The following is a 115,343-nucleotide window of genomic DNA, read 5'->3' on the forward strand; positions in this document are numbered from 1 at the left end:
AGGCCCGAAAACGGGCCTGATCGGGGTGCAAACAACCCGAAAGTGGCGATGATTTGAGCAGTTTTTAACCATTTTTGAATACTTTGGTCATGAGGTCGATTTTTGGATGTTTGAAATCGAGTTCTTCAGACCTTCCCTAAGGCACCATGAGGGACTGCTTTGGCCATGAAGTGAACGGTTTCGCTCGCCGGGCCGACAAAAGCTTCAACCTTAGCTCCTGCTGCGGTTAGCCGTTTATGATTAGCCTGAACGCGAGATTGATCTATGTCGCCGATCAAAATCTTTGTAAAAGGCGCTTTAGTAGTGGAGGCGGCCGAATATGCAATGACGGAGCCGCCGGGACGAGTGAAGGCTTCGCCTTCCACTTGAAGACGACCGGGCCCACAGAAGGGGTCGATCAGAACACATTGTGGAAATTTTCGACGGGCCATCTGAGTGGCGATGATGTAGTCCGCTAAGTACTTATGCTTCTGTTCGGTAACCCATTTACCAACTCCACGACCATGTGGACCATATTCAATGGGTAATTCCGGGTATGGATCGGTCAGTTTTAGCTGCATAATTCTGTGTGGCACCGTCGGTTTGTTGCATCGTCATTGATAGGTGTGATCGCGTTCCAGGTGATCCACGGTCAATCCGTAGCCGATGTTTTGTTGCTATATAGCGGTGTATTGCAATAGTTACAGATAAATACTCTTCGTGAGTCGCTGCTGTTTCGTAGCCCTTTGTTTTTGATGTTGATTGAATTGCACGCGCAGCAACTAATCCCTCGGCTTGTGAAACATTCGGGGTGCCTTCGCAGATAATCCGACAGGCCCAGTGTTGGCTGCCATATTTTCTTGCATTTCGATGAGTTACATAAGAAACAAAAAATACTTGATGCTAAGGAAGATCAGAACATCTACCGCTGCGAAGACTGCCAGCTTCCAAATGTGCGCCATGACTCGTAAGTAAATGCGTGATTATTTTTTGTTTTATAACAGTAATTGGGGCGCTGTGCGCTGATTCCGCTAGCCCAACCACTCCCCACAACCATCCCAGTGCCAATTGATCTTGGACCTCATAATCGAGACTGATTTTTGGTCCGTTTGTTGCGCCAGTAGTTGCTGCAATACATCTTGCATGTGTTCCAAGCCTTGAGGCGCGATTTGTTGGCCAAAAGCTCGGATCGTTGCATGGGCTTTGTCGATATCAGCCTCAAACGGTGCCATGATCCGATCATATTCGTCCATGTCATCGTCATAGGCCTTGGGGTCAGGTTCAATCGCTACCAGGTACTCCAGGGCGCTAACAAAATCTTCATAGCTGGTGGTCATGGTGCTGTTTCTCCAAAGAGGGTGTTGATTCATGGTTGTGTACGGCCTGGCGAGTTGCTTGAGCAATGCCGATATCGAGCGCAGCGCCTTTTTCCTCACGTCGGCTGACGGCAAACGGCAGTTTGGCCATGTCGTTAGTGTAGACACTGATTTTCTCTTTTGCGCGTGAGATGGCCACGTAGAAAACGTCAGATTTGGTGGTTCGACTATACGTTTCCTGATTCAAGATGACCTGCGTTGCTGTAAGACCCTGGGCGCTGTGTACTGTACTGGTGTAGGCATAGTCCATATGTAAAGGATGGACCTTGTCTGCATCCAACATAAGCCGTTTGGAGATTGAGCCATCTTCTGCTCGCCTACCAATCGTTACAGTAGTAGGTGTCGCAGCAAGAACCTCATAGCGCGCACCGTTCACTAGATCCAGCTTGGCATTATTTCGGGTAATACGTATTTGTTCGCCGGCACTGAGCTCTGCTTTACGAAGCTCATAAATTGACAGTTTGGTCGTGCGAGAAGGGTTGAATTCAATCATTTCGCCCGTTTGCAGGTGGGCAACCTGAATGCGGTTGCGATTAGTGTCAACTGATGTGACTTTGTACTGGTTGTCTGCAAGCAGCCCGTTACGGTAATCTCGCTCGGGCTGAATGATGGCACCCACTTCGTAATAGCGCGCCGATCGACGTTGGGCTTGAGTCGTGTCCACGCGTGTGAGCAAGTTGAACTCGAAGCCTTTGCCTTTGAGCCCTAGCTTGTCATGCACCAGGTCGTTCAAGGCATTTCGAGAGTCGTTGGTGCCAGTAATGATCAGCGTATCTTGACGAGTTTTCTGATCGAGCGACACGTATTGATCAGCCATTGCCGTATATCGGTCTGGGCTCTCTTTGATTTCCAGTACTGAATCTAACTTGGTCTGGATAATATGAAGCGCTTCAGAGGCCCGACCCTGGGCTGCTAATTCAACGGCCTTGCGAAGTAGAGGATCTTTTTGTCGAACAATATCGCCCATAAGGGCTGTTTGCATTCCTTCATTTTGCAACTGGTGCATTGGCTTGCCCGCTTCGATCGCCTTTGTTTGGTCTTTATCTCCAAGCATCACAACACGGGCTCCTGCAGTTTCGGCATTTTTGAGAATTTTTTCCATCTGGCGCGTAGGGACGACAGCGGCTTCGTCAATGACAAGGATTGTTTTGTCATCAAGCTTGAATCGACCTTGTTTGGCTTCAAGCATGGACGCGACAGTGACAGCCTCAACGCCAAGGCTACGTAGCTCTTTAACCTGCGTTCCGTAAGGTGCGACTGATTTAACGGTGTAATCGGCAGACTCAATGACTTGCTTTACCTGGTTGAGCATGAATGATTTGCCCACACCCGCGAGCCCTTGCACGCCAATAATGCGGTTTCTGGTGCTGAGGATAAGGTCAGCGGCCGCCAGTTGGCCAGGCTTGAGGCCTTTATCTGCTAATTTTTGCTTGATCACGTCTGGTGTCATGATGGCTTCAACCTTTTCTCGCCCTTCACGCTCGATCTGAATAACACGTTTTTCACGCTCTCGTGTGGCCTGGCTCGTATACCGAGTTTCATCGAGAATCAGACTTCCCGTGGCGATCGCACGTCGTACATTCTGACGGGCTTCAGACGGGGTTGCGCCTTCACGAACGAGGCGTTTTACCCATTCTTGGCGGGAAATCGCTGTATTGATGTCTGCAACATCATTAGAACGGTAGACGTTGGCGCCTTGAATAAGATGTCCGGCTTTGATCGAGCGCGAAACGGCCTGCTCGATTTGCCTGACCGATATGCCGGTGCCCATACTGTGGTTCAGTGCCAGCTCTTTTAAGACAGACTCACGAATGATGGCCTCTCGTTCGGCATGATGCCGTATCGCCCATGCCACGCACTGATCGGCAATGCTGCTTTGAAGCTGGTCGCTAACAGTTGTAGGTGATTCCGGGGTAATCCCAGGGGTCGGTACGCTTGGATGCTTTTCATCCGGTGTGGCAGAAGGGTGGGGCTGGCCGGGCATCGTTTTGTCATGATCAGGCTTGGTGAATTCGACAGGTCGTTTTGCGGCCGCAAAGTCGATACCCAGGTCTTTGGCTTCTTTTTCCCATCCCTTTTGTAAATCATCACGGGTAATTTCGGGTCGCTTGGCGTTTCGCGTAGCCAGGGTAATGGTTTGCTTTAGGTCATGGGACGCAGTTTTTCGGGTTTTGCCCATCTTGGCCAGCTCGGCTTCCACCGACATGCCCCGCTTGGAAAAATATTCAATCTGTTCGCGGTTGATGTTGGCCAGCTCGAAACTGTCTTTTTCATAGCGAAGGGCGTAACCAGCTTTTTCCAGATACGCCGCCATTTCGTTCTTGTAGATTGTGTCCAGCAGTTTCTTGTTTTGGAAAATTTGCTCATTAGCCACAGAGACCCATTTACCGTCCGCACGGCGAGTGGCGTTCATGATGATGGTATGGGTATGAAGCTGGGGGTCAGCATGATCTTCTTTCGAGGGGCGGGCTGTTTCGTGTCGAAACTTCGCGGCAATGATGTTTGCCGTTTTTTCTGAAGTCGTCACGCCGTCGACTTTCTGGCGAGCCCTGACCAGCTCGCTTTCGAGGTATTCCAGCGCTTTTTGAACAGCATGGTCATGCGCTTCAAGCACTTTGCTGTCTTTACCAATCAGCGCCTGAATACTCACTGATTTTGGCGCTGAGAACGTTAGGTCTTCTCCGGCCCGAGACTTAGCGTCCTTGCGGACCGATTTAGCAAGGGTGACATTCGGGCCGAAGTCACCCTTGAGCGCAGCGGTGAATCTCTCTTGGGTAATGTTGCCTTCTAGCCCGATCTGAGCGGCACCTTGCCCTTGCCACTGGGCTGAGTTGCCATCCCGGTTGTAGTAATCGTCCTTTTGGTCAGCGTAGTAGTGGCCGACTTTATTCGCGTTGCCCCTGTGTAGGGTCTTCAGGGAGATCATTGCTGCTCCAATGCGTGGTAACTACGCCGTCTTCATCCCAGGTCGTGGTTGATGCTGGGCGAGCTGACAGCGCTGTTTGTTCAACAAATGAGGGGTTTCGGGTGACAAACGAAAGGGGCTTGAGCACAAATTTGGCGATTGGCCGATCTTCAGCAAAGGCGACGTAGCCCGTCAGCTCTGGCAAGGCCTGAATTTGCGCGGCTGTGACCACGGCTTCAGTTTGCCGAACCAGTCGTTCGCTGGTGCCTCGGGAGCCGCCCGGATTGCGTGAGTCGGTGTACTCCGGTCGGGCAACCTCATGCTCGCCCAGAGCCGTGGACATTTCCTTGGCGGTCTCAGCGTCGGTTTTAGACCCGCCCAGTACTACCAGATTACGAAAACTGGCCCGTAGGGTCTGGGACATGTGTTTGCCGTAGATCTCATCGAGCTGGGAGACGGTCTGCAGGCCTGCCACGACGCGCACGCCGTGCTTACGACCTTTGGTTAGCACGTCTTCAAGCGACGCCAGTTTCTCCAGCGAGGCCAGCTCGTCAATCAACAGCCACCAGCGTCGGTGGGCGCTTTCGGGCATGGACAGGATCGAGGAGCAGAAAACGTCGACCCATGCAGAGAGCAGGGGCTTCATCGCCGTTTTCATGTCTTCGCGCCAGGTGATGTACAGGCAACCTTTGCCGTCTTCCATCCAGTCCCGGATACTAAAGTCGCCGGTCGGCATCGAACGATGCTCCGACAGCTTGTTGGACAGCACGAACCGCGCAGAGTCAAACGCTCTTGTCGATTCGGATGCGCCTGCAAACAGTGATGCCGCTTCAGTGTCCTTGAGAAACGTCTGAATTTCTTTAAACGGCGCTTCGCAACACCAATAGTTGACTTGGTTGATATCGTGAATGTTTAGCTCAAATAGCTTGCGCGACACCGCACGCAAGAGTAGGCGACCAAAGCTATTCCATTCCTCAGCATTGGCATCGCCACCGAGCGGAACGACGGAATATGACAAGCGCTTCCAATCGTACTCAGCCCTGACCTCGTTAAAGTACATCCAGGGTTGAGTGCGCTCATCGTAGGGATTCAGGATGACATCGTCCGGTCGGCCGAACTTGCTGTACAGATCCCCATTGGGGTCCACGACGACCATGCGATCGCCACGCTTGAGCGCCGAGAGCATCAGTTCGCGCAGCAGTACCGACTTACCGGAGCCTGTCGCGCCATTGATCAACAGGTGAAGGTTCTCAACCGAGGTGGGCATGGGGACCCCGGCAATGCGGACTTGCTGCGTTCCTTTTTCGGTACATAGACGAACCAATCGCTTGAAGGGAACGACCTCGGTACCGCGAATGTGGCGCTTGTAGCCCGCCCCATCAAAGCCCTCACTTTTGGAGATTTTTTTGAGCGAAATAGCCAGGATAAAGCTCAGTATTAAGCCTGCGCCCAAGGCGATCATGAGCGGTGGATACGCAAGGGTTGACCGTATCCAGTGCGAGAGCAGCAAAAAGTTAATCGATTTAATCGACGTACCGCTTAGGGCCATGGCTGTCAGGAGCCAGGCTGAGAAGGGCAGAACGACAAGAGAGAACTTGATAATCCGACGGCGTATATCCGGCGCCATGAGGCTTCTCCAAAATGAGGTAAGAGTGGGCGGGCTACTGGTCAGCTCAACAGCAACGTCGTGACCAGCACACCCACTAGGCCGCCCAGTGCGCCGGCGGACGCTGCGATTGCGGCAGTGGCCTTGACGTTACATTGGCCGATTCTGGTCAGGTGCTGTTGTGTGCTTAAGAGGCGTTGATTGGCCTGGTTGAGCGTGGTAGCGGCGTCTTCGCCGGCTTTTTCGATGCGCGCTGCAGCCTGTTGCGTAGCGTGATGCGTGGCATGACGCAGCTGTCCTGTGAAGCTCTCGATGCGCATTGATGCTTCATCGATTTGCTTACCGATCGCCTCTTGACGCTGGGCCAGGCTATGGCCTTCGATAAGCAGATCGCGATACAGGTATTCGAGCTTGGAGCGCGGTGTGGCTGGGGTTTCGTTTTCGACGTGCATAGACAGGTCTAAGCGAAGAGGGCTTTGAACGTTTGGTCGAGTTCACGGTGGACTGGGCGCGCCAGACTTTGCAAGGCGGCAAGGTCACTGAGTCGGTCAATTTCTTCATCGTCATTGGGGTCGGTTTCGCGCACCTTTGCGCGGTAATCGGTTTGATCAGCGACGATGGCCTCGATGGTTAAACGGCGGTTGGCCAGCAGGTCAAAAACTTCACTTTCGAGGATTTGTGCTTGCGGGTTGGCCAAGAAGGCGCGAGATAGCTGCGCGTAGGCGAAGATCGGTGCAAATTCTTCTTGGGCGCTCACGTCGACGCGGTTAAACAGCACACGAATGCGCTCGGGCGTGACGCCAGCGCGACTGAGGGCTTCGATCGTTTTGATGGTCTCGCGCTGGGCTTTGCCAGAGGGGACAACCGGCAGCACGAAGTAATCGATTTCGGCTTGTGCCTGGTCGTACTTGTTCAGTTCGGCCAGGAAGTCCTCGATGTTTGAGGCACCAACGTCCACGATGGCTGCCCGAGCTGTGAGTAGCTTGCGAAAGAGCTTGCCAAAGTGCGCACCACGCAACTGATCGACGTCCAGACCAAGGTCGGCGGCCGACTCGTTGGTGGATTCAACCGCGATGATTTCGGCCTCAGGAATGCGCGGGGCCAGCAGGTGGCTAGTGACGACGGTTTTACCAACAGATCCGGAAAAATTAACTACAGCGATTCGCATGGAAACTCCAAAGGTGTGTGAAAGCACTGACGCCGATCTAAGGGTCACCAGATGCCTTGGGTGGTTATGGGGTGAGCGCATTGGCTCGGTGAAATGCGGTTGGGATGTCCAGCCGTAGCGATCCCTCGCCGTGGCCGAAGCGATGTCGGGCAAAGCCCGTAACGGGTGCTACCTGCTGGCAGGGTGGTTCACGCCGCCGGGCGAACTGCGAGGGGCGCAGGCGGGTGCAGTCTTAGGTGTCGGTTCTTTGCTCAGGCCTGAGCCGGCCCTGGGTCATCTGAAAAACGTCTTGCGCCTTCGTCGACGCACGAAGATGCGGCAAGGCGTGAGCCGCCTAGGCGTAGGCCCGTTGCCAGGGGTCCACCTTTCCCCGCCCGAAGGGAAGGGGACTGGTGTTATCACAGGCCGGCGCCGTCAGGCGTCGGGGCGAAGGGAGCGTAGCGACCGAAGGGTAGGCGCGCGAAAGCGCGAAAAAAGCGCTCGCTGATTTTCACGGCGGGCGCAGTTGTTCACAGGTGGTTTCCTGTTTTAAATAAGATTTAAATAGATTTAAAAGATTTAGGCTGTGGAAAAAGACTTTTTCTAACGAAAAATCAATAACTTGAAAATGTGTCCGGTGTGTAATAGACGCGATTTGGTGTGTAATAGACGCGATTCGGTGTGTAATAGACGAAAATCGGTGTGTAATAGACGAGGCTTACCGCTCAAAAATTGGGTTATCCACAGAAAATTGCCGGGTACCTTTGTCTTTTACACACCAGAGCCCCGAGACACGGGTGTTTATCCCCCAAAACAAGATCATCATTGCGTCTTTTACACACCAGCATTGTCAGGACATTGCGCTCTGGCAGGGGCTAGCGCCCTTGTCGATTACACACCACACCGTTAATTGAGGGTGAGTAAGCAGGGCATAGACTATCGCGTCTATTACACACTTCGCGCCCTGTAGATGGTGTTCACTAACAAGGTGTCCGGGTTTGTCTATTACCCACCGAGGTCTAGATGCTGACGTTTGGCCTTTCGGTTCTGGCGCTTTGTCTATTACACACCGCCGCTTAGTCCGGCTCGAGCTCCAGGCCTACATCGTCGCCCTCGACCATGGCAATCAACTCGTCGGGTGAGGCCTCGCGATTCATGATGACCAGCATGGGGCCGGTTTTGCCCGGCTCTTCGGTCAACACATACTCGGGCAGATCATTGATCTGGATTTGCTTGCGTAGCATCCGGCAGAATTCTTTGAAGGTGCCGGTGCTGCCACTTCGCTCATAGATCAGCTTGAACGACCAACGCGCACGCCCGCGGCCGGCAACGCGCCGGGCCAGACGATACAGGTATCGTCCGATCCCTGGCTCAATCAGAAAATAGTCGGGGTGCACAGTCAGAATCTCTGGTTGCTGCGCCTCTACGACCTCCCGGTAGATCCAACTGGGTATTTCCATCTCTACGCTGGCCACGACGCCGTTTTCTGCGTAGGAGAGCACACGATAGTTGCTTAGCAGCCCTTCGCCCTCGGCCATGCGTATAACGCGACCATTGCGTCCTTTTCGGGTGCGTACGATCTTGAGCGATGTGTTCTTTAGCCGATCAAGCGCGTTTTCCAGTTCTTCGTATTGTCGACCGCCACTGGGACGGCGACAAAATTTCAGAATCTCCATGACACTGGGGCGAAGCAGCCGAGTGGGCTTTTCGCCACGCCCATCGCGGTACCGGTTCATCGCTTCGGTCAGATAGGAGATGGCCATCAAGATAATGTCGTAGTCCCATACTGAGGCCATCCCGTCTGGGCCTGCTTTGACCTCGATATAGCCGTCGGCCAGCGCGTAGTGGATGGTTTCCCCAGGGCGTTTGTCGCGTTTAGAGAGCCGAAAGACGGCAACATCCATCATCGAGCGGCTGTCTCTGGTGGAAATGTCCCACATGGGTGGGGTAAAGAGGTCGCGCTGCGCATCACCTGCAGGAGCTGCGCGAAGCATCGAGGCTGATGGCCCGCTATCGTGATCTTCGCTGCTTTGGCATTGCGGCATCGGTGTGGTTGGTGGGGCATCTTCAAGGTGTTTGCGCTGGGCGCAAAGTGCCATGGACTTGATTCTGTCCAAAGGGGTTTGCTGGTTTTGCATGGAGGTCGATCTCACCGAAAGGTGGGGGCAGGGCCGGGCCATGAAAGGCTACCGACCGCGAATGACAGGGCGCTAATCCCTGGGCGTCAGTTAGTGCGAGGCCTTGGGCGATGGCGGGCGTAGGCCGGCAATGGCAGGTTGTAGTCGCGGCAAAATTCTTTGAGCGCAATCGACCACGCCTTTTGAGGCCAGAGTTCGCCTTGTCCCCATGGGTTTGCTGCGTTAATGGCTGTCAGAATGGCGCTATCGCTCATCTGGTGCTCGCGACATTGATCGTAGACATCCAACATGATCATGTAGGCTTGACCGATGTCTTGATTGCGCAGGCTGTGCTCGTGTCTTGTGCGCGTCATGTGCATTCCTTTTGCTAAAGTCAGGCTGTTTCACTGGGCCGCTGCGGCTTGAAGTAGACCTGTGCCAGCTTGTAATTAGCAAAGTACAAGGCGATGTCCAGGGTCGAGAACAGGTAGCTACGCAGCGTCTGCACGTCGATCTGATTGCCCGCGACCGATTGTTTAATCAGCATCGCAACCCGATCAAATACATCGCGTGCGCTGTTGGCATGGATGGTCGTAATTGAGCCCGGATGCCCTGTGTTCAATGCCGCCAGGTACTCCCAGGCTTCTGAGCCGCGAAGTTCCGATAAAAAGATCCGATCCGGTGAGCTGCGCATGCAGGCCTCGACGCAGTCCGTGGCACTGACCTGGCCAACCCCTTTGCCGTAGATCAAATGAACGCGGTTCGGATGGTTGGGCAAGAACAGCTCATGAACGTCTTCGATGGTGATCAAGCGCTCCGTATCAGGAATTCGCTCAATGAGGCTGCGCGCAAACGTCGTTTTGCCCGATCCTGTTTTGCCGCCAATGATGATGTTTTTGTGATGAAGTACCGCAAATTCAAGAAAAGCACGCATGTCGCCATGGTCTTTGAGGGCCAGCAGGAGCTTGTCGACATCATTGAGGTGGGTTGTGTCACTGATTGGGTCACTGGTGTCTTGCCAGTCGCTAAATGCACCTTCGTCAGTCAGCTCATCGAGACTTTTGACAATAGAGCTGTGCTTACGAATGTTGATCGAGATCGTGTCGTCCAGCACCGCGGGCGGTTGCATAACCTGACCGCGTTCTCCGTCCAGCAGTTTGAGCGACATGATTGGGGAAAAGTTGACGTTGTTGTAGCTGGCCATCGCGGCGACGAGCGCTTTGAGGTAGTCAAACGTCAGTTCAGGAGCTGACTTTTCGTGCCAGACACCTTTGATGCGTACAAAGATGGTGCCAGGCCTGGGGATGGTGACCTCACGCACCTCATCATCACGCAGGTAGATTGAGACGGGCCTGAGCATCTGGCGCAAGGCCACGCCCTTGGTAGAGTTTGGATCAGGGTCAGCTGGCGCAGGGGATCGAGCATCTGAAACGACGGCAAGATTTGTGGGTGTCATATTCAAAACTTTTTAAATGTAGGCGTCCCTTGCACTGCTCGCGCAGCGCAAGGGCGGCTTGAAGGGGCAGAACGTAGGCAGGCAGGCTATCGGCGCTGACCTAACATGGGGCTATTGTTTTGCGCTGGGCGCAGCGCATACACACTGCTGAAGTCCAGATCGCGTGCAACGTAAATCCCGATTCGACCGGCTTGATTGCGGTAAAGCGTGGGCGGGATATTGATGGTGTTGTCCAATACGGTGGTGATGGCCTGTTGGGCCGCATCACTTGAGTTATCAAAGCGGATGCTGCCCTCATTGCTACCACCACTCCCTTGGCGGCTAATCCAATTGCCAATATCACCAATCAGGCTGATCATGATGGCCCCGCCGAATCGGGCAGCAAAGTGCGTATCAATCTCTCCGTCCAGGCCAGCCTCGCCAAGCGCCCCGGTACCGGGTGAGTCCAAATGCACCACCACACCGTCAGGCGTTTCCAGGCGTGACCAGACAATCCCGATTCGGGGTTGTCCATGCGCGAGAACGCCTTGTTGATACCCCACAAAGATAGTGCCAGGATCAATCAGAACGACACGTCCACTGACCGAGCGCACTTCACGCGTGGCGTAGCAAGTAATCATCCCGGCCTGTGCTGAGACGAACTTGGTTTGTTGAACGCAGTCGATCATGGCCCCTTGGGTAAGCAACAAGTCTCGGTTTTGCAAGAGCCCGGCCTTGGCCATGGTCAGGCGAAGAGGGCGCAAGCGATCGGCCATGGGCCCTTCATCGCGCTGCTGTGCGCCAGCGCCCGATGCAGCGTCATTTGTCCCGTTCCTAGTGCCCTGGTCGTTTTGTTGACCTTGCAGCCCCGGAGAGAGGCGGCGCTTCTCGATAGGGTCTTCGAAAAGAAGTTTCCCCCGAGGTGGGTCCGAAGGGGTTGTGGCCTGGGCAAGTTCAGGAACCAAAGGGGCTGGCTCTACCTTTGGGGTGGGTGCCGGTGCAGGCGGCAAGAGTGGTTGGCTAAGCTTTAACTCAGGCAACACGTTCTCGATTTTGCTCCTGGAAGTGCCGCTTTTAGAGTCTTCGTTAGCGCTTTTGCCGTTCAAACGAACAACAAGCAACACCAGCAAGAACAGCACCGTTGCAGCCAACATCAGCAAAAAAGCTTTGGCGCCGGGTGCCATGGGTCGAGCGGCATCATTAAAGTCCGCTGGCCCTTGATCGTCATCGATAGTTTGCGTCTGTGCCTCAATTTGAGCGACAGCATCGATGGCTGCGGATGAACCTCGCTTAGATTTGAACCAACTCATGGCAAAGCCTCCGTGCGCAATACACGCTCAACGTCAGGTGAGATTGTTCGCGTGGGCATCGGGCGGGCTTGATGGCTGCTTTCATTGTAAATTGCCAACACTTGGTCACCCAGACGTAAATGCCATTTGGCCGCAATGCGATGCATGACGATCGTTTGAGCGTCTGCCATATGGCGGTTGGCAATGACTTCATTGCCGTCAGCGTCGACAAAGTAAACGGCTGGCAAGTCCTGACCAGGTGCAAAACGCAGCCAGGTCTGTGCGCCATCATCCCAAGCGTTAACAGGCGCCAATGATTGGTCACCACTCATGGTGTAGCTCTGCCAGTTAATGGCAACGCCTGTTTGATCCAGCGCCTGATTGACCTGTTGCTGCGCGGCATGCGCCGCCGCGATCGTCGCTTCGCTTTCAGGGTAATTCAACGTAATGCGGTGGGTTTCCTTGCCCTTGCCGGGTGCGGCGTTTTGAAGCAAAAAGGCGTAGTTGCGCTTATTAGTAATGACGATCAGGTTGGTGTCGGCCTGTTGCGCGATGGGTTTGAGTAGTAAATGCTTGCCTACCTGCTGAAAATCGTAGGCCGCCGCATCACCGAACGCATGGGTTACATAGGTTTCGTCGTCCGCCAAAACGATATGTGTGGTGACGCCGGCGACGGTCGACACGGCAACCACATCGTTGGGGTCGTACTCGGTACTGCGGATACGGGAATCTTTTGGTGAGGCTTTGGGGTTGTCCAGGGCCAGGGCCGGCGAGGCGGTGAGCGTCACCGCCAGGGCCAGGCCCAGCACCGTCAGGGTGCGCCAGATCATAAGCTGCGTTCCATGGAAGGTTCAGTTTTAGCGGCGGTAAGTTCTCGACCAAAGCTCATACCCGCTTGCATTTGTTGCTCGTGCTCAACGCGCGTGACCAGGCCAACACCACCGATAGCAACATTGGGATAGTGAATTGAAAGGTCTTTATCGCGCTCGGCCGCCTCAAAGGCGCAAACGAGGCTGGATTTTGCGTGAACGATCAGATCGCCGGTTTCTTTATCGAGCTGAACGACACAGTTGGGCGTGGTGCCAACCACAGGTCCAACGTACTGTTTGCCGGCCTCAGGTTGGCGCATCTGCTTGTCTTGCTCAAAGTACAAGTCAACAGCGCGGCGCTGTGCCTCCATACGCATTTCGAAGTGCTTGGCCAACATGGGCGCCACTTGAATCGACAGCGGTACTCGCAAGTCGGCATCTTTGGATAGATGGTCTTTGCAAAGGCGGCTGGCGCCATACAAGTCCCGGGCCGCGTAGCGCTCCAGGTCCTTGTAAAGGGCAATGCGTTGGGCGTTGGAAAGAAGGTGAGCTTGCTCTAGTCGTGCGGCCAGCTCTTGGTCTTTTTGCGAGTGCATGGGCGGTCTCCTTATTTACGTCGCGAAGAAGCAGGCAGTGCGGGAATCAATAGCCAACGGCAAAGGCCGATAGCGCTGATTACGATGTATCCGGCTTGCATGGCGATCAGGCCGTAAGCGCTTGTCATAAGCGCATAGGCGATCCAGCAACCGTTAGACAAAAGAAAGGCCAGGAAACCCCAGCCTGAAAGTCGATGGTTTGCGGCCAGTAGGGCCGCACCGGCAAGCCCAAGTAGGGCGCCGAGCCATTCAAATATGCCGAGCCAGGTCATTTGCCACCCACCTCAACGTCTGTCGTGTAGCTGAGCACTTGAAAGCCAAGCGGGTTTTCTCGACCCACGGCCTCGGACAAGTCAGCATCGATGTAGCCGTAGGCCAGCGTTGCAAATAAGTGCTCTTCAGCACCTACGGACTGGTTTAGATTGTTTTCCAGACGACGCGTAAACCGCACGGTTGCACTTTGATTGGGTCCGAGCGTGATTGAACGCACATTGACTCGAACCCGAGTGTGGTTGCCGTACAGTTGATCAAGGGCCTTATCGCCTTTGAACTTTGCGTAATAGGCACGTTGCACTGACGGGTCGCTAAAAAGGGCGCACCGATCGTAGTTGCTTTGGATCGTGTACCAGTCATAGCTTTCGCAAGCCAGGACGTATTGGTGAATGAAGAATCGGGCGATGCGTTCGCCGTAGTCTTCTTTGGGATCGGCCAGGCTGGTGATGTTCTCGATCATCCCGGTCGCGTTATCAACGCGCACAACATGCAGCTCGGGCGCGGCTTTTAGTGGTGTTAATCCTGCGACAGCTATAACGCTGGCTAGGGCCAGCGTACCGGCACCGATTGCAACTCGCCAGGCGGTTCTACGGGATTTAAGGATTTCGGCTAAGAGGTCACGTTCCTGGCCGCGTGCACGGGCCAGCTCGTCGTCAAGCGACAGCTTTGGATCTTCGGATGACATGGGATTTCCTGGAAATGAAAACGCAAACGCAAAAAATCCTGCCGCTTGAACCAAGGGGCAGGGCTGATGTGCGTTTAGGGGAAGGGGATTTGTCGCGGGCGCGACAAATGAAGTCAGTGGCTAGGCCACTGCAGGTGACTTGTCAAAAATATCGAAATTCGTGTTTGGTGGGGCAGCAGGTCATCAAATGATCTGCTTTTGCCACCGTGTCAGATTAATAAGCCCTGTCGGCTAGAGTCTTTGTAAAACCGCTACGACGTTTTGCCAACGGTACTTAACTGGCGATGCTGCGTTAGCAGAGTCCAAAGCCGTTAACGTCGCCTTGAAACGATGCGATATCAATAAGAAGAATTCGCGATTCATAGTTGGAAAGAAAATGTTAACCGTATCTACGTCGATTCTCGTTTCTTCGTAAGCTCTTGTTTAGCCGATCCATAGCACGTTGATTGCGGCGAGAATTTTCATTCGGAGTGTTTGTCCAAATGATCGCGTGAAACAAGGCTTTGAGTGGCCACCAGACTAAGGGGCGAACAATCCAAACCAGAACGAAGGAGGCACTTCGAGAGCCCCAAAGTATTAGTCGCGTGAACAGGGTGTTGGTCGCAACGGTTTGCAATGTTTCCGATAACTCGGCAGCAGCTGCGTCTGGCTTTCCCAAGTCAATGCGCTTAGGGTTGTCGCCCAGGCCGGTTTGCTCGTTCTTCTGAGCGTCTTTGGGCCAAAATGGTTTGAACGTGTCGCTCATAAGAAACTCCGCCATTGGGACAGATTGTTATGAAAAATGTTCACTAACTGTACCAGTAAAACTGGCTGGTTGTACAGTGGTTTGAAATTTAAAGTTTCCCAATTATTGGCATTTCAATGCCTTCCCCTCCTGTGACTTTCCCGACAATCACTGCGGGAAGCTTTAGGAGCGTGATTGCGACAAACGATACCAATAGGAGGACCCCCAGAATCTGAAAGACGTTAATGACATCTACGCTAACCATCGTTGTGATGATGCGCTGAATGTAACTCAGCATGCCCATGACAATGCTGAAGACCATCGTGAATATCAGACCATAAAAGGCAAAGTACAGTGCTTGTTCTACCCACTGATTAAAATATTTCTTAGTCGGCTCAAACAAGTAAGCCGCGATAAAGAATGGGCCAAGCATGACGACTAACGCCATCCCAACTTTAGCGACTGTCATAAGAACCAAGCCAACAATCGTGACCAGGGTGTACAACACAACGATAACGATAGAAACCGTCGCAAAAACCACGGCTCGGAACATATCGCCCAACACACTGGGAGAGCGATCACCAATTTTTGTTGCCGTTTCCAGTCCTGCGTTATGAAACTCTGCAAGCACATCGCGCACGTTGCCGGGACCCCCAGTAATGATTTGGAGTAACTCATCCGGTAACGCCAACATCGTGCCCATGATTTGGGTCTGGTAAAACCCACCGGCCTCTATGATCGCAACCACAAAGACGATCCTGAAAATGTTGATAAGCGCTTTGCCAAAGGGCGTCGGGATTTGTTGAGTCGCCACCATGACCCCGTAAATCATCAGGCTAATGGCAACGGCGATTTCCAGCGGTAGCCAGATCGCACCGATGATACGTTCAAGATTGCCTGCAACGCTCGATAAGAGCATTTGATTGATCATTTGATCCAGCCATTGAACGATATTGCCAAGACTGGTCAGGGCGATTGATGGCGTCGAGTCCATGGGTGATGTCCTGGGGTAGGTGTAGCGCCCGGCCAAAGTGACCGGGCTGGATCGCATGAAGTGGTTGTCGAGCTAAGCTTGCGTTGGCTTTCCAAACCGTTCGGAGTGTCTAGCCACTTAGCGGATGTTTGGAATCGGTGCCCGGATAGCTTCAACGCTAAAAGAGGACTCTTTGGACAGTTGTGCTGCTTGGCGTTCGATCAGCGCTTTTTCTGCCTCAATCTGTCTGCTTAGTAGGTCAGCACGCATTTGGTCGGCCATGATGTTGGCCTGTTCCACTTGTAAACGGGCCTGCAAGTCCGCGATGGCTTTGGGGTCAGTGGCCAGATTAATTTGAGCCTGCAACTGATCGACCTGCTCAAGTCGGGCCAAGGTGCCTGCTTGGGCCTGTTCTAAAAGCGCCTTGCTTCGAACACCCAGGTTCTCTACACGCCGGGTGAGTGCCTGGTTGTCGATTGAAAAGTCGCCACTTAACCGCTCTTCGCCTTGTATGCGTTCGATCGAATAGGCTATGGAGCCTGCAGAGTTCTCACCCGAGCGTAAGACGGCTTGAACGTCATCAGGTAGTGAGCGACGAATGGCTGGGTTGTTGAGCAGATCGCCCAAGTTACGAGTACCCGTCAGTGCCTCGTATTGGCGATGGGCGCTTTCCAGCTGCGCTTTGAGCGTTGCGATTTGCTCCAGGTACTTGGCCAAAGACTCTGCATGTTGCAGTGCTCTTGCGGAGATACTGGCAGTGTCAGTGACTGGAATCTGGGCTGCGGCGTTGCCGCCGACCAGCGTCAGTAATACCAATCCCATATTCCGAAAATATTTAAGTGCTTTCATTTTTATTACCTCAAGTTTTTTTGCTGATGGCCCGTACTTTCTCGAAGTAGATGGGTAGCCAGTCTTGTGGGTTATTGCCGCACTCGGCGCGTGCTGCCTCGGCCAGTAGCGCCATGTCTTCCGATCCGGAGAAAACGAGCAGGGCATCGGGGCAGGTTGATAAGTCCAGTTGTGCTGTCACGATGGCTTCGCCTTGCTTGACGACAAAGCGACGGCTGAACTCGCCCAGGTTTTTGATCAGGTCGAACTCGGCCTGGTTGAGCTTGAAACCTTCGATGTACTCTTCGGCCGTTGCCTTGGTGTTTGGCAAGTAAACGCAGGTCGCTGATTGCTGAACCAAAGACTTGCCCACGGGGTTGTCCAAAATGGCACCGGGCTCCTGGGTGGCAAAGATGAACACACCGTACTGTTTACGAATCGTACGTGCCTTGTTTTGCATCATTTCCTGGAAGTAGGGCACCTTGAGCGGGTGCTGCACCTCGTCAAACACGTAGGCAAACCGGCGACCGTCAATCATCGATTCGGTTCTGTAGATCAGATAGGTCAGTGCGGCATCACGAATCGGCCCCGCTTCAAGAAGCTCGGTCAAGTCAAAGCCAAACAGATCGTGGTGCGTTAAATCCAGCTCGTCCGTAGGGTTGTCAAAGACCCAGCCGTTTTCGTGACCGACACACCAGCGTTCTAGACGTTCGCGCAAACTTAATGAGTGACCATCTTGTGATGCCGCCGAAGGCATGAACTGCAAAAGGGTTGATAGACGCCGATCAGGTCGATCAACAAATTGCGTCAACTGCTCAATGGCCTTGGCAATGGCGCGTTGATCGTACTGAGAGGCCCCCTTTTCCTCATGGCTCGCCAGAAGGTTGGTGAGCTTCCTCATGAAGACGATGTTGCGATCGGTTGGCTCCAGCTGTAGATAGTTCCATCCGGTCGGCTTGCCAAGCTGCAGGGCAAAGTATTTGCCACCCATTGCGTCAATGGCTACTTGCAGCCCTCGGTCTTTATCAAATACGGCGCAGGTGTAGTTGAACTTGCGAGCTTGGGTGATCAAATGCCCAAGCAGGACGGTTTTCCCTGTGCCAGACTGTCCAATTAACATCGTATTACCCAGACGCTTTGCCCCCGTTTCATCTGTCTCTGCCAGCGACGTATGAAAATTGAAGAAGTAAGGCGTTCCACTATTGGTTTTGAGCATGGTGACCGCGGGCCCCCAGGGGTTTTCATTGGGCTTGCCAAACAGGTAGTTGTGCAGGCCTGAAAAACTGAGGAAATTGAGCGAGGAGATCGCGGCGGGCCTAGGGCGCCAATACCAATTGCAGGGCAGTTGAGCGCGCCATGCGGCCACCAGTGCACGATCCACCGGCCGCGCGATGATCATGTTGTCGCTTAAGACCCCAATGGCATCTGCGGCATAGCGCAACGTTTCATCACTCGTTTCACCGAAAATCATCATCGTGGCATGGTGATCTCCCATAATCATTTTGCCCGCAGCCAGGTCATCGAGCGCCAATCCAATTTCGGCGATCTGAGTTTTGGAGTCGTCCCCAGAGTCGCTTAGCCAACGGCGTTGCCGAACCAGTGCCGCACGGCCCTCGGCGCGAGACATCGCGCAAAAGGACTGGGTGAGGATGAATTCAAATGGCAAGGTGAGCAGATCATTGAGGTGGCCGGGCGGGTTGCTGGATGGGTAGTCCCTGACCTCGATCATCGTGAAGCGGCGTGTGAAGTCCGTGCCGCGCAGCTCGCCTTGTGCGCCATGTAAAGAAAAGAGCGGTCGGGCTGCCGGCAGGTAATTACATAAGCGTGAGTCGAGCACCGGGACGGGTTGCTTATGGCCGTTGAGCAACAGGCCCAGGAACTCGGCGGGCTCAGAAAATCGACCATTACCGCGTTCAACGATCTCAAGCAGTTCACCCGAATAGCGCTTCAAACTACTTTGAAGCTTACGGTTGATGTCGTCCAGTTGCTCGATCGCCTTGGTCTGCCAGGCCTCGATGTCTTTGGCCGATCGGCGCTCCATGCGAGAAAAGAACTTCATGGAGGAGTCCACCATCATGCGCAGGCTCACCGTCAAATATAGGTCGTTGACCATGGGTGGCTTGCCTTCGAACATGCGCCGATAGGCTGCATCGTGCTCGCGCGAGAACCAGTCGGGGTACTCGCTTTGATGGTACTCCATGGCGCGACGACGAATCAGGTGGGTATATAGGCCAATTCCGTTTGGAAAGCTGCGTAGCACGTTGTTTAACTCTTCACGCCAGGCAGCCATTTGTGCCTGGGAAAAGCCTTCAAATGTGCGTCCACCAATACGCCACACGGAAAGATACTCCATGGACTTTGTCGAAATGATCGTTGGCGTGACGTGGTGGGAGTAGGGGATATGCTTGGCGAGCCCGGGTTCATAGCTCGGGCGCTGAAGGTCTGCAGGATGATTCATATATCTGAGTCTTCCCTTTGCCGGCACCAGGCGCGACGACGGTGATACGGCGTGGGTGTGAATGAAATGGCGTTCCAAAAGCGCTTGTTCGCCGCGAACAACTTGGTGCGAACCCATAGTTCCAGCGTCCAAAAGGCGCGATCGTCGTGGCGGCTGATGATGGCCATGATGGGGTAAAGGACGGGTATGAGCAGCAGTAGCCAAATCGTGAACATGGCCAGAAAACCGACAATGCACATCATGATGACGAAGGGGCGGGCAGGTACCCCGCCTTTGATCGTGGCTACCCGAGTTGCCCCTTTGAAGAGGCGTACATGATTCTCGGGAATCGCTGAAACGGGTGTGCTGTGAGTGTCGGTGTTCTGTGCTTGTGGCTTGGGCGCAGCCATCAGAACACCAGCTCAATGACGCCACCAGCAACCAGGCCAGCAAAAATTACGCCGCCCGTCCACATATACAGCGTGTCTTTGCGGATCAAGTCCATGCTGTAGGCTGCACCCAGCAACCCGCCTGCGATCAGACAAACAACGGGAATGATCAGCCAAAGCCAGTCACGAAGCTTTTCCATTGTGGTTGTGGTTCGGGTCAACCCACCTGATGTTTGCGCCCAGCTAAGCTCGGGCAAGATGAGTAGCAGCGCGGCCAGGCCAAGAAGAACGAGCACCTTGACGGTTGTTGCGGGGGACAGGCCAAAGTTTTTGTTGGTGTGATGTGTTGCGGTCATAGTGGTGTACATAAGTGCCTCAATAGGGGGTAAGGCCGATGACACAGGTCAATCGGCCAATTCAATGAAAATGGAAATGGGTTGTGCTGATAGCCTGGGTACGGCTAACGGACGTGGTTGGTGTTGATAAGAATTGAGCCAACGGATCGACGGATCGGTTGCGCACTTTGAAAAGCATCTGGCCGAGGCTGTGAAAATGCATCTGGCCGAGGCTGTGAAAACGCATCCCCAGTTTGGGGTCGGGCGTTTGTGGTGGGTTCGGGCGCTGCAGGTTGTGGCTTTGTGTTTGGTGAAACCGTCGACGGTGCGCTGGTCAATGCGGGAACCTTCAAGCCGGCACCAGCGAGTACTTTGCGCACATAGCCATTTTTAAGACCGTAGGTGTAGTTTCCCGTGTTGTAGCAACTTAGCGCGGCATGTAGGGCCGCCTGTCCCTGATGTGTCTTGCTTGCCCCCTCATAACACTGCACAAGCACGCGCTGAGCAGCTTTTAGATTGGTGCAGGGATCAAAGACATTCTCAGGAGTAATGCCTAGCCATTTCCAGTTGGCGTTATTGATTTGCCCGTATCCAGCGTCAAAGCTTGCGCCTTTTGCCTGTAATTTACGCACCTCCTCAATAGCCTCTTGGCGAGATTTAGGAAAGATCGAGCGGCCAGGTTTGCCGTTAACGCCAATGGCTAATGGGTTAAAGCTTGATTCGTGCCGAACGATGGCCGCGATGGTCGTAACGTGAACATCTGGCGCACAGGTTTTGGCCAGTTCAATAAATTCGATCATGCGAGCCCTCACCAATCGCTGTAGTACTGTTCCCGCTCTCGCTTTCTTTTTTCTTCCAGCGCGGCCTGGTACTTAACGAGTTCGGCGTCATATTGCCCGGGTTCAACCCAATAGCCGCCGTCCTCAGGTTTACCGACGTATCTTGGCCGTGTTGCGTTCAAATCGGTGTAAGCGTGTTGAGTGTAGGCGCTGCAATACCCAGGCTGAGTATTGTCAATCTCTATGTAGTCCCGACCTCGTCGATCCGTTTTGTAGGTTTGCAGCGCCAAATTTAATGAGTCAGCATTGCATCGGCCGGCACCCTGCGATATCGCCTCGACAAGAGAGGCCATTGCGGGTGTTTGGTTCGCTACGGGGCATTGCTGCAAGAAATTTAGGCGCGCGCTTAAGGTGTCAGAGAATTTTTTCTTATTGATACCGAAGTAGTGCGATAGCGCTGGGCTGCATGCGCCAATGGAACCGCCTGCGCTTGATGACAGGCAAAGCAGCGCTTCACATGCCAGGCGCGTCGTGCCAGTAAAAAGAGCTTCATTGTCTGATTGTGCATGTACATTGCCGACGGTCAGCGCGCTGGCAAGCATCAGCATACGAGCGGCATAAGTTTTGAGTGAACTCATTTGGTTTATCTCCAAGAAGCATTAAAGCTTTGAGCGCAATAGAAATTGTTTCATCAAGCGGGGCAGCATATTTTTGCTCCACCCATCCCTACCGTGCCGTAGGGGTCTAACTCAATGCATCGATAGCCACCGATGTAATAAGTAGACCAAGTACATGAGGCCCACCAACTGTTAGGGCTTTGCGTAGCGGGTGGCGTGGGCGCAAAACTTGATATGGCTCGACACGCGCCGCCCGTATAAACGTAGCCGTACCCGCAAGTAGCTGCAGATTCAGACCAAATTGATTCAGGTTTTTTCCAGATACCGGAGCGACAAGAGAGGATCAAGCCTGCTGCATCACGACCGATCAAGCCATTAGGAGAGCACGCTTGCCCTTCAACGGCGATGCCAACAATATGCATGTACTCACCCGATCTGATACGACCGCCTGCCGATAGATTGCCCGATTGGTCGACACTGGCCAACTCAGATGACAATGTGCTGTTCATCCAGCGGTACTTGCCATTTTGATTCTGCAACCAGATGCTTTGACCGTTGGCTGCGGTCATCTGCATGCGTTGACCTTCACCGGTGACCCAGTTCAGCGAAGCACTCTGATTCCACACGCCGTTTTCACAAAGCATGGGCGTACCGGCCGCATTGCGGGCGATCGCACCATCAGGACTGCAGGCGGTGGCTTGTGTGACGATTCGCGTCAAGTGTGCCTCGGCCGTCTGGACAACTTCAGCGTTCTGGATCGAGCTTCCCGCCATGTCGATGTCGGTATTCATCTGGTTGACTTCAGGACGTCCCGGTACCGCGTTTCGGTACAGGTAATCTGCCAACATGCCGGCGTCGCTGTAAAACATGCCCACGGCCAGATGTCCGGCCCCAGGGTTAGCACCAAAAGCATTAACTGGCACCTGCCAACCACCGTTATTGCCGATGGCCAGCGCAGGGTCACTTGATCTAATGCTGCCACCTGCTTTGAGTTTGCTGGCGATCCGAAGTAACTCATGATCAGGAATCGGCTGCCCACCCTCGGTTAATACCATTGGTTCAAGGACATTTCGCTGATTGGCGCCTGCGCCTTGCGTAACGTATCGGATGCGCAAGCTATACCCTTGAGAATATGGGTTCAGGTCTGAATGCGCTTGGCTTAGGTAGCCCATATCACGAAGGGTGATCGTTGTGATGGTGGTTGCCGGGCCGTTTAGGGTTAGGGCATTGGTCAGCGGCGCATAGTTCTCTTGAACATACTGAGCCGCCGCCAGGCTGACTTTCTCCAGGTGTGCGGCCGTTTCATTGACGCGGGGCGTAGCCCGGTACCAAGCCATTGATTCGCTGAAGCCTTGATAGACCAAAAATAATATTGCGACACTGGCCAGCATTGCACCCATGCCAAAGCCGGCCTGGTTGCGCGGTTGAGGTTGGGTGATGCGGTTTAAAAATGCCCGCGTCAAAGTAGCGCATGGATTCATACTGGCAATCTCTAAGTAATGGTTCAGAAGCCGCGCACCCGTCGCGAGGCTTGAAAGGCAATGTCGTCGTTTAGTGCCATGAAGTTGCCGTCTCGGATCTTGCCGATGATGCCGCTACTGGCTGGATTGTGACGATCGACAAGCAGGCATCGAGGGGTGTAGCGAGCAACAGGTTCGCCCGAAGCGGTTCGGGTGTAATCTTTGGTTAAATGAATGACGCCTGCCAAGGTCATCGCCAGTCTCGCGTTAGCTTCAGCGCTGCTGGCGTTATCAGCCCTGAGATAAGTTTGATACTTATCCAATGCCTCTTCGGCCGAGGAGGCATGCATCGTGGCAATCACCGGCATGTCGGTGTTGGCAATATCCTGCGCCTCGATAGCCGTTCGTGATTCTCGAATCTCTCCGATCAATACAAAGTCGGCGCGTGAGCGGCGCACACGTTGCAAGGGAGCGTGATAGCCGCCTGTCTGGGCAGAAACAGGTACTTGAACAACACGTCCGTGGCCGCAGCGACCTGCCATGCGGACCTCGCCGGCAGGATCTTCAAGAGCAATACCCAGACCGCCCAATTGATTAATTCGATGACAAAACAGGCTGGCCGCAGTGGTGGTTTTACCCGTTCCAAAGCCGCCAGTCACCAGAATCAGTCCCTGCAGCTTTGGTCGGATGATGAAGTCAACAAAATCCTTCGGGACGGAAAGATCGGCCAATGGCCGAACTTGCGCATCGATCCGGGATAAGAACCACACCGGCTTATCTTCCAGGTTCATTGTGGTCACCCGAAAGCGTAAGCTTTCATGTTGCAAGGTGAATTCCGGGGCCTTGAGATGCTCTTCTAAACACCTGGCTCGGATAGCATTGACATCAGGGCCGTGTGAGCCCTGAACATCAATCATTTCAGTGAGGACAGGGCCTTCGACCTTGGCTTCGCAGAAGTCCATGCCAAGCACAAGGTCGACAAAGCGCAAATTGTTCAAGCTACTCATAGTGTCAATAGGCGATAAAGGTCAGGTCTGAGTTTCCCGATGCCGCGCAGGTCGGTAGCGGTGCAGCAAACTCGCCGCTATCGGTAGCGCGAGCCAGAAAGCGATCGCATGCGTTATCAGGGATGCCGTTGTACTGAATTTCTAATTGACTGGCCGTGCCCGAAACGACTACGGTGCCGCTCCAGCGATTTCGAACGGTGCCGCCTGACTGGCCGCCAGTCATGTTCCCAAAAGCCCGGATGCGTTGCAGTGCAGCGTTGTCCACCGACGCGTACGAGCCGTTCGTTTTGAGGGATTTGGCGCCACTGACGATCGACATCAGATTGGTGCTTTCGATCGTGACCGAGTAGCTGTTGGTGATATAGCGATAGATCCCGTAGGTAGCGGCTAGCGCGAGTGCCACCAGGGCGATCGAGCCCATGGCAGGCAGGGTGAACATGCCGCGTTGGGTCTTGGCAGGTGTCGGGTGGTTAAGAATGAAGTGATTCAAGTTCATGGTTTAAACCTTTTAGCGAAATGACATTGAAATAAGTTCAAAAATGGTGCTCATAAGCAGGGCGATCCACAAAAGCACCCAAACCGTGCCGATGCTGTTGGCACGTTTGGAATACTTTTCGATGAAGTAGGTGGTGTCGTCTAGCCAGTTTTCGGCGTATTCGATCAGGGCATCAGCAAAGCCCGATTGCGAACTCATACTTTCCAGAACCGGTAACGCCTCCCAGTCCGGAAACTCGTGGCCCGCATGACGAAACGATTCGCCCAGGTTGTAGCCTTGACGAACGCCGTACATGGCCGCGTTGATCCGGGATTTAAGGTAGGGGGTAGCGGTGCTGGCCAGGATGGCCAGCGCACCTTGAAGCGGTAGGCCGCTCTTTTGCAGAACAGCAAACGAATATAAGAACAGCGCACCCTGGATGCGCCGATAAAACGACCACGGGGCAAAGCGATCGGCTTTGGTGCGCCAGGCACCGCACCATCGAGGTAAAGACCATGTGATCCCGATGGCCAGCAGGATGGGCACGGTGATGGCGAACAACCAGTAATCGTGCACCGCCTGCGCTGCAAAAATGGTCAGTTGCGTTAATGGGCTGTAAATATCAGCTCGGGTGATCTCCATACTGGGTAGGACAACGCCAGCGATCATGTATAGGATACCCATAAGCCCCAGGATCAAGAACAATGGGTAGGCAAAGGCGCCGATGATCTGTCGCCACATTCCGCCTTGCTGGCGGGCAAACTTGCCGGCCATCTGACAGGCGCCTGCCAAATTGCCAGACGATTCTCCCGCAGCCAAAATGGCGCCCTCGGCTGAAGGAAGCCAGTCACTCAAGGCCTCAGAGAGTGGCAGATTGCTGTGCAAGATGCCGGTTTGTGCCACTTTGGCGATGGTCGGTACAAAAGGGGGCCGTTTGGCCCCGAGTAGCGCCGCCACGCGATTGCCCATGCGTTGTCCGGCCGATAGGTGCGCGCCAAAGGTATCGGCCAGTTTGCGCAAGGTTTCTAGCTTTCTGGCTCCCGCACGCTGATACAGGTACATGGCCCGGTAAAAGTCGATCCGTTGCTCACGTTTGAAGGCTTTGCGTCTGGCCCTGGCGTTCAAGAATCGGAAAAAATCATTCAAGTGCTATCTCCCCAGAGGTGGGCGTCAGCGTCCAAAGGCGAAACAATGCGTTCGGCATCTGCCGGATCGATCAGTCCCTGGTTAATCTTTTCGATCATGTGAGCCGCTTTGGTGATGCCGCCACGCTCCCTGACCCAAAAGCGCCGCATGGTTTGCGCGCCCTCATTTCGAAACTTAGTCAGTAGGGCGTGATCCGTTGTCATCACTTCGGCGCAGACGGTACGAACACGTAAGACGCCGCGATAGCAGTGATCGCATCCAGAGAAATTACGCAATCGAACCGTTTCGGCGGTGCAATGCGCTTTGATTCGTTGCACAAGCCCCTGGGCTAAGCCAGCCTCACCTCGGGTAAAAGTGACGCTGCAGTGAGGGCACAGTTGCGGCACCAAGCTTTGGTTTGCAAAAAGCCTGAAAATCTCCGGATCGCTTAAATAGCCCATTTCAATGCCAGCCTCTTGCAAGCGGGTCGGCACCAAGGTGGCCGAGCTGGCGTGCAGCATGCCCCAGGTCAGGTGGTTGGTTAGTGCGCTTTTCAGTGCCGCATCCATTGTTTCGCGAAGGCGAAGCTCACCAGCGATGATCCAGTCCGGGTTCCAGCGCATGAGGGTCTCAAACCCGGCAATCCAGGCCTGGCCCTCGGCTTCACGGCCCAAACCTTTGCGAAGTACCGCCTTTTGCACCACCCCGTAAATTGGAATCTCTGGCGGATCTTCTAGCGCGATAACTTTGCGACGGCAACCATCGAGCTTCTGGCGAAGCCCGATAAAGTTAGCCAGTGAGGTTGACTTACCCGAACCGGTCGGACCACTAAAAAGCGCGATACCCGATGCGTGTGCGGTCACGTCATTAATCGCGTCGCTTTGCGCTTGGGAAAAACCGAGCTTCACCAATGAGCGAGGTTCACCCAGGTCATAGTGCAGCCGAAGTGCCATGAAAGGGCGCTCTTCGTCAGTCGGCCCGGTCGACACTCGCACCTGATGCAGCCCCAGGCCGCTTGTGTGGCGCTTTGCAATTCGCCCGCTTTGATCCCGGGTTGGGTCGTAGTGCGGGTCTGTTGCCTCGGACATCGAGTCGTACATCGTACGAATCAACTGTTTGGCCCGTTCAGGCTTCATGGAGAAGCGGCGTTCGATGTCACCCACAATCCGATAATGGATTTCAGCGCTATCAGGATAGACCTCAATGAAAATATCTGAGGCCTGTTCTTTAGCTGCCTCGGTAATCATCGATATGGCATAACTCTCCTCAGCCGTGCGACGAAGTCCCGCCAGACCGGTGGCCGTTGGATCTGCAGCGGCCGTGTACAACCGCTGAATTTCGCTATAAGGCACTTCATAGACCGTGTGATACGGCACGATCTTGCCTTCTGAGAGTGCCTTGCGTCGATCCAGACTGGCAATGTAACTGCGCACCAGCATATCGCTGCGGGCGTCTTCAGTCAGGTAAAGCACGCCGTCATCTGTGAGCGCGGCTTTGGCGCGCACTGCCGGCAGAGCATGGTAATCATGGTCGTCGATGGCTGAGACCAGGACGAGGCGATCAGGCGCGTCAGTCGTGTTTTGTGTCAAGGCCTCGGACGTATCAGGGGCTAGGTGCTCGAATTCAGGAAGGTCAAGAGTTTCTGATGTGTTTAGACCGGCTTCTACCAGCGTATTCATTGCAAGCGTCCTTGTGGAGGAGGTACAAAAGAGGGTGGCATCATGGCCGCCGGCGCACTGCTCTGACCTTGTGTGGGTGCGCCGCTACTAGCGGCGGTCAGGTCGATGAGTGCATCGTTGTGCTTGAGCTTGACGCCGTTCTCGTCGATTTGGGCGACGGTATAGCCACCGGGGAGTAATTCGCCGCGAGAGACAATCACCGACGAGCCGTCGTTTAAGTACAGCTTGGCTAACCAGCCAGAAGCGGTTGAGCGACGCCATGCCAGTTGCGGCAGAGTGGGGTTAGTCAGGTCGGCGGTCTGCGCTGCGCTATCAAAGCGGCCCAGTTCAGCACGCTGCTTTGCTCTATTGGCCATGGCTTTAAGCAAAATCTCTTCTTGCAAGATAGCGTCAAGGTCGCTGACCGTTACCGGCGGCTTTTCGGTTTGGGCGTGACCGAGTGTTGGTAGGGCCATACTGCCAAAGAGAACCAGCAGTAAGTGGGCGGTGTGTTTACTCACCATAAAGTTCACCTTTTAAAGTCCAGTTCAATTCCCCATTACCGCCAAAGGCCAAGCCAATTTCTTGCAGGCGAATGCCCGGCAAGTTGAAATCGGTCAGAAGCGATGTCGGGTTACGGGGCGTGGATTTGATTGACCAGCGCATTGTTTTCCAGTGCGGGGCAGTTAGTTTTGGGTCTTGCACGTTCGGCGGTGGAGCGTAGCCTGGCGCCGGCGTGGAGGTTGCTGGGCTGGTCTCAAAAGGAACCAGACGCTCTTGCCACCAGCTCATAAAGGCGGCGCTGCGCATGTTGAGTGGGGCCAGGGGGTCGTCGCCACCAGCAGGCATAGCCATCGGCCAGTCCACTGTGCCCAGGTCACCGTCAGTGGAAAATTGAACGCCAACGCCGGTACGCCAGCGCTGAGCCGCTTGAGTAAAGCCGCGAACCGTGCGCCCGTCTGTTCGAGCAAATGAGGCACTGGCTGTTTTGGCCGAACATTGGGCGTTGAGTAATACCCAACCATCGAGCGTCAAAGGGAGTTGTCCGATGGCGTCAGAACAGTGCTTCGCCATGGTCTGTACCGCAGGCTGTGAAGTCCAGGGGCGCATCAAGGACAAATCAGAAGCGCTTAAACCGACTTGACCGCGCAAGCGTTCAAGCTCCTGCGCGCGAGCAAGGGCTCTTTCTTGCGCAAGCCGCGCATGATGATGTTCCCAAAGTCCCCAAGCGATTGCCGCAGCCACAAGGAGTAAGCCCCAAACAATCCAGGTAGCGAGGTTCTGGTCGCTCAGTGTTAGGCGTTGGCGTAGGCGGTGGCTACGCCGAATGTTGGGGAGCAGGTCGGCAAGCGCAACTGGCGTGGCGTCGGCCCAAAGCTCAGGTGGTGCATACACAACCAGTTCGCCTGCGCTGACACTGCCTGAGAGCGAGTTCCACAGTTCCTGGATTTTGTCTTGTGCCTCTTGGGCATCGAAGACGGCGTCAGAATCGGGAACGATGGCATTGTGCAGTGCAGCGGCTAAGGCGAAGCGGCCATCGGGCAATGCAATGGCGGCAATAAAGGTTGCGCCAAGACTATCGGCCGCTACCGCCGCCAGCGAGACGGTACCTTTTTTGGCACGGCCCCCGCGCACCACGAAACCCGCTTGTACGACATCCGTATGGCGACGAAGTAATACGACCTCAAGCGCCTGTTGGGTGCGTTCGCGCTCGCGTCGCGCAATCTTCTTTGCCTCTTGCATGTAATTCTGGCTGCCGGGCAAGACTTGCCAGTACAAGCCAGAAACGAGGATGCGGCGCCCCACCTTGATCGGGGTGACGCCTTTGACAGTTTTAAAGAGAGTGACCGGTTGCGTCATGTCGCTGTTGTCCTGCAACGCGCCCGCGTTGCCAGCCGACTAAAGCATCAAGACGATGCTCCCATTCGGTATGGCGGCGGGCAAAGGGATAGAGAAAAGAGAGTGGGGCGATTGCAACTGTCCGTTGCGCGCTACGCCTGCGCTGGCGGGGACGGCCGTCCCCAGAATTGCCATCAAGTCTGGCTTGTCGTCACGCGGTGTGTAATAGACATAAGCATTGGTCGAATCAATCAAAGCGTGCAATTGCGCTGAAGGGGTGAACCAGTTGGGTAAGCCCAGCGCTGCGAGGTCGACCGTGCCTAATTCGGCGGGGTTGTCTCGTCGGTAAGCGGCCAGTGCGTTGCGTACAACGAGCAAGTCACTTCCTAGCGTGCGTGCGTGAGCCTCTTTGTTGAGCGCTTGTGTTGATCGACCTACCTCATATACCTTGTCCTGAATCGTCATGACTATAAGAAGAACCAGGAAAAATACCGGCATGGCTAACTTTCCTGCTGCGTTGGCATGATGCGTGGCGAAATAATGATGACCAGCACACGGCGGGTTTTTTCACGCGCACCACCGCCCGTTACAGCCCAGGCCGAGGTTCCACCAATGCCTTGCTTATTTGACGATTCGCTGGCTTCCTGAAAGTCTGAAATCACTAGCGTTTGGCCAGAACGCATCCCAACCCGTTGCAAAAAGGTTTGGCGATCTACCGACGCGGTATATTCCGGCCGCTCGGGGTTGCCGGGGACCATCTCAATGCGAGCCGGTGGCGACATGTTCAGCGAGAACTGAAGGGTTAGGTGCTCGTCGTGAATGTCAGGCAGAATGTCCATGGCAAACCCTGTGACCACGCTGCAGAGCGTTGTCGCCTCAGTCGACCCGACTTGTGCCGTGTTGGTTTGACTGCGGCCGCACACATATTGGCGCTCGTTAGTCAGGTGGATCGGGGTGGGCTGCAGGTGTTGCGTTGTCACACCCCGCTGACGCATGATGGACACGGCCCCTTGTTTGGACAGGGCGCTCAGAATGGCCTGGGTGCCGCCAAACTGGCCTGCGCGCCCGGAAGCGGTATCCAAAATGCCGAATCCCACACTGGCTGAGCTTTCCAAAGGAGAAAATCCGTTAGTGAATCCGGCACCGAAGCTACCGTTCAGTGATCGCCACACCATGTTCCAGTTAATGCCCAAACTGTCCGAGTCGGTCAGCTCTACGGAGGCGACCGTCACATACAGCATGGCTTGACGGGTCATTCGGGCGTTGGTGTTCTCAATATATTGGCCGATCCGATCCAAGACATCGGGCGTGTCGGTCACGGTGATTGTGCCAATAGAGGGAGAAAAGGCTTGCTGTCCGACCCCAGGGGTTAGCATGGCCTGCACCGCACGTTGGACATCAGCGCCAAAGCGCGATTTGATGCTCATTAAGGTGCGTTGCGATGTCTCAGAGGTTGTTTCGCTGGCGCTAGTGCCGTTTGCGCTACCGCCTGACCCAGAGGTCAGGCTTGCGCCGCTGGTGACATTGGCTTCTACATCGAGTTCAGAGGAAAGGGCGACACGAAAAGTTCGCGTGTCTAAATAGTGGATCACGACCGCATTGTTGCGATACGACCAGGACAAGCCCAGTTGAGAGGTCACCACATCCAGCAGCCCAGACAGTGGTTTGCCCAGCCATCGAAGCGGTTGAATCTGGCGCTCACCACTGGTGGAAAAGGCAAAGTTTCGGCTGGTTGGCGCATTCGCTCCAGGGACCATCGCAGCTGCGGGCGACCCCAGCGAGGGCACCATCGGCACAGTGCCCCCCATGGCGGGGGTAGCGCTTGTTTGAATTGACCCGCCTGCTAAGGCTGCCCAGGCGTCTTGGCTGATACGGATGGGCAACTGACAGTCGGCCGCTACGATTTGTGTGAAATCCACCAATGAAAGGGGCGCATCAGCAATCAGACGAACCCGGCAGTCCTGTGCGGCCGGAATTTTCTGGGTTCGTTCGGTGCTGGGTTTGATTTGCTGGGTTGAGATCCAAGGCTCGTCAACCTTAGTGATGATTTCTCGTCCCTCTCTATGGGCATCGATTTGCTCTAAGGCGATGTTGAAGGCTTCTTGAGCAACTTCAGGCGCATCGTCAATGCGCTTGTAAGCAGCACACCCCGAAATAATGGCAAGGCACAGCGTTGATGCGACCAGGCGCACAACCGGCCGATAAGTAAAAGTAGACATGGGCTTATTAATCCGTTGGAACTTTCACGACCAGTACCTGGTTGGCATAAGCCGTGACGTTAAAAGAGCGCCCCGCGTCGCGGTAGGCGTTAAAGACGTGCGATGCGGCCGCCAGAAAATCCGGTGCCTGTATGGAGAACGGCGCTTCGATTCGGTAGTCTGCCTCGCTGGCCCAGCGAACAATCCATCCCTGATCGGCCCCCCAGTTGCTCAGCATTTCACTCAGGGTCATACCGGCTTGTGCGGACCACGTCAGTAGCGGTGGCGCGGGTTCAGGTTCAGGTACGGGTTCAGGTTCGGGCAGTGCTTCAGTCTTGGGAGCAGCACTTTCAAGATCGTCTGTCTTATTAAGGGGTACAGCCTCGGGCTGGTTGCCTTGCTCGACTTGGCCTGGGACAGGTTCGCTGTTTGAGTGCGGTGTGGCATTTGTATCTTGCTGCTCTTTGACGCTTGTTCTTACGCTTGAGCCTTGATCCGTAGCTTTTGCATCGGAGGGGAGGCTACTGGCTATATATAAAGGCGACTCGCTTTTGACCTCTGCCAGACTTACTGGCTGTGCGTTTGCTTCCTTCGGGGGGTTCAATTCGGGCAAAGCTTCAACAGCCAATTTGGGTTCGGGCAGTGCGGCTTTAACCGGTTGCTCGGGCCAGCTAAAGCTGACACGCTCCAAGGGAAGTCGGGAAGCAGAGCTGTCCAGTTGTTCATTTGGATTGAATGTCAGTAGTACAGGCCAAATCGCAAGCGGCTCCTCTGATGCTGAAGGCTTCGCAACTTGAGTGCGCTCTTCTATTAGAGGCGGTTGCGATGGCACCTCTATAGTGGCTAGGGGTGGAGCTACGTTGCTCTTTGCCCCGCTGGCGTCACTGGGTGCCGGCGTTGAGGGCAGGGCGATGAGTTCTGGTTGGGTGGGTTGGGTGGGCGGTGGGCCTGCCCATGGACGGGGATTTGGTGCAGTCAGATTGATCGGTATGCGTTGTCCCTCTACAGGCTTGGGCGGTTTTTTTGGTACGAATCCGCACCCGCCGACGAGCGTTGCCGCCATCAACGCTGCAGCCTTGATGTGCAATTGCATCTAAATAGCTCCGGATTATTAGGGCAAGACCCGTGACGAGTTACGTTTTTTGGTCTTGGGAAGGTCGCCAGGGGGTGACGCCTGATCGGGTTAGCTCGGCGTGCGCGGCTCGAACGTCGCCTGGCTTACAAATGTGTCGCAGCAAAAGAACGACCTCAGCCACGGCTGGCCATAAGTCAGTGGGTACATCGCTAGGATTGTCCAGAATCGTTAGGCGAAGTTGAGCGATTTGGTCTGCAACATCGTTTTCGTTCACGCTGGCCAGGCGCAGCCTCAAGTACTCAGAAAGACTGATACCTAGCTTTGTGGCCGCAATGAGGTAGTGTTGATGTTCCTCGTCAGACATTCGAATTGATATCAGTCGTTCAAGAAGTGGCCTACCCATCACTACGCTCCACAATGATCTGGCCCACCTGTTCGGCATAGGCGCTACGAAAGGCCGACTCCCTAAGATGTCTTTGAATGGCCGAATCGTTATAGCGCTGGCAATGCTCCCAGCAACGAACGTCTCGAAATTGCGATAGGGTCATGCCCGTTTCGCTTTGAAACCAGACCAATGCGGCGTGACGTGCAGCGCGAATGGCTTCTGGAAATTGCGGACGCAAGAAGTTTGGACGCGCGCTTGTTGCGGCGCCCTGTATGTTGGGTACGTACATGAGAAGGCCCTATTGAATTAGGCAATCAGAAATCGTGATTGCCATAGGCAGCACCACCTATACATCAAGGTATAGATGATGACTTTGCGAATTGCTAACTAGAACGGTTTCAGGCGAGAGTCTGCCCAGATAGGCAATGAAAGACACTCATGAAACTCAGAGAAAAAGAGAAAGCGGAACGTGTTCAGCAAGTTATGCGGAACACTTCCAGATATGCAAAGGGCCAGTACTTCGGAAGCCTTTGATTTTATTGGTGCGTCCAGCCGGAATCGAACCGGCACGATCAAAGATCGAGAGATTTTAAGTCTCTTGCGTCTACCAATTCCGCCATGGACGCCAAGCGCGTAATTATGACATAAATGGCTGTGCTAGATGGTGCATATGGCATCGACAGCCGTCAGCCCGGTCTTGTATGTTGTCGCCTCAGGTTACATAATGCGCAGCATGAACGAAAAACTTCTTCTTGTGTGCGCCTTGCCCGATGAACTTGCCCCGGACAGCTTGCCAGCCTCGGTGAGGGTCATATATACCGGCATGGGCAAAATCAACGCGGCCATGGCAACTCAAAAAGCCATCTACGAAGCCCGGCCGTCACTCATTCTTAACTTGGGTACTGCGGGTGGCCTGAAAGACGGCTTGACCGGCCTGTTGCCTATCGGGCGTGTCGTGCAGCGCGACGTCATAACGTTGTTGGCGCCACGGGGGCAAATGCCCTATTGCTCAAGGCCGCAGCAATATTTTTCAATTCAGTCTTCGGGTCATACGTGTGGCACCGGCGACAGCTTCGTGACGGCTCACGACCCCTGGTTCGATCATGCCGCCATTGATGTCGTTGACATGGAGCTTTATGCCATTGCGGCTGCAGCCCACGAGCACAATGTGCCCTGGATGTCGTTCAAGTACGTTTCCGATCGCGCCGACGATGCCGCCGTCGATACCTGGAAGCGCGATAAGCATTTGGGCCAGCAGCTGTTTCTAGAGGCGCTGGCGAAATTTTTGTAGTTCTGATGCCGCATACCTCTGAAAGGTGTGTCGCATGTGTTTGCAACGCAGCGCCAGTGGCCGTACTGACGCGCAAGGCTCTGTCGTTGCATTTAACCCTGGTATCGCTGCTAAAGCGGCCAAAACACTATCGTTGAAACAGGATGTTGTATGAGTGTGATTGTTATTGGGTCGGGTATTAACGGGTTGGTTGCGGCGGCTGAACTGGCCCTTAAAGGGCAAGCGGTTACAGTGCTCGAGCGTCTTGATCGGCCTGGCGGAGCGGTGCGAACCGAAGCGCTGACGTTGCCGGGTTTTCGTCACGACGTTGCCGCCATGAATCTGTCAATGTTTGCCGGGTCGGGTTTTCACAAGGCGCATGCCTCAGTGCTGGCTACGCATGGTCTCGAGTTTGTGCCGGTCGATCGGCCTTTTGCATCCGTCTTCCCTGGCGGTGATTACTTCGGTGTTTCTACCAATCTCGAGGAAACGCTCTCTACAATTCGCCATCCTGAAGATCAGGCGGCCTGGAAGGCCGGTTTGGCAGCATTTCCGGGCAAGGCCGGTGCGCTGGGCACGCTGTTGTCTGCTCGTATGACAAAAGGCGGGCTATCCAAGGCGGGCTGGCAAATTTTGCGTAGTCAGGGCTTTAATGGCGCGCTCGACCTGATGCGGCTGCTGGTGTCTTCTCCGCGCAACTGGGTCGAGCAAACGTTTACCGATCCCCGTCTGCACGCGGCCTTGGCAACCTGGGGCCTGCATCTTGATTTTGCACCCGATATCTCGGGTGGGGCTATTTTCCCTTATCTCGAAAGCTTTGCTAGTCAATCCATGGGCATGGTCATTGGCAAGGGTGGGGCAGATACCGTGACTCGGTCGTTGGTGCAGCTTATCGAATCGCGCGGCGGCAGCGTGCGCTGCAGTGCAGAAGTCGATCGCATCAATGTCGTTGGCGGCCAGGTTCAGGGGGTTACTCTGGTTTCGGGTGAAACGCTCAAGGCGTCCAATGTTCTGGCTAATGTGGCTCCGCGTGCGCTTATGCGTCTGCTGTCAGGGCAGAGCGGCGATGCTGGCTTTGACGCCGGTATGAAAGCCTTTCGGCATGCGCCGGGCACCATGATGATCCATCTGGCACTGTCCGATCTGCCCCCGTGGCAGGCTCAGGCATTAAAGAAATTTGCTTACGTTCATATTGGCCCTACACTTGACGACCTGGCGCGTACCTATCAGCAGGCCATGGCCGGGCTGTTGCCCGATGCTCCAGTGCTTGTGGTTGGTCAGCCGACGGTATTCGACGCTTCGCGCGCACCAGAAGGCAAGCATGTTTTGTGGGTGCAGGTGCGTTGCCTGCCTGCCGATATTCGCGGTGATGCTGCCGGACAAATCCAGGGCAGGTCGTGGGCCGATATCAAACAGGTCTATGCCGATCGTGTCATGGCGCAAATCGAACAATACGCACCCGGGTTGTCAGGTCTGGTGTTGGGGCGTCATGTGGTGTCGCCGCTTGATCTCGAAGCCGAGAACCCCAATTTGGTTGGCGGCGATCAGGTTTGCGGGTCGCATCATATGTCCCAAAATTTCCTGTTCCGCCCGGTGCGAGGTTTTGCCGACGGTCACACGCCGGTCAAGGGCTTGCATATGGTGGGTGCTGCAGTTTGGCCGGGTGGTGGTACCGGTGCCGGATCGGGCTACATGGTGGCCCAAAATGTGCGTTAGTTTCGGGTTAACACCAGTGGGTAGTTCAACCTTCAACCTTTAATATGTAAAGCGAAACATGATTTGGCCTTTTATCACCAATTTTTTCAGGGCCGGCTCATTGTCATCCACGTAAGGAAACACACCATGACGCATACAAGACGTGACTTCCTGCAGCTTAGCGTTGCTGCAGCCGGTATTTCGGCCATTGGCATGCCTGCATTTGCACAAAATGCCGGGCAAGACCTCGTTATCGCCTACAACACAGGCGTACCCAGTTGGGACCCAACGACGGGTCCTTCCGCAGTTAACCCCAAACTTCAGGCGCTGTACCTGTCGGTTTTCGATCGCTTTATCCAGCAAGAGGCCGATCTGAGCTTCAAGCCTGGGCTGCTCACCGAATGGGGTTTTACCGACGACAACAAAAAAGTGCGCATGGTGGTTCGCGAGGGCGTCAAGTGGCACGATGGTTCGCCTTTTACGGCCGAAGACATTGCCTGGTCGCTGCAACGTGCCGCCGATCCTAAAACCGGCAACCCCGGTCAATTCGTCTGGAAGAACCTGGCTAATTTCAAAGTCGACGGCAATGTCGTTACGGCCGATGTTGTTCAGTTCGAGCCCACCATTTTCAAATGGATGGCGTTCCTGACCGGTTACGTTTTGCCTAAGGCCTATTTCGAAAAAGTTGGCCCCGAGGGCTTCGAAAAAGCGCCTATTGGCACTGGCCCCTACAAAATCGACGCTTACGAGCGTGGTGCCTATGTGCGTCTGGTGGCCAACAAAGATTACTGGGGTGGTAAGCCAGCATACGACGTGGTTACCATCAAGTTTGTCCCGGATGCCGCCAGCCGTGTTGCCGAGATCGAATCCGGCAATGCTCAGGTCACCATGGAAATCCCCTACGAGGAATTCGACCGCCTCAAGCAGAAGCCCGGGCTCAAGGGCGAGGCCTTCCCCATTTCCGACATCGCCATGATCTTCCTGAACGATGTCGGCCCCATGCTCGACAAAAACGTTCGTCTGGCTGCGCATCACGCGATCGACAAGCAACTGATCATCGACCGTCTGTTGCGTGGCTACGGCGTGCCGCTGTCAACGCTCGAAGCACCCGAATACGATGCCTTCGATCCCAACCTCAAGTTCGAGTACAACCCCGAAAAGGCCAAGCAGTTGTTGGCGGCGTCAGGCTTCTCGCCCGAAAAACCGGTCAAGTTCACGATTCAGACAACGCGCGGTTTCAAGCCTAAAGATTACGAAATGATCCAGGCGATCGTGGGTATGTGGCGTCGGGTAGGCATCGAGGCCAACATCGAAATCTATGAAATCGCCAAGCACTTCGAGCTGCGCGGCGCCGACCAGCTTGCACCGGCTGCATTCTATAACTGGGGTAATGCTATCGGCGATCCAACCACGTCGACTGGTCACTCCATGTTCGGTCCTTCGCCCCACTCGGTCTGGGACTCCCCCGATCTCATTGAAAAGATCGCACCGCTTTGGGCCGAGCCCGACGAAGCCAAGCGTATCCAGGGTTGGAAAGACGTCAGCGCCTACATCATGGAAAACGGCTATGTTATTCCGTTGCTCCAGTATGTTCTGCCTGTCATCCATTCCGATAAAGTCGTGGTTCCCCCTGCAGCTACCGGTGACGTCACCGCGGCTTCCATGAAACCCGCCTAATTTGCTCTCTTGATCCGGGCGGCCGCTCTGGCCGCCCGCCACATTCCGCGACAGTTCTGCTGCACCCATGTTGAAATCTATTCTTATCCGGCTAGCCACGATGTTCGTGACGCTGGTCGGTGTTGCTATTGTTGTTTTTATCCTGATACGTGTCGCGCCTGGCAACCCGATTGCCATGATGGTATCCCCTGGGGCCACCGAGGCCGATATCGCCCAACTCACGGCCTTATACGGGCTCGATAAGCCGCTACTCCAGCAGTTCTTTATTTGGGCCGGCGGGGTATTGCAGGGTGATTTCGGTACGTCGATCACGCTCAAGCAGCCGGTTGCCGGCTTGGTCCTCGAGCGATTGCCGGCGACGCTCGAACTCTCCATCCTTGCGCTGCTCATTGCTATCGCCATTGGTGGTGCTACTGCCATTTGGGGCGCCAAAGAACGTGGGCGCCCGGGCGAGGCCGCTGTCGACCTCTTCAACGGCGCCACGCTGTCGATCCCCGATTTTTTGTGGGGGCTGTTGTTGATTTTGCTGTTCGGCGTACTTTGGCCTGTGTTTCATATTTCAGGCCGTGTTTCACCTCAGCTTAATCTCGACTTCACCACTAATTTTTATCTTTTCGAGGCCTTGGTACGGTTCCGGTTCGACGTCCTGCAAGACCTGATGGCGCATATGCTGATGCCGGCCCTGTCGCTGGCGTTGCCATTAGCTGCGATTATTTCGCAGTTGCTCAAGCAAAGTCTTAAAGATGTGCTGCAGCTTGATTACACCGTGCTGGCTCGCGTGCGTGGTTTTACCGAAACCCAGGTAATTTTGCGCGAAGCCCTGCGTAATGCGGCGTTACCCACGTTAACGCTCATCGGCGTGCAGTTCACCTTTCTTATCGGCGGTACCGTTATTGTCGAACGCCTCTTCGCTTACGAAGGGCTGGGCAATATGGCCATCGATGCGGTTATTAATCGCGATCTTCCGCTGATTCAGGGCATTGTCCTGATGTTTGCTTGTTTGTTTATTTTGGTGAATTTGGTAGTTGATATTGCCTACACCTTCCTTAATCCGAGGCTGCGTCATGGCTGAAGCCACATTAAACGCCGTTCCCGCCGAGCCGCGGGCACGAGTACGTAAAACAAATTTAAGGCTCTGGTTGTCGGCCTCCTGGATCGCCATTGTTGTCCTGGCCGCATTATTGGCGCCGTTTATTGCGCCGCACAATCCGCTCGAACAAGATTTGCTGCTCGAGCGTTTGCCCCCCATAGGTTTCAGCGGTTACGAAGCGGGGTTCTATCTGGGTACTGATAGTCTTGGGCGCGATGTCTTGTCCCGTCTTATATACGGTGCGCAAATTGCATTAACGGTTGCGTTGGTTGCCGCCACGGCAGCCTGCGCTTTCGGTTCGGCACTGGGCTTGCTGGCGGGCTACTTTGGCGGCTGGGTAGACCGGGTCGTGTCGCGGCTTATCGATATCTGGATGGCATTCCCGCCGGTGCTGTTCTCCATTTTGTTGGTTGCCGTGCTCGGGACAGGCCTGACGTCTGTCATTTTGGCCATCGCCATCATCGACTGGACGCGTTTTGCCCGTGTGATCCGCGCCGAGACTATGGTTCAAACCCGCATGGACTACGTCCAGTCGGCTCGTATCGGAGGAGCTACCCGCCTGGGCACATTGGTTGCCGAGGTAGTGCCTAATGTGTTGCCCACAGTGGTGGCTTTGTTGGCACTTGAAATGGGCGTGGCGGTTATCGTCGAAGCCATTCTCAGTTTCGTGAACCTGTCTATTTCGTCCGACTCCCCAACCTGGGGTGGCATGATCGCCGAGGGGCGTGCCTCTATTCATTTTGCCTGGTGGGTGCTCGTGGCACCGCTTGTAGTGCTTTTCCTGACAGTGCTGTCGTTCAGCCAGTTGGGTGAGGGCTTGAAAGACCAGTTCGACCCGCTGGCAAGGTAAGCAACATGACACTAAGTACAAACAATGTTGGCGCCGGTATGGCGCAACCCACACTCGAAGTCACCGGCTTGAACGTCGTATTACGGGGCGGTGGCCGGTTGTTGCGCGATGTTTCGCTTTCGGTTCAACCCGGCGAAGTCCGCGCGTTGGTCGGCGAAAGTGGCGCAGGTAAAAGTATGATTGGCAAGGCGGTGCTGGGCGTCTTGCCACGCAACATCGAGGTCACCTCTGGCCAGATTTTGCTGCAAGGCGAAAGCCTCGACGCGCTCGGTGCTGCGCAGCGACGCCAAACGGTGGCGGCTGCTGCGTCACTTATCCCGCAAGATCCTCTAACGGCTTTGAATCCGTCGCGTCGGATTGGCGTGCAAATCACCGAACGTCTTGTCAAGCGCCTGGGCTGGAGCAGCGCCGATGCACAGTCACGAGCCCTCGAACTGCTGGACCGCGTGCATATCCGTGATCCTAAGCGGGTTATGGCGTCTTATCCGCACGAGTTGTCCGGGGGGATGCGCCAGCGTATTTTGATTGCTGCTGCGTTTGCGCCTAAACCCAGGCTCATCGTGGCAGACGAACCCACAACCGCGCTCGATGTAACCGTGCAAAAGCAGATTTTGCGTCTGATTCGCGAGCTGCAGGCCGAGTCCGGTACGGCGGTTTTGTTCGTCACTCACGACATGGGGGTTGTCGCGAAGATCAGTCAAACGGTGACCGTTCTTTTTGCCGGTAAAGTCATGGAAAGTGCGCCTACGCGCGAGGTATTTGCCAACCCGCAGCATCCTTATACTCGGGCGCTTATCGGGGCTACGCCGCGTTACACCCATCCCAACGAGCCGCTCAAGCCGGTGCCGCCCGAGCTGATCGCCAACCTGAAGAAAGAAATTGCGCTTACCGATGCCAACGGAGCTGCCCATGTCTGAACCCTTGTTCCGCGTCAAAGATTTGCGCCTGTCGCTTCCTGATATGTCGCGCAAGAAGCTGTTTGGTCCTGCCCCCCGCATCGAAATTCTCAAAGGGCTGACGTTCGATCTGCCTGCCGGGGAAATTATCGGTATCGTGGGCGAAAGCGGCTCCGGGAAGTCTACCTTGGGACGTGTGCTGGTTCGTTTGTTGGGCGTGTCGTCTGGTCAGGTTCTGTTTCGGGGCAAAGACATTTCGCGTCTTACCGAAGAGCAGATCAAGCCTTTACGTCGTGATCTCCAAATGATTTTCCAGGACCCGATGTCGTCGCTCAATCCGCGTCACACGGTTGGCCGAATTGTGGCGTCGCCGCTTAAGCGTTATGGTTTCGACAATCCGCGCCGACGAGCCATCGAAGCGCTTGAACGGGTAGGGCTGCCCGCGGTGTTTGCCGCCCGGTATCCGCACGAACTATCGGGTGGGCAGCGTCAACGGGTGGGCATCGCAAGGGCAATAGCGCTCAACCCGTCGTTTATTCTGGCCGATGAAATCGTCTCGGGGCTTGATGTGTCGTCGCAGGCGCAAGTACTGACATTGCTGCAAGATCTTGCCGCCGACATGAACCTTACGATTGCTTTCATCAGCCACGATCTCTCGGTCATTCGTACCGTGTGTTCGCAGGTTATTGTGCTTAACCATGGCGAGATCGTTGACGCGGGGCCCTGCGATCAGGTCTTCAATAACCCGCAAAGCAGTATTACACGCACACTTATCGATGCCATCCCGTTACCCGAAATAGACGACGCATGGTTTGACAGCGTCCGGCTGGCCGAAGCCTAGGCAACTGGCCAGGGTTTATTGGATGTCAGCTTTATAAGATTTAGCCGGGCAGCTTTCTACCCGGCTTTTTTTTGGCGCAAGGCCGATGGCTAGCTCTGTGTATTTCCATATTTTTGTCGGCTTTGCTTTGCCGAACATGTTGTTGTCAAAAAATGGGTGTAAGCTTTAGTCGTCTGCTTGTTAAGTTTTGCATTGTTTTGCAAGGCAGCGTTTCGAGTTGTTTGGCGCAGCCTGGCCCCATCAGGTATCTTCAATGACCCAGCCCCATCCGCAACCGTCGTCACATTATCTCGACCTGTTGCTCGATGTCGTTTTTTTGGTCGACACCGAGGGCCGAGTAGCGTACGTCAATGCCGCCTGCGAGTCCGTGCTGGGGTATTCCCAGCACGAGCTCATGGGGCGCAGCATGCTCGATTTTGTTGCGCCTGAAGATCACGAGCGCACGCGCATCGAAGGCCAAAAGGTTTTATCCGGAGAGTCGCGGGCTGGTTTCGAGAACACCTATTTGCACAAAAGTGGGCGTCGTGTGCGCCTGATGTGGACGGCGCGGTGGTCGGAAGCGGACCAGATGCGTGTCGGCGTGGCTCGTGACGTTACGCAGCGTCGACAGCTCGAGGCCTTTCAGGCAGTTACATTTGCACTCTTCGAAGCGACCAGCAAGCTCAATGACATCGCTTCATTGTTTCAGCAGGTTCACAGTGCATTAAATAGCGTTGTGCCCGTTGAAACCTTCGCAGTGATCACCGTGTCCGAGAGTCATCCCGGTAGGGCGGGGCATCTGGTATTTAATTGTTTTGGTGCTGGCCCTTGGTTGCCTGCAGCTCAGGCGGCACAAGCCCGTCATAAGTGTCAGGCGGTATACGACACTGCGCTTAACGGGAATGCGCTCCAGGCATCTGTACAAGACGGCTGGTGTGTCGCTCCGCTAATGGTGCATAACCGTCTTTTAGGGGCTGTTGCCTTACAGGCTGACTTTACGGCGTTAAACTTTGATGCGGGTATGGCCTTTTGGCCGTATTTTTTTGGCCAGCTTAGTCTGGCGGTCGAACGCTTGCAATGGCAGGCGCGTCTTGTGCGTCAGGCTAGTCACGATGAGCTTACTGGTCTGCCTAATCGTCGCGCGCTCAACGAGCGTCTTGCGGATGTGGTGTCTCGGTGTCAACGGCATGGCGGGCGCATGGCCTTGTTGTTTATCGACCTCGACGATTTCAAGCAAATCAACGATGTCTATGGTCACGACAGCGGCGACATGCTACTTCGTGCGTTTGCCCATCGCCTTAAGCATGGCTTGCGTCTCGAAGATGCCGCGTATCGCTTCGGAGGCGACGAATTTATTGTGCTGCTTGACGATGCAGTTTCCCAAGACATCATTCAAACCGTGACTGCAAAAATTACGCATATAGCCAGCTTACCTGTAGAGACCGGCGCTGCAACGCTCCAAGTCAGTGCCAGTGTGGGTGTGGCCTTGTTTCCCGACCACGGTGCTGACGCTGAATCCCTTATCGCTTATGCCGACCAGATAATGTACGCCCGCAAGCGATCTCGAAGCGTTGGCACGCCGTCTTATGCAGGCGGGGCATCATGCTGATCATTGACCTGGTCAAGAATGCGGCGCTGTTGGTTGCCCTGGTGGTGGCCTATCAAGTTGTTATGTCACGCAAGCGGCGAGACATGGCGTCCGGTAAGGTGTTGTTCGGCGTGTTGTTGGGCCTGACGGGTATCGGTGTGATGATGACACCGGTCGATTATGGCAACGGTATTATTTTCGACAGCCGGACCATATTGCTTTTCGTTGGTGGCGTGTTTGGCGGGCCGTTGGTGGCGATAATCAGTGCGCTGTTTATGGCGGCTTACCGCGCGTGGTTAGGCGGCGCGGGCATGTGGGTTGGGTTGCTTACTATCCTGACGGCGGCCAGTATTGGCTGTTTCTATTACTACGTTCGGTTGCGTTCGGGCGGTGTACTTAGCTTTGCCAGGGCCTGGTTTGGCGGTGTCGTTGTGCACGGATGCATGTTAATGCTGTTCTTGCTTTTGCCCGCGGGTGTTGGCTTTATCATTGTCAGTGAAGTCTGGTTCACAGTTTTTTTGGCCTATCCACTAGCGACAGCATTGGTCTGCTTGCTGTTTCAAGACTACGAAGAGAAAGAGCAGTCGCGGCTTAATTTGCATCGGCTGGCGTATTTCGACGGCCTAACTGCTTTGCCTAACCGTTTGTTTCTTTACGAACGTATACAAGACAAGCTTGCGCAGTGCATCGGCACGTCGCAGGTAGGGGTGCTTGTGCTGATTCATGTCGATCGCTTTTCGCGTTTTAACGACGCGCGCGGGCATGCTTTTGGCGACAAGCTTCTGGTTCAAGTGGCCGAACGCTTGGCAGCTGTCCTTGATGGTCGGGGCACGTTAGCGCGTATGTCTGGCAGCGAATTTCTCGTGCTACCCCACGAGGTCTATGACACACGCTCGTTGGCCGACAATGGTGGAAACGCGCTGGTCGAGCAAATTCAGGGAGCGCTCACACCTGACTTCAACATTGACGCTATCAAGGTTTCGGTGGTCGCCAGTATTGGTATGGCTCATTTTCCGTTATCTGATTCCGATACGGCGGGTGAGGTCTTGCGTCGGGCCGACACGGCCATGCATCGGGCCAAAGCGGCAGGCGGGAATCAGGTAACGGTGTATGAAGCGTCTATGTCCACGGTCGCCGAGCGTCGGTTTCATCTTGAACGTGAGTTGCGTCAGGCGATCCCAGAAGGCCAGTTGATGGTGTATTTGCAGCCGCAAGTTGATACCCATGGCACGCTTGTTGGGGCCGAAGCGCTGGTGCGCTGGCAGCACCCCGAGTTGGGGCTGGTGTCTCCCGTTTCGTTCATTCCGTTAGCAGAAGAGTCCGACCTTATCGCTGATCTTGGCATTTGTGTGCTCAGGCAGGTTTGTGCGCACATTGCTGCGGGCCGCTTCCCCGATTCCCCAGATTTCAGGGTGTCAGTCAATATTAGCCCGCGCCATTTTCATCAACGCAGTTTTGTGGCGTCAATCACGGCCATCTTGGCGGAAACCGGCGCCGACCCGCACAAATTGACGTTCGAGGTGACTGAAAGTTTGCTGATTCGAGACGTTGACGACGTAATTTCGAAAATGCGGCAGCTTAGTGCGTTGGGTCTACATTTCTCGCTGGACGATTTTGGTACTGGCTATGCGTCACTTACCTATGTCAAGCACTTGCCAATTCATGAACTGAAAATCGACAAGACGTTTGTTCACGATGCCCCCGTCGATCACGACAGTGCGGCATTGGTCGAGTCGATCTTGGCGGTGGCGCGTCACATGCATCTCAATGTCGTGGCCGAGGGTGTGGAAACGTCAGAGCAAGCCGAGTTTTTGAAGGCGCGTGGCGACGTCATTTACCAAGGCTATCTATTTGGCAGACCTGAGCCTGCCGATGCCTGGTTTGAGCGATTTTCGAACAAAAATTAGTGCTTGGCGGGCCAGCTTGAAAGCGTTCGGGTGGTCTTGAGCAACATGGCCACTAAAGGGTTGTCTGCAGCATCTGCACGGTAAATGACGCCAATCGGGTAGTTGGCCCCCAGGTCATCAATCGGGGCGACGGCCACTTTCTGGTTAGCTTGATAATCTAGCGCAATTTTTTCCGGCAAAATCGAAAGTAAGTTCGTGTGGTTAAGCATTTCAATTGTTGCAAACACTGACGTTGTTTCGATGTCTACGCGTGGTGCCTTAATGCCGAATTGCGCAAGCCTTGATGCGACGAGGTTGTACACCGCACCTTGTCGTGCGGGAAGCATCCAGGCGGTTTGTTCAAGTATTTGCACGCGTGCTTCAGCCGATGCATTACGAAGAGGATGATGAGTGCCGCACACAATGACGGTAGGCTCGGTGTAAACCGCCTCATGACGTAAATCTGGCGTTAAATTTTCCATAACAATGCGGCCGATGATGCCGTCGATTTCTCCTTTCGACAATTGATCCAGCAACTGGAGCTCTACGGCTTCCCGTAGTTCGATCGTGAGCCCTGGCCATTGGCTTTGAAGGGCGGAATACAGCTTGGGCAGAAACTCTGGCACCACCACCGGAAACACGCCTAGCCGCATGTGTCCGGTGCCGCCACCCAGCGCATAGAGCAGTTCTGTATGTGTCGCCTGCATTTCTGCCAGCAAGATACCTGCCCGGCGTGTTAGTACCTGGCCGGCTGCAGTGGGGGTAAGTCCCCGACGATTCCGGGTAAATAAAGGGGTCTCGAATATATCCTCGATTTCCCTAAGTAGCTTGCTTGCGGTGGGCTGGGCCATATGCAGTTTTTTTGCAGCCCGTCCGACGTTCGGATCTTTGCCAAGCCAGTCTAGCAGCGCCAGATGACGTAAACGCAGCCGGCCCATCAGGCGACGGAAATCAATTTCTTGTGACATTTTGGTATTCCATTATGGCATTACAGAGATCTATTTATTCATGTTTAAGGTATTTCATAAAGATTACGTTACTTATAAGATCCGCGGGTGGTCGCTACGTATCTGGGCGCCTCAAAAGTAAATCAGGGAGATAAATAATGACGGAAATTGCAATTCCTTATGGCGCCTATTGGTCAACACCGTTTGCGCGCTGGCAGGGCAGTCTGGCGCACTTGCATAGTCTTAAGTTTGCCGCGCATGTTGCAAAAGGTGCGTTGGCGCGACGCAAAATAGACACGTCGGCTATTGAGCACGCCGCCTTGGGTTTGTCGGTACCACAGCGAGGCGCTTTTTATGGTTTGCCGTGGCTGATGGCCGACCTTGGTGCCGGCCACGTGGCTGGGCCGACAATTAGTCAGGCGTGCGCAACAGGGGCACGCCTGTTGCAGTCGGTTGCTTCGACCATTCGCGAAGGTGATGCCGAGGTTGCGTTGGCGATTGCCTGCGACCGGGTGTCGAACGGCCCGCATATTTATTATCCGGCCCCGCATGCGCCGGGTGGTACTGGCGAACACGAGAACTGGGTTCTGGACAACTTCAATTGTGACCCATATACCGGCGTGAATATGCTGACTACGGCTGAAAATGTCGCGCGTGAATACGGGTTGACGACGCAGGCACAAAACGAGTTGACCGTGCTCCGCTACGCACAGTATGCCGATGCACTGAAAGACGACAGTGCATTTTTGCGACGCTTTATGGACTTGCCGTTCGAAGTGCCGGATGCCCGATTCAAGAAAACACAAGTCACGCTTGCGGGCGATGAAGGCATATTCCCTACAACACAAGAAGGGCTTGAAAAACTCAGGCCTGTGATGGAAGGCGGGACGGTCACTTTTGGGGGGCAAACACATCCCGCCGATGGAAACGCCGGGTTAATTTTGACAACCCCTTCTCGTGCCGCTGAGTTTTCGCGCGATCGGAACATCGGCATACGTATTGTGTCGTTCGGGCAGTCGCGTGAGCGACCCGCTTATATGCCTGCAGCGCCCGCGCCGGCTGCCCGGCGTGCCTTGCAGGCGGCCGGCCTTAGCGTAAGTGACCTGGCTGCGATAAAAACGCATAACCCGTTCATCGTCAACGACCTGGTGATGGGAAAAGAGCTTGGTATCGCCCCTGAGTCTTTTAATGATTACGGCTGTTCGCTTGTCTGGGGGCACCCGCAGGCGCCAATGGGGCTTCGTGCTGTCATCGAGTTGATTGAAACGCTGGTCATCAAAGGCGGCGGCTATGGTTTGTTTGTCGGTTGCGCCGCGGGCGATTCGGCCATGGCGGTAATCATCAAGGTACAGGACCAGTCATGATGCAATATTCGATGCCAGTTGTTTGGCCGACGGTCGTGCACATGCTTGATGACGCAGCCAGGCGCTCACCAGAGCACAATGCGCTGGTTTGTGGTGATGAACAATTGAGTTACCGGGAATACGCGGCTTGCGTTGCCGGGCTTGCGGCACGACTGCAAACTGCAGGGCTTGGCAAGGGGGAGCGCGTTGTGCTTTTGATGAACAACGCCATTGATATTGCCATTGCAACGTTTGCCGTACAGGCGGCCGGCGCTCAGGTTGTTCCTCTGAATCCTGCATACACGGTAAGCGAGTTGTCGCAGGTGCTGGACAACGCAGCGGCGCGAGGTGTCTTTTACGATGAGTCGGTCGCCTCGGTTGTTGATCAGGTGGCCAGTCGTTTCGATGTCTTGTACGCAGTTGGTACGGGTCCGAAGTCCGAACGGCTGACCGCCTGGAAAGCCCAGGGTCATCTTGCCGACCGGTTGCCTTTGCCCGAGCCGGATGCGCCCTCGACCTTGCAATACACCGGGGGTACGACCGGCGTTCCCAAAGGTGTCAGCCTCACGCATCGGGCGGTGGCTACGAATATCAGTCAACGGGAAGCTTTGTTGCCGACGCTGCCCGAGGTCGAGCGTATTTTGGCCATCACTCCCCTGTTTCATGTTTACGCCGTGTCTATGGGGCTGTATTTGGCGGCTTATTGTCGAAGTACGTTGGTAATTGTGGCTCGTTATCGTCCCGACATTGTGCTTGAGCAAATTGCGAAGCATCAGATTACGTTGATGTCAGGGAGTCCAACCATTTTTATGGGGCTGATGGGCTTCGAGGGTTTTGCACAAGCCAATCTCACTTCTTTACGTCTTTGTTTCTCAGGCTCTTCAGCGCTCGCTGCCGAAACCTTGCGGCGCTGGGAGGCGGCTACAGGATGCGCGGTTTGCGAAGGGTATGGGCAAACCGAAGCGGGCCCGGTACTTACCTACAACCCCTACCATGGGGATCGAAAGATTGGCACGGTGGGTATTCCCGTGCCCGACACGACTATCCAGATTGTCGATGTTCACGAGGGGCAACGGGTTTTAGCGGCTGGCGAGATAGGCGAGGTCAGGGCCTTTGGGCCGCAAATTATGTCTGAGTACTTTGGGCGACCCGCCGAGACAGCAGAAGCACTCAGGGAGGGGTGGCTTTATACAGGTGACATAGGCTTTCTTGATGACGAGGGCTATTTGACTATTTGTGATCGTAAGAAAGAGATGGTCATTGTCAGTGGTTTCAACGTGTATCCCCGAGAAATTGAAGAGGTGCTTTTCCGTCATCCGCAAATTCGTGAAGCGGCCGTCGTGGGCGTTCCGGACGACTACCGTGGTGAACTGCTGGTTGCGTATGTGGTGGCACAGGGTGAGCCACCAACCGTTGAGTGTTTGATGGCGTATGTGGCGGAACATCTTGTGAAGTACAAGTGGCCTGCACGCGTGGTCTGGATGTCCGAGTTGCCCAAGACCAGCGTCGGAAAAGTCGACAAGAAGCGCATCCGTGCTTTGGCTCTAGAGGAAAAGCTTACCTGACGAGAACGGTCGTGAGGTATTTCTGATTAATCCGTAGGGCTATTATGTTCTTGCTTGACAGCCAGGCGATAAAAAGGCCGGCGCTCGGCCGGCCTTTTAACTGCGGGCCAGGTTACCTGGCCTACTGCTTTTCCGCTTATTTTTGCGGAGCTTTTGCAAAACGCAAATAGGGCAACTTGATGTTGAGGTCGCCGAATTTCTCTTTGGCCTGCTCGTCGTTCAGGCTTAACGCCACAATAACGTCTTGACCAGGCACCCAGTTGGCCGGTGTGGCAATGGGTACGCCGTCGGTTGCTTGCACGGCATCTAGTGCGCGCATGATTTCAGCAAAGTTGCGCCCAACTGACATAGGGTACGACATGGTCAGGCGGATTTTTTTATCGGGGCCAACAATGAAGACAGTACGTACTGTGGCGCTGTGTGCGGGCGTGCGGCCGTCGGGCAGGTAGGCATCGGCCGGCAGCATGTTGTAGAGCTTCGACACGTTCAACGAGGTGTCGTCAATGATCGGGAAGTCGGCCGGGGCGCCGGCAACGGCCTCGATATCGCGCTTCCATTTTTTGTGGTCTTCAACATTGTCTACCGAAACCCCCAGCACTTTGGTATTGCGTTTGACAAATTCGGGCACCAATTGGGCGACTGCGCCGAACTCGGTGGTGCATACGGGGGTAAAGTCTTTGGGGTGCGAGAAAAGGATGGCATAACTGTCGCCAACCCAGTCGTGAAACGTGATTTGACCGGCGGTCGAGTCGGCGGTGAAGTTGGGGGCAACGTCGTTGATTCTTAAAGACATGGCTGATCCTTTGTGATGTTGAGGAAAACGGAAAGGTTAAACACCAGGCGAGCGGCCTACGTTAAATATGCATTTGACTGCATATGACTTATAGGCCATAATTTCGCCCTTTATGTTAACTGTAAGCTGTTTGTAATAAAGGCCTTTGCGCTACTCTGCGCAAGCGTAACAATCATACGCCTGGCTCTACCATAACGCTATGTCCAAAAAAAATCTTGATACGCGTCAATCAACGCTCCTTGCGGATGTGCCGACATTAACGCTTAAAGAGCTAAGAAAGCGGGCCGGGCACACCCAGGACGAAATGGCGTTGGCGTTGGGCGTTGGGCAAGACACGGTATCGCGCCTTGAAAAGCGCGATGACATGTTGCTGTCTACTCTACGTCACTATGTTGAAAGCATAGGTGGACAACTTTCACTGGTCGTGACACTGCCTGGTCAGCCCCCTGTTCAAATTGCGCATCGCGACGGCAAAAAAGATTGATATTTATATGATTCCAACCCCTTACTACCTTATCGACAAATCGGCGCTGCTGCGTAACCTGAAAATTATTCAACGGGTGCGCGAACAGTCGGGTGCCCGCGTTTTATTGGCTCTCAAGTGTTTTGCTACCTGGACAGTCTTTGACTTGATGCGCGAGTACATGGATGGCACGACGTCATCTTCGTTGTATGAGGTCAAGCTGGGTTATGAAAAGTTTGGTGGCGAAACCCATGCTTACAGCGTTGCATTTGCCGATCACGAAATAAAAGAGGTTGTCGCCAGCTGCGACAAAATTATCTTTAATTCCATCAGTCAATTAAATCGCTTTGTGTCGCACGCCGACGGCAAGCCCATAGGGTTGCGGCTCAACCCAGGGGTAAGCTGCGCCGGTTTCGATCTGGCTGACCCGGCGCGTCCGTTCAGCCGGTTGGGCGAGTCAGATCCTCAGCGCATTATTGACGTTGTTGATCAGATCAGCGGCGTGATGATTCACAACAACTGCGAAAACAAAGATTTCGATCGTTTCGATACGCTGTTGGCCGATGTTGAGGCACGCTACGGCGAACTGTTGCACCGGTTAGATTGGGTTAGCTTAGGGGGCGGTATCAGTTTTACTGCTGAAGGTTATCCGGTCGACGCATTTTGCGCGCGGCTAAGGCAATTTGCAGATACCTATGGTGTACAGGTTTATCTTGAGCCGGGTGAGGCTACGGTGAGGCATACGACCACACTCGAGGTCAGTGTGCTGGATACCGCCTTTAATGGCAAGCACCTGGCTGTGGTTGATAGCTCCACCGAAGCTCACATGCTCGACTTGCTCATATATCGCGAAACCGCTCCGTTGGGTCAGGGGCAGGGTGACCATGTCTACCAAGTATGCGGCAAAACCTGTCTGGCGGGCGATATCTTTGGCGAAGGGCGTTTTGACCGTCCGCTGCAGGTGGGTGATCGTATCTCTATTGGTGATGCGGGCGGCTACACCATGGTCAAGAAGAACTGGTTTAACGGCATTCATATGCCATCTATTGCAGTCAAAGAACTCGATGGCACGGTCCACGTCGTTCGCGACTTTTCCTTTGATGATTATGTCGCCAGCCTATCCTGACGGCAATCTTTTCACTTTGGTAAGAGAGAACATGCTATGAAGCGCAATGTCCTGATTATTGGTGCCGGCGGGGTCGCGCAAGTCGTGGCGCACAAGTGCGCCCAGAACAACGCCGTGCTGGGCGATATTCATATCGCGTCGCGTACATTGGCCAAGTGTCACGCCATCATCGATTCTGTTCATGCCAAAGGCAGCATGCAAACAAAAGGCGTTTTGCAAGCCCATGCGCTTGACGCTCTCGATGTCGAGGCGACCAAGTTTCTGATTCGTGCCACTCACAGTCAAATTGTGATTAACGTCGGTTCGCCATTCGTGAATATGTCGGTGTTGCAGGCGTGTATTGAAACTGGCGCTGCCTACATGGATACTGCCATCCATGAAGATCCACTTAAAGTGTGTGAAGCGCCGCCTTGGTACGCGAACTACGAATGGAAGCGCCGCGAGGCATGCAAAGCTGCGGGCGTGACCGCCATTTTAGGTATTGGGTTTGACCCGGGCGTAGTCAATGCTTATGCGCGTTACGCAATCGACCATCATTTCGATCAGGTTGATTCGATCGATATTATTGACATTAACGCCGGTAGCCATGGTCGATATTTTGCGACTAACTTCGACCCGGAAACTAATTTTCGCGAATTTACGTCAACGGTTTGGTCTTGGGAAAACAACGCCTGGAAAGCAAACCAGATGTTCGAGCATCGTAAAGACTGGGACATGCCCGTCACCGGCGTGGGCACGACTTACTTGACCGGGCATGACGAGTTGCATTCCATGTCGCAGCATCTGGGCGTGCCCAACATCCGGTTCTGGATGGGTTTTGGCGAGCACTACATCAATGTATTTAATGTGCTCAAGAATTTGGGGTTGCTGTCCGAGCAACCTGTTCGTACCGCGCGGGGGCAAGAGATCGTGCCGCTTGAAGTCGTGAAAGCCGTATTACCCGACCCTGCGTCGCTGGCACCGGATTACACCGGGAAAACTTGCATCGGTGATCTGGTCAAAGGCACGAAGGACGGTCAGCCGGCCGAAGTCTTGATCTATAACGTATGCGATCACGAGGCCAGCTACCAAGAAGTAGGTAGTCAGGCGATTTCTTATACTGCCGGTGTGCCGCCGGTAGCTGCTGCACTGCTGATTGCCGAAGGTGTTTGGGATGTCGGCGGTATGGTCAATGTTGAAGAACTAGATCCTGCGCCACTGATCGCCCAGATGAATCGTATGGGGTTGGTCACGCGCATCCGCCATGCGGCGGGTGACGATGTGCTCGAGCCGATTTGCCCGGTTGCTGCGCCATTGGGTGACGACCGCCAGGGCGAACTGAAATACGGCTAGGCCTGGCATGGGGCCCGGCCGGTGTTGTTTATGGTTGGGCCAGGTCTGTATAAAAATCGACCTCGATCAGTTCGCGGGATACCGGCGTGAATAGATCTTGCCACATTTGGTAGGGCTGGTTAAATACGTTTTCGGAAAGCTCCTGGTCGCCGGCCAGAGTTTGCAGGTAGGCCAGGGCGCCATCAACAGAAAAGATGTTTTCCGAATAAAAAATGCGGGTGCCCATTAGTTGTTTACCCAAGACCGAGGCCACGATAGCCGTTTCCAGATTGTTCCTTCTTGGGGTAGACGGGCCGGTGATCACAGCGACGACCTGAGCCCATTCTTGGGGCGTGGCCTGGGCTCGTACCGTGCGTAAAACGTCGCTCATGGCAGCGGCGTGCGCGCGACCTGTCGACAGGGTAATGGCCGAAATATCAGGTTCTGCAGCTTGCAGTGTTGCCCGCAGGGCGGGGAGGTCTATGCGCCTCTTGGCCAGCGCCGTAGCTGCGTAGTCATTCAGCCGGTGTAAAACCTTATCGACGCGCGCCTGCTCAAGGCGATTCAGTTCGGTGCGGCCAACCAGCGTTTTCAGTTGCTGCAGATTGGCTATAAATGTTTGTAATTCACCCCATTGGGCGTCGTTGCCGGCCTGTGCCAGTCGGGTCATCAAGCCATGGAACCCCAGCACCGCATGCATGATCGACCGTGCATCGTTATAGCGTTGAATGGGCACCGCATAAATGTGTCGCTGCGTGCCGCGCACCACGGTTACGGCCGAATTTTGTACGACCAGAATCAGCGGCAGCCGTTCCAGTACTTGCGCAGTTCGGGCTTGGTAAAGCTCGCGAAAATTGGTGTTCAGCGCGTTCAGCGCCTGGTCTGTTTCCTGGGCTGTTGTGCTCGCCCAGGCCTGCGAGGTTGACAGCATGGCCGCTAGCGTCAGCGTGGTCGCCAGTAAAGCTGCCCGTACGCAACGCCCAGCATTTGGCGTTGTGTGGATAAAAAAACGCATGGCAAGACCTCTTGATCAGAGCGTGATTGAACGTTTCGGATTATGCGGAGTTTTGATTGACGTTGTCTACGAGGGGTCGGTGACAGCGAAGGCTGCTTTTCAGGAATAGGGTTGGACCATATCTTGTAAATTCTTGTACTCTCTGAATGCATGGGATCATTTTATGGCCTGTTAAGGAGAAAATTAATGTCTCTAATCCGACCTCTACGCGCTATAACGCTGGCATGCAGCACCTTGCTGTGCGGTCAGGCCGTAGCCGCCCAAATGGCCGATCAAATCTGGTTTGGCGGCGCCATTCTGACCATCAACGATGCACAGCCCAAGGTGCAGGCCGTTGCGGTCAAAGATGGCAAAATCCTGGCCTTGGGGTCATTGGATGACGTCAACGCGTTAAAAGGCGATGCCACCAAAATGATCGACCTCAAAGGCAAAACCATGCTTCCGGGTTTTGTCGATGCGCATGGCCATGCGTTTATGATCGGTTTACAGGCTGTTTCCGCCAATTTGCTGGCACCGCCCGACGGCGAAGTGACGGATATTAGAAAGCTGCAAGCGGCGCTTGAAAGTTGGGCGCAAAAGAATCAAAGTACGGTGAAAAGCGCCGGCATGATTTTGGGCTTTGGTTATGATGACGCCCAGCTTGCCGAGCAGCGTCACCCCACGCGTGAAGACCTCGATGCCGTATCTAAAGATATCCCCATTCTGGTGATTCATCAGTCGGGACATCTTGGGGTATTGAATAGCAAAGCCCTTGAGCTTGCCGGTATTTCAAGCAACACCAAGAACCCGGAAGGGGGCGTGATCCGCCGCGAGAAAGGGTCTCAACAACCTAATGGTGTGCTCGAAGAAGCCGCATTTTTCGGTGCATTAGCCAAACAGTTTGGCAAAATGACGGCGGAACAAGCGCAAGGCTTGTTTGTCGCGGGGACGCATTTGCTGGCGCAGTATGGCTACACCACCGGGCAAGAGGGTCGTGCAACGTCTACCATTGTCCCGCTCATGCAGGCTTCCGCTTCTGCCGGGAAGATACCTATCGACGTGGTGACCTACGTCGATGTGCTGCAAGATCGCGACTTTATCGGGAAAAGCGCTAGCAAGGATTACGTGGATGGCTTTCGGGTAGGTGGGGCGAAGCTAACTATCGATGGGTCGCCGCAAGGTTTTACAGCTTATCGCGACCGTCCCTATTACAAGCCCCCGCAGGGTTATCGTGCCGATTATCGCGGCTATTCGGCGGCTACGCCCGATCAGGTCTTTGACGCAATCGATTGGGCTTTCAAGAATAATATTCAGATCATCACCCATGCCAATGGCGAGGCCGCTTCCGATATGCTGCTTGCGGCTATAAAAACGGCCCGTGACAAGTATGGCGTGGCTGACCGGCGTGCGGTGTTGATTCATGGCCAATTTTTGCGAAAGGACCAAGTTGCATTGCTTGACCAGCTCGACGTTTTTCCGTCGTTGTTCCCCATGCATACGTTTTATTGGGGCGATTGGCATCGGGATCGTACCGTTGGGCCAGAGCATGCCGATAATATTTCGCCTACCGGTTGGGTTCGTGAACGGGGCATGATGTTCTCGACGCATCATGATGCGCCAGTTGCCTTTCCCGATTCGATGCGCGTCTTGTCGGCGACGGTCACTCGACGTTCACGTTCAGGCGACATTTTGGGCCCTCGCCAGCGCGTTGACGTGATGACAGCGCTTAAGGCCATGACGATCTGGCCGGCTTATCAGCACTTTGAAGAAGACAAAAAAGGCTCGTTGGCGCCAGGTAAACAGGCCGACTTTGTTGTTTTGTCCGAAGATCCTACGGCCATTGATCCTGAAAGGCTGATCGACATCAAAGTGTTGCAGACCATCAAGAAAGGGCAGGTGATTTTTGTGCGTGATGCTCAAACTACGGCTTCAAGTATGTCGGTCGCTATGGGTGATACGGTGTCCAGAATGTTGAAGGCGTGGGAGCATCATGAGGGTGAACATGGTCATGCAGAGCATGCCCATGGCCCCGAGTTACTCATGGGGGCGATACTGTCTGGGCTGCAGCAGGCCAAATGAGCAGCGCCATAAATTTGGTTTGGCGCCGAGAAAATTACCTATGCTGCTCTACAAAATAAAAAAGCGCCCTTAAAAGGCGCTTTTTTAATCTGGTTGGCGGAAGCGGTGAGATTCGAACTCACGAAGGGCGCAAACCCTTGCCGGTTTTCAAGACCGGTGCATTCAACCGCTCTGCCACGCTTCCGTATACTTGCCAACGCAAGGGCGCAAGTTTAGCCTATGCTGTTTCGATTGTCATCTTGGCGTTCACGTCGGTGCAGGGGCTAGCCTGTTAAGTAATATTGCAAAGGCGGGCGGGGTATAGGCCTGCGGCGTCAAACTGCACCACGTCAAGCCACACCAAAAGGAAACGCGCACCATGAAAGCTGTAGAAATTGTTCGCCCCGGCGGGCCAGAAGTGCTGGTGCTGACCGGCCGTCCTACGCCAGTGCCAGGCGCAGGCGAAGTTTTAATCAAGGTGGCCGCTGCGGGTATTAACCGTCCCGACGTGTTTCAGCGCGCTGGAAACTACCCGCCGCCGCCTGGTGCATCCGATTTACCTGGGCTTGAGGTCGCAGGCGAAATTGTGGGTGGTGACGCTGCCGCAGGCGGCTTTGCAATCGGTGATCGTGTGTGCGCATTGGTGGCGGGTGGTGGATATGCCGAATACTGTGTCGCCCCTGCGGTGCAGTGTTTGCCCGTTCCCGATGGCCTGACCGACATTGAAGCTGCTGGCTTGCCAGAGACTTATTTCACGGTATGGAGCAACGTTTTCGACCGCGGACGGCTGTCATCCGACGAAGCCTTGCTGGTGCATGGCGGCGCCAGTGGCATTGGCACTACGGCCATTCAGCTGGCCGTTGCGTTGGGGCATCGTGTCTATGCGACGGTGGGGTCAGATGAGCGCGTGAAGGCCGTCGAAGCTCTGGGGGCAACCGCCGGCATCAACTACCGTACGCAAGACTTTGTCGAGCGCATCAAGGCGCTGACCGACGGTAAGGGGGTGGACGTCATTCTGGATATGGTGGCTGGTGACTATATCGAACGTGATCTGAAGTGTTTGGCTGACGACGGGCGGATCGTTATTATCGCGCTGTTGGGCGGGCCTAAAGGTACGGTCGATTTCAATCAGGTGCTTCGACGTCGTCTTACGATTACCGGCTCGACACTTCGCCCGCGCCCAGTCAGTTTCAAGGGGCAAATTGCTCAGGCGCTTCGTGGCAAGGTTTGGCCACTGTTGGCCGCAAAAAAGATCAGGCCTGTAGTGCACGCCACGTTTCCTCTGGCCCGAGCCGCTGATGCACATGCCCTCATGGAGTCGGGTGACCATATCGGCAAGATTGTTCTGACCGTCAATTGAGTGTTTGATCTATGCGGTTGCGGTTAAATCAGGCTACAATAGCGGGTTTTCTCGACTAAGCCTGTAGGCCCATGAATACGAATCAAGAACGCCAGCGCCTGGTAATTGGTAACTGGAAAATGAACGGCAACCTTGCCGATAACGCCCGTTTGCTGGGTAGTGTGCTAGAGGGCGTTGCCGGTGTCGGTGCGTGCTCGGTTGCTGTTTGTGTGCCGTTTCCGTATTTGGCGCAGGCGCAGGCCGCTTTGTCGGGTAGTGCAGTGTCTTGGGGTGCCCAAGACGTCAGCGTTCATGGTTCCGGCGCCTATACCGGCGAAGTCTCCGCTGCCATGCTCAACGACTTTGCTTGTCGTTGGGTGCTGGTGGGGCATTCTGAGCGACGTACGTATCACGCCGAAACCAACGAGCTGGTTGCGCAAAAAGCCAAAGTAGCCCTCGATGCGGGCTTGACGCCCGTCGTGTGCGTGGGCGAAACCCTGCAGCAACAAGCAGCCGGCGAAACGGCCCAGGTCATTACCAGCCAATTGGCGCCCGTGCTTGCCCTTGGCGCGCAAGCCGTGGCAAAAATGATCATTGCCTACGAGCCCGTTTGGGCAATTGGTACGGGGCTTACCGCCACGCCTCAACAGGCTCAAGATGTGCATGCGCTTATTCGTAAGTTGTTGTCTGAACTAGGCGTTGCGCAGGTGCAGGTACTGTACGGCGGGAGCGTTAAAGGCGCGAATGCGGCCAGTTTGTTTGCCATGCCCGACATCGATGGTGCGCTGGTTGGCGGCGCAGCGCTTGTTGCCGAAGAATTTCTTAGTATTGCGGCCGCTTAAAGGCCCGGAGTCATCACATGCAATGGTTGTCGTCCCTTCTTCTCGCGATTCAGGTTATTTCATCGCTGAGCATCATTATTCTGGTCTTGTTGCAACAAGGTAAGGGCGCCGACATGGGCTCTTCGTTCGGGGGTGGCTCGGCCGGCAGCCTGTTTGGTGCCACAGGTGCTGCTAACTTCCTGTCGCGTACTACCAAGTGGGCTGCGGTGGTGTTCTTTGCGTCTACCATCGGTTTGGCCTATGTGTCGCACCGCACGGGTGACTCCATCCTCGACACCGGTATTATGCAAGGCTATCAGCCCGAAACTGCCCCTGCCGCGGGTTCTGCCGTGCCCCAGGTCCCGGGTGCAGCGCCTGCAGCGGTGCCTTCAGCGCCGGGGTCGACGTCTTCTGCAGTACCTGCTGCGCCGGTCGATGGTGCCCAGCAAGCGCCTTCGACGGGTGGCTCTGCGGTGCCCGCCGCTCCTGCCAGCGGTAATTAAACTGCGCAAGCAAATAAAATTTAAGCGTGCTATAATTGCGTGCTTTACAGCAGTACCAGTAGCAAAACAGCCGACGTGGTGGAATTGGTAGACACGCTATCTTGAGGGGGTAGTGGCGAGAGCTGTGCGAGTTCGAGTCTCGCCGTCGGCACCAAAAACAGTTAACCCGCATGTGTGCAAACCGTGCGGGTTTTTTGTTGCCTGCTGGATTTTTGCAAATGCAAATCGTTTACAATATCATTATTGTTTTATGATGTTGCCGCCGTTGGGTGGTGTGTTTGCAAAGGGAAAGCATGAAAAAAGTATTGGGTTCTTTGCTGGCTGTGTGTGCGCTGGTGGCTGCGCCTGCGGTTGGCGCGGCGCAGCCGGCGGCTGTGGTTAAAAACTATGCCGATATTGCGCAGGCCAACTACGAAGATGCACTTGCGGGAGCACAGAAGCTGCAATTGGCCGTAGCGCAGCTTTTAAAGGCGCCCAGCCCCGGTACCCTGCAGTCAGCCCGCCAGGCCTGGATTGACGCGCGGGTGCCTTACCAGCAAACCGAAGCCTTTCGTTTTGGCAACCCAATTGTTGACGCCTGGGAAGGTGGCGTCAATGCTTGGCCGCTGGACGAAGGCATGATTGATTACGTCGACGCTTCCTATGGCACCGACTCTGACCTAAATGCTTATTACGTCGTTAACGTTATTGCCAACCCTCAGCTTAAAATTGGCGGGAAAACCGTAGATGCAAGTCAGATTACGGCAGAGCTGTTGCGCGACGTTTTGCACGAAGCCGATGGTAATGAAGCCAACGTGGCAACGGGTTATCATGCTGTAGAGTTTTTGCTTTGGGGGCAAGACCTTAACGGCACGGGCCCGGCGCCTGCAGGCGCAACAGGTTCACCGCAAGCGCGCCACGCCGGTAATCGTCCCCACACTGATTTTGATCTGGCCAATTGCACGGGTGGTAACTGCGATCGGCGTGCCCGGTATTTAGAGGTCGTCACCCATATGTTGGTCGACGACCTGAAAGAAATGGTGTCGTACTGGCAGCCGGGCGGCAAGGCAAGGGAAGCTGTGCAAGCCGATGGAAAAGCGGGTTTGGTGGCCATGCTGACCGGGCTGGGTAGCCTGTCTTATGGCGAGCTTGCTGGCGAGCGGATCAAGCTAGGCTTGATCTTGCACGATTCCGAAGAAGAGCACGATTGTTTTTCCGACAATACGCACAATGCCCATTATTACAACCAAGTTGGCATGATGAATGTATATCTGGGGCGTTATGAGCGTACCGAGGGTGGCGCCGTCCAGGGGCCTTCGGTTAGCGACCTGGTGCAAGCCGTTAACCCGGCGCTCGACGAAGAAATGCGTGCTCGGTTGCAATCGACACTGGCCGCAATGGATGTCATGCGCGACCGTGCGCGCAACATTGAGACCTACGATCAGATGATTGCGCAAGGCAACGCAGAGGGCAATGCCGTTATTCAAGCTATTGTTGATCAGTTGGTTGCCCAAACCCGAACCATCGAACGGGTGATCACTGCGCTTGATTTGGGTGGCGTTCAAATTGAAGGCTCTGACAGTCTCGATGCGCCCAGCGCAGTATTTCAATAGTTCTACGTATATAGCGGCCCTTCGGGGCCGCGATTTCGTTCAGCAGAACCAAAGTGAAACTTAAATAAAGTAGGTCGTTATTGTGTTTGCTCGAAAGACATTGGGTAGGTGCGCTCCCCTGATTCTTATCTCAATCCTGGTGACAGGAACATTCAACCAAGGTGTGTTCGCCTCAGACGCTGCATTGGTGCCGCGCCCCGATTTATCTGAAACTGATCGGCAACGCGTGCTTACGGTAACGGCGCCTACTGCCGACTTTTCTAAAGCCGAGGCGTTCGAGCAAATGCAGGGAGGTGCGGGTACAGTCGTCAAGCGTGTCAACGCCGACATTTTCTCTCATCCGGCGGCTAATTTAAGCTTCGAGGGGCGCCAGGAGTTCATGGTCGGAAATGGCGTGTTCCGAAAAGACTGGGTTTCATCTCCTGCGTCAACCCTGGCTTCTGATGGGTTGGGGCCTTTGTTTAACGCGCGGTCGTGCCAGGCTTGCCATGTTAAGGATGGCCGGGGTACTGTGCCCGGCCTCGACCCAGAAGATAAAAGCGAGGCGATGGCTTTGCTAATTCGTTTTGCACTGCCTTCCGGCGCGCCAGACCCGGTTTACGGGCGGCAGCTGCAGCCCTTTGCAGTGACGGGGCTCGCGGGCGAGGGGCGGCTGCGTATTGCTTATTCGCCAGTCAATATTGAATTGGCCGGGGGGGAGACCGTCGTGTTGCAACGCCCAGATTACACCATCGATGCGCTGGGCTACGGCCCCCTCGACCCTAACGTCAGATTGTCTGCGCGCTTGGCCCCGCCGATGCTGGGCTTAGGTTTGCTTGAGGCGATTCACCCCCAAGACATCCTTAAGAATATCGATACGCCGCAAACGCGCCGCGACGCGGTATCGGGTCGCCCCAACTGGGTGACTGACCCTGAGTCGGGCCAGAAGGTTCTTGGTCGCTTCGGCTGGAAGGCAGATCAGCCTTCCGTCAAGCGCCAGTCGGCTGAGGCGTTTTTTATGGACATGGGTTTGTCAACGCCGCTGCGCGAAGACCCTTATGGCGATTGCACAGCACAACAAGCGCCTTGCCGAACCTTGCCGCATGGTGTCCAAAAAGAGCAGGGTGATCACGAGGTGCCGGGAAATCTTATCGATTTCGTGACGGTGTATTCGTCGAACCTGGCGCTGCCTCAGCGGCGTGAGGTGTCCAGCCCAAAAGTGCTGGCTGGCAAGAAGCTGTTTTATGAAGCTAATTGTATTGCTTGCCATGTGCCCAAATACGTAACCCGCCGCGACGCGGCGCGCTCCGAACATCAGTTTCAGCTGATCTGGCCTTACACCGACATGTTGTTGCACGACATGGGCGAAGGGTTGGCAGATGAGGATGGCAAAGAGACGCTGCAACGAGAGTGGCGCACGCCGCCGCTGTGGGGCATTGGCTTGACCAAGACCGTGAACCCCAATGCAACGTGGCTGCACGATGGTCGTGCACGCACACTACTCGAAGCGATTCTATGGCACGGCGGCGAGGCGCAGGCTGCGCGCGACAGGGTGGTCGCCATGTCTCCCGAAGATCGTGCCAATTTGATCCAGTTCCTGGAGTCTTTGTAATGAAATTCTTGTGTTTAGTGCCCTTGCGCTCAATGATGGCAGCGTGTGTTTTAGGCACCACGCTGGGGCTTTTGCCCAATGCGTCACAGGCCGACGAGGTGAATGAAGTTTCGGCAACACAGCGTGTTAATGTCGTTGACAACGCCGGGGCGGGTCAACGCTGGGCGGAGGCCTACATTCAACCGAGCTTTGCCACGTTGACCCATGCCGCCGGCAATTTGGTCAAAGAGATCCAGGGGATATGCGCGAACTCTGGACGAAGAGACGCAGCGCTTCTGGGTGAGGCTTTCAAAAATGTTGTCGACGCCTGGTCGCGTGTCCTGTTTTTGCGCTTTGGGCCCCTGGTTGAAGCCAACCGTTACGAGCGCATTAGTTTCTGGCCAGACGTGCGCAATGTGGGCGCGCGACAAATTCCCAAAATCATCGGGCAATACGAGGCGGGCCAGGCGCCCGAACTGTCGAAACAAAGCGTGGCGGTGCAGGGGTTGCCGGCGCTGGAATATGTGCTGTATCGCGAGGGTGGGCTGATTCAGGCCGTCGCTTTGGGTGAGCCTTTCAGCAAAGTGATGAAGGCGCAGTGCGACTACGCAGCAGCAATTGCTGGCAATTTGGTCGCGACGGCTAACGAGCTGGAAAGCACCTGGTCTGAGCAAGGCGCTTACGGGAAAGCATTTAAGCAACCAGGGCCAGCGGCGGCATATCGTAGTCTCGATGAGGTGTTGTCTGAAGGCATCAAGGCCATGGCTACGGGCCTGCAATTCACCAGCGACATTCAAATCAAGCCCGCGTTAACATCGGGCAACTCGAAATTGTTGCCGTATTGGCGTAGTGATCAAACCCTCTCAGCCTTGCGGGCTGGCATCGTAGGGATGCGCGAGTTCATGGCGGCGGGTCAGCTGAGTCTGGGTGAGCAGGGTTGGGCACAACAGCAGTTTTTGGCCGAACTGACCCGTGCTGACGCCCTTTTGCAAGGGCCAGAAGATTTTGAGGCGGTTGCTTTAATACTCGACAATGCGCGTGCTTTGCTCGTGCAGGATATCGCGCCAGCGGCAGGTGTTGCTTTGGGCTTTAACGCGCTGGACGGTGATTGAGTTTGGTGGATGCCTCGCACGAGCCCTTGGGGTGGCCGCAAGCCGGCCAGTTTTGAGCGCGGGGTGCGCAGGCAATCGCAGGAAAAGAATATGAATACTATCGAGCGCCGCCTCTTTCTGAAACGCATGCTGAGTGCCGGGGTATGGGGCGGCAGCCTGGTGTGGGCTCCGGCGTTTTCCCGGGCGGCATCTATGGCAACAAGCAGGCAAGGGCCAGGCTCCGCAATTGGATCGGGTGCCCAGCTAACGGCGTCTGGGGTAATTAAACCGAAGGGCACGTTAGGCGAAGACCTGTATCTAGCTGCGCGACAGCGTGGGGCTCAGCACGAAATTGCGGTATTCGACGCGAATGGTCGAGTTGTTAAGACTGTACCTATTCCCGACCGTGGCCACAGCTTTGCCATCGATGCAAACCATGAGCGTGTGGTTGCTTTTGGACGGCAGCCCGGCTTTTTCGCTATGTCTTTCAAATTGGACGATAGCGACGGCCCGCCATCCAAGATCACCGCCGCGCCTGGTCGTCATTTTTTTGGTCATGGGGTGTTTTCGCCCGATGGTGGTCTATTGGCTGCTACCGAGAATGACTACGATGAGGGCCGAGGTGTGATTGGGCTGTATCAGCCTGATGCGCAAGGGCAGTGGCAACGGGTTGGCGAATGGTCAACGCATGGTATTGGTCCGCATGAAATGATCTTGATGCCCGATGGCCGCACCGTTTGCGTTGCCAACGGGGGGCTATTGACGCATCCAGACTATGGCAAGCTTGTGCTTAATCGCGACAGCATGCAGCCTTCGCTGGTATATATCGATTTACTTACCGGTGAGTTGCAAGAGCAGGTATTTGTTCCGTCGCCCTGGCAACAGCTTTCAATCCGGCACCTGACGCTGGATAGCGACGGGGTGGTCTGGTTTGGCGGGCAGTATGCAGGTCCCGCAACGCACTCGCCGCCGTTGGTAGGTTACCACCGGCGTGGCCAGGCGCTTGCTTTTGCACACCCCGGCGATAGTTCTTCAGGCGCGTGGCAGCCCCTGAAGAATTATGTGGGCTCATTAGCGTGCGATGAAAGCGGGCGCTTTATTGCGACTACCAGCCCCGTGGGGGGCGTTGCCATGTTCTGGGACGCGGCTAAGGCCGCGCGGGTTGGGGCGGCGCCGCTGTTCGATGGTTGCGGTGTTGCGTGCGCACCTGGCGGTGGGTTCCTGATTAGCAGCGGGGCAGGGCAGTTATGTCATGTGTCGCTGGCCGGTGTCGTACAAGACGGCGGGTCGTCGCCTGCTATTGATATCCAGCCTATTTCTAGTAGCGCCGAGGTGTCTTGGGACAACCACATGAGGCGGGTTCAAGCGTAGTGTCGTCTTTCAGCGCTGCCCAAGTTATTGGTGGCGGGTGCATTATCTGACCGCTAGGTTTGTACTGCATCGCTCGTCGAGTTACCTGTGCCTATTTGCGACATAGTTAACACGATGTAACGTTTGTCTAGCCGTTTGCTGTCCAAAACCTATAGGCAATATCCCGTAGATCGTTGTTCTGTCGATGATTTTGCTGCAATGTGACAAAGATATTTCAGGTCATAAACAGACTGATCGGTTTGGTTTGTTTATATTAAAAAATATAAATGAAACAGTTAGTTAATCGTTTCTCTGCGCTAAAAATCTATAAAAAAATTTAGATTTTCGGCCCGCAAACTTTGCAAAAATGTTGCAGCAAATAAACTAAGGGTTAACCCTTGGTTTTGGGTGGTTTTTGCATCGCTTTGTTGTTTTATGGCCACGCGTGACCCGAAATAAAACGTGTTTTTGTCATTCTCGATAGCAAGGTTGGCCGATTTTTGATGCAATAGCTACAACTTCCCACCGCGGAGTTAAACAAGGCGGCAGAGCACATAGACTTTGCCGCCGATTTACTCAAATCTACGGAGAATCACAAATGAAAAAGAGTCTGCTCACAGCCGCGCTGGTCGCTGGCTTTGCTGCAACAGCTGCTCAGGCTGAAACCTCGGTAACCCTGTACGGTGTTCTGGACGGCGGTGTTCAGTACCAAAAATTCAAAGGCCAAAACGCTGCGGGCGATAGCGTTAGCCGTGATCTGACCGGTATGGCTGATGGCATTAATTCGGGCAACCGCTGGGGTCTGAAAGGTTCGGAAGATCTGGGTAATGGTTTGAAGGCAGTTTTCCAACTGGAAAGCGGCTTTAATCTGGGTACTGGTGAGTCGGGCCAGAGCGGCCGTTTGTTCGGCCGTCAAGCTACTGTCGGTCTGCAGTCCGATGTTTGGGGTCAACTCGACTTTGGTCGTCAAACCAACATTGCTTCGAAGTACTTCGCTGATGTTGCCAGCCCGTTCGGTGTAGTCTTCGGTCAAGCTAACATCGGCTCCGCTTTCAGCGCCGCCGGTAACCACCGTCTTGACAACATGATCATGTATCAGACACCGAAGTTTGCTGGTTTCCAGTTTGGCTTGGGTTATTCGTTCAACGCTGACGGCGGTCAAACACCTGACAACGCCAATGGTGAGAACCCCAACACACGCTCCTGGACTACTGGTCTTCGCTACGGCAATGGTCCTATCGCTGCTGCGCTGACATACGACCAAGCTAAAGATGCCGACGCACGCGGCGGTGTGTCCATGAAAGCCTGGGCCTTGGCTGCAAGCTACGACTTCGAAGTCGTTAAATTGCACCTTGGCGGCGGTCAAACCCGTAACGGTTGGTTTGCTTCAAACTCTTCTTTGAACAATGCTACAGGTCTGAACTTCGGTGCTGGCGCAAATTACCGTCTTGGCAGCCTGTCTTTCAACGACGGCTTGAAAGTTAACTCCTACACTGTCGGTCTGAGCGCTCCTATCGGTTCGAACAGCACAATCATGGCTAACTGGATGATGTCTGATCCTAGCAATGAAGGCACACGTCAGTGGGGTAACGACAAGCAAAACGTTTACAGCATTGGCTACACCTACAACCTCTCCAAGCGTACCAACTTCTACGCTTTGGGTTCGTATGCCAACGGGGTAAACTTCCAGGACGAACTGAAAGCAACGCAAGTTGTTGCCGGTATCCGTCACCGCTTCTAATCGTGTCTGACACGGTTTAAGGCAGTAAAAAAGCCACCCTTCGGGGTGGCTTTTGTTTTGGTGGTGCGCTGCAGCAGATTTGTATCAGAACAGGGTTAACCCGAAAAATGCCGCGCGCAAAATGATACAATCCGGAAGTTTACTTATCACGATTGGATGCACGGCATGAACCTGCAAGAATATTTTCCCGTTCTGCTTTTCATCATCGTAGCAACGGCTATCGGGTTTGCGCTGCTTACGGTGGGGCGGGTATTGGGCCCTCATCGGCCCGACGCTGAAAAGCTCTCACCCTACGAGTGCGGCTTCGAAGCCTTCGACGATTCGCGCATGAAATTCGACGTGCGTTATTACCTGGTCGCCATTCTGTTTATTTTGTTCGATCTCGAAATCGCCTTCTTGTTCCCTTGGGCCATTGCAAACGGTACCGTCGGCCTTGTGGGTTTCTGGACGGTAATGGTGTTTCTGGCGGTGCTCACCGTCGGTTTTCTTTACGAGTGGAAAAAAGGCGCGCTCGACTGGGAGTAAGCCTTTTTTGCGGCGTGGCCCAACGGTTGCGCCGCGTTCTGCGTTGTCCTTTCCGCATTTCCCCTCTCTTGGCATTTAGGCAAAATCATGGCTATTGACGGCATTCTGAAAGAAGGCTTTATCACCACCAGTGCAGACAAGTTTCTGAACTGGGCCAAAACAGGCTCTTTATGGCCCATGACCTTCGGTCTGGCCTGTTGTGCGGTCGAAATGATGCACGCCGGCGCGGCGCGCTACGACCTTGACCAGTTCGGTATTATTTTTCGCCCCAGCCCCCGTCAGTCCGACCTAATGATTGTCGCCGGCACGTTGTGCAACAAAATGGCGCCTGCCCTGCGCAAGGTTTACGACCAAATGCCCGAGCCGCGTTGGGTTGTGTCTATGGGTTCATGCGCCAACGGCGGCGGCTACTATCACTACTCCTATTCGGTTGTGCGCGGTTGCGATCGCATCGTTCCGGTCGATGTCTACGTGCCGGGCTGTCCGCCCACGGCCGAGGCGCTGGTTTACGGCCTGCTGCAAATGCAGAACAAGATCCGTTTAACCAACACCATCGCCCGTTAATCGGTCGGCTGTTTTCATTACCGTTAAAAGATCACATCATGACCCGGCTTGAAACGCTAAAAAATAACCTCCAGGCGCAGTTTGGCGCGGCCTGTGCGCTAACCGAAGCGTTTGGCGAACTCACCCTCGAAGTATCCGCCGACCAATGGGTCGATGCCTGTACGGTGCTGCGCGACAAATCCGCACTCGCGTTCGAATCTTGCATCGACCTGTGCGGCGTCGATTACGCGACCTACGGCGAGCCTGCCTTCATGGCGCCGGCGCCTAAATTCCCTCAGCGTTTTGCAGTGGTGCTGCATCTGTTGTCGGTTACGCACAACTGGCGTCTGCGTGTCCGTGTCTGGGTGCCCAACGACGACTTCCCCGTCATTGCATCCCTGGTCAACGTATGGCCCAGCGTCAACTGGTTCGAGCGCGAAGCCTTTGACTTGTATGGCGTCGTTTTCGAGGGGCATCCCGATCTTCGTCGCATTCTTACCGACTATGGCTTTATCGGCCATCCTTTCCGCAAAGACTTTCCGCTGTCGGGTAACGTCGAAATGCGTTACGACACCGAACAGAAGCGGGTGGTTTACCAGCCGGTGACCATCGAGCCGCGCGAGATCACGCCGCGTATCGTTCGCGAGGCAGGTTACGGAGTAGAGCGTTAACATGGCTGAAATCAAAAACTACACCCTGAACTTTGGCCCGCAACACCCAGCGGCACACGGCGTGTTGCGCCTGGTGCTCGAGCTCGACGGCGAAGTCATCCAGCGCGCCGATCCGCATATTGGTCTGTTGCACCGCGCCACCGAAAAGCTCGCCGAGCATAAAACGTTCATTCAGGCCTTGCCCTATATGGACCGTCTCGACTACGTGTCCATGATGTGCAACGAGCACGCCTACGTCATGGCTATCGAAAAGCTCGCCGGCATTCAGGTACCGCTGCGGGCGCAGTACATCCGCGTCATGTTCGACGAAATCACCCGCATTCTTAACCACCTCATGTCGATTGGTTCGCACGGTCTCGATGTGGGCGCCATGGCGGTGTTTTTGTATGCCTTCCGCGAGCGCGAAGACCTGATGGACTGCTACGAAGCCGTTTCCGGTGCGCGCATGCACGCGGCTTACTACCGTCCGGGTGGCGTTTATCGCGATCTGCCCGACACCATGCCTCAGTATGGCGAAACCAGCAAGTATCGCAGCGCCAAAGAGCTCAAAGCCATGAACGATGCGCGTTCAGGTTCAATGCTCGATTTCATCGAAGATTTCACCAACCGGTTCCCGGCGTGTGTCGACGAATACGAAACCTTGCTGACCGACAACCGTATCTGGAAGCAGCGTCTGGTGGGCGTGGGTGTAGTCGATCCCGATCGCGCCAAGGCGCTTGGCTTTACTGGCCCCATGCTGCGTGGCTCAGGTATTGCCTGGGATTTACGCCGCACTCAGCCCTACGAAGTCTACGATCGTCTCGAATTTGATATTCCTGTCGGGACCAACGGCGACAGCTACGACCGCTACCTGGTGCGTGTGGCCGAAATGCGCGAAAGTAATCGCATTATTCGCCAGTGCGTCGAGTGGTTGCGTAACAATCCTGGTCCAGTCATCTCCGATAACCATAAGGTGTCGCCGCCGTCGCGTGAAGACATGAAGACGGGTATGGAAGACCTGATTCACCATTTCAAGCTTTTTACCGAAGGTATGCACGTGCCGCGCGGCGAAGTGTATTCGGGTGTCGAGCACCCCAAAGGCGAGTTCGGCATTTATATGGTTGCCGACGGGGCTAATAAACCCTACCGCCTTAAAATTCGCGCGCCGGGCTTTGCCCATCTACAGGCTCTCGACGAAATGTCGCGCGGACACATGATTGCCGATGCCGTGACCATTATTGGTACGCTCGACATCGTGTTTGGTGAAATCGACCGCTAACCGGCGCCAACAAGGTAAATACCGGGTTTAAATTATGCTGCTTTCAGAACAAGCCTACCAGAAGATCGACCGGGAACTCGCCAAGTTCCCCGACGACCAGAAGCAATCGGCCATTATGGCTGCCCTTACCATCGCCCAAGATGAAACCGGCTGGTTGTCAGCCGAGGTCCTTGAGGACGTTGCTCGCTACATTGGTGTTGCGCCTATTGCAGTACAAGAGGTCGCCACCTTCTACAACATGTACAACACTCAGCCGGTAGGGCGCTTCAAGCTCACCGTGTGCACTAACTTGCCCTGTGCGCTTCGTGATGGTGTAGGTGCGGCCGAGCACATCAAGAAAACATTGGGCATCGGGTTTCGCGAAACGACGTCCGACGGCCTGTTTACTTTGCTCGAAGGCGAATGCATGGGGGCGTGCGGCGATTCGCCCGTCATGCTGGTCAACAATAAGCACATGTGTGTCCGCATGGCCCCAGAAAAAATCGATGCCATGATCAACGAACTCAAGAAACACGGGGGTGCAAAATGAGTACCGCCGATATTCTCCAGTCCTTCTCCGAAGGCCTGACCATTGCGCCAAACAACGATTTGTCGCGCAGCATGATTTTTCATGGTCGCCACATCGATCCACAAATTGTGGCGAACCTCGATGGCACTAACTGGCGCCTCGACGATTACATCAAACGCGGCGGCTACGAGGCCCTGCGCAAAATTCTCACAACAGGCATGAAGCCTGAAGATGTCATTGCCGAGGTCAAGGCCTCGGGTTTGCGGGGTCGGGGTGGTGCGGGCTTTCCTACGGGTCTGAAATGGAGCTTCATGCCGCGTAACTTGCCGGGTCAGAAGTATCTGGTCTGCAACTCTGATGAAGGCGAGCCCGGCACATTCAAAGATCGCGATATCTTGCGTTTCAATCCGCATATTGTTATCGAGGGGATGGCCATTGCGGCTTACGCCATGGGTATCAGCGTAGGCTATAACTATATTCACGGCGAAATCTTCGAAATCTACGATCGTTTCGAAGAAGCCCTCGAAGAGGCGCGCAAGGCTGGCTTTTTGGGTGACAACATCCTGGGGTCGGGTTTCAACTTCCAGCTGCATGCATTTCATGGTTTCGGCGCCTACATTTGCGGCGAAGAAACAGCTTTGCTCGAGTCGCTTGAAGGCAAAAAAGGTCAGCCGCGGTTCAAGCCGCCGTTTCCAGCCAGCTTTGGTCTGTACGGCAAACCGACCACTATCAATAACACCGAAACATTCGCAGCCGTGCCCTGGATCTTCCGTAACAGCGGCCAGGCCTACCTCGAAACCGGTATCCCGAACAATGGCGGCACGAAGTTGTTCTCTGTGTCGGGCGACGTCGAATTGCCGGGCAACTACGAAGTTCCTATGGGCACGCCGTTTTCCAAGCTGCTGGAACTGGCCGGTGGTGTGAAGGGCGGTCGCAAGTTAAAGGCCGTTATTCCGGGTGGGTCCAGTGCGCCGGTCGTGCCGGGCGATATCATGATGCAAGCCACGATGGACTACGACAGCATTGCCAAAGCCGGCTCCATGTTGGGTTCGGGTGCTGTCATCGTCATGGACGAAACCCGCTGTATGGTTAAGTCGCTGCTGCGCTTGTCTTACTTTTACTACGAAGAAAGCTGCGGTCAGTGCACACCATGTCGCGAAGGCACTGGCTGGTTGTATCGCATCCTCGAGCGCATCGAAAACGGTCAGGGTCGTCCCGAAGACCTCGATGTACTCGACTCCGTGGCATTCAATATCATGGGCCGCACTATTTGCGCCCTGGGCGATGCGGCAGCTATGCCCGTACGCAGTTTCATCAAGCACTTCCGCGACGAGTTCGCACACCACATCGAGCATAAAAGCTGTGTGGTGCCCAAATATTTGTAGGCTCAGGATACGCTAATGGTAGAACTCACCATCGACGGCAAACAGGTCGAAGTCCCCGAGGGCAGCATGGTTATGCATGCGGCTAATAAGCTGGGTCTTTATGTGCCGCATTTTTGCTATCACAAGAAACTCTCCATCGCGGCAAACTGCCGCATGTGCCTGGTCGAGGTCGAAAAAGCGCCCAAGGCTATGCCGGCCTGCGCCACGCCCGTAACCAACGGCATGGTGGTCCACACCTGCTCTGAAAAGGCCGTTGCCGCTCAGAAAAGCGTGATGGAGTTTCTCCTGATCAACCACCCACTCGATTGCCCCATTTGCGACCAGGGCGGGGAATGCCAATTGCAAGATCTCGCCGTGGGTTACGGCGGCTCCGAATCGCGCTACCAGGAAGAAAAGCGCGTGGTGTTCCATAAAGACATGGGTCCCCTTATTTCCGCCGAAGAAATGCCGCGTTGCATTCACTGCACGCGTTGCGTCCGCTTTGGTCAGGAAATTGCCGGCGTAATGGAATTAGGCATGCTGAATCGGGGCGAACACTCCGAAATCACCACATTCGTAGGCCGCGCTGTCGAATCCGAGCTGTCGGGCAACATGATCGATATCTGTCCGGTCGGCGCGCTAACCTCCAAACCATTCCGCTATACCGCCCGCACCTGGGAGCTGGCTCGGCGCCGCTCCGTCAGCCCGCACGACAGCGTGGGTGCAAACATCGTCGTTCAGGTCAAGGGCGACCAGGTCATGCGCGTGGTCCCCTTCGAAAACGAAGCCGTCAACGAATGCTGGATCAGCGACCGCGACCGCTTTGCCTACGCTGGGCTAAACACAGAAGATCGTTTGGCTCATCCCATGGTTAAAGACGCTAATGGCCAATGGCACGAAGTGTCCTGGGGCGATGCCCTGCAGGCCGTAGTCAAGGGGCTGAATAAAGTCCGCGAAGCGCACGGGGCAGGTGCCATAGGCGCCATCGGTAGCCCTATGGCTACCACCGAAGAGCTCGCGTTACTGGCGCAACTTGCCCGTGGCTTAGGCACCGAAAACGTCGATTTCCGGTTGCGTTACACCGACCCAGCCTTTGGCGCGGCTATTGCCGGCACCCCTTGGTTGGGCATGCCTGTCGCCGAGCTCGATAACCTCGATGCAGTCCTGGTGGTCGGTTCGTTCCTGCGTAAAGATCACCCACTGTTCGCTCAGCGTCTGCGTCAAGCCGCCAAGCGGGGCACGCAGGTGTCGTTCATCGATGCCGCGCACGACGATCCCTTATTCCCAGTTGCCGGCCGCCTGGCGGCTGCACCCTCGCAGTTGCCTAACGCGGTTGCACAGGTCGCTGTTGCGCTGGCACAAATCAAGGGTCAAGCTATTCCTGCGGCGTTTGCGGGCGTCGACGTCTCACCCGAAGCCCAACGCATTGCCGACAGCCTGGCTGCCGGCGGTAATGTTGCTGTGCTTGTAGGCAATATGGCGGTTACTTCGCCACAGGCTTCCTTGTTGGCGGCCAATGCTCAACTGGTTGCTCAATTGGCCGCAGGCAAGCTTGGCTTCCTTACGCCAGGTGGCAACACAGTTGGTGGCTACCTGGCAGGTGCGGTACCCAAAGGGCAGGGCCTTACTGCCGAACAAATGCTTGCCCAAGGCCTCAAGGCATTCATCGTGTTGCACGCCGAGCCCGAGTTTGACGCCGACAACGGCCAGCAGGCCATCAATACTTTGCAGGCCGCCGAGTTCTCGGTGGCTCTCACGTCGTATGCGTCTGCTGCTCAGGCCTGGGCCAGCGTCATGCTGCCCATTGCGCCGTACACAGAAACTTCCGGCACCTTTGTCAATGCCGAAGGGCGGGCACAGAGCTTCCGCGGCACGGTTGCGCCGTTAGGCGAATCCCGTCCCGGATGGAAGGTGCTTCGCGTCATGGGTAATCTATTCGAATTGCAAGGTTTCGACGACGAAACTTCAGAGTCCGTGCGTGATTCGGTGTTTGCCGGGAACGTGCAAGACCGTCTCTCAAATCGCGTCGTTGCACAAGCAGGGCTGGTGCCCACAGCCGCTCAGTCTTTCGAGCGCGTGACCGATCTGCCCATTTATCGTACCGACGCCATCGTACGTCGCGCCGAGCCGCTCCAGGCGGCGCCCGCATCGCAAGCGCCAGTTTTGCGTGCTCACTCCGAGACCCTCGCACAGCTTGGCGTGTCGTCCGGCCAGCGCGTCCGTGTCAAGTCATCGACCGGCGCTGCTGAACTGGTTGTCCAAGCTGATGACGGTGTGGTGAAGGGGGCAGTACGTGTGGCTGCGACTTTCCCGCAAACGTTGGGTCTGGGCAGTGCTTTTGGCCAACTTTCCGTGGAGCGAATTTAAATGGAATGGCTGAATATGCTTGAGGCGTTCGGCACCGATCTTATCGGCCCTACCGCCTGGTACGTGGTCTGGACGCTGGTCATGATTCTGGTGGTCGCAGTCCCGGTCATTCTTTGTGTGGCTTACCTGACCTACTGGGAACGCAAGATGATCGGCGCAATGCACGTTCGTCTGGGCCCCACTCGGGTTGGGTTCCGTGGTCTGTTGCAGCCGTTTGCCGACGTTTTCAAGCTGCTGACAAAAGAGTTGGTCATCCCCGGTCAGGCCAATAAAGTGCTGTTTATCCTGGCGCCGGTGGTCACACTGATGCCGGCCCTTGCGGCGTGGGCCATTATTCCTTTTGGCCCCGAAATGGTGTTGTCCAACATTAACGCGGGTTTGCTCTACATCATGGCCATTACATCGGTCGGGGTATATGGCGTAATTGTTGCCGGTTGGGCGTCCAACTCGAAGTATGCATTTTTGGGCGCCATGCGTGCTGCGGCACAAATGGTGTCCTACGAGCTGGCCATCGGCTTTGTCATGATCACTGTATTGCTGGTGTCGGGTTCGCTTAACGTCAGCGAAATCGTTCTGGGCCAAGACCGTGGCACCTTCGCCAATAACGGTCTTAATTTCCTGTCCTGGAACTGGCTGCCGTTGCTGCCGCTGTTCGTTATCTACGTGATTTCGTGCGTGGCCGAGACCAACCGTCACCCCTTCGACGTGGTAGAGGGCGAATCCGAAATCGTGGCGGGCCACATGGTCGAATATTCAGGTACGGCGTTTGCGCTGTTCTTCCTGGGTGAGTACGCCAACATGATTCTTCTGTCTGCGATGGCGTCCATCATGTTCTTGGGTGGCTGGTTGCCACCGGTCGATATCGCACCATTTACCTGGGTGCCGGGCTGGCTATGGCTGGGCCTTAAAACCTTCTTTGTCGTATCGCTGTTCATCTGGTTCCGTGCCACGTTCCCGCGTTATCGCTACGACCAGATCATGCGTTTAGGCTGGAAAGTATTCATTCCGTTTACCGGGGTCTGGCTGCTGCTGGTCGCCATCTGGATGCAAACGCCATGGAACATCTGGCAATAAGGGATGACAGGAGCTGAACATGGAAGCAATTAAAGATTTTTTCGGCAGTTTGCTGCTCTCCGAGATGCTCAAGGGCATGCGTCTGACCGGCAAGTATTTCTTCAAGCGCAAAGTCACATTGCGCTACCCGCAAGAAAAAACTCCCGCGTCACCGCGTTTCCGTGGCTTGCATGCCCTGCGTCGTTACCCCAACGGCGAAGAGCGTTGCATTGCCTGTAAGTTGTGCGAAGCAGTATGCCCGGCAATGGCCATTACCATTGAGTCCGAAGAGCGCGACGATGGCTCACGCCGTACGACTCGATACGATATTGACCTAGCCAAGTGCATTTTTTGCGGTTTCTGCGAAGAAAGCTGCCCAGTCGATTCTATTGTCGAAACGCATATTCACGAGTATCACGGCGAAAAACGCGGCGACTTGTACTACACCAAAGACATGCTGCTGGCCATCGGTGATCGCTACGAACCCGAAATCGCCGCACGACGCGCAGCCGATGCGCCTTACCGTTAATTCCAGGGCCTGATAACCATGACATTTACGACCGTCCTGTTCTACTTGCTGGCGATTGTGCTGGTGGTGGCGGCGTTCCGTGTAATCACGGCACCCAACCCCATCACCGCTGTCCTCAACCTCATTCTGGCGTTCTTTACGGCCGCCATGCTCTGGATCCTGATCGGCGCCGAGTTCCTCGGCCTGTTGCTTGTACTGGTGTATGTTGGCGCCGTGATGGTGCTGTTCCTGTTCGTCGTCATGATGATTGATGTCCGTTCCGAAAGCTTGCGCAAAGGCTTCAAGGCGTATTTGCCTGCCGGCCTGTTTATCGGCGTCATCATGGTGCTCGAAATGGCGTTTGTGCTGGGTAGTACCTGGTTCGATGCAGGCCCCCCGGCCGATCTGCCTGCTGACTACAACAACACTCGTGCCCTGGGCGAGCTCATGTATACCGATTACGTATTCGCGGTCGAAATCGGCGCAGTGATTTTGCTGGTCGGCATGGTTGCCGCCATTGCGCTTACCCTGCGCAAGCGTCGCGACGTTAAATACAACAACCCGTCTGAACAGGTCAAAGTGCGTGCCAAAGACCGTGTGCGGTTGGTTAATCTGGCTTCGCAGACAGAAAAGGACGCTTCGAAATGACCATTACGCTTGCACACTATCTTATTTTGTCGGCCATTCTGTTTTGTATTGGCGTATTCGGCTTTTTTGTAAATCGTCGCAATTTACTGATCCTGCTCATGTCGATCGAGCTCATTCTGTTGTCGGCCAATATCAATTTTGTTGCGTTTTCTACCTGGTTTGGCGAAGCCTCGGGCCAGGTGTTCGTGTTCTTCATCCTCACCGTTGCGGCCGCCGAAGCGGCTATCGGTTTGGCCATTCTGGTGTTGCTGTTCCGTAATCTCAACACCATCAACGTCGAAGAACTGGATCACCTTAACGGTTGATGGGATTGCCAATTATGAGTTCAACCAATCTTTACCTTCTCATCGCACTGGCGCCGTTGGCCGGTTCGCTCATTGCCGGTTTGTTCGGTACCGGGTTTCTCGGTCGCCAAGTGGGCCGCTCCGCCGCGCATTCCATCACTATTTTGGGCGTGCTGGTTTCGTTCATCGGTTCGGTCATCGTCCTGTTTCAGGTGCTTGACGGTCAAACCTTCGACGGTACTGTCTACACCTGGAACATGATCGGTAATATCCCCATCGAGATCGGCTTCCTGATCGACGGGCTTTCAGCCCTGATGATGGTAGTGGTCACTTCGGTGTCGCTCATGGTGCATATCTACACTATTGGCTACATGGCCGACGACCCGGGCTACCAGCGATTCTTCTCGTATATTTCGCTGTTCACCTTTTCCATGCTTATGCTGGTCATGTCGAACAATATGCTGCTGTTGTTCTTTGGCTGGGAAGCGGTGGGTCTGGTGTCGTATTTGCTGATCGGTTTCTGGTATACGCGTCCTACGGCTATTTTCGCCAATATGAAAGCCTTCCTGGTCAACCGCGTGGGCGACTTCGGCTTCATTCTGGGCATTGGTTTGCTGTTTGCCTACACGGGCACGATGCACTATGGCGACATCTTTGCCAAAGCCGACACGCTATCGGCCACTACATTCCCGGGCACTGACTGGCACCTGTTAACCGTCGCATGTATCTGCCTGTTCATCGGGGCTATGGGTAAATCAGCCCAGGTGCCGCTGCATGCTTGGCTGCCCGACTCAATGGAAGGTCCAACCCCGATTTCGGCACTGATTCACGCGGCAACTATGGTGACGGCCGGCATTTTCATGGTGGCGCGTTTCTCGCCGCTGTTCGAACTGTCGTCGACGGCGCTGTCGTTTGTGATCGTTATTGGTGCTATCGGTGCGTTGTTCCTGGGCATTTTGGGCATCATCCAAACCGATATCAAACGTGTGGTGGCATACTCAACGTTGTCTCAGTTGGGCTACATGACAGTTGCCTTGGGGGCCTCGGCTTATTCGGTCGCCATTTTCCACCTCATGACACACGCGTTCTTCAAGGCGCTGCTGTTTCTTGGGGCCGGGTCGGTCATTATCGGCATGCACCACGATCAAGACATCCGAAACATGGGTGGCTTGCGTAAATACATGCCCATTACCTGGCTCACTTTCCTGATCGGTACGCTGGCCCTTGTCGGGACGCCGTTCTTCTCTGGTTTCTACTCCAAAGAAAACATCATCGAAGCAGCAGGTGCAGCTAATGTCTGGGGCGCAAGCTTTGCCTACTACGCGACGCTTATCGGTGTGTTTGTTACGTCCCTTTATTCGTTCCGTGTGTATTTCTTGGTCTTTCATGGCAAGCCGCGTTTCGACACTTCGGGTAACGCCCATCCTGGGCACGATGCTCACGGGCACGACGATCACGGTCATCATGGGGGTACGCCGCACGAATCCCCGTGGGTGGTTACGCTTCCTCTGGTGCTGCTGGCTATTCCGTCTGTATTTGCCGGTATCTGGTTTATCGATCCGCTGTTGTTCGGCAGCTATTTCGATGGCGTCATCAAGGTTCTGCCCGAGCATCCGGCTATGGCCGAACTGGCTTCGCACTGGCATGGCTGGTTGGCCTATGCGCTGCATGGTTTCGTGACCGTGCCGTTCTGGCTGATGGTGGCTGGGCTGGTCGTGGCATGGTACTGCTACATGGTGAACCCGGCCCTGCCGGCGGCCGTTAAGCGCAGTTTGTCCGGCGTTAACACCATGCTCGAAAACAAGTACTACGTTGACTGGATCTACGAGCAGATTATTGCGCGCGGTGCACGTTGCCTGGGCCGTGGCCTGTGGCAAGCGGGCGACCGCGGCCTGATCGATGGGCTGCTGGTCAATGGTAGTGCGCGGGTGGTCGGTGTTGTGGCAGCCGTCAGCCGCCACCTGCAGTCTGGCTACATCTACCACTATGCCTTTGCCATGATTATCGGCATTTTGGCGTTCTTAACCTTTTTTGTCCTGACGGTTCACTGATGGCTAGCGATATGGCGTCTTCTTCTCTCCCTTGGCTCACACTGTCGATTTTCGTCCCGATCGTCGCAGGCTTGGTCGTGCTGCTGCTGGGTCGTGACGATCGGCCTGGCCTGACGCGCTGGCTGTCGCTCATTGGTGCGGTTGTGGGGTTTCTGGTTACGATCCCCCTGTATGTGGGTTTCAACAACAACACTGCCGACATGCAGTTTGTCGAAAAGACACCCTGGATTGAATCGTTCGCGATTAATTACCACTTGGGTATCGATGGTATTTCGTTGTGGTTTGTCCTGCTTACTGCATTTATTACCATTATTGTGGTTATTGCCGGCTGGGAAGTCATTACCAAGAAGGTTGCCCAGTACATGGCGTCTTTCCTGATTTTGTCAGGTCTGATGGTCGGCGTGTTCGCAGCCCTCGACGGCATGCTGTTCTATGTGTTCTTCGAGGCCACTTTGATTCCGATGTATATCATCATTGGTGTGTGGGGTGGCCCGAATCGTGTATATGCGGCGTTTAAGTTCTTCTTGTATACACTGATGGGCTCCTTGTTGACGCTGGTTGCCTTCTTGTATTTGTGGCATGCGTCGGGCGGTTCGTTCGACATCCAAACCTGGCACGACCTTAAGCTGGCTTATACACCGCAAGTGCTTATTTTTATTGCCTTGCTTGCTGCGTTTGCGGTCAAGGTGCCAATGTGGCCGGTACACACTTGGTTGCCCGACGCTCACGTCGAAGCCCCAACCGGGGGCTCGGTTGTGCTGGCGGCCATCATGCTCAAGCTTGGCGCTTACGGCTTCCTGCGTTTCTCGTTGCCCATTGCACCCGATGCCTCGCACAGCTTGGCCGGCCTGATGATCGCTCTGTCACTCATCGCCGTTATCTACATTGGTCTGGTGGCCATTGTTCAAGACGACATGAAAAAACTGGTGGCGTATTCATCGGTTGCACACATGGGCTTTGTGACCCTGGGCTTCTTTATTTTCAACACGGCTGGTATCGAAGGCGCTATTGTTCAAATGGTGTCGCACGGGTTTGTATCCGGTGCCATGTTCCTTTGTATTGGTGTGCTCTACGATCGCATGCACACGCGGCGTATCGACGCTTACGGCGGCGTGGTCAGTGTTATGCCCCGGTTCGTCACGTTCTTCGTGCTGTTTTCCATGGCTAACGCCGGTTTGCCTGCTACCAGCGGCTTTATTGGCGAGTTCACCGTCATCATGGGTGCCGTCGAGTACAACTTCTGGATCGGTGTGCTAACAGCTACGGCGCTTATCCTGGGTGCATCGTATTCGCTATGGATGGTCAAGCGTGTGGCCTACGGCGACATTACCAACGACGAAGTCCGTGGTTTGTCCGACCTGAATCGACGCGAGTTCTTCCTGTTGGGCATCATGGCCATCATGGTGCTTTACATGGGTATTCATCCCAAGCCCTTCACTGACGTGATGCACGTTTCGGTGCAGGCGCTTCTCGACCACGTCTCTGTCTCGAAACTGTAGGCCCGGATCATTATGCAATACCAATTTCTTTTCGCTTTGGCATTACCCGAAATTCTGCTGCTGATTCTGGCTGTGCTGGTGCTGCTGGTCGATGCCTTCAGCAAGTCATCCGACCGTTCGTTAACGTTCTGGCTGACGCTGGCATCGCTCGCGGCTGTCACTGCCGTCTCGGTAGTGCAATGGCGTGACGGCGTCGAGGGCGCAACCTTCAGCGGCCTTTACGTTGTCGACGAGCTATCGCACTTCTTGAAAATTGCGTCGTATATTGCGGTTGCCATTACGCTGGTGTATGGCCGCGAGTACGCTTTCAAGCGCGACATGATGACGCGAGGCGGCGAGTTCTATACCCTGACGCTGTTTGCCTTGTTGGGGCAGATGGTCATGATTTCGGCCGGTAACTTGCTGACGGTTTATCTGGGTATCGAACTCATGTCGTTCGCGTTGTATGCCCTCATTGCACTTCGCCGCGAAAACATCAACGCAACCGAATCTGCCATGAAGTACTTCGTGCTGGGTTCGCTGGCGTCGGGTATTTTGTTATACGGTCTGTCGATGATTTACGGCGCCACGGGCTTCCTCGATCTGGCGGGTATTGCTCAGGTCATCGAGGCCGACCAAGCTGAACGTTTGCCGCTGGTTTTTGGTTTGGTGTTCGTTGTGGCGGGTCTGGCGTTCAAGCTTGGCGCTGTCCCCTTCCATATGTGGGTACCCGATGTTTACCAAGGGGCACCGACGGCGGTAACGCTTATTGTGGGTGGTGCGCCCAAGCTGGCTGCATTCGCTATTGTCATGCGTTTGCTGGTCGATGGCTTGCACGGGCTGGCCTTCGATTGGCAGCCCATGCTGCTTATTCTCGCGGTGTTGTCGCTGGCCGTGGGTAATCTGACGGCCATTGTGCAAACGAACTTCAAGCGTATGCTGGCGTACTCCACGATTTCGCACATGGGTTTTGTATTCCTGGGCCTGCTTTCGGGCATGGTCGAGAATCAGCCCATCGCTACCGAAGCCTATGGCGCATCGTTGTTTTATATGGTGGTGTATGTATTGACCACCTTGGCGTCATTTGGCGTTATTTTGTTGCTTAGCCGTAGCGGCTTCGAGTGCGAAGAGATCTCCGATCTTAAAGGCTTGAATCAACGCAGCCCTATTTTGGCGGGCGTCCTGATGTTAACCATGTTCTCGTTGGCCGGTATTCCGCCACTGGTTGGTTTTTACGCCAAGCTTAGCGTGCTGCAGGCACTCGTAGGTGCAGGTCTGGTCTGGCTGGCTGTTGTTGCCGTTGTTTTCTCGCTCATCGGTGCGTTCTACTACTTGCGTGTCGTCAAAATGGCGTACTTCGACGAACCCGAAGGCGAGGTGCATCCGGTGCCCACGGGTACTGTCTCTAGCGGCCTGATGTCATTAAATGGTCTGGCCATTTTGGTATTGGGTATTTTGCCAGGTGGTCTCATGGCCTTATGCGTGTCGGTTATCGACAGCTCTTTGGGCTTTTAAGGCAGCGCCATGGATCAAACACTGGCGATAGTCTTGCTGATTTTGCTCTCGCTGGTAACGGCTAATTTACCGTTTGCCACGCACAAGCCCTTGCTGGTGCTGCCCTGGTCAGCGCCGGGCGGGCGCTTTGTGCAGGGGCCCATGCGCTGGCTCGAGTCGCTGCTGTTTTTCGCAGTATTGGCAGGCCTGGGCGCTGGCACTTTGTGGTGGGTTGGTCAGGGTTTGATGTCACCCATGGGCATGCTGTTACGCGTGGCCTTATTGCTGGTATTGGTAGCGGTTCTCATGGCTTACCCCAGTGTGGCGGCCAGGCGTAACGCTAGTGCAGCAGCATCTGCGCCTGCCGGCAAGTCGTTTTTCGACCGCTTGGTCGAAGTGCTGGTGTTTTATGCGCTGGTTGGCGTATTGGCGTTTGCCTTCGAGGCCAGCATGGGCAATGTATTTGTTCAGGGCTGGGAGTTCTACGCCATCACGCTAAGCTTGTTTTTGGTGATGGCGTATCCTGGGTACGTCTACCGCTACCTTATGCGGCACCGTTCGGGCAAAACCAGTTAAGTACGGCGTCAAGGCCACTAAAGCTTAGCGCAAAGTTTGCCTGTTCGCGTACCACCGGTTTGGCGCGGTAAGCCACTGAATATTCGGCTAAAGACAGCATTTTTAGGTCGTTGGCGCCGTCGCCCATGGCAATAATTTGTGTCGAAGCGGCACCGGTTCGTTGCGCCAGTGCTGTCAGGTAGTCGGCTTTGCCTTGGGCGTCGACAATCGGGCCTAACACGCGGCCGGTCAGCTTGCCGTCAATAATTTCAAGCGTATTGGCATGGGCTTCGTCCAGCCCCAGTCGTGCTTTCAGTCTTTCGGTAAATAAGGTAAAGCCGCCCGACACCAGCATGGTTTTCAACCCTGCGGTCTGAACCGTTTTGATAAGCTTCTCGGCGCCGGCGTTTAACTGCAGTCGCTCTGAGTACACGCGCTCAAGGGCTTCAACCGTGACGCCCTCAAGCAGCGCTACACGCCGTCGCAGGCTTTCTGAAAAGTCTTTAATTTCGCCGCGCATGGCGGCTTCGGTGATGGCTGATACTTCGGCCTTGCGCCCCACCATATCAGCGATTTCGTCAATGCACTCAATGTTGATCAGGGTTGAGTCCATATCCATGGCCAAAATCTTGCAGTCTGCCAGTGGGCGAACCGTGTCTAGAAACGCGGCATCGATACCCAGGTCGTGACATTGTGCTGCAATGTCAGCGCGGGCGCTGACGTCTATATTTTGCAGTTTGACTGCAGTGTTGTTAATGGGCTTGAGCGAGGCCGCCTGAGCTAGCGCTGCAATTTTCTCGACGCGAAGGTTGTCGAGTGTAGGCGCTTGAAGGACTAGGTGAGTCATGATGGTTAACGGCGAATAATAGTAATTGGGTGCTAGGTGCACGTGCGGGTTAATGCAATGACCGCATGATGCCACGCAATGCATTGATACGGGTGTTGACCGGGTTGGTGAGCTCTTTCGATGTGCTGCCCGTGGCCTTGAACTCGACCTTGAGTTTGTCTTGCCCGGCAAGCTTTACGTTGCGTTGCGTTTGTACAAGTTGAATGATGCGCAAAGGGTCGACATTAGGTTTGGCCGAGAATTGGACAAGCGCTGCGTTTTCGCTGGCGTCGATCTTCACAATACCCAGGGCTTCGGCCTCCAAGCGTAAACGGTGCGTCGCCAGCAGCATTTGCGCGGGCTCGGGCAATTTGCCGTAACGGTCAATTAGTTCTTCTTGCAAGGTGATCAGCTCATCTTCGTGATTAGCATTTGACAACTTTTTGTATAGGCCCAGACGTGCGTGTACATCGGGGCAGTAGTCGGAGGGCAGGAGGGCGGGCGTATGCAGGTTCACTTCGCATTTGGCGGCAAACGGTGACTCGAGGTCGGGCTCTTCGCCGGCCTTGAGTGCCCTGACAGCAGTGTTGAGCATTTCCGAATACATCGCAAAGCCTATTTCGTGGATATTGCCCGACTGCGATTCACCCAGGACCTCGCCCGTACCCCGAATTTCAAGGTCGTGCATGGCCAGGTAAAAGCCGGCGCCCAGGTCTTCCATCGATTGAATGGCTTCCAGCCGCTTTTTAGCATTGGTGGTGATGGCATCTTCGCCTGGCGTTAACAAGTACGCGTAGGCTTGGTGATGCGAACGGCCAACACGCCCGCGCAGCTGGTGCAGTTGAGCCAGTCCCAGGCGATCGGCGCGGTGGATGACGATGGTGTTGGCCGTGGGTACGTCGATGCCGGTTTCGATGATGGTTGTACACAGCAAAACGTTGTATTTTTGCTGGTAGAAGCCCTTCATGACTTGCTCTAGCTCGCGCTCGGGCATCTGGCCATGGGCCACGGCGATGCGCGCCTCGGGCACCAGCTCTTCCAGGCGGGCCCGTCGGTTATGAATGGTCTCGACTTCGTTGTGCAAGAAGTAAACCTGGCCGCCCCGTTTTAGTTCGCGTAGTAGTGCTTCTCGGATGGTGCTGCCGTCTTCGCGGCGTACAAACGTTTTAATAGCCAGGCGCTTTTGCGGAGCAGTGGCAATGACCGAAAAGTCGCGAATGCCTTCAAGCGACATACCCAGCGTGCGGGGAATGGGGGTGGCGGTCAGGGTCAGGACGTCGACCTCGGCCCGTAACGCCTTAAGCGCCTCTTTCTGGCGCACGCCAAAGCGGTGTTCTTCATCGATAATCACTAGGCCAAGGCGCTTGAAGGTAACGTCTTTGGACAATATTTTGTGCGTGCCTATGACAATATCGACGGTGCCGTCGCCCAGGCCAGCCAATGCTGCGTTGATTTCTTTACTAGAACGGAACCGAGACAACTCGACGACCTTGACCGGCCAGTCGGCGAAACGGTCGGCAAACGTCTGGGCATGCTGCTCGGCCAGCAATGTGGTGGGGCAGAGCAGGGCCACTTGTTTGCCGTTGGCCACTGCCAGAAAAGCAGCTCTTAAAGCGACTTCGGTTTTACCAAAGCCTACATCGCCGCATACCAAGCGGTCCATCGGGCGACCCGAGGTCATGTCGTTCAGAACGGCTTCGATGGCGGCGGCTTGGTCTGGCGTTTCTTCGAAGCCAAAGCCTTCTGCAAATGCTTGATAGTCGTTGAGAGGCAACTTGAAGGCGTAGCCTTCGCGGGCGGCACGTATGGCGTAAAGGGCCAACAGTTCGGCGGCGGCATCACGGACTTGTTTAGCGGCCTTGCGCCGTGCTTTGTCCCACTGCCCGCTGCCCAGTTGGTGCAAGGGGGCTTGGTCGGGGTCGGCGCCACTATAGCGGGCGATCAGGTGCAGTTGGGATACGGGCACATAAAGTGTGCTGCCGGTTGCGTACTCAAGATGAAGGAACTCCATTTTTCCTTCGCCAAGATCCATGTCGATCAGACCATGATAGCGCCCGATACCGTGTTGCACATGAACGACCGGATCACCTTCGCGCAGCTCGGAGAGATCGCGCACCATCGCCTCGGCATTACTGCTTTCGCCGCCACGTCTGCTACTGCGACGCGGGGCATGCGCCACCGCGGGATACAGATCGTTTTCGGTTAGTAGCGTCAGCGCGCGAGCCGGTATGGCAAACCCGGTGGTTAGCGGAGCAACGGTGATGCAAAACGCTGCATTCAACGCGAAAGCATCGTGCAAGTTGTCGGCGCCTGCGTTGGGCTGCAGGTTGAACTCTTCGAGCATTTGCAGCAGCGTCTCGCGCCGGCCAGCCGAGTCGGCACATAAAACAACGCGTGTATCGCCGGCGCTGACCAACGCGCGCAGCTTGGCAACCGGGTCTTCGGCGCGGCGTGCGACCGCGACTGATGGTGCAGGGGAAAAGTCGGGGTGCGTTGCGTCGGCCGTAATGGCTAGCCGGGCAAAATTCTTTAGTGCGCCAAACAACGCTTCGGTGCCTAAAAATAGCTCGCCCGGGGGCAATACCGGGCGTTCGCGATCGCTCTTCAAGAACTGATAACGACCATGCGTGTCTTGGCTAAAGTGCTGAATCGCCCCTTCGATGTCGCCAATGGTGACGGTTAGCGTGTCGCCTTTCAGGTAATCGAATAGTGTGGCCGTTTGTTCGAAGAATAGGGGGAGGTAGTACTCCACCCCGGCAAATGCAATGCCGTTGCCAATATCTTTGTAGGGTAGTGCGCGCGAAGGATCGCCCTCGAAAACTTCGCGAAAGCGCGCCCTGAACTGAGTCCGTGCGGCTTCGTCCATCGGGAACTCACGCCCAGGCAATAGACGGACTTCGCGCACTGGGTAAATGCTGCGTTGTGTATCGACATCGAAGCTGCGGATGGACTCGATTTCGTCGTCGAACAGGTCAATTCGGTAGGGGACGGCCGAACCCATCGGAAACAGGTCGATCAGGCCGCCACGGATACAAAACTCGCCTGGCGCGGTCACTTGTGTGACATGTGCATAATTGGCCAGTGTGAGCTGCTGTCGAAGGCTTTCTTCGTTAAGTTTGTCGCCTTGCTTGAATGAAAAGGTGTAGGCGGCAAGAAAGGAGGGCGGAGCGAGCCGGTAGAGCGCCGTGCTGACAGGGACGGTAATGATATCGACCTCATTGTTCATGAGGGCATGCAGCGTTTCGAGGCGCTCTGATATCAGGTCTTGGTGGGGCGAAAAGCTATCGTAGGGAAGGGTTTCCCAGTCGGGTAGCTGACGCACGCGCAGACCGGGGCTGAAACGCACGGCCTCTTCGGCGATACGCTGCGCAGTGAGCGGATCAGCGCAAAGCACCAAGAGTGTTTTGCCCGCCGTTTGCGCCAGGTCGGCCAGCAGCCAAGCGTCTCCCGAGCCAGGTGGCGCACCTATGGCATAGCGCTGGCCGGGCTTCAGCGCGGTGATCAGGGCCGGGGTGCCGGGAAGCTGGGTAGGGTGGTCTGAGTGGGCGGGGGAAATGGTTTGTGTCGACATCGTGGCAGCCATTATAAAATCTCTTTCTATGTCCAAGAAAATTATTGCCATCGTGCCTGCCGCAGGTGTGGGTCAACGTGCACAACGCGACCCGGCCGACCAGCCCAAGCAGTACCGTCTGCTGCAAGGTAAACCCATGCTGCGCTGGGCCGTCGAGGCCTTGCTGGCCGATTCGCGCGTTGATCAGGTCAGGGTGGCGGTATCGGCTGCCGATCCACACGCCCACGTCGCGTTGCACGGCCTTGATCGTACTGTGTGCCGGCCTTGCGGCGGTCCCAGTCGCGCGCATACGGTGTTGGCCGCCCTCGAAGACGCCGACCTGTCGCACGGCGACTGGGTGCTGGTCCACGATGCGGCAAGGCCGGGTTTGCCCAAAGCGGCCCTGTCGCGGCTGATTGACGTTTGTCTTGCCGAGGGCCAAGGCGCGCTGCTGGCACAGCCGGTGCCCGATACGGTTAAGCGCGCTGGCGCGCAACCCGCGCCAGACTCCTGTGTGTTGACGGGGGCAGCGCCAGCTGTTCAGCCGGCCGTGGCTGTTGTGGCGCAAACGGTGTCGCGCGATGGTTTGTGGCTGGCGCAAACGCCGCAAATGTTTCAGGCCGATCTGTTGCTGCGCGCGCTTCGGGCGGCATTACAAAGCAATAAAGAAATTACCGACGAGGCGTCGGCTGTAGAACTGCTAGGTGTGGCGCCACGACTTGTCGCCGGCTCGGTGCGCAATTTCAAGGTCACCTGGCCCGAAGATTTTGAACTGATGGAAAAATGGTTATGAAACTGCCGTTTCGGATAGGACAAGGGTTTGATGTGCATGCATTGGTGCAGGGGCGCCCCTTGATCATAGGCGGGGTCACTATCCCCCACGACAGGGGCCTGGCGGGGCATTCTGATGCCGATGTATTGCTGCATGCCCTGACAGACGCGTTGCTCGGTGCCGCAGGCTTAGGCGACATTGGCCGGCATTTTCCCGACACCGATCCGGCCTATAAAGGTGCCGATAGCCGCGTTTTACTGCGTGAAGCTTACGCCAGGGTGATGGCGGCGGGTTGGCAGGTGGGTAATATAGACGCCACAATTCATGCCCAGGCGCCTAAAATGGCGCCGCACATTGGCGCAATGGTGCAGTGTATTACCCAAGACCTGGGCCTCGAGATATCGCAAGTAAACCTTAAGGCCAAAACCAACGAGGGTCTGGGGCATTTAGGCCGTAAAGAAGGCATTGCCGCCAATGCTGTGGCTTTGTTGTTGCCGCTTGACGGCTAACGGCCCTAAAGGGTTTCGCCGCCCACCTCACGCCCGCAGGCGCACAGCTCGTCGGTTTGCAGAGCATCGAGTGTGCGCAAAATTTCTTTCGGGTTGCGGCCTACGGCCAGATTGTTTACTGACACGTGCTGTATAACGTTGTCGGGGTCGACAATAAACGTAGCGCGCAACGCCACGCCTTCGAGTTTTTCACGAATACCCAACTGGTCGATCAGTGCGCCCGCTGTGTCTGAAAACTGGAAATGGGTCAGTTTTTCGAGGTCGGCGCTTTCGCGGCGCCAGGCCAGTTTGACGTATTCATTGTCAGACGACCCACCCATCAAGATGGCGTCGCGATTGTCGAACTCGGCCGACAGGTCGTTAAAACCAATGATTTCGGTTGGGCAAACAAAAGTAAAGTCTTTTGGGTAGAAGTAAATGACTTTCCATTTGCCCGGAAAAGAGCTTTCGGTGATGTCTTCGAAGGCAGAAACGCCATTTTCTTCGTGGTGTGTGAACCCGGGTTTTACCCCAATGACTTTGAAGGGTTCGAGTTTGTCGCCAACAGTTTTCATGCGTGCTCCTGCAGTGATCGGGAGGGCCCGATACGTGGGGGTTTTAGCCCATTGTAAGGCAAGCAAGCGTGTAAAAAGGCTGTATCAGGGTTATGCCCAAGGCGCTGATATTACCCGCGCGGTAGCTCGATGCGGGCGACCAGACCGTTGGGGGACCGGTTGCTGAGCTTGAGGCGCCCGCCAACGTGGCCTAGCAGACGCTCGACAATGGCCAGCCCCAGCCCAGCGCCGCTGACGCCGGTGCGGGCGGTTTCGCCTCGCGAGAAAGGACGTAGCAGTCGCTGCACTTCGGAGGGCGCAATGCCCGAACCTCGATCGGCAACCTGCACGATGACTTTATTGCCTTCAGCCCAGGCGTTCAGGTCGATATAACAGGTATCGTCGATGGGCGAACGACCATAACGACGGGCATTTTCGATAAGGTTGCTGACAATACGCTTCAGGTCGATGGGGGCGATGCGCACGATAAGGCCCGGGGCGATTTCGCCGTTGAGGTGCCCTCGCAGTGTTTCGGTGTGGGATTTTTCACGGTCGAACAAGTCTTCGAGGACTTCGCTAACGTTGACCCCGATTTCCGGTGGCGAGGTCGCCGGGCGCGCATATTCCATGAGCTGCCCAATACTGTGATCTATTTGAGCCAGGTCCTGGTCAATGGCTTGCCGGGTCTCGTCACTGACGTTGCTCATTTCGATTTCGAGCCGCATTCGGGCAAGGGGCGTGCGCAAGTCGTGCGAAATACCAGCCAGCATGATTTCGCGGTCTGCTTCGGTTTGCCGCAAGTCTTGGGTCATGCGGTTGAAGGCGATGTTGATTTCCTGGATTTCGAGGGGGCCGTCTTCGGGCAGTGGCGATGGGATCTCGCCCCGGGACAATTGCTGCGTTACTTTGGCCAGTGCCGATAATGGCCGGTTGACAAAACGTACACTGATTGCTGATCCGACCAGGGCCAGCAGCAGCGCAGTTACGCCCCACCAGAACCATTCTATGCCGCCGGCAAGTCCGAGTTGCTCACGATCGAACACCAGCCAGAACCGGTCGTCGTTGATTTCAAAGCTGACCCAGATGCCGGGAACATTATTGACTGACCACATGACCTGGGCGTCGGGACCCAGCCGGTTTTTAATTTCGGCAACGACATGATTCCAGTAGTTGGAGTTGGGCAGCGGTTCAAGCTCGTCAGACGGGTCGCGAGGCTGAATCCGGAGGCTTTCTTTGGTGGCCAGGTCGAGCAGCAGCGAAGGCCGCATGTCGATGGGCGCGTAGACAAGCGCGGATCGTGTAATGCTGAGCGACGTGCTGACGCGTTGTGCCATCTGGATGGCGCGAGGGCCTTCTTCCATGCTGAAGAAGACTTCGAGCCATGCTCCCAGGCTGACCAGCATGAGCAGGCCCAGCAATAAAAAAGACCGGCTGAAAAGACCCAGCCGGACTTTTGACCTGAGGCGCTCGTAGTGTTGCTGAAAAATTGGCATGTAACGAATCAGCAAACCGGTACGCCCGGCCGGTTAGCTACCGCCATCGGGGATGAAGACATAACCCAAGCCCCAGACGGTTTGAATGAAAACGGGCTTGGACGGGTTGGGCTCGATAAGCTTGCGCAAACGGGAAATCTGAACGTCGAGGCTGCGATCGAAGGCTTCGTATTCGCGGCCGCGGGCAAGCTCCATGAGTTTGTCGCGCGACAGGGGGATTTTGGGATGGCGCGCAAAGACCTTGAGCACAGAGAACTCACCGGTAGTGATTGGGACCGGTTCGTTTTCGCGGGTGAGCGTACGCGTAGACAGATTAAGTACGTACGGCCCAAACTCGATGGACTCGTTTTCCTGGCTGGGGGCGCCGGGATGTTCTTCCGTGCCGCGTCGACGCAAAATGGCATTGACGCGCGCCAGAAGCTCGCGTGGGTTGAAGGGCTTGGACAAATAGTCGTCTGCGCCCATTTCTAGCCCGACAATGCGGTCGATTTCTTCGGCTTTGGCCGTGAGCATGATGATGGGGGTGTTGTCGTGGCTGCCGCGGAGGCGACGGCATATCGACAGACCATCTTCGCCCGGAAGCATCAGGTCGAGTACCAGCAGGTCGAAGTGCTCGCGCTGCCAGAGTTTGCTCATTTCTTTGCCGTCTTCGGCCACGAAGACGTTGAACCCCTGTTCGGTCAGATAGCGGCGCAATAAGTCGCGTAGCCGCGGATCGTCGTCGACAACGAGGATTTTTCGGGTAGGAGGCGGTGTATGAGTATTCATGGTCGAAAATGTAACAGGGTCGGCTGGGCCCGTGAAGAGGCTAGTAGCAAGATATTACACATTAAGGATTTCGTAGAAACGGGGCTTACCATTTTTACGTTGGCGACACACGGATCACCCCTTTTTACAGGGCAAGCCAAGATTAGCACTCTGGTGCCGGTTCGGGTAGCAAATTTTTGGACGATAGCCGAATGCCCGGGAATCAGGCTTTAAAATAGCACTATGAATCTGCATATTCTTGCCCTGGAAACTTCGTCACGTGTCTGCGACGTGGCTTTGCTGTCGGTAATTGACGGTCATGAAAGAACGTATGTGGTCAGCCACGAAGGTACAGGTGAGCACGCCGAACGTTTGCTCCCCATGGTGCAAGAAGCGCTTGACCAAGCCGGCATTGCCCGGACCGATGTGTCGGCCATTGCTTTCGGACAGGGGCCGGGCGGTTTTACGGGTTTGCGCGTGGCGTGCGGCGTGGCCCAGGGCTTGTCGTATGCCTTGGGCGTTCCAGCAGTGCCTGTGCCTTCGTTGCTGGCGGCTGCCGCGTCCGACACCCACAACGACGCCATTCGCGTTGTGGCACAAGATGCTCGCATGAACGAGATATATGCAGCGGTTTATGCGCCCCAGCCCAATGGGGACCTGGTCGAGCTTCAGGCCGCTACCCTAGTTGGTGTCGACGATTTTGCTTTTTGGCTGGGCCGTCAGGCGCGTCAATGGCGGGCCAGTCAGCCTGGTTCGATCGCTGTCATTGGTGATGCCCTTGATGCCTACCCGGGGCTGGTGTTGCCGGGGGGGCTGTTGTTGGCCGATGCCGAAGCTCCCGTGCGACTGGGTTTGCCCGTTCGCGCTACGGGCGCGGCTGTTGCGCAGCAGGCTCGTCGGTTTCTGCAAGCGGGGCGGGTAGTACAACCGGCGCAGGCCGCGCCGCTTTATGTACGCGACAAGGTCGCTTACACCACAGCAGAACGCGAGCAGGGGATGGGCGGCAATCCAAAAACGCAGTCCGCGGTTCAGCTTGTGCCTATGACCGACGAGCACCTCGATGCGGTCACCGCACTTGAGGCCCGGGTCCAGTCTCATCCGTGGACGCGCGGTAATTTTGCCGACGCGCTCAAGGCTGGGTATAGCGCTAAAGTGGCGATGCTTGGTGACCAAGTCGTTGGCTTCAGTGTGGTTCAGCATGCCCCCGATGTTGCCCATCTTTTGCTGATCGCAGTGTCGCCGGCCATGCAACGTCAGGGTCTGGGATATCGGTTGGTGCGCCAGGCTGAACTCGAAACGCGGCAAGCCGGCTTGCCGGCGCTGTTACTCGAAGTGCGTCCGTCCAATCAGTCGGCGGTCGCGTTTTACACCAACAGGGGCTTTGTTCAAGTGGGTTTGCGCAAGGGCTATTATCCCAACGGAAGCCACCCGCGCGAAGATGCGCTCGTGCTACAAAAGGGGCTCGATCCCCTGGCGGGGCAATCATGACGTCGTCGCAATCTGCCATTGCCTTGACCGCGACCCAGGCCGCCTGGCTCGCCGAACTCGGCATCGATCGAAAATTGCTGGCCACTTTGGCCGATACTTCGGCCCTGTTTACGTCGGCGCGTATTGCGCCAGGGGCCGGCGTTACGCCGGTTAACGTTCCGTCTTCGGGTCAAGAAACCTCGGCTTCGAAACGCACAGACGCTGCTGTCGGGTCCCCACCGATGCATCGGGCGCCGGTGCAATCGGTGGCGCAAAAGCTGGCGGCTACTCAGCCTGTTGACGCTAGCCCCGTGCAGCCGGTGCGGCGGGTTGATCTGCCCGCCGACCTTGCGCTGCTGGCTCAAACTGTGGCGGGCTGTCAGGCCTGTGGCTTGCATGCAGGCCGTCATCAAACGGTGTTTGGTGACGGTCAGACCAGTGCGCCCCACTGGATGATTATCGGCGAGGCGCCTGGCGATCACGATGATCACCTTGGGCTGCCGTTTCAGGGTAAGGCGGGCGAGCTTTTAAGTACCATGCTTGCGGCTGCAGGTATTCTTCCGCAGGCGTCGGTGTTTTATACCAATTTGCTTAAATGCCGTCCAAAAGGTGGTCGTACGCCCCGCGCCGACGAAATTCAGGCTTGTTTGCCCTATTTGCAGCAACAAATTGCATTGGTTCGACCCAGTGGTTTGCTGGTGCTGGGGTGGCAGGCGGCCCAAGCGTTGGTCGGGCAGCGGGCCAGTCTCGATCAGTTGCGGGGGCAAGTGCATCGTTATACCGACCGTGGGGTAGATATCCCTATGGTGGTAACGCACCACCCAGCGTCGCTGTTGTTGCGGGGCCAATATAAGGCGGCCGCCTGGCAAGACTTGCACCTTGCGCGGGCGGCCCTGGCAGCCTAGTGCAGCGCCTGCCCGTGGCCGTGTTGGCCGATTTGATCTTGTAATGACGCGTCACGCTGGTGGTTTAAGCGGTTCCAGCGGATAAACACGGCCATCAGGCTGGCAACCAGCAAGCCGAAGATGATGATAATGATGTTGATGGGCAGCTTCAGCCAGAGCATCAGGCTGTACGTAGCCAGCATCAACAAGATATTTAATTGCTCGTTGAAGTTTTGTACTGCAATAGAATGGCCCGCCGACAGCAATACGTGGCCACGATGTTGCAGCATGGCGTTCATAGGCACCACAAAGAAACCGCTTAACCCGCCAATTAGCATGAGCAGGGTATAGACAGCCCAGGGCTCGTATACCAGGGGCATAAGCAATACGGTAAAGCCCATGACGACGCCCAAAGGCAAAACGCACAGGGCTTTTTTAAGTGGCACACGCCCGGCAAGTACGGCCCCGACAATGGTGCCCACTGCGGCGACCCCCATCAAGATAGAAGCCTGGTCTAGCCGGTAGCCTAAGTGCTGCGCGCCCCATTCGATGAGAATTAGCTGCAGCGTTGCCCCGGCGCCCCAGAACAGTGTGGTAACCGCCAGCGAAATTTGCCCGAGTTTGTCGCCCCAGAGGGTTTTGACGTAATAGCTGAATTCTCGCACCAGCTTGACAGGGTTGGTTTGTTGTTTGGGGTAGCTGACATTAGTGCTTGGAATAAGCAAGTTGCAGCTTGCTGCCAGCAAATAGATGAAGCCGATGATAAAAATGGCGGCTTCGGCACGTGTGTTGACCACCGCGCTGATCCAGGCATGGCTGAGCAGCATTTCGGATACATGCGGGTTGATCAGCACGCCGCCCAGTACCGTACCAAAAATAATGGATAGGACAGTCAGGCCCTCGATCCAGCTGTTGCCTTTGACGAGCTGGTCGGGCGGCAACATTTCGGTCACGATGCCGTACTTAGCCGGAGAGTAGGCCGCTGCGCCTATGCCTACCAGCGTGTAGGCAGCGAAAATCAACCCCAGTTGCCCAGTGGTCTCGAACCCCAGGCTTTGGTAGCTGAACATGAGTAGACACCCCGCCAGCTTGACGGCGTTGGTGGCGAACATGACCTTCCCTTTTGGGAAGGCGTCGGCAAATGCGCCGACAAACGCCGCCAGCACGACATAAGCCAGTGCAAACCACCATTTCATCATGGGCGCCATCCAATCAGGACCTTGCAGGTCGGCAATAAGCGCGATGGCTGCAATGAGCAGGGCGTTGTCGGCCAGAGACGATAACGCCTGGGCTGTCATGACCAGATAAAAGCCTTTTTTCAAGTTGGTTCTCGGTGAAAGGGGGGTTGAAAAAAAAGTGGCGGACTAATTTTAAGGAATTTTTAAGGTTTGCCAAAGGCAACAAGATTTGAAGTATAGCTTCAGCTTGAACAATGCAGGGCTGGGGTATTATTAGGCGTTAAAATTTTGCTGTCGCCGCAGCCCCCGATTCGTCCATCGTGCGTCTTTCACAAATCAAACTTGCCGGCTTTAAGTCGTTTGTCGAACCTACCGTCATACCCACACCCAGTCAATTGGTCGGTGTGGTGGGTCCGAACGGCTGTGGCAAGTCAAATATTATCGATGCCGTGCGTTGGGTGTTGGGTGAAACCCGTGCCTCCGAGCTGCGCGGCGAGTCGATGCAAGACGTTATTTTTAATGGGTCTGGCCAGCGTAAGCAGGCGGCGCGCGCTTCGGTAGAACTGGTGTTTGACAACGCCGACGGCCGGGCGGTGGGGCAATGGAGCACGTACGCCGAAATTGCGGTACGCCGCGTCCTGACGCGCGACGGCACGAGCAGCTACTACATTAATAATCAGCAGGTCCGTCGTCGTGACATTCACGATATTTTTCTTGGCACCGGGCTTGGGTCAAGGGGCTACGCCATTATTGGTCAGGGCATGATCAATCGCCTCATCGAGGCCAAGCCTGACGAATTGCGGGTTTATCTCGAAGAGGCGGCCGGTGTTTCACGCTACAAAGAGCGTCGTCGCGAGACCGAGAACCGGCTGTCCGATACGCGCGAAAATCTGACACGCCTTGAAGACATTCTTCGTGAACTCGACACTCAACTCGAGAAACTCGAAGGACAGGCACAGGTGGCCGCGCGATATCGAGGGTTGCAGTCCGACGGCGAGCAAAAGCAACGAGTGCTCTGGTTGCTGCGTGAAGAAGCGGCAAGAGGCGACCAGAAGGCGCGTTTTGTCGCCATAGAACAAGCGCAAACCGAACTTGAGGGCGCGATTGCCGGGCTGCGTCGAACTGAAGCTGATCTCGAGTCGCGTCGTCAGGCGCACTATCAGGCCAGTGACCGCGTGCACACCGCGCAGGGCAAACTCTACGAGGCAGGTGCCCTGGTCAGTCGCCTCGAAGCCGAAATCCGGCATGTCGTGGATTCCCGCTCTAGGGTTCAGGCCCGTCGCGCCCAGCTTCAGGCGCAGCAACAAGAATGGCAAGATCAAGCAGCGCACTGCGCGGGGCAAATCGAAGAGACGCACGAAGAGGTTGAGACCTTGAACGCGCAAACCGAGGTTTTGCAAGCGCAGGCCGAAACTGCTACAGAACGTCTGCCCGACATTGATGCGCGGGTGCGTGCAGCGGGGGCGTCGCGCGACGAGATGCGCCAGGTGCTGTCCAGGGTCGAGCAGAATCTGGCGCTGGTGGCGCAAACTCAGGCCGATGCTGCGCGCCAGATCGAGGCATTGCGCATACGACGAGAGCGCTTGACCAACGAGCTGCGCGACATGAATGTGCCCGATGCCGGCGAGCTCGACCGGTTGCGCGGCGAGCTGGATATGCTCCAAGCCCAGCTTGAAGAGGCGCAGGCTCAGGTGCTTGAACTTGAAGGACAATTACCCGATCTCGATGATCGTCGTCAGCGGGCCCAGGAAGCGGCTCGCGCCGAGTCTTCGAATGTTTCGCGTCTTGAAGCCCGGTTCGCAGCCTTGGTCAAGTTGCAAGAAGATGTCCAGAAGCGCGGCACATTGCAGCCCTGGCTCGAAAAGCACGAGCTGACCGGTTTGGGCAGGTTATGGCAAAAGCTGCATATCGAGCCTGGTTGGGAGGCTGCCCTTGAGGCGGTGCTGCAAGAGTGCCTGGCAGGCCTTGAAATTCGGCATATCGAACATGCCAGGGCTTTTGCCCAGGATCCCCCCCCGGCGCGTCTGGCGTTTTATCAACGTCCGGTGGCCGCGCCGTCGCCGGTTGTGCCGCAAGGGCTGCAACCGCTCACTGCCTTGTTGAAGACGGTTGATCCCGACCTGCGGACCTTGCTGGACGGTTGGTTGACGGGTGTTTTTCGTGTCGATGATCTGAACCAGGCGCTTGCGCACCGAAACGTCTTGCCGCCCGGCGGGGTTTTTGTGGTCAAAGAAGGGCATCTCATCGATGCGCATAGTGTCCGCTTTTATGCCCCCGACTCAGAACAGGCTGGAATGCTGGCGCGCCAGCAAGAAATTGAAAACCTGCAACGCGAGATCAAGGCCCAGCAATTGATTGCTGATCAGGCGTTGTCGGCGGTCGCGCGTGCAGAAGCCGCCTGGCAAAGCGTGTCGCAAGCCATGGCGCCGGCGCGTACGCGTGTGGCCGAATTGACGCGTCGAACACATGATGTGCAGTTGACCTATTCGAGGCTGCATCAGCAGGCCGAGCAGTCCAGTCAACGGGCTGGCCGTATTCACGAAGAGCAAGCCGAAATCGACGCCGAGCTTGAGACGCTGGCGGCTTCGCGCGAAGAGGCCGAGGCCCGTTTCGAAACGCTTGATCTTGAGCTGGCCGATTTGCAAACACAGTTTGCTGACGCCGAGATGTCGGGCGAGCGCCTTGCTCAAGAGGCTGAGACAGCGCGCACTGCGGTACGTGACCTGGAACGGCGTGTACAAGAGTCGCAATTTTCGGCGCGGGCATTACAGTCGCGCTTGGCCGACCTTCAACGCAACCTCGAGTTGGCACAAGCGCAGTCGCGACGCGCTATCGACGAGCTTGAGTCACTGCAGGGCGAGTTGTTTGAGCTTGACGCGTCGGCCGCCGAGGCCGGCCTGCAAGACGCTCTCGAGACCCGGGCCGCCTGCGAAGATGATCTGGCTCAGGCGCGTATCGAAATGGATAACCTGGCGGCGGCCTTGCGCGAAGCCGATGAGCAGCGTCTGGCGAACGAACGTTTGCTCGAACCCTTGCGGTCGCGGATTACCGAGTTGCAATTGCAAGAGCAGGCGGCCCGGCTGACCGTTGAACAGTATTCCGAGCAGCTCGATGCACAGCAGGTTGATCGAGACGAGTTGCGGCGCTTTCTGGCCACGCAGCCCGAAACCTGGCAGCGCGTCGGGTGGCTGCAGTCCGAGGTTCAGCGAATTTCTCGAGAAGTCGACGCGCTGGGGGCGGTGAATCTGGCCGCACTCGACGAACTGAATCAGGCGCGTCAGCGTAAAGATTATCTCGATGCCCAGCACGCCGATTTATGCCGTGCCATCGAGACACTTGAAGACGCCATTCGTAGAATCGACAAAGAAACCCGCGAATTGCTTCAGAGTACGTTCGATACGGTCAATCACCATTTTGGCGAGTTGTTTCCCCGCCTTTTTGGCGGCGGTGAAGCCCGGCTTATTATTACGGGTGATGAAATTCTTGATGCGGGTGTGCAGGTCATGGCACAGCCGCCCGGCAAGCGTAACAGCACAATTCATCTGCTCTCTGGGGGCGAGAAGGCGCTTACGGCGACAGCGTTGGTGTTTGCGTTGTTCAAGTTAAATCCGGCGCCGTTTTGTTTGCTGGACGAAGTCGATGCGCCACTCGACGATGCCAATACCGAGCGTTATGCAAAGCTGGTGAGCAGCATGAGCGACCAGACACAGTTTTTATTTATTTCTCACAACAAAATCGCGATGCAGATGGCCAAGCAGTTGATTGGGGTTACCATGCCAGAGCAGGGTGTATCACGCATCGTGGCAGTCGATATCGAGTCGGCCATGCAGTTGGCTCAGGTATGACTATGACAGGAATCAGGGGCCGCTAAGCGGAAATGGCATGAGTGATTTTCAGATTGGGTTAATTGCCCTGGGTGTTGTGATCGTTTTGGCCGTGCTGGCCTACAATTGGTGGCAAGATCGTAGCGTGCGCAAACGCATGCAAGCCCAGTTTCCTCAAACAGAAGAAGATCCGTTGCTGGGCGGGTTACCACCTGTGGTCGGTCGCAAAGAGCCCGGTCTGACCGATGGCGTTGCGGGGGTGAGTCACGAAGTCTCTCACACGCGCCGCGATGTTGCGACCGAGCCCGACGAGGTCGACGCTGTCTGCGAGGCGGTGATTGATATTGTTTTCACGCAGCCGGTTCAGTCAGGTGACCTGGCCGAGGCTGCCAAGGCACTTATTCCGGCTGACGTACGTCCGTTGCGTTATTTCTCAGAATTGCCCGATGGCACGCATTGTGCCGGGTTGCCTGCGGGCGAAGCGTGCGCTTCGTTGCAGATTGCCGTACTGCTGGCCAACCGTAGTGGTCCCATGACCGATATCGAATGGTCGCAGCTCTGGACGGCGGCCCAAGCGCTGGCCGAAAAATTCGACGGTGCAGTCGAGGGTCCAGAGCAGGACGATGTTGTGGCTCAGGCCGCTGCCTTAGACGCAATGTGTGCGGGGCTTGATGCCCAGGTGGGGCTGGCCCTGCAGTTGCCGTCGCCTGCGCAGGTAGCAAGCGTGCGCGACACCGTCATCGAGGCCGGCTTTGCCCGGGTTGGCGCGCATATGGCCTGGGTCGCCGAATCAGGTGCAGCCCGGTTCACGCTTATGTTCGACGGCTCGCCCGTGTCGGCTTTCCTGGGCGATCGTGTCGGTCGCCTCGACCTGCTGCTCGATCTTCCAAATAGCCCGGCCGATGCACAGGCTTTCAGCCGGATGGCCAGTGTTGGTCGAGATCTGGCGCAGCGTCTTGATGCGGTGCTGGTCGATGATCAGGGACGTCCGGTTTCGGAGGCTTCGGATGCTACCATCGACAAGCAACTCGCCGCCATGTATGCCCAATTGACGCAGGCAGGTTTCGCTCCTGGCTCTGAGCGCACAGCAAGGTTGTTCTCGTGACATCGACTTCTTTGGTGCCTGCCCAGGTACAGCAGCAGGTCGACGCCCTGCGACAAGAAATCAATCAGCACAACATTCGGTATTACGCGCAAGACGCGCCGGTGGTATCCGATGCCGAATATGATCGGCTGATGGCACAACTGCAAGCCCTCGAGGCGCAGTACCCGCAATTGGTAACCCCCGAATCACCTTCCCAGCGGGTCGGCTCGGCGCCAATGGCCGCATTTGCTACGGTACGTCATGCGGTGCCCATGCTGTCGCTCGACAACGGCTTCGATGACGAGGCCATTCAGGCCTTCGATCGCCGGGTTGCCGATGCGTTGCGCGACAGCGGTCTGTTGCCCATCGGCGGACAGGTCGAATATCAAGCCGAGTACAAGTTCGACGGTTTAGCCGTGTCATTGCGCTACGAAAAAGGGCGCCTGGTGCAGGCAGCTACCCGGGGGGACGGGCTTCAGGGTGAGGACGTTACCCACAATATTCGTACGCTGCGTTCGGTGCCGCTCAAGCTGCACGGCGATGCGCCCGACATACTTGAAGTACGTGGCGAAGTATTTATTAATACTCAAGATTTCGAACGCCTCAATCGCGAGCAGCAAGCGCGCGGCGACAAAATTTTCGTGAATCCCCGGAACGCGGCCGCAGGTAGTTTGCGTCAGCTCGATCCGCGTATCGCGGCGCGGCGCCCGCTGCGTTTTTATGCCTATGGCTGGGGTGAGCTTTCTACCGAGGGAAGGCAGACGCAGTCCGGTATGCTCGATTGGTTTCAGACGCTGGGGTTGCCAGTCAGCCCCGATCGTGCCGTAGTAAAGGGTGCCGACGGGTTATTGGCGTTCTACAAAGACGTAGGGGCCCGGCGACCTGGCCTGCCGTTTGATATCGACGGGGTGGTCTACAAAGTTAACAGTCTCCAGGCCCATAGCGTCCTTGGCTTTGTGGCGCGAGCCCCGCGTTTCGCCTTGGCTCATAAGTTTCCGGCCCAAGAAGAAACCACCACATTGCTGGGCATCGATATTCAGGTGGGCCGCACTGGTGCGATTACGCCCGTCGCGCGTTTAAAGCCGGTGTTTGTGGGCGGCGTAACGGTCACCAACGCAACACTGCACAACGAAGACGAAATCCGGCGCAAAGATGTGCGTATTGGCGATACCGTGATTGTGCGTCGTGCCGGTGATGTCATCCCCGAAATTGTCGGCCCGGTTATCGATCTTCGGCCTGACGCGACTTCGATATTCCAGATGCCCACGCAGTGTCCTGTGTGCGGTTCGGCGGTGCATCGGTCCGACGGTGAAGCCATTTCGCGCTGCACCGGTGGTTTGTTTTGTGCGGCTCAGCGTAAGCAAAGTTTGTTGCATGCGGCCGGGCGCAAGGCGCTCGATATTGAAGGCTTGGGCGAAAAACTGGTTGAGCAACTGGTTGATTCGGGCAGGGTCAAGTCGCTGGCCGACTTGTTCTCGTTGCGCGTCGAAGACTTGTTGTTGTTCGAACGTATGGGCCGAAAGTCTGCCGAAAACCTGGTTGCCGCGATAGAAAAAGCGCGTACGCCATCTTTGGGGCGGTTGTTGTTTGCCTTGGGTATACGTCATGTCGGCGAAACTACGGCGCGCGACTTGGCGCGTCATTTTGGCGCGTTGCGGGCAGTCATGCTGGCCGACGAGGCCGCATTGCTTTCTGTGCCTGACGTGGGCCCGGTTGTGGCCCAGGCTATCCTTGAGTTTTTCGCGGAAGCCCATAACCGCGAGGTTATCGATGCTCTTGAGCAGGCGGGCGTGCATGCTCAGGCTGACGCCGAGCCGGTCCAGCAATTGTTGTCGGGTAAAACACTGGTTCTGACAGGCACTTTGCCTACCCTGACACGCGATGAGGCGACCCGCATGATTATGGCAGCGGGCGGCAAAGTGAGCGGGTCGGTGTCGAAAAAGACGGCCTATGTGGTGGCTGGGGCCGAAGCGGGCAGCAAGCTGGCCAAGGCGGCCGAGCTGGGCGTGACAATTATCGACGAGACTCAGCTGATCAATATGCTGAATGCCGGATAAAAAACTAGCCCTTGCCAAGAAGTTACCCATGTAAAAAAGCCGCCCCTGTTAAGGGGGCGGCTTTTTTTGACCTTGACCCGGAGGTTACTGGATTTTGGCCTGGTCCATCAGGTCTTTTTGGTACTGGGCCAGTTTTTCCTGGCGCATCATCTCTTCGAGTTGTGGCTTGACTTCGGCCAGCTCGGGGAAGCTAACGGCGCGAGAGTCGTCGACACGCACAATGTGCCAGCCAAATTGCGACTTGACGGGTTCGGCCGTCATTTCGCCGTTTTTCAGGCGTTCGACGGCTTCGGCAAACTCAGGCACGTAGTTGCTGGCCTGTGCCCAACCCAGCGAGCCGCCTTCTTTGGCGCTGCCTGGGTCGATTGAGTCGGCCTTGGCAGCATCTTCGAAGCTGATTTCGTTGGCTTTGATTTTTTGGGTCAGTTCTTTGGCTTTGCTTTCGTCAGCGACCAGAATATGACTGACTTTGAATTCTTTGGCATCGGCCTGGGCCTTTTTGATTTCGTTGTACTCTGCCTGAACTTCTTGGTCGGTGACCGGATTTTTCTTCAGGTAGTCTTCCATCAGGGCGCGAACCAGAATGCTTTGGCGCGCCATTTCAAGTTCTTGCTTGACGTCTTCTTTGCGATCGACGCGTGCGCGTTCGGCGGCCTGAACGGCAACCATACGTCCGATCATTTCTTGTTTGACCTGTTCGCGCAACTGCGGGGTATCTTGGGCGCCCTGGCCGACCAACAAGGTAACGAATTGGTCAATTTGTGCCTGTGTGAGGGGCTTGCCGTTAACCGTTGCGACATTCTGTGCGTAAACGGGAACAGAAATTGCGCAGGCGGCTGCGAACATGACGAGCTTCTTCATAAACTTCCTTGAGCGTTTAGTTTGTGTTGGCCACGATGGCCAAAGCGTGAATTGGAAAAGGGATGAGGTCGCTGACTTGATCATACACGAGGCGATGACGTTGCAAGGCGCGTAACCCCTGGAACTGTGGCGAAGCGATAATGACGCGTAAATGGCTGGCCCCCGATTGGCTGCCGGCATGGCCGGCATGCAAGTGCGACTCGTCGATGATTTCGAGTTGGCTGGGTTCGAGGGCCTGAAGGCGGGCGTGAACCAGATCGATACGTTCTTTGTTCATTTGAGCGAAATAAAAGGGTTCAGGAGGGGTCGGAGCTATCTTTGATGTGACGGCTGAGCCAGATGGATTGAGCCACGACAAACACAAGCAAAAGCGCCATGAGACCGAACACCTTGAAATTGACCCATTGCGATTCGGTAAATTGGCCTGAGAACGCAACATACAGGTTCAGTGCGCCGGATGCAATAAAGAATGCAGACCAGCTGTAGTTCATTTTGTCCCATATGTTGGCAGGAAGTTCAATTTGGGTACCCATTACTTTTTGTAGCAAGTTACGACCAAACAACCATTTTCCGGCCAGCAAGATAACCGCGAAAATCCAGTACAGCACCGTGGGCTTCCATTTGATGAAGGCGTCGTTTTGCAAGACCAGGGTGGCACCGCCAAACAACACGATGACGGTCAGGTTGATCCAGTGGGTGGCTTCGATGGTTTTTTTAGTGGCCTTGAGCCATACAAACTGGGCAACACTGGCTGCGATGGCCACTGCAGTGGCGACATACATGCTGTCGGCCAGCCTGAAGGCGACAAAAAACAGGATCAGGGGGAAAAGGTCGAACAGAAATTTCTTCATGCCTCGGGCTCAAAAGAAAGTGACAGCGAGTTGATGCAGTAGCGCAGACCGGTAGGGGGTGGGCCGTCGGGAAACACGTGGCCCAGATGGGCATCGCATACTGCGCACATGACCTCGGTACGAATCATGCCATGGCTGGTGTCTTGCTCTTCGCGGATAAGGTCGTTGTCGATGGGTTCGAAGTAACTGGGCCAGCCGCAACCTGCGTCAAATTTTGTATCGGACCTGAATAAGGCTGTGTCGCAACACACGCATCGATACGTGCCGACTTGGGTGGTGTTCCAGTACTGTCCTGTAAATGCTCGCTCGGTACCTTTCTGGCGCGTGACATAGAACGCTTCCGGGCTGAGTTGCGCCTGCCACTCGGCCTCTGTTTTGATGACTTTATCCATGCTGCTTTCCTTCGAATGCGCGAATGTCTGTAATTTCTCAACCCGCAATGTTAATCGACTTTCCTGATTGATTTTGGTTCCTTCAGAGCAAAGATTCCGGCGTTTTACGGCTCGGTATTTTGGTGGTTTAAAGTCGAACAATAAGTCGATTTATGCAGGGAATCCCCTAGATTCCACACCCCCCAATCTATGTTAACTTTGCGGCTGTTTGTTTAAGTCCAAAAAGTCGGCCGGTTAACAATCGCGCTCGCTATAAATCTACTAATACGAGGAGTCAAAATGCACTTAGATGTTTTCCCGATGCGCTGATCCATTTTCGCCATTTCTGGCCTTCGGGATGCGCGTCCGGCGTTCCCCATCTTTATATTTATTGGTGTTTCGATAGATGGACTCAACAATCTTTTTCATTTTGCTCCAGGACGGCGTGCTTAACGGTGCAGTCTATGCGCTGTTAGGGCTTGCCCTGGTGTTGGTCTTCCTGGTCACGCGGGTCGTTTTCATTCCTCAGGGCGAATTCGTCGCCTATGGCGCGCTTACGCTGGCGTTCATGGTCAACGGCCAAATTCCCGGTACGGTAGCTTTGCTGCTTATTGTCGGTGTTGCTACATTCGCCCTCGAACTGTTTTCTGCTGTCCGTCGTAACGACTGGAAGCGTTTGCCCAAGGCGGCACTGGGTACGCTGGTGCTGCCCGTTGCGTTGTACTTGCTGGCTCCCTATGTGGTTAGTGAAAACACGCCGCTGTGGCTTAGCGTGGTTTTCGCGCTCGCCCTGGTCATCCCTTTGGGGCCCATGATCTACCGTTTGGCCTATCAGCCCGTGGCCGAGGCCAGCGTGTTGGTTTTGCTCATCATTTCGGTGGCGGTTCACTTTGCCCTGCTGGGTCTGGGGCTGGTGTTCTTCGGTGCCGAGGGTTGGCGCACGCCGCCGTTCATGGAAGGCGAAATCCAGTTTGGCGCAGTCATCTGGTCTGCACAGACATTCTTTGTATTGGCAACCTGCGCAATACTGATCATCGCCCTCTGGCTCTTCTTTGGCAAAACGTTGTACGGTCGCGCTTTGCGTGCTACCGCCGTTAACCGCCGTGGCGCGCGCCTGGTGGGTATCAGCACCAATATGTCGGGCAGCCTCACCTTTACGCTGGCTGCAGCTATTGGCGCGCTGTCGGGCATGCTGATTTCACCGGTCACCACCATTTACTACGACACCGGCTTCCTTATCGGCCTCAAGGGCTTCGTTGCCGCCATCGTAGGCGGGTTGGTCAGCTATCCGTTGGCTGCCCTCGGTGCATTGTTTGTCGGGATTCTCGAGGCATTTTCGTCCTTCTGGGCCAGTGCCTACAAAGAGGTAATTGTGTTTACGCTGATTATTCCAGTGTTGTTGTGGCGTTCGTTTGGCTCCGCCAGCCATCACGATGACGAGGAGTGACGCCATGAATCGACTTATTCTTGCTGTTTTTATTGTTGTTCTGGCGGTATTGCCGCTTATGGGGTCTACGCCAGAATTCTGGATTACCCAACTCAACTACATTGGCCTGGCTTCGCTGGTGGTTCTGGGGCTTGTGCTGCTCACCGGCGTTGGTGGTCTGACATCGTTTGGTCAGGCGGCATTCGTTGGTTTGGGGGCATACTCCACGGCGTATCTGACCACGGCTATGGCCTGGTCGCCCTGGCTGGCTTTGCTGTTTGGTCTGGTGCTTACCCTGTTGGTCGCCTATTTCTTGGGGGCTATCACGCTGCGCCTGTCGGGCCACTATTTGCCACTTGGCACTATTGCCTGGAGCCTTTCTTTGTTTTACCTGTTCGGTAACCTCGAAATGCTTGGGCAGTACGACGGTATTGCAGGTATTCAGGCCATTAATTTCTTTGGCATGAGCCTGTCCAGTGGCCGCGAGATCTTCTACCTGATCTGGGTAGCGGTCCTGTTGTCGCTGTGGGCTACGCACAATCTGCTTCATTCGCGTCCCGGTCGTGCCATTCGTGCGCTCAAAAGTGGGTCGGTCATGGCCGAGTCCTTCGGCATCAACATGGCCAATTACAAAATTATTATTTTTGTATATGCGGCCTTGCTGTCATGCGTGTCGGGCTGGTTGTATGCCCACATGCAGCGCGCCGTCAGCCCCAGCCCGTTCGGTCTTAACTACGGCATCGAATACCTGTTTATGGCGGTTGTCGGGGGTAGCAGCAGTGTTTGGGGCGCAGTTGTCGGTTCCAGCCTTATCCTGACGCTCAAAGACCAAATCCAGAACGTGTTGCCGGCGATTATCCACACAACCGCCAACTTCGAACTGGTGGTGTTCGGTATTCTTATGGTGCTGGTATTGCAGTACGCCCGCGATGGCGTCTGGCCCATGCTGGCGTCGGTATGGCGCACGGTGACAGGCCAAACGACTCAGCGCAAGCTGCCCCCGCCACCCGAAGCGGCCGAACTGCCGCGTCGCGCGCGCCCCGAGGTCGGCACGCTGGTGCTCGAGGTCGAAAACGCCCGTAAAGAGTTCGGTGGTCTGGTGGCTGTCAACAACATCAGCTTCAAGCTCAAGGCCGGCGAAATCATGGGTCTTATTGGCCCCAACGGTGCGGGTAAAAGTACAACGTTCAACCTGATTACCGGGGTGTTGCCTGCCACCAGTGGCCGTGTCGAGTTCCTGGGTAATCGCCTCGACAAACTTCCTTCGCGTGAAATCGCCAAGTTGGGTGTCGGTCGTACCTTTCAGCACGTGCAGTTGCTGCCCACCATGACAGTGCTCGAAAACGTAGCCATTGGTGCGCATTTGCGCCGCGATGTTGGCGTGGTTTCCGCGACGCTGCACACCGACCGTCGCAGCGAGGCCGAGCTCCTGCACGAAGCTGCCAAGCAGTTGCATCGCGTTGGTCTGGGCGACTATCTCTACGAGCAGGCCGGTAATCTGGCACTGGGGCAACAACGTATTCTTGAAATTGCCCGCGCCTTGGCCGCCGACCCCGTTTTGCTGCTGCTCGACGAGCCTGCCGCAGGTTTGCGCTACAAAGAAAAGCAGGAACTGGCCAAAGTGCTTGATCAACTCCGTCAAGAAGGTATGAGCATCTTGCTGGTAGAGCACGACATGGATTTCGTCATGAACCTTACCGACCACCTGGTGGTTATGGACTTCGGTACCAAGATTGCAGAAGGTCTGCCATCCGAAGTGCAAACCAACCCGGCCGTACTCGAAGCGTACCTGGGTGGTATTGACGATGATCTTGATATTGACGGCGAAGACGCAGCCGCCCCGTCGCCTGCAGCCGCCGGGGGAACAGCATGACGACAACAGAAAAAGCAGTTTTGCAGGTTAATGGCCTGGTAACGCAATATGGCAAGGTCACAGCACTAAGCGGTGCCAATATTCAGGTGGCGCCAGGCAGTATTGTGACGGTTATTGGTGGTAACGGTGCTGGCAAGTCGACCTTGCTTAACTCCATCATGGGCTCTTTGCCCGCCAACGGGCATAGCTCGGGCCAGGTCAGCTACCTTGGCCAAGACATTTCAAGCTGGCAGGTCGAACAGCGCGTGGCGGGTGGGCTGTGCCTGGTCCCCGAGTCGCGCGAATTGTTCGGCAGCATGTCGGTCGAAGACAACCTGTTGTTGGGTGGTTTTCGTTTGTATCGTGCAGGTGTTGCAGGCTGGCGAGACAAGATCGAAGAAGTTTTCGAGTTGTTTCCGCGCTTACGTGAGCGCCGCACCCAAGAAGCGGGAACGTTGTCAGGGGGCGAGCGTCAGATGCTGGCCGTTGGACGAGCCTTAATGGCACAGCCGCAGCTGCTGATGCTCGACGAGCCCAGCCTGGGCCTGGCGCCACGCATCGTACGTGAAATTTTTCACATCATCGCCCGACTGCGTCGTACTGGGGTCTCTATTTTGTTGGTCGAGCAAAATGCCCGTGCAGCACTGCAAGTTGCCGACTATGGGTATGTGCTCGAAACTGGCGATATCGTCCTCGAGGGCCCGGCCAAAGATCTGGCTGATAACCCACGCGTTATCGAAAGTTACCTGGGTTTGGGTAACAAGAAAGAGGCCGAAGAAGCCTGAGTGCGCGATTTCCAGCCCTGTCGCCCAGCACCCTAGGTGTTGGGCACAAAGGCTGTATGCAACCCGATCAAACCTGCTTGTTGCTCAGTGTGACAAGCAGGTTTTTTTTAGCCGGCGCGCCAGCCGGTTTGTACCACTTGCGGGGTACCGTCGGCCCAACCGGCGCTCGACACATAGTCATCGGCAAGAATGCCGTTTTTTATGACGTAATAATGGTCGGCAATACTGGCCGCAGCACCGGGAGTTTCGCCGGCCATGACAATAGTGTAGTGCTGCGCTTTAAGCATCGATAAGGCGCGGTGCATCGCCGACGCAATGACCGGGTTAAGGCAGTCGTGGATTTCGTCGAGCAGCAATACATTGGTGCCTAGCCGCAGGGCCCGGGCAACGGCCAGCAACTGGCGTTCGGGTGTAGAAAGGTGCGCGATGGGCTGGTGCTGAAATGGCTTGAAGGCAGGGAAAATATCGTAGATGTCGGCCAGCGACATCCCGCCACCCAGTGTTGATTCGCCTTCGACAGGGAGTAAAAGGTTTTCTTCACAGCTCAGTTCGTCAACGAGGGCGTGTTCTTCGGGGCAGTAGCTCAGACCCAAGTGACGGATTTGGCTGGCTGGCATATGGATGGATTCGGTGCCATTGATGCGTATGGAACCACTGCGGGGCCCTGTTAGCCCCAGAATGGCGCGCAAGACGGTGGTGCGGCCGGAACCTGGGTTACCCAGAAGGCACACTACTTGCCCTGCGTTGACGGTCAGGTTGACCCCGCGCAGTACGTGGATTTGATCGTACCAAGCATTAAGCTGGCTGATTTCGAGAGCGGGGTGAGCCAAGGTTTCCCCCCTTTTTATTGTGCGTGGTTTTGAGTGTCAGGCCCTACAGCGCCCAGTTAAAGTATGTGTTTTACCGGCACAGTTGGCTATGGGGGTTTCTCATGACATGGAAATCCCCGACAGGGTCAGTACGGATTTGTTTTTTGCTTGTATTCGCACAAGTCGGCAATGCCGCATTGCGGGCATTTAGGCTTTCGGGCCACGCATATGTAGCGGCCGTGCAATAGAATCCAGTGGTGCGAATCCACCAGAAACTCTTTTGGGATGACGCGCTCCAAGCGCTTTTCGACCTCTAGTACTGTTTTTCCTGGCGCAATGCCCGTGCGGTTGGCGACACGGAAAATATGTGTGTCAACGGCGATGGTCGGGTGCCCGAAAGCGGTATTAAGGACAACATTGGCTGTTTTTCGACCCACGCCTGGCAGGGCCTCGAGTGCCTCGCGCGTTTCAGGCACCTGACCGTGGTGTTGTTCGATCAGGATGCGGCATGTTTCGATAACGTTGCGTGCCTTGGTTTTGAACAGGCCTATTGTTTTTATGCGTTCGGTCAGGCCGTCGAGCCCCAATGCCAGAATGCCCTGAGGTGTGCCATGGGTAGGAAAGAACCGGGCAGTGGCAATATTGACCGACTTGTCGGTCGCCTGCGCCGACAGCATGACTGCAATAAGCAGTTGAAACGGGTCGTCGAAATTCAGTTCGGTGGTAGGGGCAGGGTTGGCCGCTTGCCAACGGCTGAATATTTCGTGTCGTTTGGCTTTGTTCATGAGCTTTGACGGCGTCGTTCACGAGCGCGCGCCAGCGCCTGTGCAATGGCGGCCTGGCGGGCTTGAGCGTCGCTCTCGGCGGCCGACGTTAGCGCGGCTTTGTTGCTAAGAGTGCGCGCTGCCAGGGACTGGCTTTCTGGGTGCTTGCGCTTCAGGCGGGTTTGACGTTGATTATGCCGTTCGCGTGCCGTGGCCGCATGTCGCGGTGTCCAGTCGTATCCGGCAGGCGTCATCTGGATGCAGTCGACCGGGCAGGGTGGTATGCAGAGCTTGCAGCCTGTGCACAGGTCGGGGACGACGGTATGCATTTTTTTATTGGCGCCGACAATCGCATCGACGGGGCAGGCCTGCAGACATAGCGTACAGCCGATGCAATGGTCTTCGTCAATGACAGCCAGCATCAGGGCGGTGTGTGTACCGCAATCGGGGTCGAGCGGCACCGCCGGCTGGTTCAGCAGGTGGGCCAGCGCTGCAATGCCGGTCTCGCCACCGGGTGGGCAGCGATTGATGGCCTCATTTCCAGTGGCTAATGCCTCAGCGTAGGGTCGGCAGCCTTCGTAGCCGCATTGAGTACATTGCGTTTGCGGCAGTATGGCGTCAATTTGGTCCGCCAGAGCAGCGCTCTGGGGGCCCTGTAAAACAGCGTCAGCCATGGATGCGTATGAAGTCTGCGAGTTGGGGGGCGATAGTTTCGCGCCAGCGCCGCCCCGAAAAAATACCGTAATGCCCGCAACCGGGCGCGGTGTAATGTTGCTTGTGCCCTTTGGGGATACTGCTGCACAGGTTTTGCGCCGCTCGTGTTTGGCCCTGGCCCGAGATGTCGTCAAGCTCGCCTTCGATAGTAAAGAGCGCTACGTTTTTGATGGCGGCAGGGTCGACACGCCGGCCGTCAACATACCACTCGCCACGGGGCAACAGGTGGCGCTGGAAGACGACGTCGATGGTATCCAGGTAAAACTCGGCGGGCAGGTCGAGTACAGCGTTGTACTCGTCGTAAAAGCGCCGGTGGGCTTCGGCGTCGCTGTTATCACCCTTGATCAGATCAAGGTAGTAATCGTAATGCGATTGCGCGTGACGGTCTGGGTTCATGGCGATGAAACCCGCGTGTTGCAAAAACCCGGGGTAAACCTGGCGCCCGAAGCCGGGGTATTTGGCCGGTACGCGATGAACTAAATTGTTGGCAAACCAGCCATGCGACTTGTTAGTGGCCAGCTCGTTTACCTGGGTAGGCGACTGCCGGGTGTCGATTGGCCCGCCCATGAGCGTCATGGTTTTGGGCAGACAGGGGGCGTTGTCGGTGGCCATCAGGGAGACGGCCGCCAATACGGGCACAGTGGGCTGGCAGACGGAAACCACATGCAAGCCTGCACCCAAAAACGTCATGAACTCGCGAATGTAGGCGATATAGTCGTTTAAGTGGAACGGGCCTTCGTGCAGCGGCACCATGCGAGCGTCAACCCAGTCGGTGACGTAAATGTTGTGGTTGGGCAGCAAGGCTTTGACCGTATCGCGCAGCAGGGTGGCATGGTGGCCCGATAGCGGTGCGACCAGCAATACGACCGGGTCGTTGGGTCGAAGCGTATCGCGTTCGAAGTGCACTAGATTGCAAAAGGGTTTGTGCAACACAACGCGATCTTGAACAGCGACATCACGGCCATTGATTTTGGTTGTGTGCAAGCCCCAGGCCGGCTTTTCGTATTCTTTGCCCAGCCGGTGTACCAACGAATAGCTGGCCGCGATTTGGCGCGATACAGGGGTGTAGGCTAAAGGGCTATACGGGTGTGAAAACAGTTGGGACCCGTGCTCGGTAAACGCAGCCAGCGGGTTTAAAAAAGCGCGCTGAAATTCGTGCAAGTCGTAGAGCATGGAGTTATAGCCTTTATGGGGTTACCAGTAGTTTTCGACAGCCAGATTACCCGGCACGCCCCGACGCCCGACCGCGAAGCCCTTTTCTTTAAGCAGGGCGCGTGCATCTGTAACCATTGCAGGGTTGCCGCACAGCATGATTTTATTTGTGGCTGGGTCGAGATTCACCCCAGCCAGTGTTTCGAGCTGACCGTTGTCGATGAGCGTGGTAACACGCGCCTGTGGCATGCCCGGCAACGTGTCTTGGGTAGGGATGGGCAAATAGGTAAAGCGCGCCGTGAACGGAGCCGTACCTGCCTGGGCCTGCCACCGTGCGATGTCGTCGCGGTAAGCGAGTTCGGGGCAGGTGCGTACACCATGTACCAAAATAATGTGTTCGAAGGCCGCCCAGGTAGCCGGGTCGTTCAGCATAGATAAATAAGCCGATAACCCTGTACCGGTCGCGATCAGCCATAGGGTGCCGCCTGGCTCGAAGCGGTCGATGGTCAGAAATCCGAACAGTGTGCGATCAATGTAGAGGGTGTCTCCGGCCGCCAGTTCGGCAAGCCTGGGGCTGAACTCGCCGCCCGGCACCACAATGGAGTAGAACTCGAGCGGTGATTGATCGGGGCCATTGACCAATGAGTAAGCACGCCAGACCGAGGGCTCAGCACCGGGTTGGTCGATGGGGGGTAAACCAAGGCGAGCAAATTGCCCGGCCTTGAAGTTAAAGCCTTCTGGGCGGCTGACGGTAAACGACAGCAGCTTGCCTGGCACCCATTCGCGCAGACCCAGTACGGTTACCTTGGCGTATTTGCTGTCGGTCATGCGTTAGCGTTCGAGGTACTTTTCTTTGTCGGGCACGCCATTCCATTGGTCGGCGTCTGGCAGCCCGCCTTTCGAGCGGCTAATTTGCCCGAACGACGGCGATAGTTCGGCGTTGATGGCGATAAAGCGCATCTGATCCTGAGGGACGTCTTCTTCGGCAAAAATAGCGTTGGCAGGACACTCGGGCACACAGACGGCGCAGTCAATGCATTCGTCGGGGTCGATGACCAGAAAATTGGGGCCTTCGCGAAAGCAATCGACCGGACAGACATCGACGCAGTCGGTGTATTTGCACTTGATACAGTTTTCGGTGACAACGTGGGTCATGGATACTCCAGCACACAAGCATGGCAACGTTTAAGGGCGCAAGGCTAAACCTGCGGGCCGTTAAACATTACAATGCTCACTTTTGATACATTGGGGAAAAGTTTCCCGGGTTCATTTTACCCAATAATTGGGTACACACTTTAATTGCCAAGGCGGCCGGCTGTCCGAATGATCATTACCTCTTTGCTCGATACCGATCTGTACAAGTTTTCCATGATGCAGGTAGTGTTGCACCAGTTTCCGGCGGCCCAGGTCGAGTATCGCTACAAGTGTCGTACGCCCAACATCAACCTCGCGCCTTACCTTGACGAAATCAGGGCCGAAATACACGCACTGTGTCAGTTGAAGTTCACCGACGCCGAGCTGGATTATTTGCGTAGTCTGCGCTTTATTAAAAGCGACTTTGTCGACTTCCTGGGCTTGTTCCACCTGCCCGAAAAATGCATTCATATCGGCCCCGGAGACGTCGACGGCGAAATCGCTATTTCTGTCAAAGGCCCGTGGTTGCACACCATCCTCTTCGAGATTCCGGTGTTGGCCATTGTCAACGAGGTGTATTTCCGTAATACCTGCACCGAACCTGGCTGGGAAGAAGGGCGTCAACGGCTCCAAAAAAAGATGCAGCTGGTTACCGACGACCCGGCGTTGGCCGATTTTCGTGTGGCCGAGTACGGCACGCGTCGTCGCTTTTCAAAGCAGTGGCACGAAGAGGTCGTGCGGACCATGAAAGCCGAAATGGGCGTGCATTTTGCCGGCACCAGTAATGTCATGATGGCCATGAAGCACAATGTGACGCCGCTGGGCACTATGGGTCACGAATATCTGCAGGCCTGCCAGGCGCTGGGCCCCAGGCTGCGCGACTCTCAAGTTTTTGCGCTTGAAGTTTGGGCCAAAGAATATCGGGGTGACCTTGGGATTGCGTTGTCCGACGTCTACGGGATGGACGCTTTCCTGCGCGACTTCGACATGTATTTTTGCAAGCTCTTCGATGGCGCTCGCCACGACTCTGGCGACCCGTTCTCTTGGGGCGAGCGCATGCTTGAGCATTACACGGCCAACCGGGCCGACCCGAGAACAAAAACGCTGGTGTTTTCCGATGCGCTCACGATACCGCGTGCCATCGAGCTGGCTCAGCGTTTTGCGGGGCGGTGCAAGGTATCGTTCGGTATTGGTACCAACTTAACCAATGACCTGGGCCACGAGCCTTTGCAGATCGTCATGAAAATGGTTCGCTGCAATGGTCAGCCCGTGGCCAAGGTGTCCGATTCGCCGCAAAAAACCATGTGCGACGATCCCGCCTATCTGGCTTATTTGCGGCAGGTTTTCCAGTTGCCGCCGGCCTGATACTTTTTCTGTTTATTTCACTTACTTGTTTCAAGAGGAAACTATGAGCGCCATCAAGCGTTTTAAAGTCGGTCAGCGTCTTTCAGAAGTAGCCGTTCATAATGGTGTGGCCTATCTGGCAGGGCAAGTGCCTACCGATGCAAGCAAAGACATTGTCGGCCAAACTCAAGAAGTGCTTGCTGCCATCGACGATCTGCTGGCCACTGCCGGTACCGACAAAACACAGATCTTGATGGCTCAGATTTTTATGGCCAATATGCAAGAGTTCGACGGTATGAATCAGGCCTGGGATGCGTGGGTGCCTGCTGGCAATGCGCCGCCCCGGGCTACGGTCGAGGCCCGTTTGGCCAACCCCGACCTCAAAGTAGAAATTGTCGTCAAGGCTGCCATTCCGCAGTAACTCGCTACGGTTATGTCAGACACCGCGCCGTTCGCCGATTGGGCCCAACCCTTTGATGCCGTCTGGTTCGAGGCCGCAAGCCAGGGCTTCGACGAGGCCGAACGTGCGCAGCTTGCCAAGGCTGTTGACCGGGTTCGAGCGCCTTTGCAAGGCCAGCTCGCCCTTACCGGTGAGCCATTAGATGCACACGCTGCGGCTGTCGCGCTGATTCTGGCTGGGTTGGGCGCCGACGCCGCTACCCGTATCAGTGCCGTACTGGCGGTGGTGCGCGATGAGTCCTTATTCGACCCGACGCCTAAAAAAGACCCTATCGCCAAAACGTTCGGCGCCGAAATCGCCACCATGGTGCAGGGCGTACGCGCGTTGCTGCGGCTCGGTTACGTGGCGGCTCAGGCCGCCGACCCCGGCAAGGCGGCTGTCGACCAAAAAGAAAAGCAACGAAAAATGTTGCTGGCCATGGCAGCCGACTTGCGCATCGTCATGCTGCGTCTGGCGTCCCGGTTGCAGTCGCTGCGGTGGTACGCCGCCAGTAAAACACCTTGCCCGCCCGAATTTGCCCGCGAAACCATGACGTTGTACACGCCATTGGCCAATCGGCTGGGCATCTGGCAGGTCAAATGGGAAATGGAAGACCTCGCGTTCCGGTTTATGGAGCCCGAGACTTATAAAGATATCGCGCGCCAACTTGAAGATAAGCGCGTCGAGCGTGAGGCCATGATAGAGCGTGTCGTTGCCGAACTTCAGGCAGCGCTGGACCAGGCCGGGATACCCGCTGAAGTTTCTGGACGACCAAAACATATTTACAGCATCTGGAACAAGATGCGTAATAAAAACCTGGCGTTCTCACAGCTCTACGATTTACGTGCCATGCGGGTAATCGTGCAAGACGAGCGCGCGTGTTACGCCGTGCTGGCGCAAGTGCACGCCATGTGGACACCTGTGTCCAACGAGTTCGATGACTACATCGCGCGGCCCAAGCCTAACGGCTATCGGTCATTGCATACGGTGGTCACGGATGCCGATGGAAAAACGTTCGAGGTGCAGATTCGTACCCGCGAAATGCATGAGTACGCCGAGTACGGTATGGCGGCGCATTGGCGGTACAAAGAGGCTGGCAGCAAGGGGGGTACGCAGGTTGCTGCGGGCGACTACGATCGCAAAGTTACCTGGATGCGTCAGCTGCTGGCGTGGGGCGACATCGAAGCGACGCAAGCGGCAAAAAATCTTTTCGACGACCGCATTTACGTCATGACCCCGCAAGCACGCGTCATAGAGTTGCCTGCTGGCGCGACGCCGGTTGATTTTGCCTACTATCTGCACACTGACCTTGGGCATCGCTGCCGGGGGGCGCGGGTTGATGGCCAGATGGTGCCTTTGCTGACGCGCCTGAAAACAGGGCAAACGGTTGAAATTATTGCGGCTAAGTCAGGCGGGCCCTCGCGCGACTGGCTCAACCCGCAGTTGGGTTTTTTGGCCAGTAATCGCTCCCGGTCGAAGGTGAGGGCCTGGTTCAATGCCATTGAGTTGCAAGAGCGCATTGCCCAGGGCCAGAACATGGTCGAAAAAGAGCTGCAGCGGTTGGGCAAAACCGCAGTCAATCTCGAGCAGTTGGCCAACCAGCTGGGGTTCGCCCGTGCCGACGATATGTATGTGTCTGTCGCCAAAGACGAGTTCAGCCTGCGTGCGCTCGATCAGCATTTTCGTGAGCCCGTGGCGGGTCAGGGCTCGGCATCCGAATCCTTGCCCGAGCGGGGCATGGTGTCGTATGCGGCGGGCAACGATAACGTCGTGCGCACGGGTAAATCGGGGGTGCTGGTGGTGGGCGTCGATGCGCTTCTGACCCAACTGGCCCGTTGTTGCCGGCCTGCGCCACCCGACGTTATTGCGGGTTTTATTACCCGGGGGCGGGGCGTTTCCATACATCGCGCCGACTGCAAAGCGTATGCCGAATTGGCCATGAAGCAACCGGAGCGGCTGATTGACGTCGACTGGGGCGAGACCGGTGATGCGTTGTATCCGGTTTCTATCAGCATTCATGCGCCCGACCGCATGGGCTTGCTTCGTGACCTTACCGATGTGTTTGGCAAGCTTCGACTGAATGTGGTCAGCGTTAATACACAAAGCCGTCGCTCGTTGGCTCACATGGTCTTTACGATCGAGGTGCGCAATGGCGACCAGATAACGCGAGCGCTTACCGCACTGAATGAGTTGTCGGGCGTAACAGCGACCCGTTCGTAGGGGCGGTGTGCGCTGCGGGGCTGGGTCGGCACTGTTAAAATGACCTGATTCTTTAATGCTGGCGGCAAATCCGGTCGCCTGCGCAACCAGAGAGTATTTACTTGAAACCGTATAACTTGCCTGATGAACAGGGTCATTTTGGTCGTTTTGGCGGTTCTTTCGTCGCCGAAACCCTGGTGCATGCACTTGATGAGCTCAAGGCAGCCTACGATAAATACAAAAACGATCCCGAATTTCTTCAAGAGTTCGAGTACGAGCTTAAGCATTTTGTCGGGCGTCCCAGCCCTGTGTATCACGCACGTCGCTGGTCCGAAGAGCTGGGCGGGGCACAAATCTGGTTTAAACGCGAAGACCTCAATCACACCGGTGCGCATAAAATCAATAACTGTATCGGCCAAATCATGTTGGCGCGCCGCATGGGTAAGCCTCGTATCATCGCCGAAACCGGCGCTGGACAGCATGGTGTGGCCACTGCAACCGTTGCCGCGCGTTACGGGCTCGAGTGCGTCGTATATATGGGCGCCGAAGACGTGCGCCGGCAGGCGTCGAACGTGTACCGCATGAAGCTGCTGGGGGCCACTGTCGTCCCGGTGGAATCTGGCTCGCGCACGCTTAAAGATGCCCTGAACGAGGCAATGCGCGACTGGGTCACCAACGTCGAGAACACGTTTTACTGCATCGGCACTGTGGCCGGCCCGCACCCGTATCCTGCCATGGTGCGCGACTTTCAGTCTGTTATCGGCACCGAGTGCATTGAACAAATGCCCGTCAATACCGGGCGTCAACCCGACTACGTAGTTGCGTCGGTAGGGGGCGGTTCTAACGCCATGGGTATTTTTTACCCTTATATCGACTACCCAGAAGTAGCGCTGGTAGGTGTCGAAGCCGCTGGTGAAGGCCTCGATACCGATCGCCACTCGGCCTCATTGAATGCGGGTGTTGTTGGCGTTTTGCATGGCAATCGTACGTATATTTTGCAAGACCAGCACGGCCAAATTCAAGAAACCCACTCTATTTCGGCGGGTCTCGATTATCCGGGCGTAGGCCCCGAACATGCCTGGCTTAAAGATTCGGGTCGTGCGCAGTATGTAGGCGTTACCGATGCCGAGGCACTGGCGGCGTTTCACAAGTGCTGCCGCACCGAAGGCATCATGCCCGCGCTCGAGTCATCGCACGCCATTGCGCATGCCGTTCGTCTGGCGCCGACGCTGCCTAAAGATAAAGTCATTCTGGTCAATCTGTCGGGCCGGGGCGATAAAGACATGCATACCGTTGCCGAGTTCAGCGGTATTACCCTTTAATAGGTTATCAACATGAATCAACAAGATCGGCTTGCGACCGTGTTTGCCAATAAGGGCAAGCGTGCCGCACTGATTCCCTACGTTACGGCTGGCGATCCCTCACCGCAGGCAACCGTTCCGCTCATGCATGCGCTGGTCGAGGCCGGGGCCGACGTCATCGAACTGGGCGTGCCGTTTTCCGACCCGATG

At 55.6% G+C, this 115,343-nt stretch carries 106 protein-coding genes and 3 tRNA genes (1 of these 109 running past the window's edge); 54 read left to right on the forward strand and 55 right to left on the reverse strand.

Going from position 1 to position 115,343, the window contains the following annotated elements; all coding sequences use genetic code 11:
- Positions 1–125 precede the first annotated feature (125 nt).
- The 35 genes from CHR62_RS10850 to CHR62_RS11020 all read right to left on the reverse strand — a co-directional run bounded on the left by CHR62_RS10850 (position 126) and on the right by CHR62_RS11020 (position 33,147).
- Positions 126–560 (reverse strand): hypothetical protein, encoded by a 435-nt coding sequence (locus CHR62_RS10850; protein WP_123660952.1) that lies wholly within the window; start codon positions 558–560, stop codon positions 126–128.
- 450 nt (positions 561–1,010) lie between these two features.
- Positions 1,011–1,316 (reverse strand): hypothetical protein, encoded by a 306-nt coding sequence (locus CHR62_RS10855; protein WP_123660953.1) that lies wholly within the window; start codon positions 1,314–1,316, stop codon positions 1,011–1,013.
- Positions 1,300–4,281, reverse strand: coding sequence for a MobF family relaxase (gene mobF, locus CHR62_RS10860; protein ID WP_123660954.1), 2,982 nt, complete (start codon positions 4,279–4,281; stop codon positions 1,300–1,302). The genes CHR62_RS10855 and mobF overlap by 17 nt, the downstream gene beginning before the upstream one ends.
- A complete protein-coding gene (locus CHR62_RS10865) occupies positions 4,241–5,887 on the reverse strand; it encodes a type IV secretion system DNA-binding domain-containing protein (protein ID WP_123660955.1) in 1,647 nt (548 codons plus the stop codon). The genes mobF and CHR62_RS10865 overlap by 41 nt, the downstream gene beginning before the upstream one ends.
- Positions 5,888–5,928: 41 nt before the next feature.
- The gene (locus CHR62_RS10870; protein WP_123660956.1) at positions 5,929–6,318 is read right to left on the reverse strand and encodes a hypothetical protein; all 390 of its coding nucleotides are present in this window, start codon (positions 6,316–6,318) and stop codon (positions 5,929–5,931) included.
- An 8-nt stretch (positions 6,319–6,326) separates the two neighbouring features.
- Complete coding sequence (gene stbB, locus CHR62_RS10875; RefSeq protein ID WP_123660957.1) at positions 6,327–7,034, reverse strand: StbB family protein; 708 nt, start codon at positions 7,032–7,034, stop codon at positions 6,327–6,329.
- Between the two features lie 1,055 nt (positions 7,035–8,089).
- The gene (locus CHR62_RS10880) at positions 8,090–9,112 is read right to left on the reverse strand and encodes a replication initiator protein A (RefSeq protein ID WP_123660958.1); all 1,023 of its coding nucleotides are present in this window, start codon (positions 9,110–9,112) and stop codon (positions 8,090–8,092) included.
- 125 nt (positions 9,113–9,237) lie between these two features.
- Positions 9,238–9,504: a hypothetical protein gene (locus CHR62_RS10885; RefSeq protein ID WP_123660959.1), complete on the reverse strand. Its 267-nt coding sequence runs from the start codon at positions 9,502–9,504 to the stop codon at positions 9,238–9,240.
- A 20-nt stretch (positions 9,505–9,524) separates the two neighbouring features.
- Entirely contained in the window at positions 9,525–10,490 is a 966-nt protein-coding gene (virB11, locus tag CHR62_RS10890) for a P-type DNA transfer ATPase VirB11 (protein ID WP_233574978.1), read from the reverse strand.
- Positions 10,491–10,672: 182 nt separating this feature from the next.
- Positions 10,673–11,875 (reverse strand): type IV secretion system protein VirB10, encoded by a 1,203-nt coding sequence (gene virB10 / locus CHR62_RS10895; protein WP_123660960.1) that lies wholly within the window; start codon positions 11,873–11,875, stop codon positions 10,673–10,675.
- Positions 11,872–12,684 (reverse strand): P-type conjugative transfer protein VirB9, encoded by an 813-nt coding sequence (gene virB9 / locus CHR62_RS10900; RefSeq protein WP_123660961.1) that lies wholly within the window; start codon positions 12,682–12,684, stop codon positions 11,872–11,874. Before virB9 ends, virB10 begins: the two co-directional genes overlap by 4 nt.
- The gene (locus CHR62_RS10905) at positions 12,681–13,259 is read right to left on the reverse strand and encodes a hypothetical protein (protein ID WP_233574966.1); all 579 of its coding nucleotides are present in this window, start codon (positions 13,257–13,259) and stop codon (positions 12,681–12,683) included. The genes virB9 and CHR62_RS10905 overlap by 4 nt, the downstream gene beginning before the upstream one ends.
- Positions 13,260–13,270: 11 nt before the next feature.
- The gene (locus CHR62_RS10910; RefSeq protein ID WP_123660962.1) at positions 13,271–13,531 is read right to left on the reverse strand and encodes a hypothetical protein; all 261 of its coding nucleotides are present in this window, start codon (positions 13,529–13,531) and stop codon (positions 13,271–13,273) included.
- A complete protein-coding gene (locus tag CHR62_RS10915; protein ID WP_123660963.1) occupies positions 13,528–14,217 on the reverse strand; it encodes a virB8 family protein in 690 nt (229 codons plus the stop codon). Before CHR62_RS10915 ends, CHR62_RS10910 begins: the two co-directional genes overlap by 4 nt.
- A 379-nt stretch (positions 14,218–14,596) precedes the next feature.
- Positions 14,597–14,962, reverse strand: coding sequence for a hypothetical protein (locus CHR62_RS10920; protein ID WP_123660964.1), 366 nt, complete (start codon positions 14,960–14,962; stop codon positions 14,597–14,599).
- Between the two features lie 88 nt (positions 14,963–15,050).
- Positions 15,051–15,935, reverse strand: coding sequence for a type IV secretion system protein (locus CHR62_RS10925; RefSeq protein ID WP_158609121.1), 885 nt, complete (start codon positions 15,933–15,935; stop codon positions 15,051–15,053).
- Between the two features lie 117 nt (positions 15,936–16,052).
- Positions 16,053–16,763: a type IV secretion system protein gene (locus CHR62_RS10930; protein WP_123660966.1), complete on the reverse strand. Its 711-nt coding sequence runs from the start codon at positions 16,761–16,763 to the stop codon at positions 16,053–16,055.
- A gap of 10 nt (positions 16,764–16,773) precedes the next feature.
- Positions 16,774–19,200 (reverse strand): VirB4 family type IV secretion/conjugal transfer ATPase, encoded by a 2,427-nt coding sequence (locus tag CHR62_RS10935; RefSeq protein ID WP_123660967.1) that lies wholly within the window; start codon positions 19,198–19,200, stop codon positions 16,774–16,776.
- Complete coding sequence (locus tag CHR62_RS10940; RefSeq protein ID WP_123660968.1) at positions 19,197–19,589, reverse strand: type IV secretion system protein VirB3; 393 nt, start codon at positions 19,587–19,589, stop codon at positions 19,197–19,199. Before CHR62_RS10940 ends, CHR62_RS10935 begins: the two co-directional genes overlap by 4 nt.
- Positions 19,589–19,924 carry a TrbC/VirB2 family protein gene (locus CHR62_RS10945; RefSeq protein WP_123660969.1) on the reverse strand — a complete coding sequence of 112 codons (336 nt, stop codon included), beginning with the start codon at positions 19,922–19,924 and terminating at the stop codon, positions 19,589–19,591. The genes CHR62_RS10940 and CHR62_RS10945 overlap by 1 nt, the downstream gene beginning before the upstream one ends.
- Before the next feature lie 104 nt (positions 19,925–20,028).
- Positions 20,029–20,703, reverse strand: a complete 675-nt coding sequence (locus CHR62_RS10950) for a lytic transglycosylase domain-containing protein (protein ID WP_123660970.1) — start codon at positions 20,701–20,703, stop codon at positions 20,029–20,031.
- An 8-nt stretch (positions 20,704–20,711) separates the two neighbouring features.
- Entirely contained in the window at positions 20,712–21,320 is a 609-nt protein-coding gene (locus CHR62_RS10955) for a TrbM/KikA/MpfK family conjugal transfer protein (RefSeq protein WP_123660971.1), read from the reverse strand.
- Positions 21,321–21,373: 53 nt separating this feature from the next.
- Positions 21,374–22,780 carry a shufflon system plasmid conjugative transfer pilus tip adhesin PilV gene (pilV, locus tag CHR62_RS10960; RefSeq protein WP_123660972.1) on the reverse strand — a complete coding sequence of 469 codons (1,407 nt, stop codon included), beginning with the start codon at positions 22,778–22,780 and terminating at the stop codon, positions 21,374–21,376.
- Positions 22,781–22,803: 23 nt separating this feature from the next.
- On the reverse strand, positions 22,804–23,757 hold the full coding sequence (locus CHR62_RS10965) for an ATPase, T2SS/T4P/T4SS family (RefSeq protein ID WP_158609122.1): 954 nt from the start codon (positions 23,755–23,757) through the stop codon (positions 22,804–22,806).
- Positions 23,758–23,770: 13 nt separating this feature from the next.
- Positions 23,771–24,262: a type 4 pilus major pilin gene (locus tag CHR62_RS10970; RefSeq protein ID WP_233574968.1), complete on the reverse strand. Its 492-nt coding sequence runs from the start codon at positions 24,260–24,262 to the stop codon at positions 23,771–23,773.
- Between the two features lie 12 nt (positions 24,263–24,274).
- On the reverse strand, positions 24,275–25,387 hold the full coding sequence (locus CHR62_RS10975) for a type II secretion system F family protein (protein ID WP_233574969.1): 1,113 nt from the start codon (positions 25,385–25,387) through the stop codon (positions 24,275–24,277).
- Positions 25,384–27,045 carry an ATPase, T2SS/T4P/T4SS family gene (locus CHR62_RS10980; protein WP_123660974.1) on the reverse strand — a complete coding sequence of 554 codons (1,662 nt, stop codon included), beginning with the start codon at positions 27,043–27,045 and terminating at the stop codon, positions 25,384–25,386. Before CHR62_RS10980 ends, CHR62_RS10975 begins: the two co-directional genes overlap by 4 nt.
- The gene (gene pilP, locus CHR62_RS10985) at positions 27,042–27,548 is read right to left on the reverse strand and encodes a type IV pilus biogenesis protein PilP (protein WP_123660975.1); all 507 of its coding nucleotides are present in this window, start codon (positions 27,546–27,548) and stop codon (positions 27,042–27,044) included. Before pilP ends, CHR62_RS10980 begins: the two co-directional genes overlap by 4 nt.
- A complete protein-coding gene (gene pilO2, locus CHR62_RS10990; protein ID WP_123660976.1) occupies positions 27,538–28,884 on the reverse strand; it encodes a type 4b pilus protein PilO2 in 1,347 nt (448 codons plus the stop codon). Before pilO2 ends, pilP begins: the two co-directional genes overlap by 11 nt.
- Positions 28,885–28,923: 39 nt before the next feature.
- A complete protein-coding gene (gene pilM / locus CHR62_RS10995) occupies positions 28,924–29,361 on the reverse strand; it encodes a type IV pilus biogenesis protein PilM (RefSeq protein ID WP_123660977.1) in 438 nt (145 codons plus the stop codon).
- Positions 29,362–29,363: 2 nt separating this feature from the next.
- Positions 29,364–31,082: a PilN family type IVB pilus formation outer membrane protein gene (locus tag CHR62_RS11000; protein WP_123660978.1), complete on the reverse strand. Its 1,719-nt coding sequence runs from the start codon at positions 31,080–31,082 to the stop codon at positions 29,364–29,366.
- A 7-nt stretch (positions 31,083–31,089) separates the two neighbouring features.
- Positions 31,090–31,752 carry a TcpQ domain-containing protein gene (locus CHR62_RS15650; protein ID WP_158609123.1) on the reverse strand — a complete coding sequence of 221 codons (663 nt, stop codon included), beginning with the start codon at positions 31,750–31,752 and terminating at the stop codon, positions 31,090–31,092.
- Positions 31,753–32,194: 442 nt separating this feature from the next.
- Complete coding sequence (locus CHR62_RS11010; protein ID WP_123660980.1) at positions 32,195–32,500, reverse strand: hypothetical protein; 306 nt, start codon at positions 32,498–32,500, stop codon at positions 32,195–32,197.
- Between the two features lie 31 nt (positions 32,501–32,531).
- Complete coding sequence (locus CHR62_RS11015; RefSeq protein WP_123660981.1) at positions 32,532–32,810, reverse strand: hypothetical protein; 279 nt, start codon at positions 32,808–32,810, stop codon at positions 32,532–32,534.
- A 251-nt stretch (positions 32,811–33,061) separates the two neighbouring features.
- Positions 33,062–33,147 (reverse strand) — tRNA-Leu (locus tag CHR62_RS11020).
- Positions 33,148–33,254: 107 nt separating this feature from the next.
- Between CHR62_RS11020 and CHR62_RS11025 the strand changes: the two genes are divergently transcribed.
- The 9 genes from CHR62_RS11025 to CHR62_RS11065 all read left to right on the forward strand — a co-directional run bounded on the left by CHR62_RS11025 (position 33,255) and on the right by CHR62_RS11065 (position 44,314).
- A complete protein-coding gene (locus CHR62_RS11025; RefSeq protein ID WP_123661068.1) occupies positions 33,255–33,812 on the forward strand; it encodes a 5'-methylthioadenosine nucleosidase in 558 nt (185 codons plus the stop codon).
- A 150-nt stretch (positions 33,813–33,962) separates the two neighbouring features.
- Positions 33,963–35,507, forward strand: coding sequence for an NAD(P)/FAD-dependent oxidoreductase (locus tag CHR62_RS11030; RefSeq protein ID WP_093969150.1), 1,545 nt, complete (start codon positions 33,963–33,965; stop codon positions 35,505–35,507).
- A 126-nt stretch (positions 35,508–35,633) separates the two neighbouring features.
- The gene (locus CHR62_RS11035) at positions 35,634–37,163 is read left to right on the forward strand and encodes an ABC transporter substrate-binding protein (protein ID WP_123660982.1); all 1,530 of its coding nucleotides are present in this window, start codon (positions 35,634–35,636) and stop codon (positions 37,161–37,163) included.
- 67 nt (positions 37,164–37,230) lie between these two features.
- Positions 37,231–38,235, forward strand: coding sequence for an ABC transporter permease (locus CHR62_RS11040; protein ID WP_123660983.1), 1,005 nt, complete (start codon positions 37,231–37,233; stop codon positions 38,233–38,235).
- The gene (locus tag CHR62_RS11045) at positions 38,228–39,103 is read left to right on the forward strand and encodes an ABC transporter permease (protein ID WP_093969147.1); all 876 of its coding nucleotides are present in this window, start codon (positions 38,228–38,230) and stop codon (positions 39,101–39,103) included. The genes CHR62_RS11040 and CHR62_RS11045 overlap by 8 nt, the downstream gene beginning before the upstream one ends.
- A gap of 5 nt (positions 39,104–39,108) precedes the next feature.
- Positions 39,109–40,020 carry an ABC transporter ATP-binding protein gene (locus CHR62_RS11050; protein WP_233574970.1) on the forward strand — a complete coding sequence of 304 codons (912 nt, stop codon included), beginning with the start codon at positions 39,109–39,111 and terminating at the stop codon, positions 40,018–40,020.
- Positions 40,013–40,840 carry an ABC transporter ATP-binding protein gene (locus CHR62_RS11055; RefSeq protein WP_093969146.1) on the forward strand — a complete coding sequence of 276 codons (828 nt, stop codon included), beginning with the start codon at positions 40,013–40,015 and terminating at the stop codon, positions 40,838–40,840. Before CHR62_RS11050 ends, CHR62_RS11055 begins: the two co-directional genes overlap by 8 nt.
- Positions 40,841–41,093: 253 nt before the next feature.
- Positions 41,094–42,428, forward strand: coding sequence for a GGDEF domain-containing protein (locus CHR62_RS11060; protein WP_123660984.1), 1,335 nt, complete (start codon positions 41,094–41,096; stop codon positions 42,426–42,428).
- Positions 42,422–44,314 carry a bifunctional diguanylate cyclase/phosphodiesterase gene (locus tag CHR62_RS11065; protein WP_123660985.1) on the forward strand — a complete coding sequence of 631 codons (1,893 nt, stop codon included), beginning with the start codon at positions 42,422–42,424 and terminating at the stop codon, positions 44,312–44,314. The genes CHR62_RS11060 and CHR62_RS11065 overlap by 7 nt, the downstream gene beginning before the upstream one ends.
- On the opposite strand, the gene CHR62_RS11070 is transcribed toward CHR62_RS11065, so the two are convergent.
- Positions 44,311–45,261: a LysR family transcriptional regulator gene (locus tag CHR62_RS11070; protein ID WP_123660986.1), complete on the reverse strand. Its 951-nt coding sequence runs from the start codon at positions 45,259–45,261 to the stop codon at positions 44,311–44,313. The genes CHR62_RS11065 and CHR62_RS11070 overlap by 4 nt on opposite strands.
- A 137-nt stretch (positions 45,262–45,398) precedes the next feature.
- Here CHR62_RS11070 and CHR62_RS11075 point away from each other — a divergent pair, with 137 nt between their 5' ends.
- Together CHR62_RS11075 and CHR62_RS11080 are read left to right on the forward strand one after the other, a co-directional pair.
- The gene (locus tag CHR62_RS11075; RefSeq protein ID WP_173862493.1) at positions 45,399–46,604 is read left to right on the forward strand and encodes a thiolase family protein; all 1,206 of its coding nucleotides are present in this window, start codon (positions 45,399–45,401) and stop codon (positions 46,602–46,604) included.
- On the forward strand, positions 46,601–48,148 hold the full coding sequence (locus CHR62_RS11080; RefSeq protein ID WP_123660987.1) for an AMP-binding protein: 1,548 nt from the start codon (positions 46,601–46,603) through the stop codon (positions 48,146–48,148). Before CHR62_RS11075 ends, CHR62_RS11080 begins: the two co-directional genes overlap by 4 nt.
- 136 nt (positions 48,149–48,284) lie before the next feature.
- On the opposite strand, the gene CHR62_RS11085 is transcribed toward CHR62_RS11080, so the two are convergent.
- Positions 48,285–48,941, reverse strand: coding sequence for a peroxiredoxin (locus tag CHR62_RS11085; protein WP_093969134.1), 657 nt, complete (start codon positions 48,939–48,941; stop codon positions 48,285–48,287).
- A gap of 199 nt (positions 48,942–49,140) precedes the next feature.
- Here CHR62_RS11085 and CHR62_RS11090 point away from each other — a divergent pair, with 199 nt between their 5' ends.
- From CHR62_RS11090 to CHR62_RS11100, 3 genes are read left to right on the forward strand one after another with little or no spacing between them, the layout of a single operon-like run.
- Positions 49,141–49,425 (forward strand): helix-turn-helix transcriptional regulator, encoded by a 285-nt coding sequence (locus tag CHR62_RS11090; RefSeq protein ID WP_093969133.1) that lies wholly within the window; start codon positions 49,141–49,143, stop codon positions 49,423–49,425.
- A gap of 7 nt (positions 49,426–49,432) precedes the next feature.
- A complete protein-coding gene (locus CHR62_RS11095; protein WP_093969132.1) occupies positions 49,433–50,530 on the forward strand; it encodes a carboxynorspermidine decarboxylase in 1,098 nt (365 codons plus the stop codon).
- A gap of 36 nt (positions 50,531–50,566) precedes the next feature.
- Positions 50,567–51,862, forward strand: a complete 1,296-nt coding sequence (locus tag CHR62_RS11100) for a saccharopine dehydrogenase family protein (RefSeq protein WP_123660988.1) — start codon at positions 50,567–50,569, stop codon at positions 51,860–51,862.
- Positions 51,863–51,890: 28 nt separating this feature from the next.
- On the opposite strand, the gene CHR62_RS11105 is transcribed toward CHR62_RS11100, so the two are convergent.
- Positions 51,891–52,856 (reverse strand): hypothetical protein, encoded by a 966-nt coding sequence (locus CHR62_RS11105; RefSeq protein ID WP_123660989.1) that lies wholly within the window; start codon positions 52,854–52,856, stop codon positions 51,891–51,893.
- A gap of 186 nt (positions 52,857–53,042) precedes the next feature.
- Here CHR62_RS11105 and CHR62_RS11110 point away from each other — a divergent pair, with 186 nt between their 5' ends.
- Positions 53,043–54,914 carry an amidohydrolase gene (locus CHR62_RS11110; protein ID WP_123660990.1) on the forward strand — a complete coding sequence of 624 codons (1,872 nt, stop codon included), beginning with the start codon at positions 53,043–53,045 and terminating at the stop codon, positions 54,912–54,914.
- A 94-nt stretch (positions 54,915–55,008) separates the two neighbouring features.
- On the opposite strand, the gene CHR62_RS11115 is transcribed toward CHR62_RS11110, so the two are convergent.
- Positions 55,009–55,098: transfer RNA gene (locus tag CHR62_RS11115), tRNA-Ser, on the reverse strand.
- Between the two features lie 174 nt (positions 55,099–55,272).
- On the opposite strand from CHR62_RS11115, the gene CHR62_RS11120 reads away from it, so the two are divergent.
- From CHR62_RS11120 to CHR62_RS15995, 24 genes are all read left to right on the forward strand, one after another.
- The gene (locus CHR62_RS11120) at positions 55,273–56,253 is read left to right on the forward strand and encodes an NAD(P)H-quinone oxidoreductase (RefSeq protein ID WP_093969128.1); all 981 of its coding nucleotides are present in this window, start codon (positions 55,273–55,275) and stop codon (positions 56,251–56,253) included.
- Between the two features lie 71 nt (positions 56,254–56,324).
- The gene (gene tpiA / locus CHR62_RS11125) at positions 56,325–57,074 is read left to right on the forward strand and encodes a triose-phosphate isomerase (protein ID WP_093969127.1); all 750 of its coding nucleotides are present in this window, start codon (positions 56,325–56,327) and stop codon (positions 57,072–57,074) included.
- A gap of 17 nt (positions 57,075–57,091) precedes the next feature.
- Positions 57,092–57,556: a preprotein translocase subunit SecG gene (gene secG / locus CHR62_RS11130; RefSeq protein ID WP_093969126.1), complete on the forward strand. Its 465-nt coding sequence runs from the start codon at positions 57,092–57,094 to the stop codon at positions 57,554–57,556.
- Positions 57,557–57,625: 69 nt separating this feature from the next.
- Positions 57,626–57,710, forward strand: a tRNA-Leu gene (locus CHR62_RS11135).
- A gap of 139 nt (positions 57,711–57,849) precedes the next feature.
- The gene (locus tag CHR62_RS11140; protein ID WP_123660991.1) at positions 57,850–59,148 is read left to right on the forward strand and encodes an imelysin family protein; all 1,299 of its coding nucleotides are present in this window, start codon (positions 57,850–57,852) and stop codon (positions 59,146–59,148) included.
- Between the two features lie 163 nt (positions 59,149–59,311).
- Positions 59,312–60,739, forward strand: a complete 1,428-nt coding sequence (locus CHR62_RS11145) for a di-heme oxidoredictase family protein (RefSeq protein ID WP_233574971.1) — start codon at positions 59,312–59,314, stop codon at positions 60,737–60,739.
- The gene (locus CHR62_RS11150) at positions 60,739–61,830 is read left to right on the forward strand and encodes an imelysin family protein (protein ID WP_158609124.1); all 1,092 of its coding nucleotides are present in this window, start codon (positions 60,739–60,741) and stop codon (positions 61,828–61,830) included. The genes CHR62_RS11145 and CHR62_RS11150 overlap by 1 nt, the downstream gene beginning before the upstream one ends.
- Before the next feature lie 90 nt (positions 61,831–61,920).
- Positions 61,921–63,180 carry a DUF1513 domain-containing protein gene (locus CHR62_RS11155; RefSeq protein ID WP_233574972.1) on the forward strand — a complete coding sequence of 420 codons (1,260 nt, stop codon included), beginning with the start codon at positions 61,921–61,923 and terminating at the stop codon, positions 63,178–63,180.
- 577 nt (positions 63,181–63,757) lie between these two features.
- Entirely contained in the window at positions 63,758–64,900 is a 1,143-nt protein-coding gene (locus tag CHR62_RS11160) for a porin (protein ID WP_123660993.1), read from the forward strand.
- Positions 64,901–65,065: 165 nt separating this feature from the next.
- The gene (locus CHR62_RS11165) at positions 65,066–65,425 is read left to right on the forward strand and encodes an NADH-quinone oxidoreductase subunit A (RefSeq protein WP_093969558.1); all 360 of its coding nucleotides are present in this window, start codon (positions 65,066–65,068) and stop codon (positions 65,423–65,425) included.
- An 87-nt stretch (positions 65,426–65,512) separates the two neighbouring features.
- On the forward strand, positions 65,513–65,989 hold the full coding sequence (locus CHR62_RS11170) for an NADH-quinone oxidoreductase subunit B family protein (protein ID WP_017524972.1): 477 nt from the start codon (positions 65,513–65,515) through the stop codon (positions 65,987–65,989).
- 38 nt (positions 65,990–66,027) lie between these two features.
- A complete protein-coding gene (locus CHR62_RS11175; RefSeq protein WP_123660994.1) occupies positions 66,028–66,639 on the forward strand; it encodes an NADH-quinone oxidoreductase subunit C in 612 nt (203 codons plus the stop codon).
- A 1-nt stretch (position 66,640) separates the two neighbouring features.
- Positions 66,641–67,897 (forward strand): NADH-quinone oxidoreductase subunit D, encoded by a 1,257-nt coding sequence (locus CHR62_RS11180; protein ID WP_123660995.1) that lies wholly within the window; start codon positions 66,641–66,643, stop codon positions 67,895–67,897.
- A gap of 34 nt (positions 67,898–67,931) precedes the next feature.
- Complete coding sequence (gene nuoE / locus CHR62_RS11185) at positions 67,932–68,426, forward strand: NADH-quinone oxidoreductase subunit NuoE (RefSeq protein WP_123660996.1); 495 nt, start codon at positions 67,932–67,934, stop codon at positions 68,424–68,426.
- On the forward strand, positions 68,423–69,790 hold the full coding sequence (nuoF, locus tag CHR62_RS11190) for an NADH-quinone oxidoreductase subunit NuoF (RefSeq protein WP_093969117.1): 1,368 nt from the start codon (positions 68,423–68,425) through the stop codon (positions 69,788–69,790). The genes nuoE and nuoF overlap by 4 nt, the downstream gene beginning before the upstream one ends.
- Before the next feature lie 15 nt (positions 69,791–69,805).
- Positions 69,806–72,136 (forward strand): NADH-quinone oxidoreductase subunit NuoG, encoded by a 2,331-nt coding sequence (gene nuoG, locus CHR62_RS11195; protein WP_123660997.1) that lies wholly within the window; start codon positions 69,806–69,808, stop codon positions 72,134–72,136.
- Complete coding sequence (gene nuoH / locus CHR62_RS11200) at positions 72,137–73,210, forward strand: NADH-quinone oxidoreductase subunit NuoH (RefSeq protein WP_123660998.1); 1,074 nt, start codon at positions 72,137–72,139, stop codon at positions 73,208–73,210.
- Positions 73,211–73,229: 19 nt separating this feature from the next.
- Entirely contained in the window at positions 73,230–73,718 is a 489-nt protein-coding gene (gene nuoI / locus CHR62_RS11205) for an NADH-quinone oxidoreductase subunit NuoI (protein ID WP_093969114.1), read from the forward strand.
- Positions 73,719–73,736: 18 nt separating this feature from the next.
- Positions 73,737–74,345 carry an NADH-quinone oxidoreductase subunit J gene (locus tag CHR62_RS11210; RefSeq protein WP_123660999.1) on the forward strand — a complete coding sequence of 203 codons (609 nt, stop codon included), beginning with the start codon at positions 73,737–73,739 and terminating at the stop codon, positions 74,343–74,345.
- Positions 74,342–74,650 carry an NADH-quinone oxidoreductase subunit NuoK gene (gene nuoK / locus CHR62_RS11215; protein WP_093969112.1) on the forward strand — a complete coding sequence of 103 codons (309 nt, stop codon included), beginning with the start codon at positions 74,342–74,344 and terminating at the stop codon, positions 74,648–74,650. Before CHR62_RS11210 ends, nuoK begins: the two co-directional genes overlap by 4 nt.
- 11 nt (positions 74,651–74,661) lie before the next feature.
- A complete protein-coding gene (gene nuoL / locus CHR62_RS11220) occupies positions 74,662–76,680 on the forward strand; it encodes an NADH-quinone oxidoreductase subunit L (RefSeq protein WP_123661071.1) in 2,019 nt (672 codons plus the stop codon).
- Positions 76,677–78,179, forward strand: coding sequence for an NADH-quinone oxidoreductase subunit M (locus CHR62_RS11225; RefSeq protein ID WP_199722935.1), 1,503 nt, complete (start codon positions 76,677–76,679; stop codon positions 78,177–78,179). The genes nuoL and CHR62_RS11225 overlap by 4 nt, the downstream gene beginning before the upstream one ends.
- Before the next feature lie 9 nt (positions 78,180–78,188).
- Positions 78,189–79,673 carry an NADH-quinone oxidoreductase subunit NuoN gene (gene nuoN / locus CHR62_RS11230; protein WP_370318060.1) on the forward strand — a complete coding sequence of 495 codons (1,485 nt, stop codon included), beginning with the start codon at positions 78,189–78,191 and terminating at the stop codon, positions 79,671–79,673.
- A 9-nt stretch (positions 79,674–79,682) separates the two neighbouring features.
- Positions 79,683–80,228, forward strand: coding sequence for a DUF2818 family protein (locus CHR62_RS15995; RefSeq protein WP_123661001.1), 546 nt, complete (start codon positions 79,683–79,685; stop codon positions 80,226–80,228).
- On the opposite strand, the gene serB is transcribed toward CHR62_RS15995, so the two are convergent.
- Both serB and mfd read right to left on the reverse strand, forming a co-directional pair.
- Entirely contained in the window at positions 80,197–81,054 is an 858-nt protein-coding gene (serB, locus tag CHR62_RS11240) for a phosphoserine phosphatase SerB (RefSeq protein WP_123661002.1), read from the reverse strand. The two genes, CHR62_RS15995 and serB, sit on opposite strands and share 32 nt — an antisense overlap.
- Before the next feature lie 49 nt (positions 81,055–81,103).
- Positions 81,104–84,616 carry a transcription-repair coupling factor gene (gene mfd, locus CHR62_RS11245; RefSeq protein ID WP_123661003.1) on the reverse strand — a complete coding sequence of 1,171 codons (3,513 nt, stop codon included), beginning with the start codon at positions 84,614–84,616 and terminating at the stop codon, positions 81,104–81,106.
- 16 nt (positions 84,617–84,632) lie between these two features.
- Here mfd and ispD point away from each other — a divergent pair, with 16 nt between their 5' ends.
- Positions 84,633–85,376: a 2-C-methyl-D-erythritol 4-phosphate cytidylyltransferase gene (ispD, locus tag CHR62_RS11250; protein ID WP_123661004.1), complete on the forward strand. Its 744-nt coding sequence runs from the start codon at positions 84,633–84,635 to the stop codon at positions 85,374–85,376.
- Entirely contained in the window at positions 85,373–85,864 is a 492-nt protein-coding gene (ispF, locus tag CHR62_RS11255) for a 2-C-methyl-D-erythritol 2,4-cyclodiphosphate synthase (protein ID WP_123661005.1), read from the forward strand. Before ispD ends, ispF begins: the two co-directional genes overlap by 4 nt.
- 5 nt (positions 85,865–85,869) lie before the next feature.
- Here the strand turns inward: ispF and CHR62_RS11260 are convergent, their stop codons facing one another.
- The 3 genes from CHR62_RS11260 to ompR all read right to left on the reverse strand — a co-directional run bounded on the left by CHR62_RS11260 (position 85,870) and on the right by ompR (position 88,658).
- On the reverse strand, positions 85,870–86,418 hold the full coding sequence (locus CHR62_RS11260; protein ID WP_093969105.1) for a peroxiredoxin: 549 nt from the start codon (positions 86,416–86,418) through the stop codon (positions 85,870–85,872).
- A gap of 110 nt (positions 86,419–86,528) precedes the next feature.
- Positions 86,529–87,890 carry a sensor histidine kinase gene (locus CHR62_RS11265; RefSeq protein WP_093969555.1) on the reverse strand — a complete coding sequence of 454 codons (1,362 nt, stop codon included), beginning with the start codon at positions 87,888–87,890 and terminating at the stop codon, positions 86,529–86,531.
- A 33-nt stretch (positions 87,891–87,923) separates the two neighbouring features.
- Positions 87,924–88,658, reverse strand: coding sequence for a two-component system response regulator OmpR (gene ompR / locus CHR62_RS11270; protein WP_093969104.1), 735 nt, complete (start codon positions 88,656–88,658; stop codon positions 87,924–87,926).
- A 222-nt stretch (positions 88,659–88,880) separates the two neighbouring features.
- On the opposite strand from ompR, the gene tsaB reads away from it, so the two are divergent.
- The gene (tsaB, locus tag CHR62_RS11275) at positions 88,881–90,125 is read left to right on the forward strand and encodes a tRNA (adenosine(37)-N6)-threonylcarbamoyltransferase complex dimerization subunit type 1 TsaB (RefSeq protein ID WP_123661006.1); all 1,245 of its coding nucleotides are present in this window, start codon (positions 88,881–88,883) and stop codon (positions 90,123–90,125) included.
- A complete protein-coding gene (locus tag CHR62_RS11280) occupies positions 90,122–91,009 on the forward strand; it encodes a uracil-DNA glycosylase (protein WP_123661007.1) in 888 nt (295 codons plus the stop codon). Before tsaB ends, CHR62_RS11280 begins: the two co-directional genes overlap by 4 nt.
- Here CHR62_RS11280 and lplT read toward each other — a convergent pair.
- Positions 91,006–92,310, reverse strand: coding sequence for a lysophospholipid transporter LplT (gene lplT, locus CHR62_RS11285; RefSeq protein ID WP_123661008.1), 1,305 nt, complete (start codon positions 92,308–92,310; stop codon positions 91,006–91,008). The genes CHR62_RS11280 and lplT overlap by 4 nt on opposite strands.
- A gap of 176 nt (positions 92,311–92,486) precedes the next feature.
- Between lplT and smc the strand changes: the two genes are divergently transcribed.
- From smc to ligA, 3 genes are read left to right on the forward strand one after another with little or no spacing between them, the layout of a single operon-like run.
- Entirely contained in the window at positions 92,487–96,011 is a 3,525-nt protein-coding gene (gene smc / locus CHR62_RS11290) for a chromosome segregation protein SMC (RefSeq protein ID WP_123661009.1), read from the forward strand.
- Positions 96,012–96,048: 37 nt separating this feature from the next.
- Complete coding sequence (locus tag CHR62_RS11295) at positions 96,049–97,095, forward strand: cell division protein ZipA C-terminal FtsZ-binding domain-containing protein (RefSeq protein WP_123661010.1); 1,047 nt, start codon at positions 96,049–96,051, stop codon at positions 97,093–97,095.
- The gene (ligA, locus tag CHR62_RS11300; RefSeq protein ID WP_233574973.1) at positions 97,092–99,131 is read left to right on the forward strand and encodes an NAD-dependent DNA ligase LigA; all 2,040 of its coding nucleotides are present in this window, start codon (positions 97,092–97,094) and stop codon (positions 99,129–99,131) included. Before CHR62_RS11295 ends, ligA begins: the two co-directional genes overlap by 4 nt.
- A gap of 84 nt (positions 99,132–99,215) precedes the next feature.
- On the opposite strand, the gene CHR62_RS11305 is transcribed toward ligA, so the two are convergent.
- From CHR62_RS11305 to msrB, 4 genes are read right to left on the reverse strand one after another with little or no spacing between them, the layout of a single operon-like run.
- Positions 99,216–99,992 (reverse strand): peptidylprolyl isomerase, encoded by a 777-nt coding sequence (locus CHR62_RS11305; protein WP_093969098.1) that lies wholly within the window; start codon positions 99,990–99,992, stop codon positions 99,216–99,218.
- A gap of 16 nt (positions 99,993–100,008) precedes the next feature.
- Positions 100,009–100,269 (reverse strand): BolA family transcriptional regulator, encoded by a 261-nt coding sequence (locus tag CHR62_RS11310; RefSeq protein ID WP_093969097.1) that lies wholly within the window; start codon positions 100,267–100,269, stop codon positions 100,009–100,011.
- A gap of 19 nt (positions 100,270–100,288) precedes the next feature.
- Positions 100,289–100,843, reverse strand: a complete 555-nt coding sequence (locus CHR62_RS11315) for a septation protein A (RefSeq protein ID WP_123661011.1) — start codon at positions 100,841–100,843, stop codon at positions 100,289–100,291.
- Positions 100,840–101,235 (reverse strand): peptide-methionine (R)-S-oxide reductase MsrB, encoded by a 396-nt coding sequence (gene msrB / locus CHR62_RS11320; protein ID WP_123661012.1) that lies wholly within the window; start codon positions 101,233–101,235, stop codon positions 100,840–100,842. Before msrB ends, CHR62_RS11315 begins: the two co-directional genes overlap by 4 nt.
- A gap of 385 nt (positions 101,236–101,620) precedes the next feature.
- Between msrB and CHR62_RS11325 the strand changes: the two genes are divergently transcribed.
- Genes CHR62_RS11325 through CHR62_RS11335 form a run of 3 tightly spaced genes read left to right on the forward strand, consistent with a single transcriptional unit; the run spans position 101,621 to position 105,277 of the window.
- Positions 101,621–102,661: a branched-chain amino acid ABC transporter permease gene (locus CHR62_RS11325; protein ID WP_093969094.1), complete on the forward strand. Its 1,041-nt coding sequence runs from the start codon at positions 101,621–101,623 to the stop codon at positions 102,659–102,661.
- A gap of 4 nt (positions 102,662–102,665) precedes the next feature.
- Positions 102,666–104,513 (forward strand): ATP-binding cassette domain-containing protein, encoded by a 1,848-nt coding sequence (locus CHR62_RS11330; protein WP_093969093.1) that lies wholly within the window; start codon positions 102,666–102,668, stop codon positions 104,511–104,513.
- Entirely contained in the window at positions 104,510–105,277 is a 768-nt protein-coding gene (locus CHR62_RS11335; RefSeq protein WP_093969092.1) for an ABC transporter ATP-binding protein, read from the forward strand. Before CHR62_RS11330 ends, CHR62_RS11335 begins: the two co-directional genes overlap by 4 nt.
- Positions 105,278–105,384: 107 nt before the next feature.
- On the opposite strand, the gene CHR62_RS11340 is transcribed toward CHR62_RS11335, so the two are convergent.
- The 6 genes from CHR62_RS11340 to fdxA all read right to left on the reverse strand — a co-directional run bounded on the left by CHR62_RS11340 (position 105,385) and on the right by fdxA (position 109,871).
- Complete coding sequence (locus CHR62_RS11340; protein WP_123661013.1) at positions 105,385–106,107, reverse strand: ATP-binding cassette domain-containing protein; 723 nt, start codon at positions 106,105–106,107, stop codon at positions 105,385–105,387.
- Between the two features lie 125 nt (positions 106,108–106,232).
- A complete protein-coding gene (nth, locus tag CHR62_RS11345; RefSeq protein ID WP_093969090.1) occupies positions 106,233–106,871 on the reverse strand; it encodes an endonuclease III in 639 nt (212 codons plus the stop codon).
- Positions 106,868–107,524, reverse strand: a complete 657-nt coding sequence (rsxB, locus tag CHR62_RS11350) for an electron transport complex subunit RsxB (protein ID WP_123661014.1) — start codon at positions 107,522–107,524, stop codon at positions 106,868–106,870. The genes nth and rsxB overlap by 4 nt, the downstream gene beginning before the upstream one ends.
- On the reverse strand, positions 107,517–108,737 hold the full coding sequence (locus tag CHR62_RS11355) for a polyhydroxyalkanoate depolymerase (RefSeq protein WP_123661015.1): 1,221 nt from the start codon (positions 108,735–108,737) through the stop codon (positions 107,517–107,519). Before CHR62_RS11355 ends, rsxB begins: the two co-directional genes overlap by 8 nt.
- Positions 108,738–108,758: 21 nt before the next feature.
- Positions 108,759–109,544, reverse strand: coding sequence for a ferredoxin--NADP reductase (locus CHR62_RS11360; protein ID WP_123661016.1), 786 nt, complete (start codon positions 109,542–109,544; stop codon positions 108,759–108,761).
- Between the two features lie 3 nt (positions 109,545–109,547).
- Positions 109,548–109,871, reverse strand: a complete 324-nt coding sequence (gene fdxA, locus CHR62_RS11365; protein WP_093969086.1) for a ferredoxin FdxA — start codon at positions 109,869–109,871, stop codon at positions 109,548–109,550.
- Positions 109,872–110,039: 168 nt separating this feature from the next.
- On the opposite strand from fdxA, the gene pncB reads away from it, so the two are divergent.
- The 5 genes from pncB to trpA form a co-directional block, all read left to right on the forward strand.
- Positions 110,040–111,215: a nicotinate phosphoribosyltransferase gene (pncB, locus tag CHR62_RS11370; RefSeq protein ID WP_093969085.1), complete on the forward strand. Its 1,176-nt coding sequence runs from the start codon at positions 110,040–110,042 to the stop codon at positions 111,213–111,215.
- A 43-nt stretch (positions 111,216–111,258) separates the two neighbouring features.
- Positions 111,259–111,615 (forward strand): RidA family protein, encoded by a 357-nt coding sequence (locus CHR62_RS11375; protein WP_093969084.1) that lies wholly within the window; start codon positions 111,259–111,261, stop codon positions 111,613–111,615.
- A 12-nt stretch (positions 111,616–111,627) separates the two neighbouring features.
- Positions 111,628–113,853 carry a bifunctional (p)ppGpp synthetase/guanosine-3',5'-bis(diphosphate) 3'-pyrophosphohydrolase gene (locus CHR62_RS11380; protein WP_093969083.1) on the forward strand — a complete coding sequence of 742 codons (2,226 nt, stop codon included), beginning with the start codon at positions 111,628–111,630 and terminating at the stop codon, positions 113,851–113,853.
- A 101-nt stretch (positions 113,854–113,954) separates the two neighbouring features.
- Entirely contained in the window at positions 113,955–115,154 is a 1,200-nt protein-coding gene (gene trpB / locus CHR62_RS11385; protein ID WP_093969082.1) for a tryptophan synthase subunit beta, read from the forward strand.
- A gap of 12 nt (positions 115,155–115,166) precedes the next feature.
- On the forward strand, positions 115,167–115,343 hold the start of the coding sequence (trpA, locus tag CHR62_RS11390; RefSeq protein ID WP_093969081.1) for a tryptophan synthase subunit alpha. It continues 651 nt past the right edge of the window; only the first 177 of its 828 coding nucleotides appear in the window; the start codon lies at positions 115,167–115,169; its stop codon lies beyond the right edge, outside the window.

This window comes from Pusillimonas sp. NJUB218 (assembly GCF_003788685.1).
Classification (GTDB): Bacteria; Pseudomonadota; Gammaproteobacteria; order Burkholderiales; family Burkholderiaceae_B; genus Neopusillimonas.

Bases quoted from the DNA above. Each gene is read 5' to 3' on its own strand.
- CHR62_RS10850 (WP_123660952.1), bottom strand. From the start codon at position 560: ATGCAGCTAAAACTGACCGATCCATACCCGGAATTACCCATTGAATAT.
- CHR62_RS10855 (WP_123660953.1), bottom strand. From the start codon at position 1,316: ATGACCACCAGCTATGAAGATTTTGTTAGCGCCCTGGAGTACCTGGTA.
- mobF (WP_123660954.1), bottom strand. From the start codon at position 4,281: ATGATCTCCCTGAAGACCCTACACAGGGGCAACGCGAATAAAGTCGGC.
- CHR62_RS10865 (WP_123660955.1), bottom strand. From the start codon at position 5,887: ATGGCGCCGGATATACGCCGTCGGATTATCAAGTTCTCTCTTGTCGTT.
- CHR62_RS10870 (WP_123660956.1), bottom strand. From the start codon at position 6,318: ATGCACGTCGAAAACGAAACCCCAGCCACACCGCGCTCCAAGCTCGAA.
- stbB (WP_123660957.1), bottom strand. From the start codon at position 7,034: ATGCGAATCGCTGTAGTTAATTTTTCCGGATCTGTTGGTAAAACCGTC.
- CHR62_RS10880 (WP_123660958.1), bottom strand. From the start codon at position 9,112: ATGGCACTTTGCGCCCAGCGCAAACACCTTGAAGATGCCCCACCAACC.
- CHR62_RS10885 (WP_123660959.1), bottom strand. From the start codon at position 9,504: ATGACGCGCACAAGACACGAGCACAGCCTGCGCAATCAAGACATCGGT.
- virB11 (WP_233574978.1), bottom strand. From the start codon at position 10,490: ATGCTCAGGCCCGTCTCAATCTACCTGCGTGATGATGAGGTGCGTGAG.
- virB10 (WP_123660960.1), bottom strand. From the start codon at position 11,875: ATGAGTTGGTTCAAATCTAAGCGAGGTTCATCCGCAGCCATCGATGCT.
- virB9 (WP_123660961.1), bottom strand. From the start codon at position 12,684: ATGATCTGGCGCACCCTGACGGTGCTGGGCCTGGCCCTGGCGGTGACG.
- CHR62_RS10905 (WP_233574966.1), bottom strand. From the start codon at position 13,259: ATGCACTCGCAAAAAGACCAAGAGCTGGCCGCACGACTAGAGCAAGCT.
- CHR62_RS10910 (WP_123660962.1), bottom strand. From the start codon at position 13,531: ATGACCTGGCTCGGCATATTTGAATGGCTCGGCGCCCTACTTGGGCTT.
- CHR62_RS10915 (WP_123660963.1), bottom strand. From the start codon at position 14,217: ATGTCATCCGAAGATCCAAAGCTGTCGCTTGACGACGAGCTGGCCCGT.
- CHR62_RS10920 (WP_123660964.1), bottom strand. From the start codon at position 14,962: ATGAGCGACACGTTCAAACCATTTTGGCCCAAAGACGCTCAGAAGAAC.
- CHR62_RS10925 (WP_158609121.1), bottom strand. From the start codon at position 15,935: ATGGACTCGACGCCATCAATCGCCCTGACCAGTCTTGGCAATATCGTT.
- CHR62_RS10930 (WP_123660966.1), bottom strand. From the start codon at position 16,763: ATGAAAGCACTTAAATATTTTCGGAATATGGGATTGGTATTACTGACG.
- CHR62_RS10935 (WP_123660967.1), bottom strand. From the start codon at position 19,200: ATGAATCATCCTGCAGACCTTCAGCGCCCGAGCTATGAACCCGGGCTC.
- CHR62_RS10940 (WP_123660968.1), bottom strand. From the start codon at position 19,589: ATGGCTGCGCCCAAGCCACAAGCACAGAACACCGACACTCACAGCACA.
- CHR62_RS10945 (WP_123660969.1), bottom strand. From the start codon at position 19,924: ATGACCGCAACACATCACACCAACAAAAACTTTGGCCTGTCCCCCGCA.
- CHR62_RS10950 (WP_123660970.1), bottom strand. From the start codon at position 20,703: ATGATCGAATTTATTGAACTGGCCAAAACCTGTGCGCCAGATGTTCAC.
- CHR62_RS10955 (WP_123660971.1), bottom strand. From the start codon at position 21,320: ATGAGTTCACTCAAAACTTATGCCGCTCGTATGCTGATGCTTGCCAGC.
- pilV (WP_123660972.1), bottom strand. From the start codon at position 22,780: ATGAATCCATGCGCTACTTTGACGCGGGCATTTTTAAACCGCATCACC.
- CHR62_RS10970 (WP_233574968.1), bottom strand. From the start codon at position 24,262: ATGAACTTGAATCACTTCATTCTTAACCACCCGACACCTGCCAAGACC.
- CHR62_RS10980 (WP_123660974.1), bottom strand. From the start codon at position 27,045: ATGAATACGCTGGTAGAAGCCGGTCTAAACACATCAGAAACTCTTGAC.
- pilP (WP_123660975.1), bottom strand. From the start codon at position 27,548: ATGGTGAGTAAACACACCGCCCACTTACTGCTGGTTCTCTTTGGCAGT.
- pilO2 (WP_123660976.1), bottom strand. From the start codon at position 28,884: ATGACGCAACCGGTCACTCTCTTTAAAACTGTCAAAGGCGTCACCCCG.
- pilM (WP_123660977.1), bottom strand. From the start codon at position 29,361: ATGCCGGTATTTTTCCTGGTTCTTCTTATAGTCATGACGATTCAGGAC.
- CHR62_RS11000 (WP_123660978.1), bottom strand. From the start codon at position 31,082: ATGTCTACTTTTACTTATCGGCCGGTTGTGCGCCTGGTCGCATCAACG.
- CHR62_RS11010 (WP_123660980.1), bottom strand. From the start codon at position 32,500: ATGTCTGACGAGGAACATCAACACTACCTCATTGCGGCCACAAAGCTA.
- CHR62_RS11015 (WP_123660981.1), bottom strand. From the start codon at position 32,810: ATGTACGTACCCAACATACAGGGCGCCGCAACAAGCGCGCGTCCAAAC.
- CHR62_RS11025 (WP_123661068.1), top strand. From the start codon at position 33,255: ATGAACGAAAAACTTCTTCTTGTGTGCGCCTTGCCCGATGAACTTGCC.
- CHR62_RS11030 (WP_093969150.1), top strand. From the start codon at position 33,963: ATGAGTGTGATTGTTATTGGGTCGGGTATTAACGGGTTGGTTGCGGCG.
- CHR62_RS11035 (WP_123660982.1), top strand. From the start codon at position 35,634: ATGACGCATACAAGACGTGACTTCCTGCAGCTTAGCGTTGCTGCAGCC.
- CHR62_RS11040 (WP_123660983.1), top strand. From the start codon at position 37,231: ATGTTGAAATCTATTCTTATCCGGCTAGCCACGATGTTCGTGACGCTG.
- CHR62_RS11045 (WP_093969147.1), top strand. From the start codon at position 38,228: ATGGCTGAAGCCACATTAAACGCCGTTCCCGCCGAGCCGCGGGCACGA.
- CHR62_RS11050 (WP_233574970.1), top strand. From the start codon at position 39,109: ATGACACTAAGTACAAACAATGTTGGCGCCGGTATGGCGCAACCCACA.
- CHR62_RS11055 (WP_093969146.1), top strand. From the start codon at position 40,013: ATGTCTGAACCCTTGTTCCGCGTCAAAGATTTGCGCCTGTCGCTTCCT.
- CHR62_RS11060 (WP_123660984.1), top strand. From the start codon at position 41,094: ATGACCCAGCCCCATCCGCAACCGTCGTCACATTATCTCGACCTGTTG.
- CHR62_RS11065 (WP_123660985.1), top strand. From the start codon at position 42,422: ATGCTGATCATTGACCTGGTCAAGAATGCGGCGCTGTTGGTTGCCCTG.
- CHR62_RS11070 (WP_123660986.1), bottom strand. From the start codon at position 45,261: ATGTCACAAGAAATTGATTTCCGTCGCCTGATGGGCCGGCTGCGTTTA.
- CHR62_RS11075 (WP_173862493.1), top strand. From the start codon at position 45,399: ATGACGGAAATTGCAATTCCTTATGGCGCCTATTGGTCAACACCGTTT.
- CHR62_RS11080 (WP_123660987.1), top strand. From the start codon at position 46,601: ATGATGCAATATTCGATGCCAGTTGTTTGGCCGACGGTCGTGCACATG.
- CHR62_RS11085 (WP_093969134.1), bottom strand. From the start codon at position 48,941: ATGTCTTTAAGAATCAACGACGTTGCCCCCAACTTCACCGCCGACTCG.
- CHR62_RS11090 (WP_093969133.1), top strand. From the start codon at position 49,141: ATGTCCAAAAAAAATCTTGATACGCGTCAATCAACGCTCCTTGCGGAT.
- CHR62_RS11095 (WP_093969132.1), top strand. From the start codon at position 49,433: ATGATTCCAACCCCTTACTACCTTATCGACAAATCGGCGCTGCTGCGT.
- CHR62_RS11100 (WP_123660988.1), top strand. From the start codon at position 50,567: ATGAAGCGCAATGTCCTGATTATTGGTGCCGGCGGGGTCGCGCAAGTC.
- CHR62_RS11105 (WP_123660989.1), bottom strand. From the start codon at position 52,856: ATGCGTTTTTTTATCCACACAACGCCAAATGCTGGGCGTTGCGTACGG.
- CHR62_RS11110 (WP_123660990.1), top strand. From the start codon at position 53,043: ATGTCTCTAATCCGACCTCTACGCGCTATAACGCTGGCATGCAGCACC.
- CHR62_RS11120 (WP_093969128.1), top strand. From the start codon at position 55,273: ATGAAAGCTGTAGAAATTGTTCGCCCCGGCGGGCCAGAAGTGCTGGTG.
- tpiA (WP_093969127.1), top strand. From the start codon at position 56,325: ATGAATACGAATCAAGAACGCCAGCGCCTGGTAATTGGTAACTGGAAA.
- secG (WP_093969126.1), top strand. From the start codon at position 57,092: ATGCAATGGTTGTCGTCCCTTCTTCTCGCGATTCAGGTTATTTCATCG.
- CHR62_RS11140 (WP_123660991.1), top strand. From the start codon at position 57,850: ATGAAAAAAGTATTGGGTTCTTTGCTGGCTGTGTGTGCGCTGGTGGCT.
- CHR62_RS11150 (WP_158609124.1), top strand. From the start codon at position 60,739: ATGAAATTCTTGTGTTTAGTGCCCTTGCGCTCAATGATGGCAGCGTGT.
- CHR62_RS11155 (WP_233574972.1), top strand. From the start codon at position 61,921: ATGAATACTATCGAGCGCCGCCTCTTTCTGAAACGCATGCTGAGTGCC.
- CHR62_RS11160 (WP_123660993.1), top strand. From the start codon at position 63,758: ATGAAAAAGAGTCTGCTCACAGCCGCGCTGGTCGCTGGCTTTGCTGCA.
- CHR62_RS11165 (WP_093969558.1), top strand. From the start codon at position 65,066: ATGAACCTGCAAGAATATTTTCCCGTTCTGCTTTTCATCATCGTAGCA.
- CHR62_RS11170 (WP_017524972.1), top strand. From the start codon at position 65,513: ATGGCTATTGACGGCATTCTGAAAGAAGGCTTTATCACCACCAGTGCA.
- CHR62_RS11175 (WP_123660994.1), top strand. From the start codon at position 66,028: ATGACCCGGCTTGAAACGCTAAAAAATAACCTCCAGGCGCAGTTTGGC.
- CHR62_RS11180 (WP_123660995.1), top strand. From the start codon at position 66,641: ATGGCTGAAATCAAAAACTACACCCTGAACTTTGGCCCGCAACACCCA.
- nuoE (WP_123660996.1), top strand. From the start codon at position 67,932: ATGCTGCTTTCAGAACAAGCCTACCAGAAGATCGACCGGGAACTCGCC.
- nuoF (WP_093969117.1), top strand. From the start codon at position 68,423: ATGAGTACCGCCGATATTCTCCAGTCCTTCTCCGAAGGCCTGACCATT.
- nuoG (WP_123660997.1), top strand. From the start codon at position 69,806: ATGGTAGAACTCACCATCGACGGCAAACAGGTCGAAGTCCCCGAGGGC.
- nuoH (WP_123660998.1), top strand. From the start codon at position 72,137: ATGGAATGGCTGAATATGCTTGAGGCGTTCGGCACCGATCTTATCGGC.
- nuoI (WP_093969114.1), top strand. From the start codon at position 73,230: ATGGAAGCAATTAAAGATTTTTTCGGCAGTTTGCTGCTCTCCGAGATG.
- CHR62_RS11210 (WP_123660999.1), top strand. From the start codon at position 73,737: ATGACATTTACGACCGTCCTGTTCTACTTGCTGGCGATTGTGCTGGTG.
- nuoK (WP_093969112.1), top strand. From the start codon at position 74,342: ATGACCATTACGCTTGCACACTATCTTATTTTGTCGGCCATTCTGTTT.
- CHR62_RS15995 (WP_123661001.1), top strand. From the start codon at position 79,683: ATGGATCAAACACTGGCGATAGTCTTGCTGATTTTGCTCTCGCTGGTA.
- serB (WP_123661002.1), bottom strand. From the start codon at position 81,054: ATGACTCACCTAGTCCTTCAAGCGCCTACACTCGACAACCTTCGCGTC.
- mfd (WP_123661003.1), bottom strand. From the start codon at position 84,616: ATGGCTGCCACGATGTCGACACAAACCATTTCCCCCGCCCACTCAGAC.
- ispD (WP_123661004.1), top strand. From the start codon at position 84,633: ATGTCCAAGAAAATTATTGCCATCGTGCCTGCCGCAGGTGTGGGTCAA.
- ispF (WP_123661005.1), top strand. From the start codon at position 85,373: ATGAAACTGCCGTTTCGGATAGGACAAGGGTTTGATGTGCATGCATTG.
- CHR62_RS11260 (WP_093969105.1), bottom strand. From the start codon at position 86,418: ATGAAAACTGTTGGCGACAAACTCGAACCCTTCAAAGTCATTGGGGTA.
- CHR62_RS11265 (WP_093969555.1), bottom strand. From the start codon at position 87,890: ATGCCAATTTTTCAGCAACACTACGAGCGCCTCAGGTCAAAAGTCCGG.
- ompR (WP_093969104.1), bottom strand. From the start codon at position 88,658: ATGAATACTCATACACCGCCTCCTACCCGAAAAATCCTCGTTGTCGAC.
- tsaB (WP_123661006.1), top strand. From the start codon at position 88,881: ATGAATCTGCATATTCTTGCCCTGGAAACTTCGTCACGTGTCTGCGAC.
- CHR62_RS11280 (WP_123661007.1), top strand. From the start codon at position 90,122: ATGACGTCGTCGCAATCTGCCATTGCCTTGACCGCGACCCAGGCCGCC.
- CHR62_RS11295 (WP_123661010.1), top strand. From the start codon at position 96,049: ATGAGTGATTTTCAGATTGGGTTAATTGCCCTGGGTGTTGTGATCGTT.
- CHR62_RS11305 (WP_093969098.1), bottom strand. From the start codon at position 99,992: ATGAAGAAGCTCGTCATGTTCGCAGCCGCCTGCGCAATTTCTGTTCCC.
- CHR62_RS11310 (WP_093969097.1), bottom strand. From the start codon at position 100,269: ATGAACAAAGAACGTATCGATCTGGTTCACGCCCGCCTTCAGGCCCTC.
- CHR62_RS11315 (WP_123661011.1), bottom strand. From the start codon at position 100,843: ATGAAGAAATTTCTGTTCGACCTTTTCCCCCTGATCCTGTTTTTTGTC.
- msrB (WP_123661012.1), bottom strand. From the start codon at position 101,235: ATGGATAAAGTCATCAAAACAGAGGCCGAGTGGCAGGCGCAACTCAGC.
- CHR62_RS11325 (WP_093969094.1), top strand. From the start codon at position 101,621: ATGGACTCAACAATCTTTTTCATTTTGCTCCAGGACGGCGTGCTTAAC.
- CHR62_RS11330 (WP_093969093.1), top strand. From the start codon at position 102,666: ATGAATCGACTTATTCTTGCTGTTTTTATTGTTGTTCTGGCGGTATTG.
- CHR62_RS11335 (WP_093969092.1), top strand. From the start codon at position 104,510: ATGACGACAACAGAAAAAGCAGTTTTGCAGGTTAATGGCCTGGTAACG.
- nth (WP_093969090.1), bottom strand. From the start codon at position 106,871: ATGAACAAAGCCAAACGACACGAAATATTCAGCCGTTGGCAAGCGGCC.
- rsxB (WP_123661014.1), bottom strand. From the start codon at position 107,524: ATGGCTGACGCTGTTTTACAGGGCCCCCAGAGCGCTGCTCTGGCGGAC.
- CHR62_RS11355 (WP_123661015.1), bottom strand. From the start codon at position 108,737: ATGCTCTACGACTTGCACGAATTTCAGCGCGCTTTTTTAAACCCGCTG.
- CHR62_RS11360 (WP_123661016.1), bottom strand. From the start codon at position 109,544: ATGACCGACAGCAAATACGCCAAGGTAACCGTACTGGGTCTGCGCGAA.
- fdxA (WP_093969086.1), bottom strand. From the start codon at position 109,871: ATGACCCACGTTGTCACCGAAAACTGTATCAAGTGCAAATACACCGAC.
- pncB (WP_093969085.1), top strand. From the start codon at position 110,040: ATGATCATTACCTCTTTGCTCGATACCGATCTGTACAAGTTTTCCATG.
- CHR62_RS11375 (WP_093969084.1), top strand. From the start codon at position 111,259: ATGAGCGCCATCAAGCGTTTTAAAGTCGGTCAGCGTCTTTCAGAAGTA.
- CHR62_RS11380 (WP_093969083.1), top strand. From the start codon at position 111,628: ATGTCAGACACCGCGCCGTTCGCCGATTGGGCCCAACCCTTTGATGCC.